Raw genomic sequence first — 112,531 nt, forward strand, 5'->3', positions numbered from 1 at the left:
CGATCTCGGCGTCATGGTGCCGGCCGACCGCATTCTGGATACCGCCATCAAGGAGGGCGTGGATGTGATCGGCCTGTCGGGGCTGATCACACCCAGCCTCGACGAGATGGTTTATGTGGCAAGCGAGATGCAGCGGCGCGGCATGACGCAGCCGCTGCTGATCGGCGGCGCGACGACCAGTCCGGCGCACACCGCTGTGAAGATAGACCCGGTCATCCGCACCGCGCCGGTCATCCATGTCGCGGATGCGAGCCGCGCGGTCGGGGTCGTTTCGACCCTGCTCAACGCCGGCGAAAAGCCGGCGCTCGTGACCCAGACCAAAGCCCGTTACGAACGGATGCGCGAAGCGCGCAAGGATGGTCCGCCCAAGCCGCGTCTCTCGTTGGCGGAGGCTCGCAAGGCCGCGTTCAGGCCGGACTGGGCGAGCTATGCGACGCCCAGGCCATCCTTCACCGGCACGCGGGCATTCACCGGCATCGATCTGGCGACGCTGGCACGTTACATCGACTGGACGCCGTATTTCTCCGCCTGGGACCTTGCAGGGAAATATCCGCAGATTCTCGAAGACGCGGTTGTTGGCGAAGCGGCGCGCGGCCTGTGGCGCGATACCGAAGCGATGATGCAGCAGCTGGTGGGTGAAGCCTGGTTCAACCCGAAGGCCGTGATCGGCTTCTGGGGCGCGCGCGCCGCCGGCGACGACATCCGGCTCGAGACGGGCGACACCTTCTTCACGCTGCGCCAGCAGATGGTGAAGGACAATGGCCGCGCCAACTATGCCCTGTCAGACTTCGTCTCGCCTGAAGGCGATGACTGGATTGGCGGCTTCTGCGTCACCGCAGGTCCGGAGGCAGATGCGGTCGCTGAGCGGTTCCGCGCGGCGGGCGACGATTATTCCTCGATCATGGTCAAGGCGCTCGCAGATCGTTTTGCGGAAGCGATGGCGGAATACATGCACGAGCGCGTCCGGAAGGAGTTGTGGGGTTATACTCCCGGCGAGGCGTTGACGATCGACGAGTTGATCAGCGAATCGTATCGCGGCATTCGGCCTGCGCCGGGCTATCCCTCGCAGCCGGAGCATACGGAGAAGGAGACGCTGTTCCGGCTGCTCGACGCTGAACGCCTGATTGGCGTTTCCTTGACGTCCAGTTTCGCCATGACGCCGGCAGCCTCCGTGTCCGGACTATACCTTGCTCATCCCGACGCGATCTATTTCGCGTTGGGCCGGATCGAACGCGACCAGGTCGAGGACTACGCACGGCGCAAGGGGTGGGACATCAAGACGGCGGAGCGCTGGCTGGCGCCGGTGCTCAACTATGACCCGTTCGTGCTGGCTGACGCCTGATGCAGCGGCTTGGTCTCGTGACCTTCGTGGTGCCGGACTATCAGGCGGGTATTGATTTCTTCGTGAAGACGCTCGGCTTTCGCCTCGTCGAAGACACCCCGCTCGGCGGGGGCAAGCGTTGGGTGGTCGTGGAGCCGGCAGGCGGGGGCGCACGTCTCCTGCTGGCGCGCGCGGTTGGTCCGGACCAGATGGCGGTGATCGGGAACCAGGCTGGCGGGCGGGTCGCCTTTTTTCTCGAGACGGATGATTTTGACCGTGACCACGCCGCGTTCAGCGCGGCAGGAGTTGTTTTCACGCAGCCCCCGCGGAGCGAGCCATACGGCAAGGTGGCGGTCTTCCGCGATGCTTTTGGAAACCTCTGGGACCTGCTGCAGCCAGCCTAGTCTGTGAGATAGGCTGCGGGCTCGACCAGCGTGAATCCTGGCGCGGTTTCGGCAAAGTGGCGCAGCCAATAGGCGTGCCCCGAGCCGAACAGGATGATCACCCGGTCGCCGGGTTTGGAGACGGCGGCGATCTTGTTGAAGGTTACGGCATTACGCGCATACCAGCCATAATTGAGCTGGGCGCCCGGCTGGGATGCAGCGTCGCCGAGCGCGAACAGGCCATAATAGAAGTCAGCATGCTCGCGCGCGAGTTTCGCTGGATCATTTTCGAGAGCGTATAGTTCGGAGATCGTATGGGTCGCCTGCGACGCATTGAATTCGGCGACAGACGCCTGCACCTGCGCGATCATCGGTCCTGTAATATCGAGGCCGTTCGCGGCCTCGAATTCCTGCACCTTGTCGAACGGAAAGAAATCGATCTCGCCGCTGCGCGTGTCCACGCCATAGACACGCGTCAGGCCGAGTTCGCCGGCCAGCCTGTAAGCGACCTGCACAGTCTCGTCGCGCACCTCGGACAACGTCGCGGGCGAATAATCCAGATAGCCGGTGTCCAGCAGGTCGGCGCGCGGACTCTCGGTTTCGACCATGATCGCAGTCGGCTGGAACGCTGCGAGGCGTGCGCTCAGCTCGGCGAGTTCCGCTTGCCGCGCCGGTGCAAGCACATCATCCGACCGGATGTTCACGATGTCCGCGCCGGGATTGCCCATGTGCCAGGTGCCCAGAACCATGACCTCGACGGTGTCACCCCGTTCAGGCGCGACCGGAACCGCGGCGCAGCCGGACAAGAGCAAGAGGGCAAAGGCGGCTAGATGGTGATTCATGCTGGAAGCTCCCTGTTCAAACGCAAGATGCACCGGGCGAGGCGTGTGGATGCGGCTGGCAGGAAAAAAACCACCTCTAGCGAGCGGGTGGCGAGTCGCTATAAGCCCGCGATGACAGCCTTGTCATGACGGAGTCATCCATGCCGACACCCCGCCTGCGCGGCGAAAACGCAAAGATCGTGGCGACCCTCGGCCCACGCAGCCGCTCGCTCAAGGAAATCCGCGCGCTCGCCGAAGCAGGCGCCGATGTCTTCCGGCTGAATTTCTCGCACGGCAGCCACGAAGACCACCGCGCCACGCTGGACACGGTACGCAAGGTGGAAGCGCTCGTAGGCCGGCCGCTCGCGGCATTGGCAGACCTGCAGGGACCCAAGGTGCGCGTCGGCAAGTTTCCGGGCGGGGAAATGAAAGTCGCGTGGAACACCGAATACGCTCTGGTAGCGGCGGACGAGACTGCGGACACTGGAACCATTCCTGTGCCGCATGCGGCAATTCTAGGCCAGCTGGAGGCGGGTGACACGATCCTCGTCGATGATGGCAAGCTGATCTTCACGGTCACGAAGGCTGGCAAGAACGCGAAGGTGCGCGCCGACGTGCCCGGCAAGATTTCGGACAAGAAGGGGTTCACGGTGCGCGGCAAGGCGCTTCCGGTGAAGGCGCTGACCGACAAGGACAAGGCCGACCTGGAGTTTGCCCTCTCGATCGGTGTCGACCTCGTGGCCCTGTCCTTCGTCCAGTCGGTGTCGGACATCGCGATGACCAAGGCGATCATCAACGGTCGCGCACCGCTGATCGCGAAACTGGAAAAGCCTGCGGCGCTGGGCGAGCTTCGCGAGATCATCCACGCGTCTGACGGGGTCATGGTGGCGCGCGGCGATCTCGGGGTCGAATATCCGCCCGAAGAGGTGCCGGTGATCCAGCGCCGCATCATCCGCGCAGCACGCGCGGCCGGCCGGCCGGTGATCGTGGCGACACAGATGCTCGAATCGATGATCGAGAATTCGGCGCCGACGAGGGCGGAAGCTTCAGACGTCGCCACCGCCATCTACCAGGGCGCCGATGCAGTCATGCTGTCGGCGGAGACGGCGGTCGGGCGCCACCCCGCGACTGCGGTGGCGATCATGTCGCGCATCATCCGGGCCACGGAGAACGCCGAAGACTATCGCCGGTCCATGATGCAGTTCGACGGGGACGAAACCGCTCAGACCGCCATTGATGTCGTTGCGCAAACCTCGCTCGGCATGGCCGAAGCCGAAGGTGCGACTGCGCTGGCCTTGCGGACCGGGGCATTCGAGCGGCTGGCACGATTTTCCCGGGTGCGCGGCGCCACGCCGATCCTCTACGGTTCAATCGAGGAGGCGCGCGTTCGCCAGGCCTGCCTCCTGTGGGGTGTGCATCCACACCTTCTGGATGCCGGTGTGGAGAACTGGTACCGCGCGCTAATGAAGGCGTCCGGTCTTGAAGGCCGGGTCGCCTACGCGCGATGGGCTGGCGACGACATGCGTTTCGCGTGGGAAATCGGGGTCGGCAAGGGCCTCGATGGCAAGCCGATCACTGGCGTATGATCATCTGCCCCTGGCGGACCTCGTAGGAATTGAGTTCGCCGAGGAAGGTCATGCCGAGCAGAGATTGCTCGAGTTCGGTGCGAAGGATCACCGCGTCGACATTCTCCACCTTGACCCGCCCGATGCGGATGCTGGCGAGGGTGACCGGTGCACCATAGGTGACGCCGCCTGCCGTCCGGATCTCCGAGTCGAAGTCGAGCTCCTCCGGCTTCAGGCCGAGGCGCTGGGCGTCGAAATAAGTCAGCGCCACGATGCTGGCGCCGGTATCGACCATGAACTTGACCTGCGTGCCGCTGACATCTGCGCGCGTCCAGAAATGGCCATCCGCCTCGCGGTCGATGAAGGCGGCGCTGGCGCCAGGAAGGGCTGACGGTTGCGGCGTGGCGACGGCAACCGTCGCCGGCGCAGGATCCGTTGCCGCAGCCTGCTCCTTGAATTTGGGCGCAATATAAAAGGCGATGCCCATCGCAATGGCGACGGCGGCTATCATGACGAAGAACAGGTTGCGCAAGGCCATCGCTCAGCGTTTCCCCAGCGTTTCCAGCTGGCTGATGCGCGCGGGCAGGCGGGCGATGACATCGTCACGGCCTTCAGCGCTCATCTGGCTCCACCGGCCGATCTCCGGCAGGGTCCGTCCACAGCCGAGGCAGAAGCCCGTCTGGCCGTCTACGGCGCAAACCTTGATGCAAGGGGTCTTTATCGGCGCAATGGGCATGTCTATAGCAAATACCGGATAGGGGATTCCGGCAAGTATTGCATACACGGCGTAACAAATCCTTGCCGGACAGACCCCGGATTGTTTGATACCTTAACGTCTGCGCACGGCATTTGCGCAGGGAGAATCCAGCCTTGAGTGATCCTGCTACCCAGAAATCGCCGCTGGCCGATGTGCGCGAACTGATTCTGAAGCCGATCGAGCCGGACGTCGCGTCCGGCGACAAGGTCCGGGCGGCCCTGCTCGGCATGGGCCGGGAAGGGGATTTCGGAAAGCTGGGCGAGGCGGCCGAATGGCTGGCGCGCTGGCAGCGTCGTTTCCCGCCGCGGATCGAAAAGCCGACGCTTGCCATATTCGCGGGGTCTCACGGGATCGTCGATGCCGGCGTCTCTTTGTCGAGCAATTCCGACACGCGCGCCCACATCGATGCGCTGACCCAAGGCCGCGCTCCGCTCTCGGCAATCGCGACCCAGGCAGGTGCCAACGTGCGTGTGTTCGAGCTGGCGCTCGACCGGCCGACGCCGAGCATCGCCAAGGAAGCGGCGATGACCGAGCGCGAGTGCGCGGCAACGATCGCCTACGGATTCGAAGCCGTCGAGGACAAACCTGACCTTCTGGCGATCGCCGTTTCGGGCGCCGGCGTCGGCACGGCGGCCGCTGCGGTGGCGTGTGCACTGTATGGCGGCTCGCCGGACTACTGGGTCCGGCCAAGTGCGCAGACGGAGGCCTCCCTGTCGGGCAAGCGCAGCTCGCTGGTCAGCGACGCGCTCCGCCTGCACAGAGGCCATCTGTCTGACCCTCTGGAAGCACTTCGCTGCCTCGGCGGCCGCGAACTCGCCGCGTGTGTGGGCGCCATCATCGCGGCCCGTCACCAGAGCATCCCTGTCGTGCTGGACGGCTTTGCTACGACCATCGCGGCGGGCGTTGTGCATGCGGTGATGCCGTCTGCGGTGAGCCATTGCCTCGCCTCCCACATCACCCAGCGCCCCGCCCATGAAGCGTCGCTCGAGCGGATAGGTCTGTCGCCACTGCTGCAACTGCAATTCCAGACTGGCGGCGGGCTGGGATCGGCAACCGCAATCGGGCTGCTCAAGACCGCCTGCGCGCCCTTCATTGCCAAGCCGGCTTCCGCATGACGCAGGGGCAGTGCGGCATTCTTTACGTTTACGTGCACGTCACCTTGCCAGCGCGCACTTTTGACTGACATAGAGGGGCCAAGAGGCCCACAGAGACTCCGGAGGAATATCGGCCATGAATCTAGACTTTACGCCTGAAGAGACTGCCTTCCGCGACGAAGTGCGCGCCTTCATCCGCGACAACTATCCGCGTGAACTGGCCGGCACCGGAACCCGCGAAGACCTGACGCGCGAACAATTCCTCGCCTGGCACAAGATCCTCGGCAAGAAGGGTTGGTCAGCGCCCGCCTGGCCGAAAAAATACGGCGGCACCGGCTGGACCTCCACGCAGCGTTACATCTGGTCCGAAGAAAACGCGCGCATGGACACGATCATGCCGCTGCCGTTCTCGGTCTCGATGGTCGGACCGGTCATCTACACGTTCGGCAACGAGGAGCAGAAGGCGAAACACCTTCCGGGCATCCTGTCGGGCGACGTCTGGTGGTGCCAGGGTTATTCCGAGCCGGGCGCAGGGTCTGACCTCGCCAGCGTCAAGACGACGGCCGTGCGCGACGGCGACCATTATGTGATCAACGGCCAGAAGACCTGGACCACGCTGGCGCAACACGCCGACTGGGGCTTCTTCCTCTGCCGCACCGATCCGACCGCGAAATCGCAGGAGGGCATCAGCTTCATCCTCGTAGACATGAAGACGCCCGGTATCGAAGTGCGCCCGATCAAGCTGATCGACGGCACGCATGAAGTGAACGAGACCTGGCTGACCGACGTGCGCGTTCCGGTCACCAACCTGATCGGCAAGGAAAACGAAGGCTGGACCTACGCGAAATTCCTGCTGGCGCACGAACGGTCCGGCATCGCCGGCGTGGCGCGTTCCAAGCGGGGCATCGAACGGTTGCGCGACATCGCGTCAAGCGAAGTCATCGACGGCGAACCGCTGATCACCAACGGCGACTTCGCCCGCAAGATCAGCCAGCTCGAGATCGACCTGACGGCGCTTGAGTTCACCGAACTGCGCACGCTGGCATCGGAAGCAGCCGGCAAGGGCCCCGGCCCCGAAAGCTCGATCCTGAAAGTGAAGGGCACCGAGATCCAGCAACGCCTGACAGAGTTGACCCTGGAAGCCGTCGGCAACTACGGCGCACCCTATGCCCGCGGCATGGATGGCCACGGCATCAACGATTTCAACGTCGGACCAGAGTATGCGAACTTTGCCGCCGACACCTACTTCAACATGCGCAAGACTTCGATCTATGGCGGATCGAACGAAATTCAGCGCAACATCATTACAAAGATGATCCTCGGCCTCTAAGGCGCGCGGACTGGGAGGACTCACATGGATTTCAATTTCACTGAAGAACAGACGATGATCCGCGACAGCCTCGCACGGCTGATCAAGGACCAGTATGACTTTGACACCCACCGCAAGGTGGTCGCCTCGAAAGAAGGCTGGCGTCCGAAGATGTGGGCGCAGTTCGCCGAACTGGGCCTGCTTGCTGCCCCGTTCAGCGAAGCCGATGGCGGCCTCGGCGGCGGTCCGATCGACGCGATGGTCGTGATGGAGGAGTTCGGCAAGGGACTCGTGGTCGAGCCCTTCGTGCAGACGGTCGTTTGCGCCGGCGGCTTCCTGAAGCGCGGCACCGACGCTCAGAAGTCTGAGCACCTGGCCCCGCTGATTGCCGGCGAGCGCGTATTCGCATTCGCTTACGCCGAGCCGAAAGGCCGCTACAATCTCGCCGATCTCGAGACGACCGCCAAGAAAGACGGCGCCGGCTACAAGATCTCCGGCCACAAGGCGGTGGTCGTGGGCGCCCCCTGGGCGAGCCACCTGATCGTCACGGCACGGACGGCCGGCGGTCGCCGCGATACCAAGGGCATCGGCGTGTTCATCGTGCCGAAGGATGCCAAGGGCGTCACCACGCGCGACTATCCGACGGTCGATGGCCGCCGCGCTTCCGAAGTGCATTTCGACAACGTCTCGGTCGGTGCCGACGCCGTGATCGGCGATGCGGGCAACGGCCTGCCGCTGATCGAGCGCGTGACCGATGAAGCAATCGCAGCCCTCTGCGCCGAAGCTTGCGGTGCCATGAAAGTGGCGCAGGCCATGACGGTCGAATATTCGCGGACGCGCAAACAGTTCGGCACTGCCATCGGCAAGTTCCAGGTCCTGCAGCACAAGATGGTCGACATGTTCATGGAGGCCGAACAGTCGGTTTCGATGACCTACATGGCCACGCTGAAACTGGACGAAGACGACGTGACGCGGAAGAAGGCGGCATCGGCTGCCAAGGTCCGGATCGGGCAGGCCGGCCGTTTCGTCGGCCAGAACGCCATCCAGATCCACGGCGGCATGGGCATGACGGACGAGCTCGCCATCGGCCACTATTTCAAACGCCTGACGATCATCGACTCCGAATTCGGTAACGTCGACCACCACCTCAAGCGGTACACGGATCTTTCTGCTGCTGAAGTGGCCGTCGCGGCCGAATAAGGCTTAGCCGGCAATCTGTTTAGGGCGGGGCTGGAGCGATCCGGCCCCGCTTTTATTTTGCGCCGTCTGCGAGCGCGCTCTGGATCAGAGCAATGGCTGTGTCGTGTGAGAGTCGGCTGCGTGCGCGGGCACGGGCATTGCGGGAAAGCTCTACGCGGCGCGCCGCATTGTTTACAAGGTCAAGTATCTCGGCTTCCAGCGCGGCCGGGCCATTTGCGACAATGACCAAGTCGTCCAGCACGTCACCGAACCCTTCAAGCGCAAGAGGGTAGGCAATCGTCGGCATTCCGAGGAGCAGGTATTCCGCGACCTTGATGCTGACCCCCGTGGCAAAGCGTGTCGGGGCGATCCCGATGGCGTTGGCGCCGCCGAGGCTCTCGAGCGACTCCACCCGGCCGAGCACCTTGACGTTCGGGAGCGCGGCGCGCGCAGGCGTCAGCGTGCGGCCGATCGAGCCCGCGATCTGGAGTTCAAGGTCCGGCGCCTTGGCAGTCAGGACCGGCCAGATATCGTCGAGGAAATGATTGATCGCTTCCGTGTTGCCGCCATGCACGGTGCCAATGAAGACGAGCCGAGGCTTTCCCGTGTCCTCCGTCGGCTGATAGTCCGGCGCATCCGGCGGCACCCAGGCCATTTGCACCGATGGCAGGTGCAGCTTCACTTTCGCAAGTTCGTTGGCCGAAGCGTAGAAGATCAGGTCGCAGCTCGATAGCCAGTCGATTTCGGTCTCGAGGCTGGTCTCGTCGAAGTCGATCACCTGGCCGCCTTCGCGGAAGCGCTCGGCGCGGTCGGACAGGAGGTCATGCATCAGGCAGGCGTGCAGCGTCCTAGATTTCAACCGCTTCAGGGCGGGCCCCATCGAGCTGTATTCCGCTAGCGTGATGGCCGCTGGTTGCGCATCGCAGGTCCGAGCCACGATCTCGGCTTCGTCCCGACTGATCTCCTTTCCGAGGTAGCTTGGAATGACGATGTTTGCACCCAGGCGGCGCGCCGCCTCCTTGACCAGTCGCACGGCAAATCGCGCGTAGATCCGGGGCGAGAGCGACCAATATCGGTTGCCGATCTTCAGAGCGCGTGGCCAGACGATCTCCCTGGCGAGCGAGGACAAGCGCGGATGCACGCTCGCCCAAGGACGGTTTCCGAACGACTGGTAGGGGGCGAATACGATCCGGATATCCATGCCGGCCCGCTTCACCATGCGCATGAACGTCTCGAGATACGCGCCATTGCCGGTCGACATATTGTCGAGTTGGCGCTGCACCAGCAGGTCCATCACGGGGCGCGTTGAGGCGGCAGAAGAGGGGGAATCGGACATGAACCAGCGCGGCAGTTGGAGGACGCGTCCGGCAATGCAAGTCCGTGGCCAGCAGGACAAGCCCTGAAAGCGAATTGGCGTCCGTATATTCGCGTCAGGGGCGAAGTTCAGGCTGCGCGTGCGCGCAATTCGGCGATCGACTCTCTCGCCTCTTCGCAGGCTTCACGCAGTTCGGGGGCCGCATCGCCTTCGCTGCTGGCCACATGCGCAGCGATGAGTTTCAGCGCTTCATCGATCACGGCGAGATGAAAAGCTGCCGACACGTCGCGGTTATCCAGCCGCGTGCGTTCACCTGTTATGTCGAAAATGCAATTCATAATAGAAAACTACACAAATTCCCCTTTAAGTAAATGGCATTTGAGTGCCATATCCCGAAAGGTTGTGAAATCGTGGGGCGTTCAGCCCTTTGCCCAGAGCGTTTCGAGGTCGCGGGCCATTGCCTCGGACTTCCGGGCAATCGCATCCGGCACCCGGAAGCCGACGATGGCTGTGCCTTCCAGCGAGCTCGTTTCGGCGGGCGCCACGGGCCAACGCGCGCCGGTAATCAGGTTGGCGCCGAGATCCGCCAGATGGTCGCCGAACTCCGCCTCGCGGCCGTCCCGGAACAAGGGCAGCCACAGGAGGATCATTCCGGTTGGCCAGCGCTTCAGCGCCTTCGGTGTCCACAATGCGAGCGCTTCGATGTCGCGGCGCGTTTCATAGCTCGGGTCGGAGAAAACGATGATCTGTTCATGCCCGCGCGGCGCCAGCTTCAGCGCGCCGGCATACCCATCCGCCTCCCGGATCATCACGCGCGGGTCCGCGCCGACATTTTCGGTCAGTGCCTTGAACTCGGCAGGGTGGCGTTCGAACAGGACCAGGCGCGCCGAGGCGGGAAGACGCGCGAGCGCGACAGCAGGCGAACCCGGATAGTCCTTTTCCGTCCGTGAGCGGACGAGATCGAGCCAGTCACCGAATCCGTCCGGCGCCTTGCCCTTCAACAGGGCACGGATGCCGGCATCGGCCTCCCCCCCCTTGGTGGCCTGGGCGCCGGTCAGGTCGTACCGTCCGCGCCCGGAGTGCGTCTCCACGTAGAGCAGCGGACGCGGCCTCTTGGCCGCGTCGCGCAGGACAAGGTCCAGTACGGCGTGCTTCAGCACGTCCGCGCGGTTGCCCGCATGAAAGCCGTGCTGGTAGGACAGCATTGCCGGACCGGACTCCTGGTGCCTATTGCTGGCCGAGGCTTTCCTTGCGGGTCGCTTCGAATTCGTTACCGGCATACCATGTCGGCCAGTCAGCCGACTTGGCGATGTCGCGCCCGAGTTCGAACAACACCTTCACGTTTTCTTCGGTGCCGGAGAGGTCCCAGCTGTCCGAATACTCGTCCATCGGCTTGTGGTAGCGCTCGGCTGTGTAGGCCGCCGCCGCAGCTTTGCCGGCCGCGATGCCACCCTCCAGCTTGTCGTCGCCGCCATCAGCATACAGCATCGGCACGCCTTTCTTGGCGAACGAGATATGGTCCGAACGGTAGAACGATCCGGCTTCGGGGCGCGGGTCGGGCTTGATCTCGCGGCCGGTTGCGGCGAGCAGCGCCTTGAGGCGATCCTCGAGTTCAGACGCACCATAACCCACGACCACCATGTCCTTGGTCCGGCCGATCGGCAACGCGCCATCGATGTTTATGCCGGCCACGATCTTGTTCAGCGGCACGGTCGGTTGCTCGGCGTAGAAAGCAGAGCCAAGCAGGCCGGACTCTTCCAGCGTCACAGAGACGAACAGGGCCGACCGGTCGAGCGTTTCAGCTTTCATCGCCTCGGCAATCTCCAGCAGGGCCGCCACGCCGGTGGCGTTGTCGACGGCGCCGTTGAAGATGTCGTCCTCATAGAAATCCTGGCCTTCCTTGCCGGCCTTCTCACCGGTCTTCTTGCCGAGGTGATCCCAGTGGGCCGTGTACAGAACATATTCGTCCGGCTTGGTCGTGCCGGGGATGACGCCGACCACATTCCGGCTCGAGCCGGGCTCGATGGTCTGGTGAATGCTGGCACGCAATTTCAGGCCATCAAGCGCGACCGGCTTGAAGCCCGGCGTCTTGGCCGCCGTCTTCATGGCTTCGAAGTCGAGGCCGGCCTTCTGGAACATTTGCGCGGCCATATCGCGCGTGATCCAGCCTTCGAGCTGCGCGCGGCTGTCGCCGCCGTCGGGACGCACGAGGTCGGATTGCGCGCCTGTCCACGAGCCGCTCACGACTTCCCAGCCATAGGCCGCCGGTTCGGTCTCGTGGATGACGAGCGCCGCGGTGGCGCCCTGGCGTGCGGCTTCCTCGAACTTGTAAGTCCACCGGCCATAGTAGGTCATCGCGCGGCCATTGAAGAGCGCCGGATCACCGGTGGCATATCCGGGATCGTTGACAAGGATCAGGACGGTCTTGCCCTTGTAGTCTTGGCCTGCGTAGTCGTTCCAGTTGTACTCGGGTGCCACGGCGCCGTAGCCGACGAACACGACATCGGTTGGGTCGAAGGAAACCGTGTCGGTATTCTGGTGCTTGGTCCAGTAGACGGCCTGGTCCTTCATCGCGAGCGACAGCTCGTCGCCGTCCGGCCAGGTGACCACCAGCTCCGAAGTGGCGGGGTCGACCGTCTGGTTCACCATCTTCACTTCCTGGAAGAAGGTGCCGTTGTCGCCGCCGGGCTCAAGCCCGATACGCGCCATTTCGGCGGCAATCCAGGCGGCCGAAGCTTCACCGGCCGGCGTCGACGGGCCGCGCCCTTCGAACGCGTCATCAGCGACCGTCTTGATGCGCACTGCCAGGTCGGCAGCGGTGATTTCCGGCGTTGTGGCTTCCGGAAGCGGCAGCAGCAGCTCTTCAGCCTGCACTTCCGGTTCGGCGGCCGGCACGGCGGCATCCGGCGCACAGGCCGTCAGCGTCAGTGCGGCTGCGGCGGACAGTAGGGCAAAACGTAGGATCATGTCGGGTTCCCCGCGAGTCATGTGGGCCGGTTGACCGGCCTGATTTTCAGATGCGCAGGGTCTGGCACGTCGCGCCGGGAGCATCAAGCAGCGCCGGTCGATTTGGTCGCCGCCCTGCGATTGAGGCCTTGTCACTGTGCGTTCAGCTGCAAACTCTATAGAGGTCAAACACCGGGCGCCTGCGCCCCATAGAGGTGAGTCGGATGTTCAGAACCGCTGCAGACAGCATCAGCCAGCGCGCGCGCATCGCACTGGGGGCCTTTGCTGCCCTGTTCGGCGCGATGTGCCTGCCGGCCTGCGCCCACCCCGTCACCATCGGCGCCCTCAAACCGGCCGTACCGGTCGAGGCCGCGTTCCTGCCGGACCAGAACCTCTTCATTGCGGCAGACGGCGCGAAGCTGGGGCTCACCGTCTGGCCAGCCGAGGGCACGGACGATCCCGAATATGTCGTCGTCGGTGTCCACGGCATGAGCGATTATGCCAACGCGTTCCACATGGCGGCGCCTTACTGGGCGGCAAGGGGCGTGACCACCTACGCCTACGACCAGCGCGGCTTCGGCCGCTCCCCCAACAAGGGCTTCTGGCCGGATGAAGAGCTGATGCGCCAGGACCTGCGCACGGCTGTCGATGTCGCCCGCAAGCGTCACCCGAATGCGATTATCACGGTTGTTGGCATCTCCATGGGCGGGTCGGTCGCGATGACCGCTTTTGGTTCCGATGATCCGCCGAAGGCCGACCGCCTTATCCTCTCTGGCCCCGGCCTGCGGGGCTGGGGCGCGATCAACCCGCTCTACCGGGTCAGCCTCTACGCATCGGCCCACATGAACCCCGGCTGGATCGTCGTGCCGCCGGCCGGTTTGATCAAGATCGAGCCCTCGGACAACATCGCCATGCTGCGCCGGACCTGGTCGGACCCCAACATGACCTATGAGAACCGGATCGACGCGGTCTACGGCCTCGTCACGCTCATGGAACACGCCAATGATGCAGCCGCGCGGCTGCCTCGGACTCTGCCCGTGCTGGTGTCCTACGGTGCGAAGGACATCGTGGTGCCGGAAAATGGCGTGCGTCGTGTCGCGAAGCTGCTGCAGCCCAACGTGCGCACGGTCTACTATCCCAACGGCTACCACATGTTGCTGCGTGACCTGCAGGCTGAGCGCGTGCACGCCGACTACCTCGCCTTCATGAAGGATCCCGCCGCGCCTATGCCGAGCGGCGAGACCGAGTGGCCTTTCCGCCACCCGTGCCTGCAGATGGCCGAAATCAAGACGAGCCCGACGGGTTGTTGAGGCAAGGCATTCACCTGCCGGCCGGTGGATGAACAGCCGCCGCCGATGCAGTAAGCCTTTCCACAGCTGTAGGCCCCTTGTGGCGCCGGTCGCGTGGACAAATATACAGGCATCTGCCAATCCTGTTGGCAACCGATTCAGCCCGTCATTTCAAAGGCTCCCTTGATGTCCAATATCCATGAGACCGCCCTCAACCTTGTGCCGATGGTTGTCGAGCAGACCAGCCGGGGCGAGCGGGCCTTCGACATCTTCTCGCGCCTGCTGAAAGAGCGGATCATCTTCGTGACCGGCGGCATCGACGATGGCGTGGCGGCTCTGACCACGTCGCAGCTGCTGTTCCTCGAATCCGAGAACCCGAAGCGCGAAATTGCCATGTATATCAACAGCCCGGGCGGTTACGTTTCGTCCGGCCTGGCGATCTACGACACCATGCAATACGTCCGCTGCCCGATTTCCACGGTCTGCATCGGCCAGGCCGCCTCAATGGGCTCGCTCCTGCTTGCCGCCGGGGAAAAGGGGATGCGCATCGCGCTGCCTAACGCGCGTGTGATGCTTCACCAGCCGTCGGGCGGCTATTCGGGCGTCGCAACCGACATCGAGCGCCATGCCGAAGAGATTATCGAATTGAAGCGTCGTCTTAACAATATTTATGTCCGCCACACGGGCCAGCCCTACGAAACCATCGAGCGGACTTTGGACCGGGACACCTTCCTGACGGCCGAACAGGCCATGGAATACGGCATTGTAGACAAGGTTTACGAGCGCCGGACCGCGGAAGACGAGAAATAATCGGCATTTTGCCACGTGCGGCCCGCCCCTTGCAGGCTTGGCGAACAACTATAGACTTAAACCATCGGATCGCGTCACGGCGGGCTTTAAAGCCTGCGTTAAGCGTTTCGAGGCATTGAGGAAGTTATGACGAAGCAAACCGGCTCCGGCGACTCCAAGAATACGCTCTACTGCTCTTTCTGCGGAAAGAGCCAGCATGAGGTGAAAAAGCTCATTGCTGGGCCGACCGTGTTCATTTGTGACGAGTGCGTCGAACTCTGCATGGACATCATTCGCGAGGAGAACAAGACCTCCGCGATCAAGTCCCGTGAAGGTGTCCCGACGCCGCAGGAGATCTGCGATGTGCTGGATGACTATGTCATCGGCCAGCGCCACGCCAAACGCATCCTCTCTGTCGCCGTCCACAACCACTACAAGCGCCTTTCCCACGCCGGCAAGGCGGACGGGGTGGAGCTCTCGAAATCCAACATCCTGCTCGTGGGCCCGACCGGGTGCGGCAAGACGCTACTCGCCCAGACGCTGGCGCGCATCCTGGATGTGCCGTTCACGATGGCGGATGCCACGACGCTCACGGAAGCCGGCTATGTCGGCGAGGATGTCGAGAACATCGTCCTCAAGCTCCTCCAGGCGGCTGACTACAATGTCGAGCGCGCCCAGCGCGGCATCGTCTATATCGACGAGATCGACAAGATTTCCCGCAAGTCTGACAACCCCTCGATCACGCGCGACGTGTCGGGCGAGGGGGTGCAGCAAGCGCTCTTGAAAATCATGGAAGGCACTGTTGCGGCGGTCCCGCCTCAGGGTGGCCGGAAACATCCGCAGCAGGAATTCCTGCAGGTCGACACGACGAACATCCTGTTCATCTGCGGCGGCGCCTTCGCGGGTCTCGAGAAGATCATCAATGCGCGCGGCGAAAGCGCCTCGATCGGTTTCGGCGCGGCCATCAAGGACGCGAATGAAAAAGGCGTTGGCGAAACCCTGCGCGGCACCGAGCCGGAAGACCTGCAGAAGTTCGGTCTGATCCCTGAATTCATCGGCCGTCTGCCGGTCATCGCAACGCTGGAAGACCTCGACGAGAAAGCCCTCATCCAGATCCTGACCCAGCCGAAGAACGCGCTCCTCAAGCAGTACCAGAAGCTGTTCGACATGGAGAGCGTTGCACTGACCTTCACGCCGGAAGCGCTTGTGGCGGTGGCCCGCAAGGCCATAGGTCGCAAGACCGGCGCGCGCGGTCTGCGTTCGATCATGGAAGGCATCCTGCTCGACACGATGTTCGAACTGCCGAACCTGCGCGGTGTCGAGGAAGTCGTGATCAATGCCGAAGTGGTGGAAGGCAACGCCGAGCCGCTCTACGTGCACGCCAACAAGACCCAGACCGAAGCCGGCTGAGATCGCCTGGCATCAACGATCAAGAAGCCCCGGTTCGCGCCGGGGCTTTTTCATTCGGGCAAGTGCAGCGTCAGGATGTCGATGCGCGGCGGCATGTTGAACCGCAAAGGCAGGTTGCTCATGCCGGTGCCCGTGGTGATGTAGACGAGCCGGTCACCGCCGTCTGAGGGATACACCTGCAGCTCCCTGTCGAAGTCCCAGATGGTCGGGATCACGCGCTTGAAGAAGAACGGAACGCGCAGCTGGCCGCCATGTGTATGCCCGGCGAGCATGAGGTCGTAGGCAAAGTTGTCGGGCACATAGAGCGCAGTATCGGGGTTGTGGGTCAGCAGAAGGACCGGAACGCCTTCCGGCAGGCTCGCGGAGAACCCGAAATCCTGACGCCGCTGCCAGAGGTCGGATGCGCCGGCTACGATCACGCGGTGGCCGCCCAGCTCCGTGTCGAAGGCGCGGTTCTGCGGAATCAGCGCGCCGGCGTCCTGCAAGGCCGCCATCAGCGCATCCGTCAGGTCATTGCCCGGATAGCCGACATCATGATTGCCGAGCACCGCGTACAGCGGCGCGTCGAGATCGCCGAGCGGCGCAAACAGTTCGGGCACATCCTCCGTCCTCGGCCAATAGCTGAGGTCTCCGGCCAGGAACACGCCGTCTACATGTTCGGCATTGATCCGCCGGACGATCCGGGTCAGCGGCATGGCGCTCGGAAAGATGCCAAGATGCGTGTCGGAAAACAGTGCAATGCGGATGCTGGGTGACGTTTCGGTGGCGCCCGGCAGCGCGATCGTCGCCCGGTGGACAACCAGCAGGTGCGGCTCGACGAACCGGGCCCAGGCGAGCGGCAGCGAGACGACCAGCAGGCCGGCGACCGCGAGGCGCGCGCGCCCTTTCAGGCGGAGCATCAGCCCAAGGCAAACGAGGGCAAAAGGAAACCACGCGAAGCTTCCCCAGAAGATCAGCAACTTGAGCATGCGGTCTCTTGGTCTGCCTTGATGGCAAAGAAATGGCCAGCATCCGGAGATGCTGGCCACATTGGTCTGGCGTTAAGCCGTTCCAATTACATCTTGTAGTACATGTCGAACTCGACCGGGTGGGGATGGAGTTCGAAGCGCATGTTCTCTTCCATCTTGAGGTCGATGTAGCTGTCGATCTGGTCGTCGTCGAACACGCCGCCTTTCTTGAGGAAGGCGCGGTCTGCATCGAGGGCGCTGAGCGCTTCACGCAGCGAGCCGCAGACCTGCGGGATCGCCTTGGCTTCGGCCGGCGGCAGGTCGTACAGGTCCTTGTCCATTGCATCGCCCGGATGGATCTTGTTCTCGATCCCGTCGAGACCAGCCATCAGCAGGGCGGCGAAGGCGAGGTAGGGGTTCGCCATCGGGTCCGGGAAGCGGGCTTCGATGCGCTTCGCTTTCGGGTTTGAGCCGAACGGAATGCGGATCGAGGCCGAGCGGTTGCGCGACGAATAGGCGAGCATGACCGGCGCTTCGTAGCCCGGCACGAGACGCTTGTAGCTGTTCGTCGACGGGTTGGTGATCGCGTTCAGCGCTTTCGCGTGCTTGATGATGCCGCCGATATAATAGAGGCACATGTCGCTCAGGTCGGCATACTTGTTGCCGGCGAAGAGCGGCTTGCCGTTGCCCCAGATCGACTGGTGGACGTGCATGCCCGAGCCGTTGTCCTTGTACATCGGCTTCGGCATGAAGGTCGCCGTCTTGCCATACGACGCGGCCACATTGTGGATCACGTATTTGTAGAGCTGCATGCGGTCGGCCATCACGGTCAGCGTCGAGAACTTGAGGCCAAGCTCGTGCTGGGCGGGCGCCACTTCGTGGTGATGTTTCTCGGGGTCGAGGCCGATTTCACCCATGATCGTCAGCATTTCGCCGCGCATGTCCTGCTCGGAGTCGATCGGCGGAACGGGGAAGTAACCGCCCTTCGGGCCCGGACGGTGGCCGAGGTTGCCCATCGGATACTGCTTGCCGGTGTTCACAGGCAGTTCGGTCGAGTCGAAGCTGTAGCCGGTATTGTGCGGATCGAGCGACCAGCGCACGTCGTCGAACACGAAGAACTCGGCCTCGGGACCGAAGAACACGGTGTCGCCGATGCCCGACGCCTTCACATAGGCTTCGGCTTTCTTCGCTGTGGTGCGCGGATCGCGGTTATAGGCCTGGCCGGTGATCGGATCGAGCACGTCGCACATGACGGCGAGCGTCGTCTGCTGGAAGAACGGATCGATGATCGCGGTCGACTGGTCCGGCATCAGCAGCATGTCGGATTCGTTGATGGCCTTCCAGCCGGCGACGGACGAGCCGTCAAACATCTGGCCTTCGGAGAAGAAGTCTTCACCGACCATGCCCTTGTGGAACGTCACGTGCTGCATCTTGCCGCGCGGATCGGTGAAGCGAAGATCGACGTACTGGACGTCCTGTTCCTTCATCTTCTTGTAGAGTTCATCAGCCATTGATTTTGCCTTCTGGTGAGCTGTTTGTGCTGTCTGATAGGAGGGCGCACGAAAGCGCCGTCGGCATGTCTAGAGCGCGGCGTCGCCGGTTTCACCGGTACGAATGCGCACAGCGTCGATAACATCCGAAACGAAGATCTTTCCATCCCCGATCTTGTCCGTGTGGGCCGCTTTCTTGATCGCCTCAACCGCGCCTTCCACGGCGCTGTCGGCGAGCACGACCTCGATCTTCAGCTTCGGGAGGAAGTCGACGACATATTCCGCGCCGCGATAGAGTTCGGTATGGCCACGCTGACGACCGAAGCCCTTGGCTTCGATTACGGTCATGCCCTGGAGGCCGATTTCCTGAAGGGCTTCCTTCACGTCGTCGAGCTTGAACGGTTTGATGATAGCTTCGATCTTCTTCATGCGTGGTTCTCCCCAGCCGCCGGGTTAAGATTTCAATCGTGCGTATGAGGTGTTGCCGGGCTAGGCGAGGGCCAGACGCGGGAGTCGGGCTGGCTGCGCGGCTCATGGTAAATTATTGAGCGCCCCTGCCTAACGATTAGGCAGCCATTCTCGCCCCCAAAATGGAGAAAATGACGCCTGCGTCACTTTTCACTGTTGGGCCTGCATGCTACACGGGCGGCAGTATCCGGAGACCGCCAATGACCGTTCAGCCCTTCGTCCATCCCGATCGCCGCGCTGCAAAATTCCGCCCCCTTAAGGCTTGGAACCACATGCAGAAGCTGATCGCTGACAAGGAAGACACCGAGCAGGTCTTCCACATCATCGAAGCGCTGAACGGCAAATCCTTCGAACAGAATTTCTGGGCTTTCGCTGCGACCGAAGCCGGCCAGAAGCTGCTCGCCGAAAAGCCGTACCTGCCGCCGCTGCTGGACGACCACACCTGGATCCGTGCCATGCCCGAAGGCACGGTCGGGCGCGCGTATGTGGAGTTCATGGAGCGCGAGGGGCTCAGCGCACAGGGGCTCGTCGATGAGAGCATGAAGTTCCGCAACAAGGTGCAGGAACACGACGACGACATGCTCTGGTATGGCAACCGCCTGCGCGATACGCACGATCTCTTCCACGTGCTCTCCGGCTACAACCGCGACGCGCTGGGCGAAGCCTCGCTGCTTGCGTTCACCTACAGCCAGCAGCCGGGGCTCGGCGTGATCTTCATCTCCTTCATGGGTTGCCGCACCATCGCCAGGCACGCCCCGAAAGGTGCGCGCATCATGGATTGCTTCTGGGAAGGCAAGCGCAACGGCGCGGCCGCCCAGCGCATCATCCAGCAGGATATTGTCGCGCTGATGCACGAGCCGCTCGAAGCCGCCCGTGCACGTCTCGGAATCGCGCCGCCAGTCATCTACAAGGAAACTCTCGCGCTCCTGACGCAGCACGGCTACACGCCCACGCTGCAGCCGCAGGTGATGTCGACCGACGCGGTCGCGGCGTGATCTATCTCGTCCGGCACGGGGAAGCGGCGGCCGGGTGGGGCGACCATCCGGATCCGGGTCTCAGCGATCTTGGCAAGGCGCAGGCCGAAGCGGTGGCGCAGATCCTCGAATCGCTCGGCGCCTCTTCCGCAATCTGCAGTCCGATGCAGCGTTGCCGCGAAACCTCCATGCCGTTCGCCCGCGCCCGCAGCCTGACGCCGCGCATCGTGCCCGAGGTCTCGGAAATCGTTGCGCCCGCCGGCACGCCGGACCGGCGTGAGTGGTTGAGCGGCCTGATGACGGGCACGTGGACGGCTGCAGGCCCGACCTATTTGGACTGGCGCACTGCGCTCGGCGCGTGCGTGTCAGCATTGCCAGATGAAACCGTGGTGTTCAGTCACTTCGTGGCCATCAACGCCCTTTGCGGCCTGCTCGAAGGCGATGACCGTGTCACCGTGTTCCGCCCGGGGCACTGCTCGGTCACCCGGCTCGAGCGCCGTGATGGCCAGTTGCGCGTGGCAGAATACGGAAGCGAATCCGCAACCCGCGTGCTATGAGCTGCCCGCATGGGCAGACCTATCCTTACACCGCAGGAAATGCGCCGCGCTGAGCAGGCGATTTTCGATGCGGGCACCGACAGCTTTTCCGTCATGCAGCGCGCCGGCGAGGCGGTTGCCGAATTCGTGCACGCGCACTGGCCGGAAGGCGACATCCAGGTCCTGTGCGGCCCGGGCGGGAATGGCGGCGATGGGTTCGTAGCCGCCGCCGCGCTGGCGAAACTCTGGCGCAAGGTGCAGGTGTATTGCGTTGTTCCAGTGGCCGAGCTGAAAGGCGACGCCGCCAGGGCCGCCGCGCTCTGGGAAGGCCCGGTCGGCACCCTTGAGGAGGCGCTGACGGCGCCCCACGAACTGGTGCTCGACGCGCTTTACGGCGGCGGTCTGTCGCGCCCGCTGGAGGGCGCTGCGGCGGCACTGGCTGAACGCCCGGCGCGGGTGGTTTCCGTTGACGTGCCATCGGGTATCGATGGCGCGGCGGCGCGCCCGCTTGGCCCGTGTTTCCGCGCCGAGGGCACGATCACCTTCGCCGCGCTGCGGCCGGCGCACGTGCTGCTGCCCGCTGCCGCCTATTGCGGCGGCGTGATGGTCGCCGATATCGGTATTCCCGTTCAGTCAACGGTAGTCGAAAACAGTCCGGCGTTGTGGGCGCCCGCGCTGCCACAGCCAGGGCAGGGCGACTACAAGCACCGGCGCGGACATCTGAAGGTGGTCAGCGGCGGGCCCTCATCGACCGGCGCAGCGCGCCTCGCGGCCAAGGCCGGCCTGCGCGCGGGCGCGGGCCTCGTCACGCTCCTTTCGCCCCCATCGGCGCTGATGGTCAATGCCACCCACCTGACCGCCGTCATGCTGTCATCCGTGGACGGAGCAGAGAGCCTCGCCGAGGCAGCCACCAGCGCAAGCGTCGTTGTCATCGGCCCGGCCGCCGGCGTGACGCCGCAGACGCGCGGCTATGTCGCGACGCTGCTGAAGTCTCCGGCGCGCTGCGTGCTGGACGCGGACGCGCTGACGGTGTTCGCGGAGGATGCGTCGGCCCTGTTCGCACAGCTTCGGCCCGGCGACGTGCTGACGCCGCACACCGGCGAATTCCAGCGACTGTTCGGCGACCTGCTCGAAACCGCGCCCAACAAGATCGAAGCGGCCCGAGCAGCGTCGGCCAAGGCCGGCTGCGTCGTCGTCGTGAAAGGCGCCGACACCGTCATCGCAGCGCCAACCGGCCACGCCATCGTCAACACCCACGCCACCCGCTGGCTCGCGACGGCCGGCTCGGGGGACGTTCTGGCCGGCATCCTCGCCGGATTCATGGCGCAAGGTGTCGACACTTTCATCGCCGCGGCGATGGCCACATGGATCCACGGAGAGGCCGGCCGCCGCATCGGGGCGGGACTGATCGCCGAAGACCTGCAAATGCAACTGCCGGACATTCTCAGTGCGCTGCACGGCGAACTGGCCGGCTAGCCGCCGTCAGTGACCCATGAGCCGCCCGAGGGGTCGTCCGTCGACGATCTGGTCGAGGTATTCGCTCATGCCATAGCCAACTTTCCCGTCGCACCGGTACTCGGTCATCGCTTCGGTGATACGGGTGGTCAGCTCCTGACCATCAGGCGCAACCCGCCGGTTGCGTAGCGGGATCAGCGACAGCACCCGTCCGCTCACGGAGTAGCTCTTCCCGCCCTTCGTCCTGATCTTCGCCGACAGGTCGGTCTGGTACTCGTTCTCGTCCCAATTGCTGCTCAGCTCGCATTCGATGATGTCGTCATAGATTCCGTCCCGGTAGACCATGCCGCTGGGCCGTGCGCCGCCCTTGCCGTCGCTCATCACGTTGAACATCATGCCGAAGTCCGGGCCGAAATTCATCGGGCACCAGCGATACCATTCGATGGCCTGCCAGTGCCGCGGACCCCATGACTTGTCGCGCAGCCCATGTCCGTCAAGGTCAAGACGAACGCCGTCGCACTCGATGTAGCCTTTCGCGGCGCAGTGCTGCTCGTAGTGGGCCTTCGCGAATGACTTCTCGGGATCGACCTCGATTGCCGATCCGTCGGCCTTCAACACTTCGCCGCCATACATCGGCGACAAGCCCGTGTAGGTGATGTCCATGCGGCAGGGCAGGCGCGGATTGCTCCGGAAGGCCGCTTTCGGATCCGCCATCTGCAACGGCTCCTTCATCACCAGAAGCTCACCGGTATAAGTCACACGCAGCGTCTTGAACGGCTCGACCACTTCGATCTTCAGGCCGCCGGCATTCATTTCCTCGTTGCCGCTGATGGCCGGCCGCGCGAACATGAATCCGACCCGGCCGTCCGGAAAATACACACACATCGACATCTCGGCATACTTCTGGTTCGGGCGGTTGCCGATCCGGAACCAGGCGCCGGCCCGTTTGCCCGCGTCGAACACGTTGAAATACATGCTCTCGTTGTAGTTCTCGGCGGTGCCCGGATCGTGCGGGTACTCGTCCTCGGGCAGGAGGCGGACCTGAAAACCTTCTGCTGCAGCGGCCATGATGCGTCTCCCGGTCTCGTTTCAGGCGAGAGCATGCCACGCGCGGGCAGGGGTGCAAGGCTGACGTGGAGGCATCAGTATTCGCCGCAATCGGCTGATTTGACTGGTGCGGATGAGAGGACTCGAACCTCCACACCTTACGGCGCTGGAACCTAAATCCAGTGCGTCTACCAATTCCGCCACATCCGCACGTCCCGCGCCTCTTACGCGAGGCATCCGCCCGGGGCAATCGCCTGCCGCGACAGGGGGTCTGCGGCCAGCTGCACTCGCCCGCCACGCGGCGTGGACAGGGCCTGTCCTGTATGACATAAGCCGCCGCTTCAGGCAGGATTCAGCGTATCCGGGGCCCCAGGCGGCACCCCCGGCGATGCTTCATTGACGAAAGACGTGGACATGGAAGTCACTCAGACCAAGGCAGAAGGTCTCAGCCGCACTTTTGCGGTGAAGGTTACCGCCAGCGAACTGCAGGCAAAACTGGACCAGCGGATCGAGGAGATCCGCCCGACGATGCGCCTCAAGGGCTTCCGTCCGGGCAAGGTGCCGGCGGCGCATGTGCGCAAGATGTACGGCCGCGACCTGATGGGCGAGATGATCGACAAGCTGGTCAACGAGACCAACCAGAAAGCCCTGGAAGACAATTCGCTGCGCCCCGCCGGCCAGCCGAACGTCCACATGGAAGGCGACATCGAGAAAGTCGTGAAGGGTGAGGCTGACCTTTCCTATCACATGCACGTCGACGTGATGCCGGAGTTCACCCCGGTCGAGGCCGCCAGCCTGACGATTTCGCGGCCGGTCGCCGAAGTGACCGACGAGCAGATCGACGAGTCGCTCGGCCGGATCGCCAGCCAGAACACGAAATACGAGCCGCGCGAAGAAGGCGCCGAAGCGGTCGATGGCGACGCGGTCGTGATCGATTTCGTCGGCAAGATCGACGGCGAGGCCTTCGAAGGCGGCGCGGCCGAACAGCAATCGGTCGTCCTCGGTGCAAACCGCTTCATCCCCGGCTTCGAAGAGCAGCTGCTGGGCGTCAAGGCAGGCGACACGAAAGACCTGAACGTCACCTTCCCGGAAGACTACCAGGCCGCCAATCTCGCCGGCAAAGCCGCGGTGTTCGAGACGAAAGTCCACGAAGTGCGCGCACCGAAGACGCCGGAAGTCGATGAAGAGTTCGCCAAGGGCCTCGGCCTCGAAAGCCTCGAGCAGCTGCGCGGCCTCGTGCGCGACCAGCTCGCCGCCGAGCACAACAACGCGTCGCGCGCCAAGGCCAAGCGCGACTTGCTCGACAAGCTCGATGCCGCTCACAGCTTCGACCTGCCGCAAGGCATGGTGGAGCAGGAGTTCAACCAGATCTGGCAACAGCTGCAGGCTGAAATGGATGCCGGCCGCGTCACCGCCGAAGACAAGTCGAAGCCGGAAGACGATCTGAAAGCCGAGTACCGCAAGATCGCCGAACGCCGCGTGCGTCTCGGCCTTGTGCTGGCCGAAATGGGCCGCATCTCGGACGTCCGCATCACCGAGCAGGAAGTGAACCAGGCCCTCATCCGTGAAGCCCGCCAGTATCCGGGGCAGGAGCGTGAAGTCGTCCAGTTCTTCCAGAAGAACCCGGGCGCCATGGCCCAGCTGCGCGCGCCGATCTACGAAGACAAGGTCGTCGACCACATCCTGTCGGTCGCCACGGTCGAGGAAACCACGGTTTCGCGCGACGACCTGTTCAAGGAAGATGACGCTTAAGCGCTGACTTCATTCGAAAAACCAGAAGCCGGCCCGGTCCTACCGGGCCGGCTTTTTCATGGCCGCAGATGCAGGCAGGGCCGTCTTGGTAAACCGGTATTAACCAGATCACCGGCAAGTTCGGAGCGATACCCGAATCTGAGGATTACGCCGCCCATGACGGTCCAGAGCATACGCCCCCAGCTGACCGAGGAAGACATCCTCCGCCTGATGCGCGGCGAAACGCCCGAGCAGCGCGCCTCTGTGGCGCACCGGCTGTGCCGCCGCATTGCGCTCGACGTGCTCACCGACAAGGAAAAGGCGTTTGCCGAGGAAATCATCGGCATCCTCGCCGAAGACGCCGCCGATCTCGTCCGGCGCACGCTGGCCGTCACGCTGCGCTCATCCCCCATCCTGCCGCGCGAAATCGCGCTGAAGCTGGCAGCCGACATCGAGGCGGTCGCCATCCCCATCCTGCAGGATTCGCCGGTACTCACCGACGAAGACCTGGTCGAGCTGGTGCTCGCCGTCTCGGCCGCCAAGCAGGCCGCGATCGCCAACCGCGACGCGCTGTCGATTACCGTCACCGAAGTCATCTCCGAGAGCGGCGCCGTCGAAGCCGTGCGGGCGCTCGCCGCGAACCGCGGCGCCGAGTGGACCGACAAGGCCTTCGACGACACCCTCCGCCGTTTCGGCAAGGACGAGATCGTCCAGTCCGGCCTGATCCGGCGCGACTTCATCCCAACCCATATCGCCGAGAAGATGGTGTCGCTGGTTTCGGGGCAGTTGTTCGACATCCTGGTGAACCGTCACGAGCTGCCGGCCCAGCTCGCAATCGACCTCGCAGCCAGCGCGCGGGAGCGCGCAACGGTCGATCTCGTCGAACAGGCTGGCCGCAGCAACGACCTGCCGCGATTTGTCACCCAGCTGAACCTCAACGGCCGCCTGTCGAACTCGCTGATCATGCGCGCGCTGTGCTGCGGACAGATGCGCTTCGTCGAGCATGCGCTGGCCGAACTGTCAGGCGTTGCCCACCAGCGCGTCTGGCTGATGATCCACGATGCCGGCCCCCTCGGGCTCCAGGCGGTGTTCGACCGTGCCGGCCTGCCGCGCAAGATGCTGCCCGCGTTCAAGGCGGCGGTGAACGTCTTCCACGAGACCCAGCATGACGGCGGCCAGAATGATCGGGCAAGGTTCCGTGCACGGATGATCGAGCGCGTACTCACGCAGTTCCAGGCGATCCCCAAGGAAGACCTCGACTACCTGCTCGACAAGCTCGACTATTATTCGGAAATGGCAGCCCGCGAAGACGAAGGCACCGACGCAGCCTGAAGTCAGGCGTCAGCGGACGGCGCAATCGCGCCAGCAACACCTATCGCGTCGAGATAGTCGCCGTCGCGCCAGCTGGCATGATCGGCGACGACCAGAATGCCGGCTGCCTTGGCGAGTTGCGCCACGTCGCAGAGTTCGTTCGAAACCTCCAGGGCGTCTGCATCCACGCGGATCGTATCGATCAGGATACGGAAGCTTTCGGTCAGCGGTGTCTGCCACGAATGGCGCATGTCCACCCCGACGCGGAAACCGGCGCGGCGCAGGCGCGCAATCCGGGACGTGCTGTCTGCCGGATCGCCCGAGAAGGCGGAATCCGTGAACATCAGGCAGAATTCCTGCTGGCAGAGGATCGTCCGGCGCACGGCTGCATCGCACGCAACCGCCGTGTCGGGATCGGCGAGGCTTGCCATCGGCGCGGCGACGAGGATCGGCCGGTGCGGCATTTCCTGCGCGCAGGCTGCCGTGGCAACCCGCTCCAGCCGTCCGGCCATCCATTTTGCCGCGCTGGGCAGGTCCGTCGCCGAGGCAGGCCCGAACGAAACGCGCTCTTCGAACTCGATCGGCTCATCGGCGACCAGGCCAAGCGAATCGCCGCCCAGCAGGTGCACGACCTGCTTGAAGCGGACGGCCGGCGCCTGCGACGGGCGCACAAGGCTGGTATTCGGGCGAGGGAAGGGGCGCATCGGATATCCTCTTTGCGTCGCATGTCGGGCTCTTGCCTTCCCTAACGGTTGGAGTTGAACATGACGCGCAGAGGGCGGGTCAGTTTTCCCGGAAATTTTAAGGACTTTGGCCACCATGACTGAACGAGTTCCCGCTGAACCCCGGCTTTCCGCGACTATCCTGCTGCTGCGGGACGCCGCGCCGAAGCCCGAAGTGCTGATGGTGAAACGCCACTACGAAATCGATTTTGCTGCGGGCGCGCTGGTTTTTCCGGGCGGCAAGGCGAATGCCACGGATGCCAGCCCCGGCTGGGACGACTGGACCGACGGCGACTACGGCCCTGTGCAGCAGGACGCGCGCATTTCGGCAATCCGTGAGGCCTACGAAGAGTCCGGCCTCGTCATCGCCCGTCACCGGTCTGCCCGCGGGCCTGGCGCCGCACTGGTCGACGCCGAGATCGCCGACAAGCTCAGCCCGTTCCGCGCAGCGGTCGACCGGGGCGAGGAGTCATTCCTCGAGCTGATGCGGGCAAACGATCTCGTCCTCGCGCTCGACAGTCTCGTTCACTTCGGACACTGGATCACGCCGATCATGATGCCCAAGCGGTTCGACACGCACTTCTACCTGGCGCCCGCGCCGGCTCGGCAGATTGCCGCCCATGACGGGCGCGAGACGACCGACGCCGTCTGGCTCTCGGCCGACGACGCGCTCGCGCAGGAACGTGACGGCCGCGCGACAATCATTTTCCCGACACGGATGAACCTGGTGAAGCTCGCCAAGGCATCGTCTGTCGACATGGCGGTGAAGACGTTTGGCGCAGAACCCGTGGTCAGCGTCCTGCCGCGTCCCGGCAAGACGGACGACGGGCAGGCATGCCTCTACATTCCGGAAGAAGCCGGGTACGGACAGACCGTCGAACTGCTCTCGAACGTGAAAGTCTGATCAGCCCGCTGCGCGGTCTTCGCCGGCAATCCGCGCCGTCACGCGCCGCTCCAGCGCATCGCATACGGCGTCAGCCACCGAATGGCTCGCATCGCCTTCCGGACCGGCTGCGATGGCAGCCCGGCAAGCTTCCACATGCAGGTTGATCAGGGGCGCGTTTTCGCCCGGCCGGGTCTGCGACAGCAACAGGCACAGCGAACGGCTGAGGCGTGAAACGGCCGGATAGCCATACGACGGCGCCGCGCCTGTGATATTGTGCGCCGCTGTGTACAGGCGGCGATAGTCCTCGGCAGTGGCGTCAGGCGATTGGGCTTCGGCCCATCTGTCGCGCAGCGATTCGAGGTCGCGCCGCATCCAGGCTTCAAACTGTTCTGACAGGTTCTCGACGGCGCGCTCGGCATCGTCGGCGAGCACGTCGGCTTCCTCTTGCGTGAGCGGCGCCTGGTAAACCGGCGCGTGCGTCTTGATCACGCGCGAAATGTCTGGCGTTGGCAGTGGCTGGCTGGAGCGGCGATTGCTGGACGCCGACAAGTTGGCTTTCGCGAACAGTTTTCCGAGCATGAATCAGGCCTCGCATTTGACCCGTCGAGGTAAATGGAAAAGCCTTAATATTCGACTGACAGCCCCTCAGAGGCGCTAGTAGGCAAACTGCTCGGTCAGGATCCGCTCGTCCAGCGCATGGCCCGGATCGAACAACAGCGTCAGCCGGCGCGCATGGTCAGCATCGACTGAAACGCGAACGATGTCCCGCACTTCCTGGTTGTCCGCCGAGGCGGAAACCGGCCGCCGGTCAGGGGCGAGGATTTCGATGTCCACCCGCGCATCGTGGCGCAGCAGCGCGCCGCGCCAGCGCCTCGGCCGGAACGCGCTCACTGGCGTCAGCGCCAGCATGTTGGCGCCGATCGGCAGGATGGGCCCGTGGGCCGACAGGTTATACGCGGTCGAGCCCGCCGGGGTGGCGACCATGATCCCGTCGCACACCAGCTCGCCCATCCGTACACGTCCATCGACCGCGATGCGCAGGCGCGCAGACTGCGCCGTCTGCCGCAGAAGCGACACTTCGTTGATGGCCAGCGCCCGGTGCTCCGTGCCGTGCACATCGACCGCCAGCATCCGCAGCGGTGTCAGGCTGGCCCGCTCCGCCGCGTTGATGCGGTCCGGCAGGCCGTCGACATTGTACTCGTTCATCAGGAAGCCGATGGTGCCGAGGTTCATGCCATAGACCGGCTTGTTGTCGGCGAAACGCCGCCGCAGCGTGTCGAGCATGGCGCCGTCTCCGCCCAGCGCCACGACGACGTCGGCTTCATCTTCCGGCACGTTGCCATACCGCGCCACCAGCACCGGCATCGCCTGCTGGGCTTCGGGGCGTTTGGAGGCAAAGAAAGCAAGTTTCAGGTCGGCCATGGGCGGCATGTGCAAATGCTTTGTCCGCGGCGTCAAGGCGAGGCGCGCCAGCCGGGAATCACGAACCTGACACGCGCGTCACCTTCATCTGGCGCCCCCGCTCCAGATCGGTTAAAGTGGCGCTGACAAACAGGGAGAAACGCCAGATGGCCGACGGTAACGCCAATATCGACATGCGCAGCGCAGTCAGCGAAGCGGAATGGAAAGCGCGGGTCGATCTCGCGGCCCTTTACCGCCTGACGGCCATGTACGGCTGGGACGACATGATCTTCACCCATATCTCCCACCGGGTGCCCGGCCCCGAGCACCACTTCCTGATCAACCCCTACGGCTACTTCTTCGAGGAAATCACGGCCTCCTCGCTCGTGAAGGTCGATCTGGACGGCAATATCGTCCAGGAGACCGAGTCGATGATCAACCCGGCCGGTTTCACCATCCACTCGGCTATCCACGCTGCCCGTGAGGATGCGATGGTCGTCATGCACGTTCATACCGACCAGGGCGTCGCCGTGTCGGCCCAGAAGGAAGGCCTGCTGCCGATCAGCCAGACCGCCATGGCCGTGCGCGAAGATGTCGCCTACCACGACTATGAGGGCATTGCCCTCGACCTCGACGAGCGCGAGCGTCTTGTGGCCGATCTCGGGCCCAAGAAGCATTCGATGATTCTGCGCAACCACGGCACGCTCACCTGCGGGGCGACGGCCGCGCTGACCTTCACCCGCATGTTCTTCCTGGAACGCGCCTGCGCGATGCAGATCATGGCCCTTACGGCCGGCCGCAACGGCGTCCTGGAGTGCGACGAACCGTTGCAGATGAAGGTCGCCGGGCAGGGCGGAATGACCGAACACAGCACCGGAATGTCGGTCCTGACCGAGAAACTCGTCTGGCCGGCGCTGCTGCGCAAGCTCGACCGGCAACTGCCCGGTTATGCCGCATAGGTAATTTTACGGATAAGACTAAATATCCGCCGGACCTAAGAAGTCGTGGTCCGGCGGCGCCATGTCAGGCGGCCAAGAACTGAAAGTCAGCGTGCGGCAAATGAAGCATCTCAAATCTTTCGAAGACGCCCTCAACACCATCCGCGGCGAAGGCCGCTACCGGGTCTTCATTGACCTGCAGCGCCATCGCGGCCGGTTCCCCAAGGCCACCGCCCGCATGGACGATGGCGAGCGGGAAGTGACGATCTGGTGCTCCAACGACTATCTCGGCATGGGCCAGGACGATGACGTCATCACCTCGATGCACGAAGCGATCGACAGCTTCGGCGCCGGCTCCGGCGGCACCCGCAACATTTCCGGCACCACGCGCTACCACGTCGACCTTGAGCGCGAACTCGCGGACCTGCACGGCAAGGAAGCCGCGCTGCTCTTCACCTCCGGTTACGTGTCGAACGACGCCACCCTGTCGACCCTCGGCAAGATCCTGCCGGACCTCATCATCTATTCAGACGCCCTGAACCACGCCTCGATGATTGAGGGCATCCGCCGCTCCGGCGCCGACTACCGCGTGTTCCGTCACAACGATGTCGACCACCTGCGTGCCCTCATCGAGATCGACGACCCGGCCCGTCCGAAACTCATCGCCTTCGAGAGCGTCTACTCGATGGACGGCGATTTTGGCCGGATGCTTGAAATCTGCGACCTGGCGGAAGAATTCGACGCGCTGACCTATCTCGACGAAGTCCACGCCGTGGGCCTCTATGGCGACCAGGGCGCCGGCGTGGCCGAAATGCTGGGACTGGCCGACCGCATCGACATCATCGAAGGCACCCTCGCCAAGGGCTTCGGCGTCATGGGCGGCTACATCGCGAGCCATGCGAGTGTCATCGACGCCATCCGCTCGATGGCCTCCGGCTTCATCTTCAGCACGTCCACATGCCCCGTCATGGCGGCCGGCGCGCTCGCCAGCATCCGCAAGCTGCGCACCGACGAAGGCCGCCGCCTGCGCGCCGTGCACCAGCAGAAGGCAGCGCAGCTGAAACAGAAATTCCTCGATCACGGCCTGCCGGTCATGGAGTCGCCGTCGCATATCGTGCCGCTGCTCGTGGGCGACCCGGAACGCTGCAAGGCGCTGTCCGACACGCTGTTGTTCGATTTCGGAATCTATGTGCAGCCGATTAATTACCCCACCGTGCCACGCGGCACCGAGCGCCTCCGCTTCACGCCGAGCCCGGTGCATGACGAGATCATGATGGACGAGCTGGTCGCCGCTTTGCTCGCCGTCTGGAAGCAGCTGGGGCTGGACCGGGCCGCTTGAGGGGTTCCTCAGCGGCCGTTACCGCTTTTTTCCGAGGCCGATCTGCTTCGCATGTCGCGAACGCAGTTTGGCGTAATTGGGCGCTACCATCGGATAGTCCGCCGGCAGGCCCCATTTGGTGCGGTATTCCTCGGGCGTCATGTCATACCGTGTGCGAAGATAGCGCTTGAGCATCTTCAGCTTCCGCCCGTCTTCCAGGCAGACGATGTACTCCGGTGTGACCGATTTTGCGATCGAAACGGCCGGCTCAAGCTTCTCCCTCGGCGCTTCTTCATGATGCGCAAGGCCCATGATCGTGGCGTGCACGGTCTTGATCAGGTCGGGAAGGGCGCCCGCCTGCAACGCATTGTTCGCCACGTAAGATGACACGATTTCAACGGTCATCTCGAGAAGCTCGGATTCTTCCAGTTCTTTCATGTCCCACCCCACCTGACTCTGTATTCAGTGAACAAGACATCAGGCTAGACATAGCAATAATTGTAATCAGGGGTCAGCGTAAAGTATCTAAGCCGTAAGTCTGCGAATATATTTGGAAAACGCCAGTTATCGCGGCGAGCTGACCAGAGGTTCAGCAGCTGTTGCCCCGGGCGGCACACGCGCGTAAACAGCGCGCAACTCGCTTCCGGAGATTTTCATGGCAGATTCGGCGCACAGCCCGCAGGCGCTTTCGGGCGGATTTTTCACCCAGTCCCTCGCAGAGCGCGACCCGGAGCTCGCCGCTGCCATCGGCAAGGAAGCGAGCCGCCAGCAGCACCAGATCGAGCTGATCGCGTCGGAAAACATTGTCTCGCGGGCGGTCATGGAAGCGCAGGGAACGGTGCTGACCAACAAATACGCCGAGGGCTATCCCGGCAAGCGATACTACGGCGGCTGCGAGTTCGTTGATCTGGCTGAAGAACTCGCAATCGAACGCGCCAAGAAGCTGTTCAACTGCGGCTTTGCCAACGTCCAGCCCAACTCCGGCAGCCAGGCCAACCAGGGCGTCTTCCAGGCCGTCCTGAAGCCCGGCGACACCATCCTCGGCATGAGCCTTGCCGCGGGCGGCCACCTGACGCACGGCGCCAAGCCGAACCAGTCCGGCAAATGGTTCAACGCCGTCCAGTACGGCGTCCGGGCGGACGACCACCTGATCGACTTTGAAGAAGTCGCCCGCCTCGCACGCGCCCATCGTCCGCAGCTGATCATCGCCGGCGGCTCGGCCTATCCGCGCCAGATCGACTTCGCGAAGTTCCGCGAGATCGCCGATGACGTCGGCGCGCTGTTCATGGTCGACATGGCCCACTTCGCCGGCCTCGTGGCAGGCGGCGCGCACCCGAACCCGCTCGACCATTGCCACGTGGCCACCACGACCACGCACAAGACACTGCGCGGACCGCGCGGCGGCATGGTCCTCACCAATGACGAGGCGCTGGCCAAGAAGCTCAATTCCGCCATCTTCCCCGGCATCCAGGGCGGCCCGCTGATGCACGTGATCGCGGCCAAGGCCGTCGCCTTCGGCGAGGCACTGATGCCGGAATTCCGCGACTACGCTGCCCAGGTCGTCTCCAATGCGCGCGCCCTGTCCGCCGCCTGCCGCCAGGCCGGGCTCGATGTCGTCTCCGACGGCACCGATACGCACCTCGCGCTGATCGACCTGCGCCCGAAAGGCGTCACCGGCCGCGATGCCGAGTCCGCGCTCGAGCGCGCCTACATCACCTGCAACAAGAACGGCATCCCGTTCGACCCCGCGCCGCCGACCGTTACCAGCGGTATCCGCGTCGGCTCGCCGGCTGGCACCACGCGCGGCTTCCGCGAAGCCGAGTTCCTGCAGATCGGCGCGTGGATCGGCGAAATCGTAGACGCGCTCGCGACCGGCAACAGCGCCGCGACCGAAGACAAGGTCCGCGGCGAAGTGATGGCGCTCACGGCGCAGTTCCCGATCTATGACGGTCTGGGAGCCTGATCCGGTTTGCGGTGTCCATTCTGCGGCAGTGACAATACGGCAGTAAAGGACAGCCGCTCTGCGGAAGATGATACCGCCGTGCGCCGCCGCCGCGTCTGCGAGAGCTGCGGCGCCCGCTTCACGACGTTCGAACGCGTCCAGCTGCGCGAGATCACCGTCATCAAGCGCGACGGCAAGCGCTCGCTGTTCGACCGAGAAAAGCTGCAGCGTTCCATCCTGATCGCCCTACGCAAGCGCCCGGTCGACCGCGAACGCATGGACCAGATGGTCTCCGGCATCGTCCGCAAGCTCGAAAGCGGCGGCGAGACCGAAGTGCCGTCGTCGGAAGTCGGTGAACTCGTCATGGAAGCGCTGAAGCGCGTCGATCCGGTAGGCTATGTCCGCTATGCCAGCGTCTACCGGGACTTCAAGGACCCGAGCGATTTCGCCCAGTTCATCGAAAAGGCCGCGCTCGAAGAAGACGACGCCGACGAAGCATGACCGCCGTCCGCGTCACCCTGAAGCTGGCGACCTCGCTCGATGGCCGCATCGCGCTCGCCGATGGCACCAGCCAGTGGATCACGTCCAGCGCCTCGCGCGCCCGCGCCCACGAACTGCGCGCGGCCCATGACGCCGTCATGGTCGGCCTCGGCACGGTGCTCGCCGACGATCCGCTGCTGACTGCGCGTACCATTCCGCTGCCCTCGCGCCAGCCCATCCGCATCGTCGCGGACTCCCGCGCGCGCACGCCGCTCACGTCCAAGCTGATGACCTCGCTGAATGTCGGCGCCGTCGTCATCGCAACCGCCGGCGACGCCGCCCAGCCGCTCGCATCGGCCGGGGCAAGCATCTGGCGCTGCGGCAACGGCATCCGCGTCAATGTCGGCGAAGTCCTGCGCCGCGCAGAGGCGGAAGGGATCCGCACCCTGCTCGTGGAAGGCGGCGGCCAGCTCGCGGCCAGCTTCGTCCGGGAAGGCCTGGTGCACGAGATCGCGTGGTTCCGCGCGCCGCTGCTGATCGGCGGCGAAGGATTGTCGGCCATCGGCGAGCTGGGCCTCACGAGCCTCGCGGGTGCGACCCGGTGGCGTCCTGTCGCGACGGAACGGATTGGAGACGACGTCCTCGATACTTATGTTCGATCTGAGCAATAGGCCCCGGCAGGATTCTCCCATGTTTACAGGCCTCGTCACAGATGTCGGCACCGTCCGCCGCGCCGAGCATCGCAACGGTCTCACCCGTTTCGAGGTCGAGAGCGGCTATCCGCTGGCCGAAATCGCCATGGGCGCGTCGATCATGCACTCCGGTGTGTGCCTGACCGTGGTCGACATGGGGCAGGGCACGCGCGGCGCCTGGTTCGCCGTCGAAGCTGTGCCGGAGACGCTCGCGAAAACCGTCCTCGGCGGCTGGGCCGAAGGCACGCGCGTCAATCTCGAGAAGAGCCTGAAGCTCGGCGACGAGCTGGGCGGGCATTTCGTGTTCGGCCATGTCGATGGTGTCGGCGAAGTCGTCTCGGTCGAGCCTGAAGGCCAGAGCTTCCGCGTCACCATCCGTCCGCCCGCCGCCATCGCGCGCTACTTTGCCACCAAGGGCTCCGCCGCCATCGACGGCGTGTCGTTGACGGTTGCTGATGCGCTCCCGAATGGCGACTTCCAGGTCGCGATCATCCCGCATACCTGGGAAGTCACGAACCTCAGTGCACTGAAGGCCGGCGCGCGGGTCAACCTCGAAATCGACATGCTCGCGCGCTACGTGGCGCGCATGATCGGCGCCGATGCGCCGGAAGGAAAGTAGGCCGCCATGAGCAACGAATTCCACGCCGCCATCTCGTCGATCGAGGAGATCATCGAGGATGCCCGTAACGGCAGGATGTTCATCCTCGTCGATGCGGAAGACCGCGAAAACGAAGGCGACCTCGTGATCCCCGCGACCTTCGCGACGCCGGAAGCGGTGAACTTCATGGCCCGTTTCGGCCGCGGCCTCATCTGCCTGTCGATGACGCAGGAACGCGCCCACACGCTGCAGCTCGACATGATGACCCGCAACAACCGCGAAAGCATGGGCACCGCTTTCACCGTTTCGATCGAGGCCAAGGAGGGCGTCACCACCGGCATCTCCGCACATGACCGGGCACGGACGATTGCCGTCGCCATCGATCCCACCAAGGATCACGACGACATCGTCACCCCCGGCCACGTCTTCCCGCTGATCGCCAAGGAAGGCGGCACGCTGGTCCGCGCCGGCCACACCGAAGCCGCCGTCGACATTTCCCGCATGGCAGGTCTCTATCCGGCCGGCGTCATCTGCGAGATCATGAACGATGACGGCACGATGGCCCGCCTGCCGGAGCTCGTCGCCTTTGCCCAGCTGCACAATCTCAAGATCGGCACCATCGCCGACCTGATCCACTGGCGCCGCCAGAACGACCGTTTCCTCGAGCGCCGCGTCGAGGCGCCGCTGGACTCCGCCTTCGGCGAAGGCTTCCGCACCGTCTGCTTCCGCAACGCCCTCGACGGCACCGAGCACATCGCCATCGTCCACGGCAACATCAAGCCGGACTCGACCACCATCGTGCGTGTCCACCGCACCGACATTCTCTCCGACATCCTCGGCGAGAAGGGCCCCCGCGAAGGCCTCGTCGGCAAGGCCATGCGCATCATCGCTGAAGCGCCCGAGCCCGGTGTCGTGGTTTTCGTCGGCATGATGAGCCCGAACGCGATTGCCGAGCGCCTTGGCCTCAAATCCTCCGCCCCCCGCGATCCCAGCGCGCCCCTGCGCGAATACGGCATCGGTGCGCAAATCCTGCGTGAACTGGGCGTGCAGAAGATGATCTACCTGTCCGATACGCAGCCCACCCGCCTTGCGGGGCTTGACGGATACGGCCTGACGATAGAGGGCTGGCGCCGCCTGAACGAGGAGAACACCTGATGGCCGACCGCGTCCTGATCGCGATTTCGCGCTATTACAAGCATATCAGCGACGAGCTGGAAGCAGGCGCTATGGAAGCGCTTGACGCCGCTGGCGCGAAAGTCACCGTGATGGAAGTGCCCGGCGCGTTCGAAATCCCGGGCCTCATCGCCATGGCCGCCGATTCCGGCCGGTTTGACGGCGCCATCGCGCTCGGCTGCGTCATCCGGGGCGAAACCTCGCACTATGACTATGTCTGCGGCGAGAGCGCCCGCGGCCTGATGGACCTCATCGTCCAGCGCCGCCAGGCCATCGGCTACGGCATCCTGACCGTCGAGAACGAAGCCCAGGCACTCGCCCGCGCTGACCGCAAGCGCAAGAACAAGGGCGCAGAAGCCGCCAATGCCTGCCTCGCCATGATCAAGTTCCGCAAGGAACTGATCCGGTGAGCACCCAGAAGCTCCCCTTCGACGTCACGCGCGCCCGCCGCGCCGGCGCACGCCTTGCCGCCGTGCAGGCGCTCTACGAAATGGAGCAGACGGACAAATCCGCCCGCGCCACGATCCGCGAATTCATGGAAGACCGTCTCGGCCTCGGCCCGGACGGCGCGCCGATCGAGGACGCCGATCCGGACATCTTCAAGTCGATCGTCAACGCTGTCGTCGACAATCAGGCGCGCATCGACAATGCGATCCTCGCCCGCCTCGCCGAAGGCTGGAAGCTGACACGCCTCGACGCCACCATGCGCGCGCTGCTGCGCGCCGGCGGCGCCGAGTTCATCGCCCACCAGGAACTCGCGGACGCGGTCATCCTCGACGAGTACGTCTCGCTCGCGCACGACTTCTTCGACGATGCGGATGCAAAATTCGCCAACGCCCTGCTGCAGAACATCGGCCGCGACCTGCGCGCCTGACGCGCGCACTTACGCAACGGTTTTGCCCCCTTCGCCAAACAAAATAACAAGCCGCATCAAGCGCTTGTAAAATAATTGGCCAAAACTTACGCCACCCCTCCGCGCACGGAGTTATACTCCGTCCCATGTACTCCATCGCCCGCCTCCGCAGCCACCCGCACTTCGCGCCCTTCTTCGCGCATGTGCACCCGCTGTGCTGGCTGATCCTCTGGTGGGAACTGAACCGCCTGCTCCGCTGGTTCAAAGCACACGGCATCGGGAACGCGCTCTATTCAGTCAACGAATGGGGCTTCGTCTCCATCCACTACGCCGTGGCCCAGCCAGACCCGAACGCCTACAAGCCCCCACAGCGAACCTTCCGTCCCCTGACGGACCCCTCGTGGGAGTCTGCTGTTCCGACCTGCCTCGACACCGAGGCAACGCCCGAAGCCATCCTCCCGCGCTGGGTGGGCGACGTGTCACCGCGGGTGACGGAGGGGGCTGCAGCCCTCACCCTCCTCGACACCTCCTAGACGCCGCTCATCCCGGCGAAAGCCGGGACCCAGTGCATCAATCTGCACCCTCTCCGCAGATGCCTGCGAAGGCAGGCATCCAGCCTCCGCCCTCTACACCGAGAACTGGACTCCCGCCTGCGCAGGGGTCCGCGGAGAGCTCACATCAAGAACCAGAAACCGGCCGGCTCACCCCCGCGTCCGGCCCTCGGCGCTGCGATCTATGCCAACTCCCGCGCCCAGCGGCGCAGGTCTTCCACGAAAATCTCCGGCACTTCCATCGCCGCGAAATGCCCGCCCTTCGGCATCTCTGTCCACCGGACCACGTTATACGCCCGCTCTGCCCAGCTGCGCGGCGGCGCCACGATATACCGCTCGCCCGGATAGCTCGCGAACGCCATCGGCGTCTCGCAGCGTTGCCCGGCCTGCAGGCCGTTGCCGCCCTCCTGGAACAAGGCGTTGTAATACCAGACGCTGGTCGCGATGGCGTCATTGACGAGGTAGATCATCACATTGGTCAGCAGCTGGTCGCGCGTGTAGACGTCCAGCAGCCCGCGTTCGCTCAGGTCGCTCCAGCCATGGAATTTCTCGAGGATCCACGCCGCCGTGCCCATCGGCGAATCCATCAGGGCCATCGCCAGCGTCTGCGGCTTCGTCGCCTGCTCCATCAGGTAGGCGCCCTCGGCCTGCATCATCATCTGGGAGTGCGCCAGCCAGGCCTTTTCATCTGCCGTCTGAGGAACCGCGTCTGCCGGGCGCAGCGCCATCATGTTGAGATGGATGCCGCGGCAGCCGCCATTGCCGGCCCCGTGATTGACGCCCAGCCAGGAGGTCACCATCGACCCCCAGTCGCCGCCCTGCGCCAGGTAGGTCTGGTAGCCCAGCACATCGCGCATCAACTTGTCCCACAGCGCGGCCGTTGCCCGCTGCCCGATCGGGGAGGCGGGCTTCGCCGAAAACCCGTAGCCGGGCAGGGACGGGATCACGAGGTCGAAAGCGTCCTCCGCCTTTCCTCCGTGTTCGGACGGAAAGGCCAGCGGCCCGATGGCCTGCCAGAATTCAAAGAAGCTGCCCGGCCAGCCATGCGTGATCAGGAGCGGCCGCTTGCCGCCCGCCTCGCCAACCACGTGCACGAAATGGATCGCAAGGCCGTCCACCTCGGCCATGAAGTGTGGATACCGGTTGAGGTCGGCTTCGGCCTTCCGCCAGTCATACTGCTCCAGCCAGTATTTCTGGATGTCCTGCATCACCGGCGTCGACATGCCATAGGCGAAGCCCTGCTCATTGGCAGGCGCGGGAAACCATCGATACGCCTCGACCCGCGCGCGGAGGGCGGCGAGCTTGGCGTCGGGCACGTTGATCTTGAACGGTCTGGGCTGGGTCATGATGCGCGGGAGCCTACGCCGCCCGCCGGAATTCTCAATCGGAATCCGGGCGTCAGGCGAGGCGCCGTTTCAGCAGCTCGACCGCCGTCATGAAGAACGTGGTGCGCGAGGTATCCGGTAGCAGGTCGATGGCGGTGTGCTTCATGTCGGTCCGCGCAGCGTTGGCGAAGGCCCATTCGGTCAGCCCGGCCATGTCCGGAACCGGCCGGTCCTCACCCATGTGGGTCTTCTCCGACAGCAGGTAGCGGGGCGAGGTGCCGCCGACGAGCAGCGCATAGTGCGCCTCGACCGGGGCGGACGGCGTGATGAAATCGAGCAGCAGCGACGTCGTCTCGCCCGGCGTCCCCACCACCTGCGCGCTGACGATCGGCATCGGCTCGCCGGCGGTGCGCGCCACGATGCCGCCGATCTGTTTCATCGTCGCGGCCTGCCAGCCGTCCAGCTTGGTCGACAGCAGGGAGATCGCTTCTTCCGGCTTGGTCAGGAACCATTCCGGCAGGAAAGCATGCTGCAGGGCATAGAAGTCCGGCCGCGCCTTGGCGCGCACGGCCTGCGGGTTCGGCGGGCTCGCAGCGTCGGGCACGCTGATGGTGACGTCACAGGATTTCTTGCACCGGCTGCATTCCAGCCGCTGGCCGTACATCCACACCGCATCCGGCAACTGCGCCGCTTTCACCAGCGCCGCTGCGCTCGGCGCGGTCAGGGCGCCCGGCGTCAGCGCGGCGCCCGAGGGGCATTCCAGCGCCGCCACGGCAGTCCTGGCCTGCTCGGGGGTCGCGGCGTGCACGGGATCCTTGAACACCGGCGCTGCGTTGCATTTCTTCTTGCCGAACATGGCGAAGCCTCACTTACAATTTTGTGAGACTCTATCGCCGCATGTGCCCGCCGCAATGCCCGCGCTGCGCACGCCTAGACGGAAAAGCTGGTCCCGCAGCCGCAGCCGGATGTGGCGTTCGGGTTCTTGATCTTGAACGCCGCGCCGATCAGTTCATTGGCAAAGTCGATTTCGGAGCCCTTGAGGAATTCGAGGCTCATCTCGTCGATCAGCACCTTCGCGCCGTCGCGCTCGACCAGCAGGTCGTCGCTGTTCGCCTCGGAGGCGAAATCGAACTTGTAGGAGAAGCCCGAACACCCGCCGCCCTCAACAGACACACGCAGGTAAGCCGCGCCGTCCTGTTTGGCGAGAATCGCGTTAATCCGCTTCGCAGCCGAGGCTGTAAGGGTCACATCCGGTGTAGAAACGTCGGTCATGGGCAGAACATAAGGACGAATACGGCCATGGAAAAGAGAGCCCCGTTCGCAACCCGGCATGAAGACAGCCGCGGCCGATTCTTCGAGGAGGCGCCCTCGGCGACCCGCACGCCGTTCCAGCGCGACCGCGACCGGATCATCCATGCCACCGCCTTCCGCCGCCTGAAGCAGAAGACGCAGGTTTTCGTGGCCCACGAGGGCGACCATTTCCGCACGCGCCTGACCCATTCTCTGGAGGTCGCCCAGATCGCCCGCACCATCGCCCGCACGCTAGGGCTGGACGAGGATCTGGCCGAAACGCTGGCGCTCTGCCACGATCTTGGCCACCCGCCCTTCGGTCATGCCGGTGAGGACCAGCTGGACGAATGCATGCAGCCCTATGACGGGTTCGACCACAACGCCCAGTCGCTGCGCATCGTGACCCGGCTGGAGCGGCGGTATCCGCAGTTCGCAGGCCTCAACCTGACCTGGGAAACGCTCGAAGGCCTCGTCAAGCACAACGGCCCGCTGACCGGGCCCGACACGACCCTCAACGACTTGCCGGCCGCTTTCCGCGACTTTCCGCAGATCCTCGACCTCGAGATCGACCAGTTCGCTGGCCCCGAAGCGCAGGTCGCCGCCCTGTCCGACGACATCGCCTACAACAACCACGACATCGACGACGGCATGGCCGCCGGCCTCTTCACGGTCGAGGACCTGATGGACCTGCCCGTGGTTGGCGACGTGTTCCGGGGCGTGCGGATCGAGTTTTCGGACCTCGACGACCGGATGGTGACCTACGAGGCCGTCCGCCGCCTGATCGGGCTGTGGATCAATGACCTGCTGGGTGAAACCCGGGCACGGGTGAAGCGCTACAAGCCGAAATCCGCCGCCGATGTGCGGGCGATGGATGCCCCGCTGATCGCCTTCTCGGAAGGGCTGGAGGCGCCGCAGCGGGCGCTCCGGGCGTTCCTGCATGCGCGCATGTACAAGCATTACCGGGTCAACCGGATGCGCTCGAAGGCCAAACGGGTGCTGGCCGACCTGTTCGACGTTTTCCTGCGCGAGCCGCAGACCTTGCCGCCGCCCTGGAACGGCATGGCCGATCCGGGGAATGATGCCCAGCGGGCCCGGGTGGTCTGCGACTACATCGCCGGCATGACCGACACTTTCGCCCTCGAAGAGCACCGACGCCTGTTCGATTCGCGCAGCCTCGCCTGAGCCCGGAAAGGCCGCAACGACGGGCGAAATCGCCTATCTTCAAGGCTCGTTAAGGAAACGCGCCTAGTTGTTAACTCCAAATTCTCTGCAGGGAGCGACCCATGGGCCGAGCGAGCTCACACGGCGAAGACTACGCCCCGTTTGACGATGACTATCGCGGCTTCGACGTGCGCGACGAGGAAACCGCGCGCGGTCCGCTGATCCTCACCCTCGCGATCGGCGTGCTGCTGATTTTCGGTGCGGTTGTGTGGAACACCTACCGTCAGGGCGTGCGCCCGGAGGGCGAAGGCCTGCCCAGCGTGCTGGCCGAAGAAACGCCGTTCAAGCAGTCACCGGAGGAGGCCGGCGGCGTGGCCGTGCCCAACACCGACATCCGCTTCTTCGACGAGATGGACGCTTCCAAACGCGAAGTCGCAGCAGATCCAGCGCCGAAGCCTGTGGAACTGGCAGGTGCCGGGCCGGTCAGCGACGGCGAACCGGCGCAGCTTCGCCGCGGGCCGGTCGAGCCGGTGACGGAACTTGGCGAGACACCGGCCCTGCCGGTGATCGAGGAAACCGCACCTGTGGAAAAATCCGTTGCCGTTGCCGCCGAGCCGGTCCCGGCCGGGCCTCGCGTGCGCTTCGCCTTCGCCGACAATGGCGGCTACCTGGTGCAGATCGCGGCCTTGCGCTCCGAAGACGCGGCCGAGACGGCCTGGAAGCGGGTGACCGCTTCGGCGCCGGAACTCTACCACGGTGCCACGAAAGTCATCCAGCGCGCCGATCTCGGCTCGGAGGGTGTGTTTTACCGGTTGCGCGTCGGCGCCTTTGCCGACAGATCGGAGGCCTCGGCCTTCTGTGAAGCGGTCAAGGAAGCCGGTGCCAACTGCATCGTGGTGAACGGATAGTGGTCAAAGCCTGCATTCTCAGTGTGTCCGGGCCGGAGCTCACCCCGGCCGAGGCGGCCCTGTTCCGGGCCGAAAATCCGTGGGGCGTGATCCTCATGGGCCGCTCCTGCGTGAACCGCATGCAGGTGCGCCGGCTGGTCGCCGATATCTGGGATGCCACGGGCCGCGAGACGCTTATCTTCATCGACCAGGAAGGCGGCCGCGTCGCCCGCCTGAAGGCGCCGGAATGGCCGCTGTTCCCGCGCGGCGCTGACTATGCGGCGCTGTATGCCGCCGATCCGGAGCAGGGGCGGGAAGCCACCTGGCTCGGTCACCGGCTGATTGCGGCCGAGCTCGCCAGCCTGTCGATCCACGCCGACTGTGCCCCGGTGGTCGACCTGCCGGTTCCGGGCGCCCACGACATCATCGGCGACCGCGCCTTCGGCGCCGACCCGGCCAGCATCGCCGATCTCGCTGCGGCCGCACTCCGGGGCCTTGCCGCCGGCGGTGTGGCAGGCGTGATCAAGCACATTCCCGGCCATGGCCGCGCCTTTGCCGACAGCCACCTCGAACTGCCGCGCGTGACCGCCGGTCAGAATGAACTCGCCAGCGACTTCGACGCCTTTGCCCGGGTGGCAGACGCGCCGATGGCGATGACTGCGCACATTGCCTACGACGCCTATGATCCCGGCAAGGCGGCCACCGTTTCGAAGATCATGATTCAGGACGTCATCCGCGGCCGAATCGGGTTTGATGGCCTCCTGATGACCGACGATCTGGGGATGAAGGCCTTGGGGGGCACCCTCACTGAACGCGCCAACGCCTCGATTGCGGCGGGCTGCGACGTGCTGCTGCATTGTTCCGGTTTCCTCAAGGATGCCGGCGAGATCCTTGCCGAGATGACCGAAGTGGCGAAAGCCGCGCCCGTGTTGAAGGGCAAGGCGGAAGACCGCGCCGACGCGGCCGATGCCATCGCGCGCCGGACCGAGGCGTTCGAGCCCGCGAAGGGCTGGCGCCGGTTCCACGAACTCTTCCCGCAAGCGGGAGCCATGGCATGAGCGGCGACGCCATCTCCATCGATGCCCTGTCGGCCGACGTGGCCGATGCCGATGGCGTCAACGCCTTTTCGGTGGACCTGCCGGGCTATGAGGGCCCGCTCCACTTGCTGCTGGAACTCGCCCGCCGCCAGAAGGTGAACCTGCTGCAGATTTCGATGCTTCAGCTCGCCGAACAATACATGGCCTTCATCGAGGACGCGCGCGCCAAGCGGATCGACCTCGCCGCAGACTACCTGCTGATGGCGTCCTGGCTTGCCTTCATGAAGTCGCGCCTGCTGCTGCCGAAGCCCGAGGCGCTGGACGAGGATGAACCGACAGGCGAGGAGATGGCGGCGCGCCTCTCATTCCGCCTCAAGCGGCTCGACGCGATGCGCCAGGCCGTGCGCGAACTGGAAGCGGGTCCGGTGCTGAACAATGTCGTATTCCTGCGCGGCGCGCCGGTGCAGCCGAAAGTCGTCAAGCTCACCGAGTTCACGGCGACCCTGTACGACCTGACCTCCGCCTTCGGAACCATCCGTGACCGGAAGGAAAAGGAGAAGCCTCACCGGATCGAGCAGCAGCCCGTTCTGGCGCTCGAACAGGCGCGCAACACGCTGCGCGGCCTGCGCAAGCAGCTCGAGAACTGGTCAAGCCTTGACGATATCCGCACGGCCCTGTCCGAGAACACGCCGGAAGTGCCCGGCCGGTCGGTGACTGCGAGCGTGTTTTCCGCTGCCCTCGAACTGACCCGCGACGGCGAGGTCGACATGCGCCAGGATGCGCATTTCGCGCCGATCTACCTTCGCAACGCCGAACGCGCCGGGGAGGCCCTCGATGCAACCGCTTGAGAAATACCAGATGACCCACGACACACCGGACCCACGCCGGGATGCCCTCGGCCAGCTCTCGGATGCGCAGGCGCGGGCCGAAGCCGATCTGCTGGGTGGGCGCGATGCGCTGCTGGCCGAAGGCGTGCGCCGCGCGGAAGCGGTGCTGTTCGCTGCAGGCGAACCTCTGTCTGCGGAGCAAGTATCCGAGATCTTGCCGCAGGGCATCGAGGCCGGTGAGGTGCTGATGGCGCTGCGCGCGGTCTATGCCAAGCGCGGCGTGAACCTTGTGGAAGTGGCCGGCAAGTGGCGCTTCCAGACGGCGCAGGACTTGTCCTACCTGTTCGTGGAAGAGCGCCAGGTCCAGAAGAAGCTGGGGCAGGCGGCGCTGGAGACGATGGCGATCATCGCCTATGGCCAGCCCGTTACGCGCGCCGAAATCGAAGCGGTCCGCGGCGTGGCCGTCGCGAAGTCGGTGATCGACACGCTGCTGGAGTCCGGTTGGGTGCGCGTGCGCGGCCGCCGCAAGACACCGGGCCTGCCGATCACTTACGGTACGACCGAGAAATTCCTCGAACACTTCGGCCTCGAAAGCCTCGACACGCTGCCGGGCAAGGCCGACCTCGAAGCCGAAGGCCTGCTCACGGATGTTATCCCGTCCGGCTTCCAGATGCCGGACGAGGAAGCGCTCTCCGAAGACGACACCCTGATCAACGATCTCGCCAGCCTTGAAGACGTCGAGTCGTTCGTGACCGATTTCATGGACGATGACAGCATCGCTCCGCCGGCGGACGATGTCGCCGAAGCCGCGCCGGAACAGGCCGGGGCAGACAGCGGCGAAGACGAAGATGAAGGCGGCGTAAGCGTCTTTGCCTATACGCGCGCACCGAAATCATCGGAAGACCCGGAAGCCTTCGACCGAGACACGGTCAAGGCCGCTGTGCTGAAACTGCGCAACGAAACCCGGATGCCCCAGCAGCCGATGCACACCTGGCGGGATGACGAATAGGGCGCGCGCCTCACCGTGCAGCGCACCCCTCTCCCTCGGGAGAGGGGCAGGGGTGAGGGGGCGCTGCGCCGGGGAGCGTGCGCAATTTTTCGGGCGAGGAACCCCCTCGTCCCCTCGAGTGGTCGAGAAATCGTATACGATTTCCCGCGCGAGCCTTCTCCCAAGGGAGAAGGGGCTAAAGGTCAGACGTCCGGCGGAGGAAACCTGAAACGCCTCGGCGACGAGTAGTCCGCATACAGGTCATCCTCGCGGGTGCCGCCGCCTATGTTGTGGATGAACAGCGAAGTGCCGAGGATCGGGTCCTTGCCGGAATAGATCGCGATGTGGGGCAGGCGCCCGCCGAGGCGCATCGTCAGCAGGTCGCCGGCTTGCCAGTCGGACGAAACGCCCGGCGCTTCACGCTCGTATCCCATTCGCGCAAAATACTTTTCGAGGTTCGGCACGCGCCGGTGGTCGATGTTCTTGTCGGCGCGGCTGAGGCCCCAGGTTGTCGGATAGGCGGCGAAATTTGCCTTCATGTCGTCGTGCACGAGGACCTGCAGGTCGATATCGAATGCATCGCGGTAGGCGCGGATCACGACGTCGGTGCACACGCCGGCCTCGCGGGGCACATCGCCGCCGGGATAGGCGAGGGTGACGTAGGAAGGGTCGTAGCTCAGCGTCACGCCGATCTGCTGGCGCGCCGCGCGGATGAGTTTCCGGCTCCATTGCTGCTCGGCTTCGACAAGCGGCAAGGTGGGCAGCAGGGGCAGCCCCAGCGCAGACAGGAAGAAAGATCGCCGCGTCCACATGGCGCCATAGAGCCGTGCGCTTGCGGCAGGATTTTGTCCGAATTCAGAAGCCTTTGAACTCGGCGACTTCTTCCAGCGGCGCGCGCTCCGCATAAAGACGGTTCGCTTTCTCGTTCGGGTCAGGCTTGCCGACGGCGATGCCGCACCAGATCATCTCGGTCGGGCCGAGGCCGAAATGCTCTTTCAGAGTGGGGCGCAGGATGCCCCAGCATTCCTGCATGCAGGTGCCCCAGCCGCGCTCTTCGGCGAGCAGGCAGAGCGTCTGCAGGTACATGCCGGCATGGCCCCACTGGCCGTGGCCCATGCGCTCGTCGATGACGACGAACACCGCCATCGGCGCGCCGAAGAAGCGGAAATTGTTCGAGAACCAGCGCAGGCGGCCGGCGCGGTCTTCGCGCGGAATTTCGAGCGCTTCATACAGCATCTCGCCGACGCGGCGGCGGCGCGCTTCGTGCGGCTCCCAGAGATTCGGCGGATAGATCGGGCGATCCGTGGCCTCGCCGCGCGGGTCTTCCGCCAGCTTGCTCTGGGCGAGGTGGATCACTTCGTCCTTGGCATCGCCGGTCACGACGATCACGCGCCAGGGCTGTGTGTTGCCGCCGGAGGGGGCGCGCTGCGCAGCCGTCAGCCAGGCCTTGACCTCGTCGAGCGGAAGGGCGTCGGGCAGGAAGCCCCGCGTCGAAATGCGTTTCGCAACGGCCTTGGATACGTCCATGAAAAAACCTCCCGACATCTCTGACGGGAGGTCTAATCAGGTTACCGCAGGGCGGCCAGTCCTTACTTCGGGTGAAGCACGACCGGCATCCAGGTGTAGCCGCGCACGAAGGCGCCGGACGTGTAGGACGGCTCGGCCAGCACTTCGATATGGTCGTAGCGGGCCATCAGTTCTTCCCAGAGGATCTTCAGCTGCAGCTCGGCGAGGCGGTTGCCGACGCAGCGGTGGATGCCGAAGCCGAATGACAGGTGCTGGCGGGCATTCTTCCGCTCGATGTCGAACAGTTCGGGATCTTCCTTCCAGAAGTTGGTGTCACGGTTGCCCGAGACGTACCACATGGCGACCTGCTCGCCTTTCTTGATCGTCTTGCCGCGGATTTCGACATCCTCCAGCGCCGTGCGGCGCATGAAGGACAGCGGCGTCTGCCAGCGGATGGTTTCCGAAACCATGTTCGGGATCAGCGTCGGGTCAGCCTTCAGCTTGGCGTACTGTTCCGGATACTTGTTCAGCGCGTAGACCGAAGCCGACATCGTGTTGCGGCTGGTGTCGTTGCCGCCGACGATCAGCAGGATGACGTTGCCGAGCAGTTCCATCGGCGACATGTTCTTGGTCTTCTCGCCGTGTGCGAGCAGGCTGATCAGGTCGCCTGTGTCTTCGCCCTGGCCGCGTTCCTGGAACATGCCCATGAACGCCATCAGGCACGACATCATCTCTTCTTTCCACTGCACTTCACCGCCCGGGCAGATGTCCGGGTTGTGCATGTTGGTGGCGATGTCGGACCAGCGGGTCAGCTCGCGGCGGCGCTCCTGCGGATAGCCGAACAGGGTGGCCAGCATCATGCCGGTCAGTTCGATGGACACGCGGTCGACCCAGTCAAACGGCTCGCCGACCGGCAGGCCGTCGAGCACGGCCTGGGTGCGCGAACGGATCAGCGGCTCGTATTCCTTCAGCATGTTCGGCGCGACGGCCGGCTGGACGGTCTTGCGCTGCTCGGAATGGCGCGGCTCGTCCATCGCGATGAACATCGGCATCTCGAAGTCCTCGAGCGGCGGCCCGAGGGTGATGCCGCCGTATTCCCACGAGGAGGAGAAGCGCTTGTGGTCGGTGTCGACCGCCATGATGTCTTCGTAGAGCGTGACGGACCAGTAGGGGCCGACGAAGCTGTCCGGCGTGTAGTGGACCGGGTCTTCCTTGCGCAGGCGCTCGAGGCGGTCCCAGAACTTGGCCTGGCGCCACATTTCCGGGTCGACGACGTCGAGCGTGGCGAGGTCCAGTTCAGAGGCCGGCTTCACCTCGCCGAAGGTTTCCGTGTAACCGGGGTGCATGGGCTCGCGCGGGGTGATTTTCGGGCGCTCAAGGGCAGGATGGTTCTCGAAGGAGAAAGTGTCGGCAGCCATGTATGATCCTCCGGCGTCGGGCCCATCTTCGGGGGCGATTGAACGTTCCGGGAATTATTTAGCACAGCTGTTTTGAAAAAACCATGACGCATGCGTCATTTTTGTGTGAAAGGCCCGATCAGGCCGGCAGGCGCTCGGATCTTGCGGCTCTCACAGCTTCCCTGAGCCTGTCCGCAAACGCCTTGCGCTCGTCCGGTGTCAGGAACCGGCCGATCACCCAGGCCGAGCGTCCATGCTCGATTCGCAGCCAGCTGTCCGGCAAGACGGGCTCGTCCAGTTCCACCCGGGCGAAGGCGGTCGGCACTTCGGCCTCGCGGACCCGTCCGCGGGGGTCCCGGTGGCGCATCCGGATGGCGCGGGCGGTGACGGTCACCCGCGTTTCCTGTTCCAACTTGCGGAAGGACAGCCGAAACGCCAGCCACACCGCCACCATGTCCAGCCCGAAGAAGCCGAGGATGGGCACGGCGCCCATCGAGTAAAACATCAGCCCGGTCAGGAAGAACACCACCGCGACGATGGCCATGCCGATGGCAAACCCGCGCTCGCTGAGGGAGCGGTTGGGGGTGAGCGTGGCGTCGAGATAGATGATTTCATCGGGCGGGGTCATTCAATTCCACCTAGCACGCCCTTGCGCCGGAAAAAGGGCGCTCTATGCCTCACTTGATGGCCAAGGCACCGAAATCGAAGTTCACCCGTGCCAAGGCGGCGGTGCTGTTTGCCGCGCTCGCGGCCGACCGGCCGGACCCGCGCACCGAGCTCGACTTCGTCAATCCGTTCACGCTGGTCGTCGCCGTCGCGCTATCGGCGCAGGCGACCGACGTGGGGGTCAACAAGGCGACGAAGAAACTGTTCGCGGTCGCCGACACGCCGGAGAAAATGCTGGCGCTCGGGGAGGAGGGGGTCGCCGCTCATATCAAGACGATCGGCCTCTGGCGCAACAAGGCGAAGAACGTCATCGCCCTCAGCCAGAAGATCATCGATGATTTCGGCGGCGAAGTCCCGCGTACGCGCGACGAGCTCACCACACTGCCCGGTGTCGGCCGGAAGACGGCGAACGTGGTGATGAACGAAGCCTTCGGCGAGCCCACCATTGCGGTCGACACCCACATCTTCCGCGTCTCGAACCGAACCGGTCTCGCCCCCGGCAAGACGCCGGACCAGGTGGAGGCGATCCTCGAGCGCATCACGCCGCCGGAGTTCAAGAAGGGCGCGCACCACTGGCTGATCCTGCACGGGCGCTATGTCTGCAAGGCGCGCACGCCGGAATGCTGGCAATGCGCCATCAGCCATCTGTGTGCGTACAAACCAAAGACGCCGGACCCGTCTAAGGTGGCGGCGTTGGGGCCGAGAGGGCCTCGAAAAGCGACCTGAGAACCCCTCTCCCTTGGGAGAGGGGCAGGGGTGAGGGGGTGCTTCGCCGGCGGCGTTGCAATCCGCTTCGGGCGTGGCGCCCCCCTCACCCCCAACCCCCTCTCCCAAGGGAGAGGGGGCTTCAGAGCGCCAACCGCCGCACAACACCCGCCGCCAGCCGCTCACCCAGTTCCGGCCCCTCGACCGGATAGAGATATGGCTCGATCACTTCCAGTTCCATCAGCAACAGGCCGCCATCGGCGCCGCGCAGCATGTCGACGCGGCCGTAGAGCGGGGGCGCGCCCAGCGCGCCGATGATTGCCCGCGCAGCGGCAAGGTCGTCCGCAGACGGAGCGATCTTCTCTTCCCGCCCGCCATAGGTCGACTGGATGCGGTAGTCACCCGGCTGGGCCCGCTTGATCAGCGCATGACAAAATTCGCCGTCGATGAAGATGAACGAGAGTTCGCCCTCCTGCTGGATCATCGGCAGGAAAGGTTGCACCATCATCGGGTGCGGCATCTCCGGGACAGGCTCGCCGCGCTTCAGCCGGTGCTGGCCTTTTGCGCCGGCGCCGACCTGCCGCTTGAACACGAGATCGTCTGAGCCGAGCGTATCGAACGCCGCCCGCGCACCCGCCTCGTCCGCCACATCCAGCCACACGGTTGGGATGAGCTTCGCGCCGCGCGCTTCCAGGTCGCGCAGGTAGGTCTTGCGGATATTCCACTTCACCAGCGCGGCAGGATTGAACAGCTGCGTCTGTCCTTCGATCCGGGCGAGCGTGGCGAGGAACTCGTCCAGCCGGTCCCAATAATCCCAGGTCGTGCCGATCAGCACGGCGGCATAGTCCGACCAGTCCACGTTCGGATCGTCCCAGGACAGGTCGTCGACGCGCATGCCCCGAGCCTCGAAGGGGTCCCGCAAGGCATCCATCATGAAGTCATGCTCGAAGGCGTCGGTCCGGCGGATCAAGGAGCCCGGCAGGGTGACCCGGCTGGCGAGATAGGCGATCTTTTTCATGGCCCGGGGCTGTAATGAGGTCCGGGCCTTGTGTCCACGGCCCCTGTCTGGCAAGGCGCGGAACTTCAGCAGCGGCAAGGGAAGCGGCGCGATGAGCAATGCCAAATACGATGTGGTCGGCCTCGGCAACGCGATCGTCGACGTGCTGGCGATTGCCGACGACGCCTTCCTGGCGAACCTCGGCATCGAGAAGGACGCGATGCAGCTGATCGAGGAGCCGCGCGCCCAGCAGCTCACCGAGCTTGCCCGCAACCCGGTGATCACGTCCGGCGGCTCGGGCGCCAACACGATTGCGGGCCTCGCCAGCTTCGGCGGCGCGGCGGGCTATATCGGCAAGATTGCCGATGATGAACTCGGCCACCAGTTCATGCGCGAAATGATGGCGACCGGCGTGCCGTTCCACACCCGCCCGCTGACCGACGGCCCGGCGACGGCCCGCTCGATCATCTTCGTCACCGATGACGGCCACCGCAGCATGAACACTTTCCTCGGCGCCTCGGTGCTGTTTTCGAAGGATGATGTCGACGCCGACATGGTGCGCGCCGGCCAGATCCTCTATCTGGAAGGCTATCTCTTCGACAAGGAAGAGGCCAAGGCCGCCTTCGTCCACGCCGCCGAGATTGCCAAGGCTGCCGGCCGCAAGGTCGCCGTCACGATGTCGGACAGTTTCTGCGTCGACCGTCACCGCGCGAGTTTCCGCCAGCTCGTCAAAGGCTTTGCAGACATCGTGTTCGCCAATGAAGCCGAGCTGAAATCGCTTTACGAAACGCAGGACTTCGACGCCGCTCTCAGCGCCCTGCATGCGGATTGCGCCGTTGCGGCCGTGACGCGCAGCGCCAAGGGTTCGGTGGTCATCGGCGACGGCGCGCCGATTGCCGTGCCGGCCGAGCCGGTTGCAAGGGTCGTCGACACGACCGGCGCCGGCGACCAGTATGCGGCGGGATTCCTCTACGGCGTTGCACGCGGCCTGCCGCTCGCGACCTGCGCCCGGCTCGGCCACATCGCCGCCGCTGAAGTGATCTCGCATTTCGGTCCGCGCCCGGAGCAATCCTACAAGGCGCTGGCGGAAAAAGCCGGGATTTTCGTTTAGTTGGCGCCCTGAGCGTCCGTCACAATGCAATCCACCCCTCTCCCTTGGGAGAGGGGCAGGGGTGAGGGAGGGCTACGCCTGAAGCGTTTTGATTGGGTTTGAGCGAGGTGCCCCCCCCCTCACCCCCAACCCCCTCTCCCGAGGGGAGAGGGGGCTAGAAGTCAGGCCAGCGCCCGCTCCACATAATCCAGACGGTCGTGACCGAAGAACAGGTCGCCGTCGACGAAAAAGCTCGGTGCGCCGAAGACGCCGCGTTCGACGGCTTCGTCGGTATTGGACTTCAGCTTTTCCTTGTTGGCCGGGTCGGTCGCCATCGCGGCAACGCGCGCCGTATCGAAGCCGTGCTTTTCGCACAGCTGCGCCAGGTGGGCCGGGTCGCCCAGGTTCAGCGGCTGCGGCACGCTCCAGCTCTCGTTGAAGCAGGCCGCCGCGAACCGGCGCTGCTCCGCCTTGTCCTCGAAGCCGACGGTCGCCCGCAAGGCGGCCAGCGTGTTCACCGGGAAGGCGGGGTTCATGTAGAACGGGATGCCGACATGCGCCGCGCAGCGCTGGATATCGCGCGCCATGTACTTGCCCTTGGCTGGCACCGTGCCCGGCGGCTTGTTGCCGGTCGCCTGCATCACGCCGCCGAGGAACATCGGCCGGAAGATCGCCTCGGCGCCGGTGCGCTGCTCGATCTGGGCGATCAGGGGCATCGCCAGCGGCGCGGTGGCGCTGGCATAATCGAAGAAGAATTCGAAACTCTTGGCCATGTCAGTCTCCCATTAAGTTTTGTTTTGGAACCTATGGCAAAGTGCGTTACAGGTGTCATCCATGAAATGGTCAGAGCTTTCCGATAACTGGTGCCCGGTCGCGCGCACGCTCTCCGTCGTGGGCGACCGCTGGACCCTGCTGATCCTGCGCGACTGTTTCCTGGGCAAGTCCAAGTTCGAGGAATTTGCCGAGTCGAGCGGCATGACGCGGCATATCCTGGCCGACCGCCTGAAGCGCCTCGTCGAGGAAGGCGTGCTCGAACGCCGGCTCTATTCCTCCGCGCCCAAGCGCTACGATTATGTGCTGACCGAGAAGGGCGAAGAACTTCGCCCGGCGCTGCGCATCATGAAGGACTGGGGCAGGAAACACATGCCCGTCCGTCGCGAGGCGAAGGCCTAGGCGCCAAGCGCGATCTGGACAGTCTCCGGATTCCGGCGCTCAATACCTGAAAAATCAGGAGGAGCGCCGCGCCATGAACATGTCCGAGTTTTCAAACTTCGATGGCCTCGGTCTTGCCGGGCTGGTTCGCACCGGCGACGTCACGCCGCTTGAATTGCTCGATGCCGCGATCGAGCGGATCGAACGCCACAATCCGGCGCTGAACGCCGTCGTTCACACGGCGTTCGACGAAGCGCGCGCAGCGGCGAAAGGGCCGCTGCCGGACGGACCCTTCAAGGGCGTTCCCTTCCTGATCAAGGATCTCGGCCAGCGCGTCAAAGGCTGGCCGCGCACCTCGGCGAGTTTCTATGCCGAAGTCGCTTCCGATGCGGACGACAGCGAACTGGTGCGCCGATACCGCGCCGCCGGGCTTGTGCTCGCCGGCAAGACCAACACACCGGAATTCGGCATTCCGGGCGTCACCCAGTCCGCCCGGCTCGGCGCCTGCCGCAACCCCTGGAACCCGGATCATGTCTCGGGCGGCTCCTCCGGCGGCGCGGCGGCAGCGGTAGCCTCCGGCATGGTGCCGATTGCCCATGCCAGCGACGGGCTCGGCTCGATCCGTATCCCGGCGGCGTGCTGCGGTCTCGTCGGCATGAAACCCACCCGCGACCGTAATCCGAATGGCGGCGAAGATTCCGACCGCGCCATCGGCCTGTCGGTCGATCATGTCGTCTCGCGAACGGTGCGCGACAGCGCGGCGATGCTGGATGCCACAGGGTATCCCGAGCCCGCCAGCCCCTATGCCTATCCGTACAAGGAGCGTCCCTACCTGGAAGAGGTGAGCCGTTCACCGGGCAAGCTGAAGATCTTCTGGTCCGGCGAAACGCCCAGCGGCCGCCCGGTCGAACCGGAAATCCAGGCTGCTTTGGAGCGCACGGCAACCTTGCTCTCCCAGCTCGGCCATGATGTGCGCGAGCAGGCCATCAAGATCGATTGGCGCCAATTCTACCGGGCACAGGCCATCGTTTCGGGATCAAATTTCGCCGCCGGCATGGCCCGCATGGTCGAAGCGATCGGCCGCGAACCCGGCGACGATATCGGCCCGCTCGCCCGGCGCGGCTATGACCGCGGCCGCGAGATCACCGGCCAGCAGGCGATGTGGGCCTGGCAACAGCTGCGCCTGATGAGCCGGCAGGTGATGGCGACCTTCGAAGACTGCGACGTTCACCTGTCGCCCGTCCTCGGCACGGCGGTGCCAAGGGTTGACTGGCTTGATCCGCTGGGCGTCGAGATCAAGGACTATGACAAGCGTTCGGCGAAGACATTCCCGTTCACGCCGCCGTACAACATCACCGGTCAGCCATCGCTGTCCCTGCCGCTCTGGCAGACCTCGGACGGCCTGCCGCTCGCCATGATGTACTCCGGCCGGTACGGCGACGAAGCGACGCTCTTCCGTCTCGCCGGACAGCTGGAGAAAGAATGTCCGTGGAAGGACAGAAGGCCGACGGTTTGGAATTGAGGGGGGTCAACTAATATTCCGCTCATCCCCGCGAAGGCGGGGATCGGGTCAGGCTCGAACCTCGCGAGACCCCCGCCTTCGCGGGGGTGAGCGGTGTACGGATGGTCAAAGAATAAACTTCGACAGGTCCGCATTGCCTGCGAGCGTGCCGACCTTTTCGTTGACGTAGTCGGCGGTGATCGTGAACGTTTCGCCGGATTTGTCCGGCGCGTCGAAGCTGATCTCGTCGAGCAGGCGCTCGAGCACCGTCTGCAGTCTCCGGGCACCGATATTCTCGACAGACTTGTTCACCGCTTCGGCGAGATCCGCGAGGCGGTCAATCGCCGCGTCCTCGAACACCAGCGTCACGTTCTCGGCGGCCATCAGTGCTTCATACTGACGGATCAGGCTCGCTTCGGGCTCCACCATGATGCGGCGCAGGTCGTCGCGGGTCAGCGGTTCCAGCTCGACGCGGATCGGCAGGCGCCCTTGCAACTCGGGCAGGAGGTCTGATGGTTTCGACACATGGAAAGCGCCCGAGGCGATGAAGAGGATGTGATCGGTCTTGATCGCGCCGCGCTTGGTCGACACCGTCGTGCCCTCGATGAGGGGCAGCAGGTCGCGCTGCACGCCTTCGCGGCTCACATCGGCGCCGCCGCGATCCTTGCGGGCGGCGATCTTGTCGATCTCGTCGAGGAAGACGATGCCGTCTTCTTCGACCGCGACGATGGCCTCGCGCACGACTTGCTCCTCGTCGACCAGCTTGTCGGCCTCTTCGGTGAGGAGGGGCTTGTACGCGTCCTTCACGGTTGTCCGTACACGTTTCGTCCGGCCCGACATCGCCTTGCCGAGCATTTCCGACAGGTTGATCATGCTCATCGAGCCTTGCTGGCCCGGCAGGTCGAACATCTGCATCGGGTTGCCGGCTGTTTCGGCGAAATCGATGTCGACTTCCTTGTCGTCGAGCTCGCCGGCGCGAAGCTTGCGGCGGAATACTTCGCGCGTCGAGCTCTGCGCCTCGGCGCCGACGAGCGCATCGAGCAGGCGCTCCTCCGCCTTGTCCTGTGCGGCTTTCGTCACGGCGCCGCGTTTCTGCTCGCGGATCATGCCGACGGCGGCTTCGACAAGGTCGCGCACGATCTGTTCGACGTCGCGGCCGACATAGCCGACCTCGGTGAACTTCGTCGCCTCGACCTTCAGGAAGGGCGCGTTGGCAAGCCGGGCCAGCCGGCGGGAAACTTCCGTCTTGCCGACGCCGGTCGGCCCGATCATCAGGATGTTCTTGGGCGTGATCTCGCCGCGCAGGTTTTCCGGCGCCTGCTTGCGGCGCCACCGGTTGCGCAGGGCGATGGCGACGGCGCGCTTGGCGGCGTTCTGACCGACGATGTGGCGGTCGAGTTCGGCGACGATTTCGCGGGGTGTCAGCTGGGTCATTCGGTCCGTCTGGATAGGTCTCGGTCTGATATGGGAGTCTCCACAAGAAGGGCCAGTCTACAGGCTGTTTTATGGAGAAGTTGTGGAGTGTTTTTTCAGGCCGGTTCGGGCGGGAAAATGCGGCCCGCTAGACCCGTCTTCGGCATGAAGCCGAGGACCCATCGGCGGGCCGAGTGCCAGCCGCCGCCCAGTAGGATGATGCCGGTGCCGAGCAGCAGCGTGGTGGCGATGAAGCTCGTCGACCCGCCGCCGCCGACCGCGTCGACGACCTGGCCCAGCGCCAGCCAGAAGCTGAGCAGGCTGGAGACGACCAGCGCCCGCCGGTTGAGCGCCAGAGAAAGGATGCCGAGTGCGCCGAGGGAGGCGAGCAGGATGATGGCTTCCGGCGTGCTGGGGGTCGCGTTCGGCGCGCCCATCACCATGCCCCGGAGGCCGAGAATGATCTGCGGCGCGGCGGCGACGTGCAGCCAGAACGCATTGTCCGACAGGCGCGTGATCCGGCCGGGGTCTTTCTGGTCGAACCATATTGCCGTTGCCAGCGTGGCAAGGCCGATCAGGATCGACATGAAGCCGCCGAACACGAGGCCCGCATCGCCGAAGAAGCCGGCAAAGGTGTAAGCCGCGCCTGCGGCGGACACGGCGATCAGGAACATGCAGAAGGGCAGGCGGAAGCGCAGCCAGGCGATGGCCGCTGCTGCGCCGCAGCCAAAGAAGGTGCCCATGCCCGTGTTTCCAAGCGTGTCCCAGGCCTGGGTGAAGCTGGTGACGGTTTCGGCGTTCGCCCCCGTGATGCCGCTGGCGATCATGCCGAAGGACAGGCCAGAATACAGGGTGAAGATCGTGATCGACGCCATCGTCGGCAACAGCATCCGCCGGCGCCGGCCGAAATACTCGGCCAGTAGCCACATGACGCCGGCGACCGGCATCAGGATCAGCGCGCCGAAACTGCCGACGCTGCCGCCTGTGACCATCGACATGAACCGGGGTCCGAAGAAGAGGCCGGTGATGGCCGTGAGGCCCATCGCGAGGATGACGATGCCAATGGTGATGAAGATGTCGTTGAAGTTGTTCAGGAAGCGAAGGTTCTCGTCGGTCGCGGCGGCGGACTTGACGACGGGGTCGGCCCGGCTGGCGAGAAAGGCTTCCAGCCGGCTCGCCTGGTCGCGGGTGAGGATGCCGGCCTCGACTGCGGCGCGGATTTCGGACCGGTCAAACATCGAGGGTTTCCAGCGTGAAGTGCGAATTCGTGTAAACGCAGATGTCGGCGGCGATCTGCATGGCCTTGCGACCGATCAGTTCGGCGTCGTCTTCGTATTCATAGAGGCCGCGCGCAGCGGCGAGCGCGAAATTGCCGCCCGAACCGATGGCGACGACCGGGTGTTCCGGCTCCAGCACGTCGCCTGAGCCGGTGATCACCAGCGTGCTCGACTTGTCGGCGACGATCAGCAGGGCTTCCAGCTTTTGCAGGTAGCGCTCGGTGCGCCAGTCCTTGGCCAGTTCCACGGCGGCGCGCTGGAGCTGGCCGGGGAACCGCTCCAGCTTCTGTTCCAGCCGCTCGAACAGCGTGAACGCATCGGCGGTTGCCCCTGCGAACCCGGCCAGGATTTCGCCGTTCGCGATTCGGCGCACCTTTCGAGCATTACCCTTCATGATGGTCGGCCCCATCGAGACCTGGCCGTCAGACATCATGATCAGCTTGCGGCCCTTGCGGACGGCGATGACGGTTGTGCCGTGCCAGGGCAGGCCGGAATTTTCTTGCGTTGTCATGCGGTTGAAAGTGGCGGCTTTGCCGCGCCCGCGCAAGGGATTGCAGCCTGATGTGGAATTGTGACGGTTCTGTCACAGAACTGTCGCACACGGCTCCTAAGGGAAGGCTGAGGTGGCCACAGGGTTCGACATGCTTCAACAGCTCGGCCAACTGCCCATGGGCTGGCTGCTGATCGCACTGATCGCGGTCTTTGGCTCGGCGGCGTTCTTTCTCGGCCGGGTCCGCGCCGAACGTCTGTTGCTGGCGTCGCCTGTACGCATGCATTCGCGTCCCAACTACCACGGCTACTACGTGGCGATGTGCAGCGTCGTGCCGGTTTTCCTGATCGCCGTCGTCTACGCCGTGTTCGCCGAAGACCTGACGCGCGGCCTGCTGTCGCGCGAGCTGCCGTCGTCGTTCGCGCGGCTGTCCTCGGCGCAGCTGCAAAGCTATCTCGACTCGGTGAGCCTCGCGGCGGGCAATGCCGCCAGTGCGGGGACGGACCGCGTCTTCCAGGCGATCACCAACCGGTATCTTGAGCTGCGCGGCATGATGAATGCCGGCGCGCTGGTGCTGCTCGGTGTGCTGGCTGCGGCCGGAATGTTCTGGGCACAGGCCCGCCTGAAACCGGCATTCCGGGCCCGGGCGCTGGTTGAGAACGGCATGGAACTCGTGTTGTTCCTGTGCGCCGGCGTTGCCATCGCGACGACCGCCGGCATCGTGCTGTCGCTTCTCTATGAAAGCCTGCAGTTCTTCCAGAAGGTTTCGGCCTGGGACTTCCTGACGGGTACGCGCTGGAATGCCCAGACCGAGGCAGAATTCGGCGCGCTGCCGCTGTTCTTCGGCACGTTCATGATCGCGCTGATCGCCATGCTGGTTGCGGCGCCGATCGGGCTGTTCTCGGCAATCTTCCTCTCCGAATACGCCTCGCCCCGCATGCGCGCCTGGATCAAGCCGATCCTTGAAATCCTCGCCGGCATCCCGACCGTCGTCTACGGCTTCTTCGCCTTGCTCGTGGTCGCCCCTGGCATCCGGGCGCTGGCCATCCTGATCAACGAAGCCGCGATCCGCTACGGCCTTGCCAGCGAGCCGATCCTTGCCGCGCAGCCGACGAGCGCGCTCGCCGCCGGCCTTGTCATGGGCATCATGGTGATCCCATTCGTGTCGTCGCTGTCTGACGACGTAATCAACGCCGTGCCGCAGACCCTGCGCGACGCGGCTTATGCGCTCGGCGCGACGAAATCTGAAACGGTGAAGCAGGTCGTGGTGCCCGCAGCCTTGCCGGGTATCATTGCCGCGCTGTTGCTCGCGGTGTCGCGCGCCATCGGTGAGACGATGATCGTCGTGATGGCGGCCGGCAAGAGTGCGCGGATCTCAATGGACCCGACCTCCGACCTGACAACGATCACGGTGCAGATCGTATCGCTGATGACCGGCGAGACGGGCTTTGACGATCCCAAGACCCTGTCGGCCTTTGCGCTCGGCCTCGTGCTGTTCATCGTCACGCTGATCTTCAACGTGATCGCCCTGCGCGTGGTGAAGAAATACCGGGAAAAGTATGACTGATACCGTCCGCACCCCGAACAAGTCTGCCGCGGCAGCCAAGCACCTGAAACGCCGCCGCGCAGCCGACGGCCGGTTCCGCTATTACGGGCTCAGCGCGATCCTCGTGGCGCTCGGCGCGCTTGCGGTTCTGGTGGTGACCATCGGCACGCAGGCGGTGTCGGCAGCGACCTATAACGTCGTCCGCTACGACATCACGCTGGATCCGGCGGTGATTGCGCCCGAGGGCGCCAACAGCGCGGCCGACATCGCGCGCAACGTCGATGGTTTCTACGGCCTCGTGCGAGACAACCTGATGGCGACCTTCCCGGAAGCTGAAGCCGATCGGAACGCGCGCCGCGAATTGTCTGACTTCGTCACGCGGCTAGCGGTTCTGCCGACCGCCCGGATGGTGGCGAAGAACCCGGAACTTGTCGGCAGCGAGATCACCTTGCGTGCGCCGCTGAACGACGACCTCGACCTGTACCTCAAGGGGCAGGGCGTGCAGGAGCGCAAGGTGAAGGCCGGCGCCATCGCCAGCGTCGCGGGCGCGGGCGAAGGCGCCTATCAGCTGTCAGGTCCGGGCGCGTTCTCATCGATCAACGCGGCGCGCGCCGTTGTTCGCGCGGGCCTGCTCGACGGGGCGGCTGACCCGGCAGTCCTGCTGACGGCAGGCGCCTCGACCGGGCGCCTCACGGCGATGACGGCGGACAGCGCGACGCTGGAGCTGCTGACCGGCCGCGCGTCGGATTTTGCAAACGTGCGCCCGGATGCCCGCATTATCGCGGCGCCGGAATCCGAGCGCACCATCACCGACCGTCAGATCGCCTGGACGCTCGCGCTGAAGGACATGGGCCGCATCAGCCGCGTGCCGCGCTTCTCGCTGCTGACGAATTCCGACAGCACCTATCCGGAGCTCGCCGGCGGCCTGTCTGCGATTGTCGGTTCGCTGCTGACAATGTTCGTGACCGCGCTGGTGGCGATGCCGATCGGCATTCTCGCGGCGGTTTACCTGGAAGAATTCGCGCCGCGTAACCGCGTGACCGAATTCATCGAGGTGAACATCAACAACCTCGCCGCGGTGCCTTCGATCGTGTTCGGCCTGCTGGGCGCGGCGCTGTACATAAATTTCCTGGGGATGCCCCGATCCGCGCCGCTCGTAGGCGGACTGGTGCTCGCGCTGATGACTTTCCCGGTCGTGATCATCGCCTCGCGCGCGGCGCTGAAGGCGGTGCCGCCTTCGGTGCGCTCCGGGGCGCTGGCGGTCGGCGCGTCTCAAATGCAGACGGTGTTCCACCATGTCGTGCCGCTCGCGGCGCCCGGCATCCTGACCGGCGCCATCCTCGGCATGGCCCGCGCGCTGGGCGAGACCGCGCCGCTGCTGCTTATCGGGATGGTGGCTTTCGTGGGCGATGTGCCGAAGAGCCCGATGGACGAGTCGACCGTGATGCCGGTGCTGATCTTCAGCTGGTCGAACAATGCTGAACGTGCCTGGGAGCCGCTGACGTCTGCAATGATCGTCGTGCTCCTGGCTTTCCTTTTGTTGATGAACGGCCTCGTGGTATTCCTGCGGCGCAAGTACGAACGGAGATGGTGATGGATACGGGCCAGGGTATGCCGGGTGTTCTCGAAGACAGCCTGACGCTTCCGATCACCGGCGAGGCGTCGGCGCCGCGGATGGATTGCCGGAACATCAAGGTGTTCTACGGCGAGGCGCAGGCGATCCACGATGTGTCGATGAGCTTCCCGGACCGGGCGGTCACGGCGCTGATCGGTCCGTCGGGTTGCGGAAAGTCGACCTTCCTGCGCTGCCTCAACCGGATGAACGACACGATCGAGAATTGCCGGGTCGAGGGCGAGATCCTGATGGACGGCGAGAACATCAACGACGCTGATGTCGACCCGGTGCTGCTGCGGTCACGCGTGGGCATGGTGTTCCAGAAGCCGAACCCGTTCCCGAAATCGATCTATGACAATATCGCCTACGGCCCGCGCATCCACGGGCTCGCAAATGGCCGCGAAGACCTCGACGCGATTGTCGAGAAGAGCCTTCGCCGGGCGGGTCTTTGGGAAGAGGTGAAGGACCGGTTGAATGCTCCGGGTACGGGGCTTTCGGGCGGCCAGCAGCAGCGCCTGTGCATTGCGCGCGCAATTGCGGTGCAGCCGGAAGTGATCCTGATGGACGAGCCGTGCTCGGCGCTTGACCCGATTGCGACGGCGCGCATCGAGGAACTGATCGACGAGTTGCGCAATCGTTACTGCATCGTGATCGTGACGCACTCCATGCAGCAGGCGGCGCGCGTGTCGCAGCGCACGGCGTTCTTCCATCTCGGAAACCTGGTGGAGCTGGGCGACACCAACCAGATCTTCACCAACCCGCGCGAGAAGCGCACAGAAGACTATATCACCGGCCGGTTCGGCTGAGCGAGGCACGCATGTCTGATCATATCGTTTCGGCCTATTCCGAAGAGCTTGAGCGCCTGTCGGGCGAGATCATGAAGATGGGCGGCATCGTCGAGACGATGATTGCCGATGCCAGCCGCGCCCTGGGGGCGAACGACCTGGAGCTCGCCAAGGAAGTGGTCGCGCGCGATCCGCTGGTGGATGCGATCGAAGCCGATGCGGAACGCCAGATCGTGTCGATCATCGCGCGGCGCCAGCCGATGGGCCACGATCTGCGCATGATCCTCTCGGCCCTGAAGATATCCAGCGAGCTGGAACGGATCGGCGACCTGTCTAAGAACATCGCCAAGCGTGCCCAGCGGCTTGACGAGAACGTCAACGTCGAGATGCGCAACGCCATCATGCGGATGGCGCAGCCGGTGTCACGCCAGTTGCGCGAAGTGCTGAACGCCTACGCCTCGGCGAGCGCGGACAAGGCGCTGGCCGTCTGGAGTTCGGACGACGACATCGACCATCACTACAATTCGGTTTTCCGCGAGATGCTGACTTACCTGATCGAGGATCCGCGCCGCATCAGCGCCGGGGCGCACATGCTCTTCATGGCGAAGAACCTCGAGCGGATCGGCGACCACTGCACCAACATCGCCGAGTTCGTCTATTACCAGGTCGTCGGGGACTACCTCTCCGAACTTCAGCGACCCAAACAAAACCAGGTCTAGGCCTTGAAGGGCCGCGCCGGAATATTGGAGCCGACCCCATGAAACCGTATGTGCTGATCGCAGAAGACGAGAAGGCCGTATCCGAGCTGTTGCTCTACAATCTCCGCAAGGAAGATTACGACGTCGGGATCGCCGGAGACGGCGAGGAAACGCTGATCATGATCGACGAGCGCACGCCGGACCTGCTGCTGCTGGACTGGATGTTGCCGAAGGTCAGCGGCATCGAGATCTGCCGGCGGGTTCGTACGGGCGGGGCGAACCCCAACCTGCCGATCATCATGCTGACGGCGCGCGGCGAGGAGAGTGACCGTATCCGCGGACTTGATACGGGGGCGGACGATTACGTCACCAAGCCGTTTTCCACGACCGAGCTGATGGCGCGCGTGCGCGCCGTGCTGCGCCGGATCAGGCCCGGCCTGAAGGAAGACCGCCTCGCGGTCGGCGATATCGAGATCGACCGTGTGGCGCACCGCGTGACGCGCAAAGGCGGCGACATCCACCTAGGCCCGACCGAGTTCCGGCTGCTGGATTATTTCATGCAGCACCCGGGGCGAGTGTTCTCGCGCGAACAGCTGCTCGACACGGTCTGGGGATCTGACGTGTATGTCGAGGCGCGCACCGTGGACGTGCATGTCGGCCGCCTGCGCAAGGCGCTGCGCCAGAATGGCGGGGATGATCCGATCCGCACGGTGCGGTCCGCGGGCTACGCGCTGCGGGAAGACTGACGGGAGCCGCGGACGGCTCCCGCCTCAAGGCTTCAGGCGAACACTTCCGCGAGGAAGGTTTTCAGGTAGGCAAAGCTGCGCCGATCCGTGTCCGCATGATATTGCGTGGCGTCGCCCGTGGCACCAACGGTCGTGAAGGCGTGCGTGGCGAGGCCGTGCGCATGCAGTTGCCAGTCAGACCCGGCGAATTCCTTCGTGATGGCGAGTACGTCTTCCGGCGTCGCCATGGGATCGTTCCAGCCGTGCTCAATCAGAACCTTCGTCTTGATCTTGGGCGCCGGGATATTCTCGGCCGGGCGAAACAGGCCGTGGAAGGACGCGACCCCGAGCACATCCATGCCCGCGCGCGCCATGTCGAGCACGCAAAGCCCGCCGAAGCAGAAGCCGATGGCAGCCGTCTTCGAGGCGCCGGAGTGGGCCTTGGCAGCCGCAATACCGCCGGCGAGGCGCTTCTGGAGCTCGGCGCGGTCGCCGACCAGCGGATACATCAGGCCTTCGCATTCGGCCTGTGTGTTGCCGCGTTTGCCCTTGCCGTAGACGTCGATCGCGAAGGCGTTGTAGCCGAATTCGCTGGCGATGATTTCAGCCTTCTGTTTCTCATTGGCGCCGCAGCCGGCCCAGTTGTGGCAGATGACCACGAGCGGTGCGTTTGGCTTGCCGGCCGGTTTCAGGAAGTAGCCTTCATAGGTCTGGCCATCGACGGTGTAGTCCACTGCGCTCATGGGAGGTTCCTCTCTCTGTGTGTCGCAGAGTGGATAGGGCGCATCTGCCTGCCATTTCAAGGCAAACCGCGATTAGTATGCGCTTTCTAGACTTTTTCCCTAAACGGGGCGGCATGAACTCATCCTCTCTCGCAAAGGAGCCCCTCATGGCGAAGAAAACCACGAAGTCCACCGCCTCCGCAGCCCGCGCCAAAGCCGCTGCCGTCGGCAAGCAAGTTGAAGCCCAGTCGACCGAAATGGCTTACAAGATCTGGCTCGCAGGCGTCGGCGCCTACGGCAAGGCCTATGACGGCGCGATTGCCAGCGCCAACGTGCTGAACAAGCAATCGGCTGACATGTTCGAAGACCTCGTGAAACGCGGTTCGGAAATCGAGCATGACGTCCGGGCGCGCCTGGCGGCTGATGAGCGCGTTGCAGGCGCGACGAAACAGGTCGCCAAGACGCTTGAATCGGTGCGCGACATGCAGGTCCAGGCCCGCGATCAGTTCGAAGCCCGCCTCGACCGCATGCGCGGCCTGCTCGGCGTCAGCGGTTTCAACACCGTGCGCGACACGATTGCCCGCAAAGTCGAGAAACTGGAAGACGACGTGGCGGCTGTCACATCGAAAGCCCGCGCCAAGGTTGGCGATGCGGACCTCAAGGCCCGTCTTGCCCGCCTGACCTCGGAAATCGAAGCGGTTGCCGGTGAGACCGGCGCCGAAGTCGCCAAGACTGCCCGCAAGGCGGCCAAGAAAACGACGAAAGCCGTGAAAGCCGCTTTCGCCGCGCCGGAAGGCGCAGACGACCTGACGCAAGCCAACGGCATCGGCCCTGCGCTGGCCAAGAAACTCAACGCAGAAGGCCTGACCCGGTTTGCCCAACTGGCAGCCCTCAAGAAGGCTGAACTCGAAGCGCTCGACACGAAAGTGGCCGGCCGTGGCCGCGTGGCGAAAGCCGAGTGGTCGAAACTGGCGAAAGCCACGGCGTAACTGAAACGGAAGGGGCGGGCCGGACCGGCTCGCCCTTATCCTTTCGTTTCGTCGAAATGCCGGATCATGCGGCCGAGCGCGGCAGGTCCTGTTTCGCCCATGTAGGGCACCATCAGGCACATTACCTGGAACACCGTCTTGTGGATGAGGGCAGGGCCGTCATGGACCTCTTTGGTCAGAGCATCGCCCGCGAGCCAGAAGGTCAGCGTCATGATGATCTGGTCGATCAGCGGTTCCTTGAGCCGTCCATCGATGGACAAGAGCTGAAGGCGCTCGAGGTCTGTCAGGATACGGTCGATCGTCTGGCGCTTGGCCGCGACAAGGCTGCGGAACCGAACTGCCAGGTCCGGGTAGCGGGCGAGCAGGCCGGCGAGGTCGCGGTAGAAGAAGCGGAAGTCGTAAATTTCCTCGAGCAGGATGTAGATATACACCCAATTGTCCTCGAGCGAGGCGAGCCCGCCCCTGGAGCCGCGCAGGATGACGCGCATTTCCTCTTCAAACCGGTCGAACAGGGCGCGGTTGATCGCGTCCTTGCCCTTGAAATGGTAGTAAAGGTTGCCCGGGCTGATCTCGAGCGCGTTGGCGACGTCTACAGACGACAGCCCGCTTTCTCCTTCCTCGTTGAAGAGAAGGAGGCTGACTTCAAGTATCCGGTCGCGCGTTTTCATGGCCAGACAGGCAGTTTGACACCAAAATCTGACTGTGGAACGAATTTTCGGAGTAATTTTACCACGATCTTTTTGCCGGATGGCAAGGGAACACGGCTAGACCGGCCACTGGCGGACCTCTGCCAGGAGAGACCGGCGGCACCTGGGAGGGACTGAGAATGACGACACCAAAAGACGAAATCGCCCAGAATGCGGCGCAAAGCACCACCGCACTGAACCCCCTTCTGGGCGGGATCAACCGGCAGGAATTGCTGGGCGCTGTCGCGATGATGCTGCGCTCGTCGGTAACCAACCCGGTGACCACGGCCAAGGCGGCGCGCAAGATCATGGCGGAGAACACGCAGATCCTGCTCGGCAAGTCGGAGCGCGCGGCCGACAAGAAGGACCGCCGGTTCAAGGATCCTGCCTGGGAGCACAACCCCTTCTACAAGCGGGGCATGCAGGCTTTTCTTGCCACGCAGGAACACCTGCACGAGTGGGTCAGCGACATCAAGATGAGCGAGCTGGAACATGCGCGCGCGAAGTTCGTGATGGGTATGATCACGGATGCGATGGCGCCGACGAACACGCTGCTCGGCAATCCGGCCGCGACCAAGCGCGTCGTTGATTCGGGCGGCCTCTCCCTGCTGAAGGGGATGAAGAACCTCTACGACGACCTCACCAAGAATGGCGGCCTGCCGGCGCAGGTCGACAAGCGTCCGTTCAAGGTCGGCGAGAACCTCGCCGTTTCCAAGGGCTCGGTTGTCTGGAAGAACGAGATGCTGGAGCTGATCCAGTATGCTCCGACCACGGAGAAGGTCTACAAAACGCCGATCCTGATCATTCCGCCGCAGATCAACAAGTTCTACGCGATGGACCTGACGCCGATGACGTCGATGGTCCAGTTCCTGCTGGCGATGGAACAGCAGACGTTCGTCATCTCTTGGCGCAATCCGCAAAAGGAGCATCGGGGCTGGGGCCTCTCGGATTACATCGACAGCCTGGTGCAGGCGAGCGAAGTGGTGCGCAAGATCACCAAGTCGCCGAAACTGAATGTGTCCGGCGCCTGTTCCGGCGGCATCACCACCGCGACATTTGCCAGCCTGCTGGCTGCCGCCGGTGACAAGCGGATCAACGCGGTCACCTTCATGGTGTGCGTGCTGAACCCGCAGAAAGAAGACAGCGATATCGGGCAGATCGTCTCGGACGGCAGCCTCGAGATCGCGCGGAAAATGTCCAAGGCACGGGGCATCCTGAAAGGCGACGACCTTGCCCGGATGTTTGCATGGATGCGCCCCAACGACCTGATCTGGAACTATGTAGTCAACAACTACCTGATGGGCGAAGACCCGCCGCCGTATGACGTGTTGTTCTGGAACAATGACACGACGAACCTGCCGGCGCAGCTGCATTCCGACTATCTCGACATTGCGCTGCACCAGCCGTTTGACCATCCGGGTACGGTGGAAGTGGCCGGCCATGTTGCGGATCTTCGCAAGGTCACCGCGGACGCGTTCGTCGTGGCCGGCCTGACCGATCACATCACGCCCTGGAAGGCCTGCTACCGGACACCGGCTCTGCTTGGCTCGAAGAATGTCGAGTTCGTGTTGTCGTCGAGCGGTCACCTGCAGTCCCTGATCAACCCCCCGGGCAATCCGAAGGCGAAGTACTTCCGCAGCACACAGATGAAGCCGACGCCGGATGAATGGGCGGCGAGCGCTGAGGAGCACAACGGCTCTTGGTGGCCGCGCTGGGGTGAATGGCTCAAGGAACGCGCCGGCACGCTCAAGACCGCGCCGGCGGAAGTTGGCAACGCAGCTTTCCCGCCGCAATACGCTGCGCCGGGCCGGTACGTTTTCAACGACTAGAATCAGATACAGGAACGTCATGGCCCGCATGATACGCAAGCCGGAAATCACCATGCAGGACGTCGATGGCGTCCAACTGCGGACGGCGTTCTGGCCGGCGCCGGAGGGGGGTGATGCAACGCCGCTGCTGTTCTTCAACGGTATCGGCGCCAATCTCGAACTGACCGGCGGTCTGGGCGACATGTTCCCCGACCGGGCGATCCTGACATTCGACGTGCCGGGAGTCGGCCTTAGCCCCGTTACCCAGTGGCCCTACCGGCACTGGATGGCGGCGCGCTGGGCCCGCAAGCTCGCTGATGGGTTCGGGCTCGATGTCGTTGACGTGATGGGTGTTTCCTGGGGCGGCGCGCTCGCCCAGCAGTATGCGTTCCAGTATCGCAACCGGGTCGGCAAGCTTGTCCTCTGCGCGACGTCATCCGGCATGACGATGGTGCCCGGGCGGCCGGCGTCGCTGTCAAAGATGGTCGATACGCGCCGGTATTCCGATCCGGAATTCATGCGCGAGAATTTTGCGAAACTGTACGGCGACATGGCCGATGAGTCTGCCGGAAGCCACATCAACAACCTGATGCCACCTGACCCGAAGGGCTACATCTACCAGCTGCTGGCCTTCGCTGGCTGGTCGAGCCTGCCGTTCATCCGCTTCCTGAAAATGCCGACGCTGGTGATGATGGGCGACAAGGACAGCATCGTGCCTCTGGTGAATGGCCAGATCCTGACCTGGGCTCTGCCGGATGCCCGCCTCTATGTGGTGGAAGATGCCGGCCACCTGTTCATCGTGACGCGCGCGCAGGAAACGGCCGACGAGATCAATCGCTTCCTTGAGGCGCCGGCGATGCAGGCAGGCCGGGCGGCCTAGTCGTTCATCAGGCGCTCGGCTTCGGTGCGCACGGCGCCGTAGTCGACCTTGCCGGTCCCCAGAACCGGAATCTGCGACACCTTGAATACGCGGCGGGGCACGGAGATTTCCGGCACGCCATGTGATTGCGCCCAGGTGAGGATCGGCGTGCGGGCAGCATCCGGCGCCTCGCTGAGCAGGACGACCTGCTCGCCCTTCTTGGGGTCGGGGAGGGTGACAGCTGCATGCAGGTGGTCGGGCCAGACCGCCGCGGCGCAGTTTTCGACCACCGCCAGCGACACCATCTCGCCGCCGATCTTGGCAAAGCGCTTTACGCGGCCAAGGATCTTGATGAAGCCCTCGGAGTCGATGTCGACAATGTCGCCGGTATCGTGCCAGCCGCCGGGCAGGCGCTCGATGGCGCCGGGGTTGGTGGCGCGCACATAGCCCAACATGATGTTCGGCCCGCGAATGTGCAGGCGGCCGCCCTCGGGCATGCCGGCAACCGGCACCAGCTTCGATTCCATCTCGGCCATCAGCTTGCCGACCGTGCCGGGTTTGTTGTGTTCCCACTGGTTCGCGGCAACAACCGGCGAAGCTTCGGTGGCGCCGTAGCCTTCCAGGATTTCGATGTTGAACTTGCGGCGCACGTAGTCGCGCGTTTCGTCCTTCACGCGCTCAGCGCCGCAAACGGCGAGGCGAATGGAATCCATGTCGCCGTCGCTGGCCGTTCGCGCATATTGCGAAATGAACGCGTCGGTGGCGAGCAGGATGGTTGCGCTGCCTTCGCGAATCCGCCGGACGATTTCCTTTGGCTGGAGCGGGGAAGGGTGGAACATCACCTTCACGCCCGCCATTGGTGGCAGGAGCGCGCCCACCGTGAGGCCGAAGCAGTGGAAGGTCGGCAGCGGGTTGAACACGACATCCGTATCCGGACTAAGGCCGATATGGGCGCGGACCTGTTCGATATTGGCCATGACGTTCTCATGGCTCAGCACGACGCCCTTCGGATCGCCTTCGGTGCCGGACGTGAACAGGATGACGCCAGGTTGCTTGTAGCTCAGGCCGGCGCCAATGAACGTCGGCAGGGAGGGCCCGGCGAGACCCGCGAGCTTGTCGACGATCGACAGCTTCTCGCGAACGTCCTCAAGGTAGACGATCTCGACCGACTTGCCGAGTTCCGCGACCAGGTTTTCGAGGCCGCCGAGTTCGACGAACTTGTGGGCGGTGACGAGGCGCTTCACCTTGGCGGCGCGCATGGCGGATTTCAGGTTCCGCGAGCCGGCGGTGAAATTCAGCATGGCGGGCACGCGGCCATAGGCGGTGAGGGCAAAGAAGGCGATCACCGAGCCGGCGCCCGTCGGCAGCATCACGCCAACCGATTCGCCGCGCTTGGTCCCCTTCTTCAGCGCCGATCCGAGCCCGAAGGACGCCCGGATGATCTCCTTGTAGGTGAGGATACGTTCGTCGCCGTCGACGACGATCGCCTTGTTCGGGCCGAACTCCCGCGCGGCGCGCAGGAGGCCGGAGAACAGGTTGGTTCGGGCGCGTTCGGGCTGGTACTTCAGCGGCGCCGGCACCAGCGGCTGGAGGGTTTGCTGCATCGGGTTGGCCCTGACTCGTTTCTTCCCGTAGTTTTGTGTAACATTCTGTCATCTAGCGACATGCAAGCAAGCGATATTGCAAGACTGCATATGCAGCCTGCGCAATGAGCGGCTTGCTGAATCGGGCTGTGGGCGCCATTTTGGCGCCAATGGCAAACCTCATCGACCTGAAAAACTCTGCGCCGCGGCCCCGTCACCCCGAGAAACAGGGGCGTCCGGATACACCCTTGATGCGAAAGCCGGACTGGATCCGCGTCAAGGCACCGACCTCCGAAGGCTATGCTGCAACGCGGCAGATCGTGAAGTCGAAAGGACTGGTGACGGTTTGCGAAGAGGCCGGCTGCCCCAACATCGGGGAGTGCTGGGACAAGAAGCACGCGACGATGATGATTCTCGGCGAGGTGTGCACCCGCGCCTGTTCCTTCTGCAACGTGGCGACCGGCAAGCCTAAACCGGGCGTTGACGCCGACGAGCCGCGCCGCGTGGGCGAGGCCGTGGCCGAGATGGGCCTCAGCCATGTCGTGATCACCTCCGTTGACCGCGATGACCTCGAAGATGGCGGCGCGATGCACTTCGTCCACACCATTGAATCGATCCGCCGGCAGGCGCCTGGCGCGACCATCGAAATCCTGACACCGGACTTCCTGCGCAAGGATGGCTGGGAGAACCGCGTCATCGATGCGAAGCCGGACGTGTTCAACCACAACCTCGAAACCGTGCCGCGCCTCTATCTCTCGATCCGCCCTGGCGCGCGGTATTTCCACTCGCTCCGCCTCCTCCAGAAGGTGAAAGACCGCGACCCGTCGCAGTTCACCAAGTCCGGCCTTATGGTCGGCCTCGGCGAGACCAAGGAAGAGGTGATGCAGGTGATGGACGACATGCGCTCGGCCGGTGTCGACTTCATCACCATTGGCCAATACCTGCAGCCGACCCGCAAACACGCCGCCATCGACCGGTTCGTCACGCCGGACGAGTTCAAGGCGTATGAAGAGATCGCGCGCGCCAAAGGCTTCCTGATGGTCTCGGCGAGCCCGCTGACGCGTTCCAGCCACCATGCCGGTGAAGACTTCGAGCGCCTGCGCGCCGCGCGCGCGGCTCAGCTGGCAGCCCGCGCCTGAGGCATGCCGCGCTTTTCGAAAACGCTCCGTGTTCCCTACGGACCCGCGGATTGCTTCGCGCTGGTTTCCGACATCGCGCGCTATCCGGATTTCATAAAATGGATCACGGCAATGCGCGTCACCGGCGCGCGGGAGATTGGCGCCGGGGTGCGCGAATGCCAGGGGGAAGCGGTCGTCGGCTTCAAGGGCTTCACCGAGCGCTTCACCACGCAGGTGGTCGCGGACGAGCCTGCAAGGCGCGTGACCGCGTCCTTGGTGCGCGGCCCGTTCCGAAAGCTCTTTGCCGAGTGGCGCATCTTCGAGACCGTCGGCGGCGCGACGGATATCTCGCTGGAAATCGATTATGAGTTCCGCAATCCGGTCATCGGCTTCCTGGCGGCGGCAAACCATGATCTGGCCACGGACCGAATCCTGAATGCGTTTCTGGTTGAAGCGCAGAAACGCTTCGGCAGGTCTAGCGCATCTGCGCCTGAATAAGGTTCATCGCTGTCTCCACCGCAGCCATGCGGATCGCGTCGCGGCTGATCTCGCCCAGCTGCAGATGCTCGTGGATGATCGCGCGGTTCTCGCGGGCGCAGGCGATATGCACCGTGCCGACCGGTTTCATTTTCGTGCCGCCGCCGGGGCCGGCGACGCCGGTGATGCCGACTGCGATGTTGGCGCGGCTGTTGCCGAGCGCGCCCTCGGCCATCATGCGCGCGACCGGTTCGGAAACTGCGCCATAGTCGGCCAGCGCGTCACCGGGCACGCCAAGCATCTCTTCCTTGGCGCGGTTCGAATAGGTCACAAAGCCGCGCTCAAACACGGATGATGAGCCAGGGATTTCGGTGAACAGCGCCGCCAGCAGCCCGCCTGTGCAGCTTTCAGCGGTGGCGATCTTCAGGCGCGCCTGCTCGGCGTCGTCGAGCAGCAGCATGGCGAAATTGCGCAGGCGTTCTGGAAACATGCTCATTGCTTACAGGCCCGCTAGCGGCCCGTGAAGACCGGATCGCGCTTCTCGATGAAGGCGGCGGCGCTTTCCTTGGCGTCTTCGGTCTGCATCAGCTTGCGGATTTCGGTGATCGCCCATTTGCCAGTGTCGCGCCAGTCGGGGTCCAGCGTGCGGCGCAGGCCGGCTTTCAGCGCGCGCACTGCCTGCGGCGGATTGGCGGCGATCTTCTCGGCGATGCCAAGCGCAGTCGGCAGCAAGTCTTCCTGCGGCACAACCCGGCCAACGAGGCCGATCTCTTTCGCTTCCTGCGCGGTGATGATGTCGCCGGTGAACAGCAGCTCGCTCGCCTTCTCGCGCCCGACGATCTGGGCGAGACGGCCAAGGCCCGGCGCATCGCAGCAAAGGCCGCGCTTGACGAAGATCTCGCCCCACTTGGCCGTGTCTGCCATGACGCGGATGTCGGCCATGATCGACAGTTCCGCGCCCCAGCCGAGCGCGAATCCGTTGATCGCGGCAATTACAGGAATGTCCGTGTGCAGAAGGGCGTCGGCGGCCGGTGTGAGCCCGCCGGTGTCTTTCGCCTTTGCCGCCCGCTCCGGCGTGACCGGCGCGCCCTTGGAGAGGATTTTCTTTACGTCATCACCCGAGCAGAAGGCGCGGGTGCCGGAGCCAGTGATGATGATGGCGCGCGCATCAGACGTGCGCACGGCATCTTCCAGGGCATCATAGAGCTCATAGTCGAGCGAGTTCATCGCCTCGGGCCGGTTCAACGTGAGCACGGTGACGTGACCGTGTTGCTGCTTCAGCAGGATGTCGGACATGGCGCTTCTCCCGTTATCTTTTGCCGGAGAGTGTCACGAAGCGGGAAGGGTGAAAATCCTGCCGCCGGGTCAGCGTGCCGGGGCGAGCACCGCGATGGCCTCTGCGGCGATGCCTTCGCGGCGGCCCGTGAAGCCCAACCCCTCGGTGGTCGTCGCCTTCACGCTTACGGCATCGAGCGGCAAGCCCAGGAGGTCGGCGGTTCGCACCCTCATGGCCTCGCGGTGCGGCTTCACTTTCGGCGCCTCGCAGATCACGGTGATGTCGCAGCTGTCGATCCGGTATCCTTTGGCAGCGGCGAGTTCCTGCGCGTGCTTCAGGAAGATGCCGCTGTCGGCATTTTTCCACCGGTCATCGGACGGCGGGAAGTGGTCGCCGATGTCGCCGAGAGCGACGGCGCCGAGGATCGCGTCTGTGAGAGCGTGCCAACCGGCGTCGGCGTCCGAATGGCCCTTCAGCTTGGCAACGTGGGGGATGGCGACGCCGCACAGCGTGACTTGGCTGCCGGGTTCGAATTCATGGACATCGAAACCCTTGCCGACGCGCGGCGTGCCGGTCGGGGCGAGAAGGCGGGTCATCAGGTCAAAGTCCTCGGCATAGGTAATTTTCGAAAGATGCAGCGCGCCGGGGACGAGCGCGATCCGGGCGCCGCTGCCTTCCAGAGCTGCGAGGTCGTCCACCAGCGCGCCGGGTGATGCGGCGAGCGCCGTGCGGATCGCGCGAAGGCGGAACGCCTGAGGCGTCTGCACTCGTTGAAGGTTTGCCCGGTCGATTGTCTCGAGGCCGCCTTCGGCGAGCGGTCGCTTCAGGGCATCGGCAACCTGCAACGCCGGAGCCGCCGCGTCGTGATCGGCCAGCGCGGCGATGAGCGCCGATATTGTCTCAGCGTCGATACCCGGGCGGGCGGCGTCGTGGATCAGTACGATGGTGTCGTCGGGCGCTTCGATTGCGGCAAGACCGCTCAAGACGGAAAGGGTGCGTGTTTCGCCTGGCTCGGCGCGAAGGTAGCGCTGGCCGGGTTTTGGCTCGCCCAGTTCGGGCGCTGCCACGACCACGATGTCGGCAATCGCCGGATGGGCGCTGAACGTGTCGATCGACCAGTCGACGACGCGCCTGCCGAGCAGCGACTGCCATTGCTTCGGCATATCGCTCTTGGTCCGGCTGCCTTGGCCTCCGGCGACGATCAGGGCTGCAACGCGAGTCATCGGGGCGCTTCTAGAGGAGCATCCGTTCTGTGACTATATGGTCGCACAAACTCGCCTTCTGCTTGAAATTTGGGCTGCCCATGATTTGTGCGCTTGCCCGCGCGTCGAAAGTTGTGAAGATAGCGTAATGATCAATTTTCAGGCACCTCGCGTTTGGCTTGCGCCGATGTCCGGCGCCACCGATGCCCCGATGCGGCGGCAGGCGGTGCGCTTTGGGGCGCCGGCCGTGGTGTCGGAAATGGTCGCCGGCGAAACGCTGGCCAAGGCGCGACCTGATGTGGTCCGGCGCACCTGCCGCCATGAAGGAGCCGGGTTCTGGATCGTCCAGCTCGCGGCGCGCCGGCCTGACGACATGCTGCAAGGCGCGCGGCTGATGGCCGAAGCCGGTGTGGATGTCATCGATATCAACATGGGCTGCCCCTCCAAGGAAGTCACCGGCGGCCAGTCGGGATCGGCCCTGATGCGGGATTTGCCGTTGGCCGGCGAAATCATCGATGCCGCCATCGAAGGCGCCGGCGCCCGGCCAGTCACATTGAAGATGCGGCTCGGCTGGGACGATGCACACCTCAATGCGCCGGAGCTTGGGCAGATTGCGGAGCGCAAAGGCGTCCGGATGCTCACCGTTCATGGCCGTACGCGCTGCCAGTTCTACACTGGCGCTGCCGATTGGACGGCCGTTCGGGCGACCGTGGAAGCCGTTGCCCTGCCGGTGATAGTGAATGGCGATATCGACAGTCCTGCCTCGGCGCGCGAGGCGCTTGCGCAGTCCGGTGCCTGGGGCGTGATGGTAGGGCGCGCAGCGATGGGCCGGTCGTGGATCGCCGGCGAGATTGCCGCGGCGCTCGACGGGCAACGCTGGCGCCCACCGCCATTGGCCGAGCAGTTCGACAGTCTTGCCGAGCAGGTGTCGGATTCGATTGCGCTCTACGGCGCAGGCTTGGGGCTGAGGATGGTGCGCAAGCATGTGTCGGCGGCGATCGATCATCTTGAGCGCGACTTGCCGCCGGCCGAGCGCCGGGCGCTGCGCGGATCGCTCTGCCGCATCGAGACCGGCGACGAGCTGATACGCGCGCTGCGCGGCGTCTATCTGGAAAGAATTCCTCAGGAGCTGGTGTGAAATGCCGACCATGGACCAGACACGGCCTGCAAACCTGTCCGAACTCGCGCCCGTTGCGCTGGTGCATATCGATGCGCGGCGCCGCATCTGCAATGTGAATCCTGCCGCCGAGGCGCTGCTGCAGCTATCGCGGCGCGCGCTGGTCGACCGCCCGCTCAGCGAGGTGATCTATCACGACTCGCCGCTGTTCGAGCTGATCGACCGCGCGGCGCGTGAGCCTGCCGAAATCACGGCGCCGTCGACGCCGATCTCCGGCCCATCCGTGCCCGTGCGCACGATCTGTGACGTGCGCGTACGCAGTGTGGACGGCAATGAATTCATCCTGGTGCTCGGCGAAGCGCCGGCCCGCGATCCGTCCGAAGGTATCGCCGGCGCAGCCGGGTTTGGCCGGATACTCGGTCACGAAGTGAAGAACCCGCTTGCCGGGATCATTGGCGCCGCCCAGCTGCTGGAGCGTCAGGGGCTGACCGAGCAGGCGGAACTGCTGGATATCATCAAGGACGAGGCGCGGCGCATCGAGCGGCTGGTGAACCGGCTCTCGGCGTTCGAGCTGTTCTCGGCGCCGCGCATGCAGAACTGCAACGTGCACGCCTTGCTCGACAAGGTGATCGCCGCCGAGCGCGCGGCAATGGGACCGAAGATCGAGTTCCGGCGCGATTTTGATCCGTCGCTGCCGGACGTGCAGGCAGACCCCGATCATCTCCAGCAAGCCTTCCAGAACATCATCCGCAATGCAGCCGAGGCGGCGTCGGAAGCGGGACGGGGCGGAGAAGTGGTGGTGCGCACGGCCTATGCGGCGGGACTGGCCATGCGCCAGGCTCGGCTCGGGTCGGGACTGCGGCGAGCGATGCTGATTTCTTTCGAAGACAACGGGCAAGGAATCCCGCGTGAACGCCAAGCGACCATTTTTGATGTTTTCCAGAGCTCGAAGTCGGGTGGTCGTGGACTTGGGCTGTCGGTCGTGAGTGAAGTTGTGGCGGCTCATGGCGGACAGATCCGCGTCGACAGCCAGCCCGGGGCAACCCGGTTCACAGTTCTTTTGCCACTCGTGGAGGCCGGCTGACATGGCCGACAAGACCGTATTGCTCGCCGAAGATGACGCCAGCATTCGCCTGATCGTCAACCAGACCCTTGTGTCGGCCGGTTATGAAGTGCGCGCGACGAGTTCGCCGGATGCACTGCAACGCTGGGTGCGCAATGGCGAGGGGGATGTGGTCGTCACCGACGTCTATCTGGGCGACACGTCGATCTTCGACCTCTTGCCATCCATGAAGCTGGCGCGCCCCGACCTGCCGTTCATTGTGATGAGCGGCCAGAACACGATCCTGACGGCGGCGTCGGCGGCCGAGCATGGTGCATTTGACTACCTTCCGAAACCGTTCGACATCGACGTTCTGTCCAGCCTCGTGCGCCGTGCGCTCAAGTCTTCGCCCAACATCGAACGGCTGATTCACCCGGAGGCCCAGAAGGCCGTCCAGGACGCAGGCTTGCCGCTGATCGGGCGGTCGGATGCGATGCAGGAAGTCTACCGGTTGATCGCAAAAGTGATGAACACCGACCTGACGGTGCTGATCGAAGGCGAAAGCGGAACCGGCAAGGAACTCGCCGCCCGGGCGATCCACCAGCTCGGCCATTCAAAAAATGGCAAGTTCATTGCGCTGGATCTGGCGGCCATGCCGGCCGCCGAGATCAACAAGGAACTGTTCGGCGTCAACGGCACCGACGGCGCCGTTCACCTGAAGGGCGGCACGCTTTACCTGGACGAGATCGGCGACCTGCCGGCCGAGGCACAGGCGCAACTTGTGAAGCTGCTCCGGGAGCCCGGCGGCGCTCGACTGATCGCGTCAACGCGGCGCAATCTCGGCAAGCTGGTGGAGGAGGGGAAGTTCCGCGAGGACCTGTTCTACCGCCTCAACGTCATGCGCCTGTCGATCCCGCCTTTGCGTCACCGCAAGGAAGACATCCCCGAGCTCGCCCGCGCCTTCCTGATACGTGCCCAGCGCCAGGGGCTTGCCGCGCGCACGTTCGAGAAATCAGCGCTCGACCTGATGGCGGCCTATGACTGGCCGGGGAACGTGCGCGAACTTGAAAATCTCGTGATCCGCCTCGCGGTGCTCAGCTCGGATACGATCATCACCTTGCTCGACGTCGAACGCGAGATGCGGATGGGCGCGTCGGAGCAGGCGGGCGGGCATGCCGGGTTCGAAGCTGAGGTCGAGGCGCTGCTGCATCGCTATGTCATGGGCGACCTGGTATCGGGCGGCGAAAACGGCGACTCGATGGTCCACAGCTCGGTGATCGACCGGGTAGAGCGCCCCCTGATCCGCCTCGCCCTGTCGGTGACGTCCGGCAACAAGGTGAAGGCAGCCCAGTTGCTCGGGATGAACCGCAATACGCTGCGGGCAAAGATCAACGCCTTGGGAATTGCAGAAGACTGATTGACGAGCCGTAAATACGTGCCTTTAATGCATCAGTGTTGCATATAGGGCACGTTAACTGTGTCCGGATTGCAACGGGGCCGGGGCCCTAACTGAGCCGGATTGCGTGTCGACAGCTTCAAATAGCCAGGCCACCAAAGCGAGCTGGGCCCTGTTCGAGGGCCTTTTCATCATTGCGGCCCTGGTCGCAGTGTTTGCAACCTTCATCGCCATTTCAGGGGCCGCGCCGAACGATCCGACTGCCGGCGCCACGCCCTGGCTGCTTGGGCTGAACTTCGTCCTCCTGATCGTGCTGGCGATCATTGTCGTGCGCGAATACCTCGCGATCCGCGGCAGCGAGTCGGAAGGCGGCGGCAAGCTGGCGCGCCGCTTCGTGCTGCTTTTCGGCTTTTCTGCGCTGATCCCGGCGATGGTGGTCGCGGTGTTCATGGGCGCATTCATCACGCGCGGACTGGACCGCTGGATCGGCGAGCGCGTCGACGAACTCATGGCGCAGAATACGGAGATATTCCGCAGCTACGTGGACAATTTCCAGTCGACCTTCGAATCCGATCTGCGCCTCGCGGCGATGGATGTAGAAAACTTCGCCAAGCAGGTTGACCAGTCGCTCGCCGGCACGGGCACGCCCGACGCGGCCTCCTATGCGTCCACGGAGTTTTTTGAAGGCCTGAAATCGGAACTCGCCATCCGCGAGTTTCTGACCATCGCAATTCTCGGTCCGGACGGCGTGGACCTCGTTGCGGAAGCGAGCATCCAGGATGCGATCCTGCTGTCGCCGCCGAAGACTGCGTTCACCGAAGCTGACGGCGGCGCTGTCGCGACGACGCTTTATGAGGGGCGCGGCATAGCAACGGCCCTTATCCGCATTTCGGCGCCGGTCGACGGATACATCTATGCGGTGAAGGTGTTCGACCGGAACGCTGCGCGTTCGTTGCGCGAAGCCGAAACGGCGCTTGAGGAATACAACGCCGCGAAGCGCAACAGCGGACGGCTGCAGGCCATCTTCGTGATCGGCTATGCGCAGATCGTCGGGCTGGTATTGCTGCTCGCGGGCCGCCTCGGCCTCGAAGCGGCGGGCCGGGTGACCGGGCCGATCGGACGGCTTGCATCCGCTGCGCATGCGGTTCGGGACGGCGACCTTGGCGTGCGCGTGCCGGTAAGTGGCCCCGTCGATGAGATCCATGCGCTGAGCAGCTCGTTCAATGCGATGACGGAGCAACTGTCTGGCCAGCAGAACGCATTGATCCGGGCACGGAATGAAGAAGAAGATCGCCGCCGCTTCATCGAGACATTGCTGGGTGAAATCGGCGCCGGCGTGATCCGTGTGGACCGCGAGGAGCGCATCACGCTCGCCAACCGCTCGGCCTGCGACATTCTCGGGGTCGACGAAGTGACGGAAGGCGCCCTGCTGGGTGACGTCGCGCCCGCGTTTGAGCGGATCGTGCGCGACACGTTCGAGCGCAACACGGCTGTGGATGCCGGTCTTGAGCTGATCCGGAACGGTGAAGTGCGAAGCGTACGCCTGAAGTCTGCGCCCGAAGCGTCCGGCGGATGTGTGCTGACCTTTGACGATACGACGCGGCTTATTTCTGCACAGCGCCAGCTCGCGTGGCGCGATGTGGCGCGGCGGATCGCGCACGAAATCCGCAATCCCCTGACGCCAATCATGTTGTCGACCGAGCGGCTGCGCCGGCGATATGCGTCCAAGATTGACGATACCGACGGCGTGTTTGACCGGTGCATCGAAACGATCCTGCGCAAGGTCGAGGAGATCGCGCGCATGGTCGAGGAGTTCTCGAGCTTCGCGCGGATGCCGAAACCGAGCATTGCGCCGTTCGACATGCGCGCCGTGCTGCAAGGCGCCAGTTTCGCGCAAAGTGTCGTGTCGCCCGATATGGAAATCGACTTGGAGACTGAACTCGCCGAAGCGCCGTTCCTCGGTGACGAACGGCTGCTCGCCCAGGCCTTCGGCAACCTGCTCAAGAACGCGGCAGAAGCCATCGAAGGCCAACCCATAGAGAACGACGTATCCGGACATATCCGGATCCTGCTGGCGAAGGATGCCGGCGGACTCGAAATCGTGATCGAGGACAATGGCCCGGGCTTTCCGGCCGAAGTGCGCAACCGGCTGCTCGAGCCCTATGTGACGACGCGGGAGAAGGGCACTGGGCTCGGCCTTGCGATCGTCAACCGGATCATTGCCGATCATGGCGGCTCTATCTCGTTGCAGAACCGCCTCGATGGTTTGCGCGGCGCGCGCGTGCGCGTCCTCCTGCCCGAGAACGGGGCGCTTGCAATGCAATCTGTTGAAACTGCCGGCGGCGAATTGGCCGGAGCGGATGGGCATCCGCCCGGAACGTTGAGTTTGTAAAGGAACGAGTCAGATGGCTTTGGACATTTTGGTCGTAGACGACGAGCCCGATATCCGGGAACTGATGGCCGGCGTGCTCGGCGACGAAGGCTATTCCGTGCGCACCGCCGATACGGCCGAGCGCGCACTGGAAGAAGTCAGGTCGCGGACGCCGAGGCTCGTCATTCTCGACGTCTGGCTGCAGGGCAGCGGCATGGATGGTCTTTCGCTGCTCAAGTACCTGAAGTCGATTGACCCGATCCTGCCGGTCATCGTCATCAGCGGCCACGGCAATATCGAAACCGCCATCGCCGCTATCCGGCGCGGGGCATTCGATTTCATCGAGAAGCCGATCAAGGCAGACCGGCTGATGCTCGTGGTCGAGCGCGCCATCGAATCGGCGGCGCTGCGTTACGAGAATGCCGCGCTGCGCAACCGGACCGGCGACGAGGAGCGCTGGATCGGCAACAGCCAGGCCGCCGCCGCGCTGCGCGCCTCCATCGACAAGGTAGCGCCGACGAATTCACGCGTGCTGATCTCGGGGCCGGCCGGTGTCGGCAAGGAACTCGCGGCGCGTCTGATCCACAAGAACTCCGCGCGCGTGCAGGGCCCGTTCGTCGTCGTCAATGCTGCCACGATTGCGCCGGACCAGATGGAAATTGCGCTGTTCGGTGAAGAAGACGCGCAGGGGCGCACCATCCGGGTGGGCCTGTTCGAACGCGCCCATACCGGCACGCTGCTCCTCGACGAGGTCGCCGACATGCCGGTGGGCACCCAGAACAAGATCCTCCGGGTGCTGACGGAGCAGCGTTTCCAGCGCGTCGGCGGGCGTTCCGATGTCAGCGTGGATGTGCGGGTCATGGCGGCGACGACCAAGGACCTGCGAGCCGAGATCGAGAAAGGAAATTTCCGGGAAGACCTTTTCTACCGTCTCAGCGTCGTGCCGCTGCGGGTGCCATCACTCGCCGAGCGCCGGGACGATATCATGGAGCTTGCGACCTATTTCTGCGAGCGGATTGCCGAGACGTCCGGTTTGATCTGCCGCAATTTCACACCCGAGGCGCTGGCAGTGCTGCAATCGATGGAATGGCCCGGAAACATCCGCCAGCTGCGCAATTTGGTGGAGCGCATCCTGATCCTGTCGCCCTCCGATTCGACGCGCCCCATCAGTGTGGACGAATTGCCGCGCGACCCGGGCCGGTCGGCATCGCCTGCCGCGCAATCGGGCTCGGCTGACCTTGTGGGCCTCTCCCTGCGCGATGCCCGCGAGCAGTTCGAGCGGGAGTATCTGACCCTTCAGATCACCCGGTTTAACGGAAACATATCGCGGACAGCCGAATTCATCGGGATGGAACGTTCTGCCCTCCACCGAAAATTAAAGGCTTTGGGCATAACAACTGGCGTGCGACACGATAGCTGAGCCCCGGGCTGAAAGGCTTTAGAGATGCACGTTCTGATCTGCGGCGCCGGCCGGGTTGGCCAGGGCATTGCCCGCCGCCTGGCGCGCGAGAAGCATGAAATCACGATTATTGACGAGAACCCGGACCTCGTGGACCAGGTGTCGATCGATCTCGACGTGCGCGGCATCGTCGGTCACGCTGCGCATCCGGACGTGCTGAAGCGAGCGCGCGCGGCTGACTGCGAGATGATCATCGCGGTCACCCACTTCGACGAGATCAACATGGTGATCTGCCAGATCGCCCACACCATTTTCTCGGTGCCGTTCAAGATCGCCCGCGTTCGCGACCGCTCGTATCTTGATGGTGCGTGGAAGAACATCTTCTCGCGTGAAGGCCTGCCGATCGACATGGTCATTTCGCCAGAGGCAGAAGTGGGCGACGCCATCCTGCAGCGGTTCCGGACGCCGGGCACGATCATGAGCGCGAATTTCGCGGGCGGGCGCCTCAAGCTGCTTGGCTTCGAACTGGGTGCGGACAATCCGCTGATTGACCTTCCGGTTGACCAGATGCGCGGGGTGTTCCCGGACCTGTCGGCCCGCGTGATCGGCATCGGGCGCGGCACCGGCATCCGCGCGCCGCGCGGCCGGGATGTGTTGAAGCCGGGCGACCGCGCCTATGTGGCCGTGCTCGACGCGCACGCCGAGCGGCTGACGTCCATCTTCAACCGCGACCAGAGCCGTCTCGACCACGTCGTGATTGTCGGCGGCGGCAATGTTGGCCTGCATGTGGCAAAGGTGCTCGAAAAGGAAAGCCATATCCGTGTACGGCTGATCGAGCGCAGCGCAGAACGCGCCAACAAGGCGGTTGCGCAGGTTAAACGGTCGATCGTCATTCAGGGCGACGGCCTCAATCCGGAAATTCTAGCCGAAGGCGGCGTTGACCGCGCTGACTTCGTGATCGCCATCACAGACGACGACAAGACCAACCTGCTCATCAGCAACCTGGCCAAACGCGCCGGCGCCAAGCGCGCCCTTGCCTTGATCAACGCGCCGGAGCTGGCGAGCCTCGCCGCGGACATGCGCGTCGATACCGTGCTTGATCCCAGGGCATTGACCGTCTCGCAGGTCCTGCTGCGCATGCGCCGGGGCCGCATACTTGGCCTGCAATCGCTTGAAGACGGGATGGCGGAAGTCGCCGAGGGTGTTACGCTTGAATCCTCCTCCCTCATCGGCAAGACGCTCGGGTACGATGACCTGCCGGAAGGCGTGACCGCTGCTGCGGTGTTGCGCGGCAATGACATACTGATGGCAGAGTCCGACGTGGTGGTGCGTCCCGAGGACCATCTCGTCATCTTCTACGAGGCTGAAATGGTGCGCAGCGTCGAGAAGTTCTTCCGGGTCAATCCGGACTATTTCTGAGCCATGAACTACGCGTCGGTTGCCCGTATCCTCAGCCTGCTCATGTTGATCGTGGCGGGGGCGGCAGTCCTCGGTGTGGCAGTCGCTTTCCTTGCCGGCGAGCCTTCACAGCTGGTCGCGCTCGGGGTCACCGCCATGGGGATATCAGTCGCGGCGGCAAGCGTTCTTTTGCTGACGCCCCGGCCGAGACGCAAGGCGCGGCCTTCCGACGGTCTCGCGGTCGTCATCCTCTGGTGGCTTCTCACGCCGTTTGCGGCTGCGATTCCGTTTGTGTTCGGAGTGGCAAATGCTTCTGTGCTTACCGCGATCCACGAGACGACAGCCTGTCTGACCACCACCGGCCATTCGATCATCCAGGTTGCTGAAAGCGATTGGCCCGTCAGCCTGATCTACTGGCGCGGCGCCTTGCACCTGCTCGGAGCTTTTGCGGCGGTCGTGACCGCAGCCGGCGTCCTCGCGGCGGTGAACCTGGGCGGCCCCGGCGTGCACCGCACCGTGCTGTTCACCCTGCCGGAGTCGAGCTTCTTCGATGCAATGCCCCGTATTGTCTGGCCCGTGAGCCTGATGTTCGGCGTGGGTATACTGACGATCTTCGTGCTGCTGCTCACAGCAGGTATCGCGCCGGGCAGGGCAATGACCGACGCCGTCAGCGTCATCACGACGGGACTGGTCGACCCTGGCACGCTGGAGCGCGGGCCGCCGTCGGTCGCCGTGTCTCTGGTACTAGGCCTGGGGCTGTTCCTCGGTTCGCTCGGCCTCGTATTCTGGCTGCCATTCCGCAGCCGGGCCTGGGGGAGCATCGTCAAGGACCCTGAGGCCGTGCTGTTCGCCGCGCTGGCAGTTGTGTTTGCCGGTTGCGCCATCGTCGCCGGACTGTCGGCGGGTGACGCGCTCGCGTGGTCGATCTCGACGCTGTCGACTTCCGGCATTCCGCTGGCCGATCCGGATACGGTTCACCGAGTTCCGCTGACGGTCTTCGTCATGCCCTGCCTGATCGGCGGCTCAGCGCTGGCCGCGGCGGGCGGCATAAAGCTGGCCCGCGTCGTCGTGCTCGCGCGCCGGGCGGGGCAGGAGTTCCAGCAACTCGGTTACCGGCGCTCGCTCGTGACGTTCCGGTTCCGGGACCGGGAACTCGACGAACGAAGCGTCATCGGCGTCTGGGTTTACTTTATTGCCTATGTGCTGGCGGTTTTCGTCTTCCTCGTCGGATTCAGTTTCGCCGGGCTGGACTTCGACGATTCCATCCGGCTTTCGATCGGCGGACTGACTTCCTCAGGCGGTCTGATCGCCGGTGCTGACGCAAATCTGTCACCCGGAAGCGAGATTTTGCTTATCATTGCCATGCTTTTGGGCAGGCTTGAGATATTGACGCTGCTGCCTGCCCTTTCCCTGAGCTTTTGGCGGGGCTGACACTTGCGCACCTGCAGCAAAGGACTTAGCTCGGGGGGAATAACAAAAACATTAGCAGGAACATAAAAGCCGATGTCATCTGACAAAAAACAAAACCTGCAGGACACTTTCCTCAACGCTGTTCGCAAGTCTCGCACGCCGCTCACCGTTTTCCTTGTAAATGGTGTTAAGTTACAGGGTGTTGTCACCTGGTTCGACAATTTCTGTGTGCTGCTGCGCGGTGACGGCCGTCCGCCTCAACTGGTTTACAAGCACGCGATTTCGACGATTGCGCCGAGCGCACCTGTCCAGCTCTTCGACGAAGAGATGGAAGGGGACTGACCCCGATTGACTGACAAATTCATTGATCGCCTGCCTGCGCCGGAAATTGCCGGCGTGGTGATCCCGTGGTTCACGCCTGCGGATCGTCCGACACCGGACCGCTTGCAGGAAACGTCCGGCCTGGTCGAAGCGCTGGGATGCGAACTGGCATTTGTGCGTCCCGAACAGGTTCGCAAGGTGAACCCGTCCTACCTCCTGTCCGGCGGATTGCTCGACCGCATGGCGGAAGACCTTGAGGCGAACCGCTGCACCGTCGCGGTCATTGATGGCGCACTGACGCCCGTTCAGCAGCGGAACCTGGAAAAGCGGTTGAACCTGAAGGTGATCGACCGCACGGGCCTGATCCTTGAGATTTTCGGCCTCCGCGCACGGACGAAGGAAGGCCGGCTGCAAGTAGAGCTCGCACGGATCCTGTATGAGCGGTCGCGCCTCGTGAGAACGTGGACGCACCTTGAGCGCCAGCGTGGCGGATCCGGCTTTCTTTCCGGACCCGGCGAAAGCCAGCTCGAGGCGGACCGCCGGATGCTGGATGACAAGATCATCCGTCTGCGGCGCGATCTGGACGAAGTGAAACGCACGCGCGCGGTGCAGCGCGCCGGCCGTCGCCGCTCCGGAACGCCGGTGATTGCGCTCGTCGGTTACACCAACTCGGGCAAATCCACGCTGTTCAACCGGCTGACAGGCGCTGACGTACTGGCGAAGGACATGCCGTTCGCTACGCTCGATCCGACCATCCGGAAAATCGACCTGCCTTCGCTCGGCGAAGCGGCGCTGATCGACACCGTCGGTTTCATCTCGGACCTGCCGACGCACCTGATCGACAGTTTCCAGGCCACGCTCGAGGAATCTCTGCAAGCCGACCTGCTGATTCACGTGCGGGACCGGTCCAGCGCATCGGACCTTGAGCAAGCCCAGGACGTGATGACCGTGCTCACGCGCCTTGAGCAGGAGTCCGGTCTCCCATTGCCGCCGCTGATCGAGGCGTGGAACAAGATCGACGCCATGCCGGCCGCGCGTGCGGAGGCGATGAAGTCATTTGCTGCGTCAGAGAACGAAACCCCGGCAGTCGCCGTGTCGGCGCTGACGGGAGAAGGCGTAGCTGCGCTGATCGACACGGTCGAGAAAGCACTGCTGCACGGACAGATCGAGATTGAAGTCCTTGTTCCGCCTTCAGAAGGCCGGGCACGCGCCTGGCTGCACCAGAAGGGTGACGTCGCCGAGGAAGCCTTGCTCGATGATGGAACATCGCGTCTTGTTGTGCGCCTTTCCGCAGAGCGGCTCGGGCAGTTCAGGGCAAGCTTTCCCGGCCTGCTCAATCCGGCGGACTAGGCGCGCTCGGCGCGTTTGACGCGCTGCCAGTAGGCCTCCTGCTGATCGAGCGACAAGGCCGTGAAGTCTGTCTGGTCGGCTATGGCGGCTTGCTCCATGGCGCGGAAGCGGCGCTCGAACTTGGCATTCGCCTTGCGCAGCGCCTGCTCCGGATCGACTGACAACCGGCGCGCAAGGTTCGCCACCACGAACAGCAGGTCCCCGACTTCGTCCTCGATGGCCTCAGCCTCACCGCTGGCGATCGCTTCGCGGACTTCGCCAATTTCTTCTTCGAGCTTGTCGAAGATCGGCGGCGTCTCGGTCCAGTCAAACCCCGTCCGCGCGGCGCGCTTCTGGAGCTTCTCCGCCCGCAGCAGGGCCGGCAGGGCGCGGGCCACACCGTCAAGCGCGCTGGCTGCACCGGCGGATTTCGCCTTTCCCGCTCGCTCTGCAGCTTTTACGTCTTCCCAAGCTACGGTTTGTTCGTCTGCGGAGCGTCCGTCTGCGCCGTCCGCGAAGACATGCGGGTGTCGGCGGATCATCTTGTCATTGATCGCGGCCACGACGTCGGCCAATGCAAACGATCCCTGTTCCTCGGCCATCCGGCTATGGAACATCACCTGGAACAGCAGGTCGCCCAGCTCGTCCCGCAATTCTCCCATGTCTGCACGTTCGATCGCATCGGCCACCTCATAGGCTTCCTCGATCGTGTAGGGCGCAATCGTGCTGAAATCCTGTTCGAGGTCCCAGGGGCATCCTGAAACCGGATCGCGCAGGCGCGCCATGATGCGGGCGAGTTCTCCAAACGCTTCGGCCGCTTCCCGTGTCCGGTCCTTGCCATCCGCCATCGCAGACTCCCTTGCAGGGTTTCGTCTTGCCTTGAGCCCATCCGGGGCGCAAGGCGGTCAGGACGCATGATTGACAAGCTTGGCCAGCCGCGTGACGGGAGTACCCGGTCGCGTTCCGGATTGGCCGGGCAGGGTTCCGGCAAGGTGAGAGTATGACTGACAGGCTGGCACTGGTCGGATTCGAATGGGCGGGCGCCCAACTGAGGGCTTGGGCTTTCGATGACGACGGCGAAGTCCTGACATCGCTGCAGGTACGTGAGGAGGCGGTCGCCGGGCATGCAGACTGGCCGGCGAGGCTCCAGTTCCACCTGTCCGAATGGCTCGGGACGGCGCCGGAATGCCCGCTCATCGGCTGCGGCGACGTTTCGGCCGGGCTGGTGGTTCCGGCGAACCCCAGCCTGCAAACTCCGTTCCCGCTGGCGGCGTTGCCGGGCCACATTGCCCTGCAGGGCACCGCGCATCTTGTGCCATGGATCGGACAAGGCGTGCCACCGGATCTCACCTGCGGCGCCGAGACGGTGCTGATGGGCCTCGAGGAACCGCACGGTGCAATCTGTATCCTTGGCCGCTACAGCCAGCACTGCGTGCTGGAGCATGGCCGTTTGGTGGAATTTTCAACCGAGATCACCGCCGAAATGCGAGACCTGCTGTTGATGCACGGTACGCTGGCGCTGGGGGCGTCGGTCCAGCAGGCCTTTGACATGAAGGTCTTCCGCGACTGGATCGAACGGGCCCTCGACACCGACGACTCGCCGCCCGTGTTTTCAGTCGAAGCCGCGATCCGGCAGGGCGTGCTCGACCCCGCCAACAAGGCGGCAGCGCTGGCCGGCTTGATGATTGGCGCCGACGTCGCAGCGCACTATGATCCGGGCGATGACGTGCTACTTGTGGCCGACGGGCCTCTCCTTGAGGCCTATGGATTTGCGCTGGACGCGCTGGGAGCCGATGTTGAGGAAACTTCCGCCGTTGAGGCATTGCAGGATGGCTTGTTCGAACTCGCCGACCTTGCAGGCCTGCTCGGCGAGGCCTAAGGCCCGCCCGGATACCTGAGGAGCCAGGCCCGCCGATGATCATCACGCCGGAATGCGTAGCGCCAACAGGATGCCTGATCGGGCAGTCGCCCCTCTGGAGCCCCGGTGAGGGCTTTCTGTGGTGGGTCGACCAGAAGCGCGCGAAGTTGCACCGCTACAATCCGCGCACCGGCAACACCCGCCGCTACGAATTGCCGGTCCGGCCGAGCCGGATCGCCTTGTTCGACGGCATGCTGTTGATGGCCGCAGACCGCGAGATCGGGTTTTTCGATCCGGCGACCGAAGTCTACGAGCGCCTCGCCGAAGTGCCGGGCGAGCCTGCGACGAACCGCACCAGCGATGGCGGCGTGGCACCGGACGGATCGTTCTGGTTTGCAACCGAAGACGAGGCCGAACGAGAGCCGGTCGGCAACTACTATCGCTACGGCACGGATCGAACGATCACGCCGATCCGCCTGCCGTCCGTACTGACCTCCCGAACCTTCGAATTCTCGCCGGACGGTCGCACGTTCTACACCTGCGACGCTGCCGAGTGCGAAATCCTTGCGCACGATTTCGATCCGCAGTCCGGCACGGTGACGGCGCGGCGCACCTTTGCCTTCACGCACGAGCTCGGCGGCATGCCGTTCGGTTCGGCGATCGATGAGGAAGGCGGGCTCTGGACCTGCCTGCACGGCGCGTCCCGCGTCGTCCGCTTCACGCCTGACGGACAGGTGGATCAAGTGATCGTGCTCGCCGCGCCGCTGCCGACGGGATGTGCGCTCGGAGGGGAAGACATGCGCAAGCTGTTCATCACCACGTCGCGCGCCGGCCTCAGCTTCCCGCAGCTCGATTCGCGCCCGCTCTCGGGCAGCCTGTTTGCCATCAGCGTTGATGTCCCGGGCCTTCCGCCGCGCTCGTTTGGCGGAAAGCCCTGACCCTCAGGGCCGCGTGTCCATAAGGTTGCGCGCAATGACCATCCGGTGAACTTCGCTGGGGCCGTCATAGATCCGCATGTTGCGGATCCGGCCGGCAAGCAGGTGAAGCGGCATTTCCTTGGTCATGCCCATCGCGCCGAAGCATTGCATCGCGTGGTCCAGGATCTCGGTTGCCATTTCGGGCGCGAACACCTTGATCATCGAGATTTCGGTGCGGACGTCCTGCCCCTGATCAATCTTCCACGCGCAGTCATAAGCCATGAGACGAGCCGCATGGATCTTCATTGCGCCATCGGCGACCCACCACTGGACCGCCTGTCTCTCTGACAGCTTGTGCCCGAAGGTTTTCCGCTGAGGCGCATACTCGCGCATCATGTCGAGCGCGCGCTGGGCCGCGCCGATGCACCAGGCGGCCATCTCCATCCGGCGGGTGCCAAGGCGCACCTGCATCGGGGCGAAGCCATCGCCTTCCTTGCCCAGCAGTTTCCAGCCCGGAACCCGGCAATCCTCGAGCGCCACCTCGTAAGTGAATTCTCCGCCGAGCATGGGGATACGCCTGAGGACGTTGAACCCCGGCGTGCCCTTGTCGACAAGGAATGCAGACATGCCGCCGCGGGCACCCTTCGCCTTGTCGGTTATGGCCATCAGGATGGTGAAATCGGCCTCCGCCGCCCGGGTAATCCAGATTTTCCGGCCGTTGATCACCCAATCATCGCCGTCGCGTACCGCCCGGGTGAGCATGCCGGCCGGATCGGCGCCCGCGCCCGGTTCGGATATGCCGATCGCTGATACGGTCTCACCCCGGGCGTAGGGATCGAGATAAGCCTCCTTCTGACGCGCGTTCGCGGCTGTCATCAACATTCGAAGGTTCGGGGAGTCGGGGGGCAGGGTGTAGGTCGCCGCCGTCGATCCGAGGGCTTCATTAACGGCGACAAGCGCCACGTGCGGCAGGCCAAGTCCCCCGGCGTCTTCCGGGGCGTCGAGGCTCCAGAGCCCCATTTCCTTCGAGATCCGGTCTAGCCGGGTCCGCTCCTCCGCCGTCAGGTATGCCCCCTGGCCGGCCGCATCCCGGGCCAGCACGGCGCCCTCAAGCGGCATCAGCTCCTCGCGCACGAACCGTTGCACGAGATCGCGCAGCATCCGGTGATCTTCGTCCAGTTCGAAATGCATGCAAAGTGTCCCTCGGGGTGGCCAGCCAGGGCCGATACTCTTCACAGCCGGGGCGCCTGTGCAAGGCAGTCGCCGGGGCAGCAGTCACTTGCGGGGGCTCCTGCGGGCTACCAGATAGGCTTAACGGGGTGAATCCTGCACATTTATCGTGGACGCGGCCCGCCAAACGGGCTAATCGCCCGCCTTTGAAAAACGAGTGACGTCATGGCCGACAAGGACCAGAAACCGAAGAAGAAGCGGGTCGGACCGCTGACCTTCCTCGCGCAGGTGCGCGCAGAAGGGAACAAGGTGACCTGGACGACCCGTCAGGAAACGATCCAGGCGGCCATTTTCGTGGCCATCATGTCGGTCCTGATCGCTATCTTCCTTTTCGCGACCGATACACTCATAACATTGTTTGTGAACTTCGTTCGGGGCGTCTGAAGGTGCTCACCACGAATCCAGACCAACAGGAGCGCTCGCGGCCTATGCCTGATGCCAAGTGGTATATCGTCCACGCCTACTCGAACTTCGAAAAGAAGGTCGCAGGCTCGATTCGCGAACAGGCGGAGCGTAAGGGTCTCACGCACCTGATCGAAGAGATCGAAGTGCCGACCGAAGAAGTCGTCGAAGTCGCGCGCGGCAAGAAAAAGACCGTGGAACGGCGCTATTTCCCTGGCTACGTGCTGATGAAGGCGCAGCTGACCGACGACATCTACCACCTCGTTAAGGACACGCCGAAAGTTTCGGGCTTCCTCGGGGCGGAAGGCGGTAAAAAACCGCTGCCGGTGCGCCAGCGCGAGGTAGACCGGATCCTCGGCAAGTCGTCCGACGTGTCGGCCGAGCGCCCGCGGCCCCGCATCAGCTTCGAAATCGGCGAACAGGTCCAGGTCAACGACGGACCGTTCCAAGGCTTCGAAGGCGCGGTCGAGGAAATCGACGAAGCCAATGGCCGCCTGAAAGTCACCGTATCGATCTTCGGCCGGGGCACGCCCGTGGATCTGGAATTCGACCAGGTCGTGAAGGTCTAGAATCTGCGCGCGCAGGCGCGCGGGCAGCCTTGAAACGGCCCCGCCACGCCTGTATGCGGAAGAGCGATTGCCGCCTTAGCTCAGTTGGTTAGAGCGCTGGTTTGTGGAACCAGAGGTCCTCCGTTCAAGCCGGAGAGGCGGTACCATCGCCCCAAAATGTCCCGAAAATCTCAAAAAAAGCCGGGAACGGAAGGCGCCAAAGCGCGTTCGAGACGTGTTGCAATTGGGCAGCGGTGGGAAGAAAAATCCACGAAAAACGAGGGGTAATACCGCAAATGCTCTCGCGATTGGCGAGAAAAGCGGCTAACACCTGAGAAATGCAGCGCTGCTGCATGCGACTTTGAACCTGCGGCCGAAGGACAATCCCGTCTGACGGCACACAAAAGGGGATTGAGTATGAAGAAAACTCTGATGTGCGCGACAGCCGCGGCCGCATTTGCGTCTGCTGGCCTCACGGCACACGCGGAAGGCTGGTACTCCCGCGCGGACCTGCAATACACGTTCGACGGCCGCGTCGATCACGACGCCGTTGCGTCGGTGAACGGCAAGATGGCGGGTGATTCGGATGCGTCCGAGCTGCTCGGCGGCGACCTTGGCCTCGGCTACAGCTACGACAACGGCCTGCGCCTCGAAGGCGTGCTGGGCTACCGTGGCGGTGACCTCGATGTTTCGACGGCGATCTCGGGCACGTCCCCGGGCACGACCACCAATCCGTCGGGCACGGCCAGCGTCTATGACCTGATGATCAACGGCATCTACGACTTCAACAAAGATGGCACGATCAAGCCGTACATCGGCGTTGGTATCGGCGGCACGCGCATCCGCGCAAAAGCCACCAACCGCGTCACCGGCACCGCTCCGAACCTGAACGCTGCGAACGGCTTCTCCGACACGGCAGCCGGCGTTGCCTGGCAGGGCCTGCTCGGCGTCGGCTTCAAGCTGTCCGACAAGCTCACCATGGACCTCGGCTACAAGTACTTCACGGCTGAAGAGCTTGAGTTCGATGGCAAGCACGGCGGCGTCGACTATGACGTCGACTACACGGATCACACGGCGACCATCGGTCTGCGCTACGCCTTCGGCGTGACGCCGCCGCCGCCGCCTCCGCCGCCACCCCCGCCGCCGCCTCCGCCGCCGCCCCCGCCTCCGCCGCCCCCGCCGCCTCCGCCGGTGGAAACGACTGAGACGGTTGCCCAGCAGTGTTCGGCTCTGAACCAGGAGTTCGTGGTTTACTTCGAGTGGGATCGCTCGGATCTGACCAGCCAGGCTGCTGCGGTTATCGACCAGGCTGTGGCGAACATCGCCGCCGGCGCTGGTTGCGCCCCGAGCTCCGTCTCGATCGTCGGCCACACCGACACGTCGGGCGCCTCGGCCTACAACGAAAAGCTGTCGGTCCGCCGCGCTGACGTTGTGGCTGCCGCTCTCTCCGAGCGTGGCATCGGTGCGTCGATCATCGACAAGTCGGGCAAGGGTGAAACCGCCCTCGCCAAGGCGACCAATGACGGCGTGCGCGAGCCGCTGAACCGTCGTTCGGAAGTCTCGATCATCGTCCAGTAACACCTGGAAGACTGAGAATTCAGGCGGCCCGGCTACATGCCGGGCCGCTTTTGTTTTTGGCGCGGGTGCCACGAGGCTTGCCGCCCCCTTTCACCTGTGAAACCAAGGGCCCATGACAGACCTTTCAAAGCTCAATGCCGACGACCAAGCCGCCCGCGAGCGCCTGTTCGCGGCCTCTGCCGACATGGTTGCCCGCACGAAGGGCTGGTCGGCGCACAATACCGGCAGCACCAACACGGCTGGGCTCCGGGCGTTCGCGCCAAAACTCGCCGACGCCTTTTCGGCGCTGGAGGCGGACATCGAATTGGTGGAAGGCCCCGCCTTCGAATCAGTCGGTGCGGACGGCAAGACGACCGAAACGCATACTGGCCCGATCGTCGAGATGATGGCGCGCCCGGGTGCACCCGTTCAGATCGTGATGTCCGGCCACTACGACACGGTATTCGCGCCGGGCGTATTCGAGACGGTGACTGACCTGGAAGATGGGCGGATCAACGGCCCCGGCATGGCTGACATGAAGGGCGGCATCTGCGTGATGCTTGAGGCGTTGAAAGCCTTTGAAGCCAGCCCGCTCAAGGACAAGCTTGGCTACCGCATCGTCCTGACCCCGGATGAAGAGATCGGAAATTTCGCCAGCAGCGAATCGCTCCGCCGGGCGGCCTCGTCCGGCGCCCTGATCGGCATGACCTACGAGCCCGCGATGGAAACCGGTGCGATGGCGGGCGGGCGAAAAGGGTCGGCCGTGTTCGACATCGTTCTTCATGGCCGCGCCGCGCATGCCGGCCGGGCCAAGGAGGAGGGGCGCAGCGCGATTGAAGCTGCGGCCGAACTCGTGGTCGGCCTCGAGCGCCTGAACAACCAGTTCGGCGGCGTCACCTTCAATGTCGGGTCCATCGATGGCGGCGCACCGGTGAACATCGTGCCCGACCTCGCGATCGTTCGGTTCGGCGCCCGCGCGCCAGATCATCAGGCTGCGGAATGGGCGACGCAGCAGGTCAAACAACTGTTCGACCGTGCGGTCGCGCGGGATGGCATACATGGACACCTGCACGGCGGATTTTACCGGCCTCCGAAGCCGCGCAACTCCGCCCAGCAAGCCTTGTTCGACGCAGTTCATGCCACCGGCCGCGCCATCGGGCTCGACCTTGAATTCGTTGATACCGGCGGCGTGTGTGAAGGTAACAACATCTTCGCGGCCGGCGTTCCGAACGTCGACACACTTGGCGTAAGGGGCGGGCGCATCCATTCGCCGGAGGAATTCGTCGTCACCGAAAGCTTTCCGGAACGCGCCCTTCTGTCGGCGTTGATCCTGAACCGGCTGGCCGACGGACGCCTTGATGGCCGGCGCATCAAAGACCTGATGGGGCGGCCCTGATGGCCACCGATTATGTCATGCGCCCGTCGAGGCTGGACGATCTCGACGCGCTGATGTCACTGGCGGAATTGTCCGGACCCGGATTTACCAGCCTGCCGGTTGATGAGCCCATCCTGCGCGAGCGGTTGGAGAAGTCCGACAGGGCTTTCCACGGCCGCCAGCGCAACCTGCAGTACGGCAAATACCTGATGATGATGGAGCACGTGCCGAGCGGGCAGGTCGTCGGATGCTCCGCCGTCAAGGCCGGTACCGGGATCGACCAGCCATTCTTCAACTATCGCATCATCACGCTCGCCCAGGCGAGCCATGCAGCGGGCAATCTCCGTTTCGACATGGATGCGCTTGTCCTCACGAATGAATATGTGGGGTACACGGAAGTCGGCACGCTGTTCCTGAAGCCCGACCACCGCGGCGGTGGGGCGGGCCGCCTTGCGGCTCAGGCGCGCTATCTTCTGATGGCGGCCGCACCTGAGCGTTTCAGCGACAAGGTGCTGGCGGAGCTGCGCGGGGTCGTTGACGACCAGGGCATGTCGCCATTCTGGGAATGTCTTGGCCGGCATTTCTTCCGCATGGACTTTGCCGACGCTGACCGTCTGTCGGCCACGACCGACAATCAGTTCATCGTCGATCTGATGCCGCGCTACCCGATCTATGTCGACCTGCTGCCGCCTGAAGCGCGCGAAGTGATCGGCCGCTGCCACTCGGACGGAGTCGGCGCCTACAAGTTGCTCCAGTGGGAAGGTTTCGATTTCGATCGCACCGTTGATATCTTCGATGGAGGCCCCTTGGTCGCTGCGCAGCGCCGGCACATTCGCACGATCCTCGAAAGCGAAGTTGTGACCGTGGAGGCCGCTGACACGGCCAGCGATGGTCACGCGCGGCAGGGTCTGTTGTCGAGCAATCGACTTCCTGACTTCCGGGTCACGCTCGGCAAGTTTGCGAGGCGCGGCGACGTTGCCCTTGCGCCGCCGGAAGTGCTCGACGCGTTGAAACTCAAGCCGGGTTCGCCGGCGCGTATCTGGATGCGGAGCAAGTAATGTCCGAGGACGTCTATATCGATGGTCGCTGGAGCGCTGGAAAAGGCGCGCGCTTCGCAAAGACATGCCCCGCGACCGGAGAGACCATCTGGAGCGGAGCGGCCGCCGACGACTCGCAAGTCGCCGCGGCCACCGCTTCGGCGCGCAAGGCGTTTTCGGGCTGGTCGCGCACCCCGCAACACGAACGGACCGCCGTACTTGAGCGGTATGCGGACGAAATCGGAAAGCGATCCGAGCAGATCGCCGAAATAATTAGCCGCGAGATGGGCAAGGCCCTTTGGGATTCGCGCGGCGAAGCGGCGACCATGAAGGCAAAGATCGCCGTATCGATCGCGGCGCAAAAGGAGCGCGCCGGCGAGAAGGACGAGGCCGCCGCGTTCGGAAGCGCGCATTTGACTCATCGCCCGCATGGGGTGATGGCCGTGTTCGGACCATTCAACTTTCCTGGTCACCTGCCGAACGGGCATATCGTGCCGGCGCTGCTTGCCGGAAATACATGCGTGTTCAAGCCCTCGGAGCTCGCGCCGGGCGTAGCCGCGATCATGGCGGCTTGTTTCGATGCGGCAGGCCTGCCGCCGGGTTGCCTCAACATAGTGCAGGGCGCGCGGGATACGGGCGCCGCCCTCCTCGAGCAGGACATCAACGGCCTGCTGTTCACCGGATCAGCCACAACGGGCGTCCACTTCCACAAGCACTTCGCAGGTCGGCCAGATGTAATTCTGGCGCTCGAGATGGGCGGCAACAATCCGCTGGTGATCTGGGACCCTGCGGACATCGAAGCCGCCGCGGACATCGCCGCGCAGTCGGCCTTCCTCACCACCGGACAGCGCTGCTCGTGTGCGCGCCGTATCATCGTGCCGACAGGCAAGTTCGGCGATGCCGTGATTGACGCCATCGTCTCGCGCGCACGGGGAATCCGGATCGGTGCGTGGAATGAGCCGGACATCTTCATGGGGCCGCTTGTATCGGAGCGCGCCCGCACGCAGGCGCTGGAGTTTCAGGCCATGCTGATGGCAAAGGGCGCGGCTGCGTTGCTGCCGCTTGAAGGCCTGAGCCGCGGCGGCGGGTTCGTTTCGCCGGGTATAGTCGACGTGACTGGCGCGTCCGAGGTGCCGGACGAGGAGCTGTTCGGTCCTTTGATGCAGGTCGTGCGCGCCGGAACACTTGATGAAGCGTTCTCGCGCGCCAACGCGACGCGTTATGGGCTCTCGGGCGGCCTCGTCTGCGACGATGACCGCACCTGGGACAGGGCCTATCTCGAAATGCGCGCCGGCATTCTCAATCGCAACCGGCCCACAGCCGGGGCGAGCGGCGCCATGCCGTTCGGCGGTCCCGGCTTCTCGGGAAATTTCCGTCCGGGTGCATACTATGCTGCGGATTATTGCGCATGGCCGCAGGCCAGCCAGCTTGCTGGCAAGGCCGTCCGAATGGCCGCGCCCGGCTTTCCGGCCTGAGAGGCAGACATGGATAACTCCGCGCAGATTGCCTACTGGAATGGATCAGCCGGCGCGAAATGGGTGCGCGATGCCGACAGGCTGGATGCCATGCTCCTGCCGTTCGCAGACCTTGTCCTGTCCGCCGCAAAGCCGCTTTCGGGCGAACGCGTGATCGATATCGGTTGTGGCGCCGGTGCACTTTCTTTCGCCGCCGCGAAGACCGGGGCTTCGGTAACCGGCGTCGATATCTCCGAACCGCTTGTGCGGATTGCGCGCGAACGGGCAGCATCGCGTTCGGCAAGCGCGCAATTTGAGGTCGCCGATGCGTCGGAATGGCGCCCCTCAACACAGGCCGATCTGGTGATCTCCCGCTTCGGCGTGATGTTCTTCGCCGAGCCCTCTGCTGCTTTTGCAAACATTCGGGCCGGTACGAAACCCGGCGGGCGCCTTGCATTTGCCTGCTGGCAGCCGCTGGCTGAAAACGACTGGGCGTCGGCGCCTGTGGCGGTGGCGCTGCCGTTTCTCGACACGCCGCCTGCGCCGCCGCCACCCGGCGCGCCAGGGCCGTTCGCTTTCGGCGACAGCAGCCGGATCGAAGCGATCCTGACAGAGGCCGGCTGGGCCGATATTGGCCTGACTCCCTGGCAGGGAAACATCGAACTTCCCGGCGCAGATGCCGAACAGACGGCAGATTTCATGCTTGAGCTCGGACCACTCGGCCGGGCAATTGCGGAACAGCAGGTCGATCCGCAGAAAATACGCGCTGCGCTTGCAGCGCATCTCAAAGGCCTTGCCGGGCCAGATGGCCGCACACGGATGAAGGCTGCCGTCTGGATCGTGGAGGCGCGCGCATGACCCTGGCGACCGAAGTCAACTTCGACGGCCTGATCGGGCCCAGCCACAACTATGGTGGCTTGTCAGACGGCAACCTGGCGAGCGCACGCAATGCCGGCGACGTGTCCAATCCGCGTGAGGCGGCGGTGCAGGGGCTCGAGAAGATGCGCACGCTGGTGCGAGCGGGCCTCGTGCAGGGCGTACTGCCGCCGCTTGCGCGCCCGAATTTCGACCTGCTCATTGCGGCGGGTTTTATCGGCACCGATGCGCAGATGATCGAAGCCGCTGCGAGGAGCGCCCCGCGCCTCCTGAAGGCGGCGTATTCGGCGAGCAGCATGTGGACGGCGAACGCGGCGACGGTCTCGCCGTCGGCTGACGCCGCGGATGGCCGCCTCCATTTCACACCGGCCAACCTGTCGACGATGCTCCACCGCAGCCTTGAGCATCCGGACACGACCGCCACGCTGATTTCAATCTTTGCCGACGAGGAGCGCTTTGCCGTTCATGGCGCCTTGCCCGCGCATCCGGATTTCGCAGATGAAGGCGCGGCCAACCACGTTCGGCTTTGCGCCGATCATGGTGCTGAAGGCGTGGAATTGTTCGTGTACGGCCGCGAGGTGGGGGAGGCCGCGAGGGGATTTCCCGCCCGCCAGACACTGCTCGCTTCGCAGTCCGTCGCCCGCGCGCACGAACTCGCCGCCAGCCGGGCTGTCTTCGCGCGTCAGGCTCGCGCCGCCATCGAGGCGGGCGCGTTCCACAATGATGTTGTCTGCGTGGGCGCGCTCGACACCTTGTTCTTCCACGAGTTCGCCTTTGAAGACACGGCCGCCGTGCTCGCCGACATCCGGCGCGCCGCGAAGGGCCTGTTCGAATTGAAGCCGGTGATGGTGCCAGAAGCGGAAGTGCCACTTGCCGACGCGATTTCTTCGTACTTGTTCAATTCGCAGCTCCTGCAGCTGCCCGGCGAAGACCGGCTTGTGCTTGTGGCGCCCAGCGAGACACAGGATACGCCGTCCACACGCGCCTATTGCGAACGCCTGGTTCGCAGCAACGGCCCAATCGGACGTGTGATGTATGTCGACGTGCGCCAGTCAATGCGCAATGGCGGCGGTCCGGCCTGTTTGCGGCTGCGCGTGGTCATGACCGAAGCCGAACTCGCCGCGTGCCATGCCGGCGTGCTGCTCGACGAGCCACTGATCGACGACCTGCAGGCCAGCGTGCGCGCAACTTACCGCGACCGGCTCTCGCCGTCTGACCTCGCCGATCCCGCATTCGCGGACGAGTGCCGTCTCGCTCGCGAAGCCTTGCTCGACATCCTCGATCTGGAGGCACTCGCTTGATCCGCCTTTACGATTATTGGCGCTCGTCTGCCGCTTACCGCGTTCGCATTGCGCTGAACCTGAAAGGCGCCGACTACGAAAGCGTGCCCGTGAACATCCTTCCGGGTGCGGATGAACAATTGGCTGACCGCTACCGCGTCGTGAACCCCCAGATGCGCGTACCCGCAATCGAAGTCGATGGCCGGGTGTCTGGCCAGTCCATGGCCATCATCGAATGGATCGACGAAGTCGTTCCGGGGCCGTCGCTGCTGCCGAAGGATGCCTGGAAGCGCCTTCAGGCCCGCGCTTTTGCCGACATCATCGCCTGCGACATTCACCCGCTGAACAACCTGAGCCCTCTCGCAGTGCTTCGGAAAGAATTCGGCGCCGATGAGGCTGCCATCAAGACATGGTACCAGGACTGGATCCTGCGGGGCTTTGCGGCGCTTGAGGAAATGGCGAGAGAGCTGGCACCGGCGCCTTTCCTGTTTGGTGATGCGCCGACGATCGCCGAAATCGCCTTGGTGCCGCAGGTCGCCAACGCGCACCGCTTCGAGACCGACCTTTCGGCCTTTCCTCGGCTGGTCGCTCTGGATGCTGCCTGTCGCGCGCTGGAAGGTTTCAGGAAAGCCGCGCCGGAGAACCAGGCAAAGCCCTAGTTTTCGGCTGCTTCGTCCGTCTCGCCCGGGCGGCGGATGTCGATGATCTCGATCTCTTCCAGTTCGCCTAGTGGTTCGGCCAGTTTGGAGGCGTGGTCGTTGAGCCAGGACACCAGTCCGTTGGTCAGCCGTTCGCCGCCGCTGCGTTCGTACCGTCGGCCGGCGCGCCGCAGCTCAACTGGCTCGACGCAGCTTTCGCCGGCCTTGAACCGCCGTGAACAGATGTCCGTTGGCGCAATCCCGGCGCCGTCATCCGCGTCGCCGTAGTACAGCACGCCGCCAAACCGGTCGCGCAGCAGTGGGTCCGACTGGAAAAGCGACAGGGCCGTGGCGGGCAGTGCCCCGTCGATCGCGACCACGAAAGCCCGCCCGCGATTGTCGTCCGCCACATAGCGCGAGAGCGCTGCCGTGATGTCTTCGTCAAGGCTCGCGGCGCGAATGTAAGGGGCGTAGACCGGACCGATGGATTCGAAGGCGGAGGCGACCTCTTCAAGGCGCTCTGCAGCTTCATCGCGTCGCTTCTCGAGGGTTAAATCGTCGCTCACTTCCAGCGCGGCGGCCGTTTCCAGCAGCAGGACGTCAATGTCCCATCCACTTTCCCACACAGCCGGCGGCGGCGAGTCGGGTCGCACCGCCCAGCTGTCCTCCGTCGCGTAGTCGAAGGTGGGCAAGGCCGGCCCGGTCACGATTTCCGGCGCGCGCGTCGACCATACGACCGCACCAACGGCGACCGCCAACAGGATGGCCACTACGGCAATCGCTATCTTTCGATTCATCACTAGACGTTCCCGGAATTTATCGGGTTGCGGTTTTGAGGCCCGAATAGCCCGGCTGGTCGACAGACAATTGGTCAATTGTGGTCGATTTGAGATGTGCCAACAGCCCGGCTGTGGAAAGGTTCATCTCTCCCGAGCGGATCTTCTCGCAAAGCTTGCCATTCAATTCGAGCGCCGTGTTGCCGGATGCGCCGAGCAGCGATTCCAGGCGGGCCTTTTCCGCCGCTTCTGCGGCCGGGCGGATCTCGAGTTCGCGCAGCACCGTCGCCAGCGCATTCGAGGCAACGCGCGCGTGGAAAGCTGCATGCCCGGTCAATTGCGGCGCAGCGGCCTTGTCGATGAAGGCCTTCACGGCTTCGATCAGTTCCTTGGCTGAAGGTCCGTCATGCATGGCGGCCAAGTCCCTCGAACAGGTTGATGAGATCGATCTCGTTTTCGGAAACCCGCCGCCCGATCGCTGCGCGTTCAACGCTCGGATCTGCACCGGTCTTGTAGGCGGCGTACATGGTCATGCACATCACGCCCCATTTCAGGCTGCCGAGGATTTCCCACCAGTCGATCTCGGCTGGCGTGAATCGCGCTCCGCCGGCGCTGGCGTAGGCGTCCAGCAATTCCGGCAAGTCGCCGAAGCCGCCGACGCGCTTTTCGCTATGGCCGAACCGCCATGAGTTCGCGCACAGCCAGGCAATGTCTTCGCGCGGATCGCCGACGTGCGCGAGTTCCCAGTCCAGCACGGCGCCGAGACCCTCCTCGTCGACAATCAGGTTGCCGAGCCGGAAATCCCCGTGCACCAGCACCGGGGCGGCGGGGGCAGGCGCGTTGGCCTTCAGCCAGGCAAAGGCCAGCTCCAGCACGGGCCGGGGCATCTCATAGCTGCGGTAGATCATTTCGTATTTGGCAATCTGGTCACCGCCCAGGCTGCGCGGCAATGCGGTCAGGCCCTCAAGGGGGACCGCGTGGATGCCGGCCAGCGCCGCGCCGCAATCCTTGGTCAGGCGCGTGCGGGCAAGCTTGTATTCGTCATCCCTCAGGATCTTCCGCCCCAGCGTTTCGCCTGCCACGCGCCGCATGACAAACGCTTCACCCAGCGCGCTGCCGGGCGGCGAAACATGCAGGACCGCCGGCACCCTGACGCCCGCCTTGGTCGTGGCGCCCAGCAGTTCGGCCTCGGTGGCGAGCGAGACAGCTTCCGAGCTGCGCGCGACGGCGACGCCGCCGGGCGCGCGCCGCAGTATCAACGGGTGCGTTACTGCGCCCGCCGAGACTTCGAAGGCCCACGTTTCCTGGCTGGCGCCGCCGGACAGGCGTTTCAATGCCTTCAGCTCGGCGCCTGCGCCAAAATGCGCCTCAGCCCACGCAGCGAGGGGCTTTTCTATATCGTTTCCGGTTCCCATCTCCGCCACAATTGCGCGGAAGAAGGGAGTCGCCAAGCGGTAACGCTGAGGAAGGCGGCTGTCCGGGGAGACTGACAGAATGAGCGACAACAACAAGCCGGACGATCCGCTCGGCGTGGTTGAGCCGCCTGCGCGCCAGAGCCTGTTTGACTGGCTGCGCGAACGATTCGTCGCCGGCATGCTGATCGCGCTGCCGATTGTCGCGACGTTCGTGATCCTCGAATTCCTTATCAATCTCATCGACAGCCGGGTCGTGCCGCTGTTGCCGCCGGCATTGCGGCCAGAGACATACCTCGATTACGCCGTGCCAGGCTTCGGCCTGATCATCCTGCTGCTGTTCCTCACACTGCTCGGCGCCGTCGCGACGAACTTTCTCGGTCACTACTTCGTCTCGCTGACCGACCGGGTTCTAACGCGCGTGCCCGTCGTGAGATCCGTGTATTCGGTGTTCAAGCAGATCCGTGATGTCTTCCAGAGCAATTCCGGCGGCCAATACAAGGAAGTGGTCATGGTCCAGTATCCGAAGGAGGGAACCTGGGCGATCGGCTTCGTGGCCGGGGCGGCGAAGGGCGAGATGAGCCACAAGCTGGGTGAAGGTTTCATCGGCGTGTTCGTGCCGACGACGCCGAACCCGACCTCGGGATTTCTGCTCTACGTGCGGGCGTCCGAGGTCGTGAAACTCGACATGACGGTCGAGGAAGGCGCCAAGGTGATTTTCTCGGGCGGCCTGGTGATCCCGGAATTTCCGCGGCCAGTGCCTGCGGCGACAAGCGGCAAGTAACCGATCAGGAACTGCTCTCGGCGTCTGCCGCGACACGTGGTGTCAGCAATTCGCGTGCAATCCGCAAGGCATTGGCACGCGGCCCGGCCAGTTTCGGGTCTGCGGCAATGACTGCTTCGGCATCCTTCGCTGCAATCTCTAGCAAGCCCGCATGCCGGCTGACTTCCAGCACCCGGTATTCGGTCGCCCCCGCCTGGCGAACCCCGAGCACGTCACCTGCGCCGCGCAGTCGGAAATCCGCTTCTGCGATGACAAATCCGTCCTCGGTGCGCCGAAGCGTATCGAGGCGCTCGCGCGCCGTCTCGCCGAGGGGCGGACGGTACAGCAGGATGCAGAAAGAGGGGCGATCACCGCGGCCGACGCGGCCCCTCAGCTGGTGCAACTGGGCAAGGCCGAAACCCTCCGCCCGCTCGATCACCATGATCGTGGCGTCCGGCACGTCGACGCCGACTTCGATCACCGTGGTGGCGACCAGAACCCTCGTCTTGCCGGTTCGGAAGTCTTCCAGTGCGGCATCCTTGTCGGCGGGGCGAAGCCGCCCGTGGACGAGACCGACCGGCACGCGCAGTTCATCCTGCAAGGCGGCATGCCGGGCGACCGCCGAGGAATCGTCCTCATCGACATCGACTCGCGGGCAGACCCAAAACGCGCGCTCGCCCCGCTTGAGGGCGCGGCCGACCGCTTCAATGATTTCCTCAATCCGTGTGTCCGGAATCGCCCGTGTTTCGACAGGTTTTCGGCCCGGTGGCTTCTCGTCGAGGATGGATACGTCGAGGTCGCCGTGAACCGCTTGCGCCAGCGTGCGCGGGATCGGCGTGGCGCTCATGACCAGCATGTGCGGACTGTCCGACTTGCTGACGAGGCGCATCCTGTCGGCCACGCCGAACCTGTGCTGTTCGTCGACGATGATCAGGCCGAGATTGCGGAAGGACACGTTCTCCTGGAACAGGGCATGTGTGCCCGCGACGATCTGGATGCTGCCATCCGAGAGCGCCATCAGGGTGCTCTCCCGGACGCTTCCGCGGTCGCGGCCGGAGAGTACACCGACCGAGTAGCCGAGCGGCGAGAGCGATGTATCGAGCGTGTCGAACTGCTGGCGCGCCAGCACTTCGGTCGGCGCCATGAAAGCCGACTGGAAGCCGGCCGCAGCCGCTTCCACGGCCGCCATAGCCGCAACGAGCGTCTTGCCGGCGCCGACATCGCCTTGCAGCAGGCGCCGCATCGGGGTGCCTGAGCCGAGGTCGGCGCTGATCTGCGCGGCGGCCCGCAACTGTGCGCCGGTTGGCCGGTAGGGCAGCACATCCGTCAGCCGGTTGATGGCGCTCGGCGGCGCCTTGATGACCGGCGCGTGACGGGCCCTGCGGGCCGCACGGGCCAGTGAGAAGGCCGACGCCCGGGCCAGCGCTTCGTCATAGGCGAGGCGCTCGCGGGCCCGCGCAAAAGCCTCCTCGTCGTATTGCGACGGTGCGTGCAACGTTGCGAGGGCCTCGGCAAATCCGGGCCAGTTCCGTTGCTGCACCAGGTGGGGATCGGACCATTCCGGCAGGTCTGCCGGTACGGCTTTGAGCGCCTGCAGGGCGAAGGTGTGGACCCGGCGGTTGGTGAGGCCGGCCGTGAGTGCGTAAATCGGCTCGACTTCCGGCGGGGCCTCGCCCTTTGCAGGATCGACGACGAAATCTGGGTGCGTGATCTGGCGCTCGCCCTTGTAGTCTTCGACGCGGCCGGAGACGATCCGCGTGGCTCCGACCGGGAACTGTGATTTCAGCCAGCGCGGATCGGCGCGGAAGTACGACAGGGTCAGGAAGCCCGACTCGTCGCCGAGCTGGACCCGGTAGGGCGACTTGTCGTTGTAGGGCGCGTGGTGGACGATGACTTCGCCGCGCACCGTTGCGATTTCACCGGGCTGGGTCTGATCGAAGGTTGCCCGCACGCGCCGGTCGAGCCAGCGGTCCGGCAGGTGGAGGAGCAGGTCCCAGACCGTGTTGCCGCCGCACAGCCGCTGCAGGACCGGCAGCAGTTTCGGCCCGACACCGGTGAGGGTGTCGAGGCTGGCAAACAGCGGGAAGAGTCGCTCGTCGCGCATGGCCGGGCCAAGCTAGGCGGAGCCGGGAAGGCGCACAATCTTCTGTGCCGCGGATGTGGCATAAGAGGTTGCACAAGGACGCGATTTTCGGTCCTTAAATCCTCCACAACCTGTCCATAAGTGCGTGTGGATAGTCCATAACATTGTGCAACCCCGGAAAGCCCGCAATGACCGACGAATCCCGCCGAAAAATGCTCTGCTTCCGCGCCTGGCGCCGGGGCTTTCGCGAGATGGACCTTTTGATGGGAAGTTTTGCCGACGCCCGCATCGCGACGTTCGACGCGGCCGGGCTCGACGAGTTCGAACGCCTGCTCGAAGTGCCCGACTGGGAAGTTTATGCCTGGCTCGTCGGCCAGGAACCGGTACCTGCGGAGCGGTCCGGTCCGGTGCTGGACCAGCTGATCGCATTCCGCTACGCCGCGCAATCCGGTTGAGGCCGGCAACAAGGTAGCCTGATGACACCCGCTGATTTGCTGAAATCCCTTAGCGGTCCTTCCGCTGTGGCTGGCGCGCCGTTTGGCGCCGACGTGATCACCTTCTGCGAGGCGCTGGCGAAGCGCGGCGGAATTGGCGTTTACGTGGCCCGCGATGACCGGATGGCGCAGGCCGCGCGCCGGATGGCGACGTTCGCTTCGCCGCGGCTGGAGCAGGTCGATCTTCCGGGTTGGGACGTGCTGCCCTACGACCGGATCAGCCCTACGCCGGCGGTCGCCGCGCGCCGGTGTGCGGGCCTCGCCCGCATTGCGCGCTACGAGGCTGCACAGGGGCCTTTGCTGGTTGTGACGACGGCGGGATCGCTGGTGCAGCGCGCGCCGCCGGTTGCCACGCTGCGCCGGTCCTCGTTCGCGATCCGCAAGGGTCAGGCGGTCAAGGCCGATGACCTGACAGAGTATCTTGCCTTCAACGGTTACATCCGTTCGAGCACGGTGCGTGAGCAGGGTGAGTATGCGATCCGGGGCGGGATCATCGATATCTTCCCGCCGACAGCGCTTGAGCCCTACAGGCTCGATTTCTTCGGAGACACGGTCGAGACCCTGCGCACCTTCGACACCGAGACGCAGCGCTCCACCGGCGCGGCCGAGGGCGTCACGTTCGCACCGGTCAGCGAGATATTGTTCGACGACCAAGTCTTGAGCGGATTCCGCGACCGGTTCCTCGAAACATTCGGGCCCCCTTCCGGAGACCAGATGTATGAGGCGGCCCGTGCGTCGATCCGGCGGCAGGGCGTGGAAGCCTGGCTGCCGCTGTTTCACAGCCATCTCGATACATTGTTCGATTATACAGGGCCGAGCGCCTTGTGGGGGCTCAGTCACCTGTCCAGCGAAGCGGCGCATGAGCGCCTGACGCAGGCGAGCGACTACTATGCGGCCCGCCTTGATGCAGGCGGCGGCGATGTCCGCACCGCGAAGGTTTTACCGCCGGAACGCCTGTACCTGACCCTGGACGAACTCGATGCGCGGCTCGCCGACCGCGCGGTCGTGCGTTTCAGCCCGAACGAGCCGATGGCGAACCAGTTCGACTTGGGCGGGCGGCGCGGACGCGATTTCGCGCCTGAACGTCTGCGTACGGACGAGAACATCTTCGAAACCGTGATCGCCCATGCCCGGGCGCTGTACGCGGGCGGCAAGCCGGTGGTGTTTGCCGCCTGGTCGACCGGCTCAGCCGACCGCCTCATCAACGTGCTCGGCGACCATGGCCTGACCGGGCTCGCGCAGGTGCACACGCTGGAGGCAGCGAAGAAGACAGACTTCACCGTCGCCGAGGTGCCGATCGAAGCCGGCTTCGCCTTGCCGGGCGTGGCGATGATTTCGGAAGCCGATGTGCTGGGCGACCGCCTCGCCGCGCCGCGCCGGAAGCGCAAGTCTGCCAGCTTCATCACCGACGCGACCGCGCTGACAGCGGGCGACCTGGTGGTGCACGTCGATCACGGTGTCGGGCGGTATGTCGGCCTGCGCACGCTTGAGCTGACCGGCGCGCCGCATGACTGCCTGCAGCTGGAATATGCAGGCGGCGACATGATCTTCCTGCCGGTCGAGAACATCGAGCTGATCAGCCGCTACGGGTCTGAAGAATCCGAGAGCCAGCTGGACCGGCTCGGCGGGGCAGGCTGGCAGACCCGCAAGGCGAAGGCCAAGAAGCGTATCCTCGAGATGGCCGCCGAACTCATGGCAATTGCGGCCGCGCGCGAACTGCGCCGGGCAGATGCGGTCTCTGCGGGGCAAGGATTCTATGAGGAATTCGCGGCGCGCTTCCCTTATGAAGAGACCGAGGACCAGCTCTCCGCCATCGAGGATGTTCTGGGCGATCTCGCAAGCGGCAAGCCGATGGACCGGCTGGTCTGCGGCGATGTGGGTTTCGGCAAGACCGAAGTGGCATTGCGCGCTGCGTTCGTGGCGGCGATGAGTGGCAAGCAGGTCGCGGTGGTTGCGCCGACGACACTGCTGGCGCGTCAACATTTCAAGACCTTCGAAGAACGTTTCGCAGGCTGGCCACTCAACGTGAAACCGCTATCGCGGTTCGTGAGCGCGCGCGAAGCGGCCGAGGCGCGCGACGGTCTGCGGGATGGCAGCATCGACGTTGTTGTGGGCACGCACGCGGTACTGACCAAGGAAATCGATTTCAAGCGGCTCGGTCTTGTGATCGTCGATGAAGAACAGCGCTTTGGCGTGAAGCACAAGGAGCGCCTGAAGGAACTGAAGGCCGACGTGCACGTGCTGACGCTCTCGGCAACGCCGATCCCGCGGACGCTGCAGATGGCGCTGACGGGTATCCGCGACTTGTCGATCATCGCGACGCCGCCGGTCGACCGTCTTTCGGTGCGCACCTATGTCACCGAGGAAGACACCGTCACGCTTCGCGAAGCCCTGCTGCGTGAGAAGTATCGCGGCGGGCAGGCGTTCTTTGTCGCGCCGCGCATCCAGGATCTCGACAAGATCGAGAGCTTCCTGCGGCTCAACGTTCCGGAAGTCTCCTTCATCGTGGCGCATGGCCAGATGGCGGCGGGCGAACTCGAAGACATCATGACCGCTTTCTATGAAGGCAAGTATGACGTGCTGCTGTCGACCACGATCGTTGAAAGCGGACTCGACATTCCGCGCGCCAATACGCTGATCATCCACCGGGCGGACATGTTCGGTCTGGCGCAGCTCTACCAGCTGCGCGGACGGGTCGGACGGTCGAAGCTGCGGGCCTATGCTTACTTCACGACGCCGCGCGACAAGGTCATCACCGAGACGGCAGAGAAACGGCTGAAAGTGCTGCAGTCGCTCGATTCGCTCGGCGCAGGTTTCCAGCTCGCGAGCCACGACCTCGACATGCGTGGCGCCGGCAACCTGCTGGGCGATGCGCAGTCCGGCCAGGTGAAGGAAGTCGGCGTCGAACTCTATCAGTCGATGCTGGAAGACGCCGTTAAGGCGCTGCGTGCTGGCGCGAAAGACGAGGAAGACGTGGTCGACGACTGGTCGCCGCTGATCAACCTCGGCGTCGCGGTCCTGATCCCAGAAAATTACGTCGAGGACCTGAATGTTCGCCTGTCGCTCTACCGGCGCCTGTCCGACATCACGACCGCGCAGGACCGCGAGAGCTTTGCGGCGGAGCTCATCGACCGGTTCGGGCCACTGCCGGCGGAGACGCGGCAATTGCTTGATGTCATGGCAATCAAGGTCCAGTGCCGCACGCTCGGCATCGCAAAGCTGGATGCCGGCGAGAAGGGGGCGGTGCTCGCCTTCCGGCCGGATACGATCATGGATCCGCAGCGCCTGATGGAGATCGTCCGTTCACGGCCGAACCAGTTGAAGCTGCGGCCCGATTCAAAGCTGGTGCATTCCGGCCTCGGCGGGGCGCCGGAGCGGCGCATACCGCTGGTGAAGGCCTTCCTCAAGGAACTGGAAGCGGCCTGCGGGCTCGCCTCCGCGGATGCGGCTGACGCTGTGGCGAAGATGGCCAGCCAGCGCGCTGCTCCGGTCGAGGACAAATGGGGCAAGAAGCTGACGACCGGTTTCCTCAGCGAGGAATAGCGTCAGGCGGCAAGGCGCGGGCGCAGCATCGGACCGGTGAATCCGAGCCCGAGCAAGGCGGCCGCCGAGTGGTAGGCCCGCTTTTCGATGACGCGCCAGCCGAAAGAGGTACCGGTAAGCGGCGCCTGCAGGAGGGCATTCTCGCTGATCCGTTCCGCAAGCCGTACGCCGCCGCGATAGGGTGTTGCCGGCAGCGAGATGGCGATGGAACCGGGCGCCATGAGCGCCGCGCAGTCAGAGTCGCGGATCTGCGAACGAAGGAAGGCTGCGAATTCCTGCTGGGCCGGTATCGAGATGGCGACGGCTGGGTCCATCTGGAAGGTCAGCACACAGAGTGGTTCGGCGCGCTGCGTGGCAACTTCCATCTGGCGACCGATATGGTTCTCAAGGAAGCGGCGGCTGAAGAGGCCGGTCGTGAAATCCGTCAGCACGGACGCGGTGGCCGGCTTGGGCATGATCGGCGCGAACGCCACAAGGCGCCGGCAGACGGTCTCGATCAGCGAGACAATGTGCGCCATGCGTCCAGCGGCGTCGACGACTTCGGTCGCGAGGGAAAGCACCGTGGTCTGACGATCATTGAGAGGCATGTCCGGATGTGTCAGCACGATGATCGGCAGGGCGCCGAGGCCGTTCTGTTCGGTGATCCAGCGCGTGGTGCCGGAGGCGTCACCGTGGAAGGAATCGAGATCGACCAGGGCCGCTGCGAACCGCCGCTCGGCCATGTATCGCCGCGCGGTGTCGCGGCTGATCGAGGCTGTCACCTCGATGCCGCGCTGCTTGAGCGGGCCCTGGAGTGACAGGAACAACGGCGAGCCCTCGCCGATATAGAGCAGTGACGGCACAGCATTCAGGTCAGCGGGCGGGATGCGGATGCCGAGCGCGCTGGCGGTCTCGCGGCGGATCTCCGCTTCGCGCAGGCGGCTCGACCGGCGAGCAAGCGCGAGCAGGCGGCTCTTCAGGGCGACGAGGTCTTCATCGCGCCGCAGGATGATTGTTTCGCCTGAGGCGGGCAGCTGTGAGTTCGACGTGTCCACCAGAACGATCTGGCGATGGACCTGCACCATGGCCGCGCGCGACAGGGCGTCCAATACCTCCCGTGTCGCCGTGGAAATGTCGATCAGCAGCGGATCGGGCGCGCTGAAGTCGATGGGGTGCGCGGCGGGGTAGGGGCGCATGCCGCTGGCCTTCAGGCGGGCGACGACCGGCTCCAGGCGCGGTGACTGCGCGCAGACCTCGATCGGCGGATCCAGGAAGGAGAGGTCGGACATGCAAGGCGCCACGGAACGGGGCCGCGAGCGGACGCGGCGGAACCCCTTCCTTTTGCCGGGCCGACACTTAAAGTTCGGCTAATACTATCGTGAACACCAGAACCTACGGGAGGCTGAAATGAGCCAGGGGCCGCTTTCAGGCGTCAAGATTGTTGAATTCGCCGGCATCGGACCGGGTCCGTTCTGCGGCATGCTTTTGTCGGACCTTGGGGCTGATGTGATTCGCATTGACCGGCCGGGCGACGGCAAGCCGGGGCGCGCGGCGGACGTGATGAGCCGGGGGCGCCGGTCGATCGGGCTGAACCTGAAAGACCCCAAGGACGTGGAAGTTGCGCTACAACTGCTGTCGAAGGCGGATGGTCTGATCGAGGGCTTCCGGCCGGGCGTGATGGAGCGCAACGGGTTGGGGCCGGACGTCGTGCTGAAGCGCAATCCGAACCTCGTCTACGGGCGCATGACCGGCTGGGGGCAGACCGGCGCGCTGTCGCAGGCCGCAGGGCATGACCTCAACTACATCGCCATCACGGGCGCCCTGCATGCGATGGGCGACGGTGATGGCCGCCCGCGCCCGCCGCTCAACCTGGTCGGCGACTATGGCGGCGGCGCGCTCTACCTGGCGATGGGCCTTCTGGCCGGAATCCTGAGCGTCAAGAATGGCGGCAAGGGGCAGGTGGTGGACGTCGCGATGTCGGACGGCGCGGCCAGCCTCGCCACCATGTTCTACGGCATGAAGGCGATGGGCGTCTGGACCGATGACCGCGAGGCCAACATGCTCGATGGCGGCGCGCACTTCTACGATACCTATGAGACCAAGGACGGCAAATGGGTGGCGATCGGCTCGATCGAGCCGCAATTCTACGCCATCCTGCGGGAGAAGGCGGGGCTGACCGGCGCCGAATGGGATGCCCAGATGGACCGCAAGCAGTGGCCGGCCCTGAAAGCCAAGCTGATGGACGTTTTCAAGACCAAGACCCGCGATGAATGGTGCGCGATCATGGAAGCGACGGACATCTGTTTTGCGCCGGTGCTGTCGATGACCGAGGCGCCGAAATACAAGCACAACACCGATCGCCAGACGTTCGTGGAAGTCGAAGGGGTCATCCAGCCCGCGCCGGCGCCGCGGTTTTCGGTCACGCCGGGCGCCATCCAGCGCCGTCCGGCGGGTCCGGGCGAGCACACCGCTGAAATCCTTGAAGATTGGGGCGTTCGCCGCTGAACCTGAACGGAAAACAACGGCGAGGATCGCCATCGTTCAGACTCAATCCGATATTAACCATAGCTGTCGGCGCAGAGCCAATCAGGCTTCTTGCCAGGGCAAAGCGCCGGCGTCCTTCTTGCATACCTTGGCCGGCCTTCGGGCCGGCCATTTTCGTTTGGGCGGGCAGCCCTCAGAATCCTGCCGTTTGGCGCTTGCCAGAGCTGCCAGCCTGCGTTAACAGGCGCCCTTTCCCGCGTACCATCAGGGTTCGCGGCCAAACCAGATTCCGGAATTGTGCCATGGCTGTCCCCAAGAGCAAGAAATCGAAGTCGCGCACCCGCATGCGCCGCGCGCACGACCGCCTCGACATGAACACCTACATCGAAGACGCCTCGTCGGGCGAGCTTCGCCGTCCGCACCACATCGACCTGAAAACGGGCGTGTACCGCGGCAAGCAGATCCTGGAGCCGCAGGAAGACTAAGCCTTCCGAACAGGCTCAACACAGGCCTCGCCTCGCGGCGGGGCCTTTTGTTTTGGGGATCGCTGCGGCGGCGAGAGGACTTGCGAAGGCGAGCGGCGCGCTCTAACGCCTGCGGCAACTCCCCCAGCCGCCCCGAAGGACCCGATCCATGAGCGAGATCATCGACATTCACGCCCGCGAAATTCTCGATAGCCGGGGCAACCCGACGGTTGAGGTTGATGTGACGCTTGAGGACGGCTCCACGGGTCGCGCGGCCGTTCCATCGGGCGCCTCAACAGGTGCCTATGAGGCGCACGAGCAGCGCGACGGCGACAAGTCCCGCTACGGCGGCAAGGGCGTGCTGAAGGCCGTCGATGCCGTCAACGGCGAAATCTGCAACGAACTGACCGGCCTCGATGCGACTGACCAGCGCATGATCGACATGTTGATGATTGATCTCGACGGGACTGAGAACAAGAACCGCCTCGGCGCCAACGCCATCCTCGGCGTGTCGCTGGCGGTTGCGAAGGCCGCCGCTGAAGCCTGCTCGATGCCGCTTTACCGCTATATCGGCGGCGCCAATGCCCGCGTCCTGCCGACGCCGATGATGAACATCATCAATGGCGGCGCCCACGCGGACAACCCGATCGACATCCAGGAATTCATGATCATGCCGGTCAGCGCCGAAAGCATGGCGGATGCCGTGCGCGTCGGGGCAGAGGTATTCCATTCGCTGAAGAAGACGTTGCACGACGCCGGCCACAACACAAACGTCGGCGACGAAGGCGGATTTGCCCCGAACATCGGCTCGACCGACGAGGCAATCGGCTTCATCCTGAAAGCCATCGAGAAAGCGGGTTACAAACCTGGCGAAGATGTTGCGCTGGCGCTCGATGCGGCCTCCACCGAGTTCTTCAAGAACGGCAAGTATGAACTGGCCGGGGAAGGCAAGTCGCTGTCATCCGAGCAGTTTGCAAAGTATCTCGCCGACCTGTGCGGCCGCTATCCGATCCTGTCGATCGAAGACGGCATGGCCGAGGACGATTGGGACGGCTGGATCGCGCTGACCGGCATGCTTGGCGACAAGGTGCAGCTGGTCGGCGATGACCTGTTCGTGACCAACCCGGACCGCCTCGCGATGGGCCTGTCGCGCGGCGCGGCGAACTCGATCCTGGTGAAGGTCAACCAGATTGGAACGCTCTCGGAAACGCTGGACGCGGTCGAACTGGCGCACCTGCACGGTTATACCGCTGTGATGAGCCACCGTTCGGGCGAGACCGAGGACTCGACGATCGCGGACCTCGCGGTGGCGACCAATTGCGGGCAGATCAAGACCGGCTCGCTCAGCCGTTCTGACCGGATCGCGAAATACAACCAGCTCATCCGGATTGAGGAAGAACTGGGCCCGATCGGCATTTATGCCGGTCTTTCGCGCATCAATGCCGGGTGAACACGGATTAATTTACCGAAAGGCGACCTGTCCGGAAGTTCGTGCTAGAGGCGAAAGCTCGGCTGAGCACGGGTCAGGGGCATGCGCCAGATTTACCTGCTGGCTTCCGAATCGGATGCGGAGGCGGCTGCGGAGGTGGAAGCACTGCTCCGGCAGCGCGGCTACATGGTGCGACGGGCTGAGGAGAAGTTTGCGTATCCGCCCGCCCGGCGGGAGGAAATCACGCTCGCGCTCTGGTCGCACGCCGTGCAGTTTTCGGCCAAGCAGATCCTGTTCACGAACCGCGCGATTGATGCGTGGACGGAAGGCAGGCTGATTTTTGCGCGGCTCGATCACACGCTGCAGCCACGCGGGCTGGGCGATGTTGCCGCGATCGATCTTTCCTTCGCGCCGGCGCGGATTGCGACCGTCTGGAAAATTGTCGAAGCCGCGCAGGAAATCGACCGGGCGATGGCGGATCGCCGGCGGGAAGCCGGGCCGGGCGGCACTGGGGGTTCGAGCGAAAGCGATGAGACCGACCGGTATGCTGATGAGGACCAGCCGGGCGAGCCGGAGACGCCCTCGTTTTCAGAAGGGCACGCGCTGATATTCGGTATCGTTGCGGCCGGGGCGCTGGCCTCGTTCGGGTTTGTCGCGATG

The 112,531-nt window shown here is 64.4% G+C and carries 111 protein-coding genes and 2 tRNA genes (2 of these 113 cut by a window edge); 72 read left to right on the forward strand and 41 right to left on the reverse strand.

All coding sequences use genetic code 11. The features are described 5' to 3' along the window. Both metH and IPK75_14040 read left to right on the forward strand, forming a co-directional pair. Positions 1-1,342 carry the 3' portion of a methionine synthase gene (metH, locus tag IPK75_14035; protein ID MBK8199469.1) on the forward strand. 1,298 nt of this gene lie to the left of the window's left edge, so 1,342 of the gene's 2,640 nt are visible here — the last part of the coding sequence; its start codon lies off the left edge, out of view; it ends in the stop codon at positions 1,340-1,342. Beyond that, a complete protein-coding gene (locus IPK75_14040; protein ID MBK8199470.1) occupies positions 1,342-1,725 on the forward strand; it encodes a VOC family protein in 384 nt (127 codons plus the stop codon). Before metH ends, IPK75_14040 begins: the two co-directional genes overlap by 1 nt. Here the strand turns inward: IPK75_14040 and IPK75_14045 are convergent. Continuing rightward, the gene (locus tag IPK75_14045) at positions 1,722-2,546 is read right to left on the reverse strand and encodes a hypothetical protein (protein ID MBK8199471.1); all 825 of its coding nucleotides are present in this window, start codon (positions 2,544-2,546) and stop codon (positions 1,722-1,724) included. The two genes, IPK75_14040 and IPK75_14045, sit on opposite strands and share 4 nt — an antisense overlap. Positions 2,547-2,671: 125 nt before the next feature. On the opposite strand from IPK75_14045, the gene pyk reads away from it, so the two are divergent. Then, positions 2,672-4,111, forward strand: coding sequence for a pyruvate kinase (gene pyk / locus IPK75_14050; GenBank protein MBK8199472.1), 1,440 nt, complete (start codon positions 2,672-2,674; stop codon positions 4,109-4,111). On the opposite strand, the gene IPK75_14055 is transcribed toward pyk, so the two are convergent. Together IPK75_14055 and IPK75_14060 are read right to left on the reverse strand one after the other, a co-directional pair. Next, complete coding sequence (locus IPK75_14055; protein MBK8199473.1) at positions 4,098-4,628, reverse strand: TIGR02281 family clan AA aspartic protease; 531 nt, start codon at positions 4,626-4,628, stop codon at positions 4,098-4,100. The two genes, pyk and IPK75_14055, sit on opposite strands and share 14 nt — an antisense overlap. Positions 4,629-4,631: 3 nt before the next feature. Continuing rightward, the gene (locus IPK75_14060) at positions 4,632-4,826 is read right to left on the reverse strand and encodes a DUF1289 domain-containing protein (protein ID MBK8199474.1); all 195 of its coding nucleotides are present in this window, start codon (positions 4,824-4,826) and stop codon (positions 4,632-4,634) included. A 134-nt stretch (positions 4,827-4,960) separates the two neighbouring features. On the opposite strand from IPK75_14060, the gene IPK75_14065 reads away from it, so the two are divergent. From IPK75_14065 to IPK75_14075, 3 genes are all read left to right on the forward strand, one after another. Continuing rightward, on the forward strand, positions 4,961-5,962 hold the full coding sequence (locus IPK75_14065; protein MBK8199475.1) for a nicotinate-nucleotide--dimethylbenzimidazole phosphoribosyltransferase: 1,002 nt from the start codon (positions 4,961-4,963) through the stop codon (positions 5,960-5,962). Positions 5,963-6,077: 115 nt separating this feature from the next. Next, positions 6,078-7,271 (forward strand): acyl-CoA dehydrogenase family protein, encoded by a 1,194-nt coding sequence (locus IPK75_14070; protein MBK8199476.1) that lies wholly within the window; start codon positions 6,078-6,080, stop codon positions 7,269-7,271. 24 nt (positions 7,272-7,295) lie between these two features. Next, entirely contained in the window at positions 7,296-8,450 is a 1,155-nt protein-coding gene (locus IPK75_14075) for an acyl-CoA dehydrogenase family protein (protein MBK8199477.1), read from the forward strand. 52 nt (positions 8,451-8,502) lie between these two features. Here IPK75_14075 and IPK75_14080 read toward each other — a convergent pair whose 3' ends face one another. The 4 genes from IPK75_14080 to IPK75_14095 all read right to left on the reverse strand — a co-directional run bounded on the left by IPK75_14080 (position 8,503) and on the right by IPK75_14095 (position 12,711). Beyond that, positions 8,503-9,765, reverse strand: a complete 1,263-nt coding sequence (locus IPK75_14080) for a glycosyltransferase (GenBank protein MBK8199478.1) — start codon at positions 9,763-9,765, stop codon at positions 8,503-8,505. A gap of 107 nt (positions 9,766-9,872) precedes the next feature. Continuing rightward, entirely contained in the window at positions 9,873-10,082 is a 210-nt protein-coding gene (locus tag IPK75_14085; GenBank protein MBK8199479.1) for a hypothetical protein, read from the reverse strand. Between the two features lie 81 nt (positions 10,083-10,163). Next, positions 10,164-10,949, reverse strand: coding sequence for a 23S rRNA (adenine(2030)-N(6))-methyltransferase RlmJ (gene rlmJ / locus IPK75_14090; protein MBK8199480.1), 786 nt, complete (start codon positions 10,947-10,949; stop codon positions 10,164-10,166). A gap of 22 nt (positions 10,950-10,971) precedes the next feature. After that, entirely contained in the window at positions 10,972-12,711 is a 1,740-nt protein-coding gene (locus IPK75_14095; protein MBK8199481.1) for a M28 family peptidase, read from the reverse strand. Positions 12,712-12,914: 203 nt separating this feature from the next. Between IPK75_14095 and IPK75_14100 the strand changes: the two genes are divergently transcribed. The 3 genes from IPK75_14100 (at position 12,915) to clpX (ending at position 16,178) form a co-directional block, all read left to right on the forward strand. Continuing rightward, entirely contained in the window at positions 12,915-14,000 is a 1,086-nt protein-coding gene (locus IPK75_14100; protein ID MBK8199482.1) for an alpha/beta hydrolase, read from the forward strand. A 165-nt stretch (positions 14,001-14,165) separates the two neighbouring features. Beyond that, positions 14,166-14,789, forward strand: a complete 624-nt coding sequence (locus IPK75_14105; protein ID MBK8199483.1) for an ATP-dependent Clp protease proteolytic subunit — start codon at positions 14,166-14,168, stop codon at positions 14,787-14,789. Positions 14,790-14,915: 126 nt separating this feature from the next. After that, on the forward strand, positions 14,916-16,178 hold the full coding sequence (gene clpX / locus IPK75_14110) for an ATP-dependent Clp protease ATP-binding subunit ClpX (protein ID MBK8199484.1): 1,263 nt from the start codon (positions 14,916-14,918) through the stop codon (positions 16,176-16,178). 50 nt (positions 16,179-16,228) lie between these two features. On the opposite strand, the gene IPK75_14115 is transcribed toward clpX, so the two are convergent. The 3 genes from IPK75_14115 to IPK75_14125 all read right to left on the reverse strand — a co-directional run bounded on the left by IPK75_14115 (position 16,229) and on the right by IPK75_14125 (position 19,044). Continuing rightward, positions 16,229-17,077 carry a metallophosphoesterase family protein gene (locus IPK75_14115; protein ID MBK8199485.1) on the reverse strand — a complete coding sequence of 283 codons (849 nt, stop codon included), beginning with the start codon at positions 17,075-17,077 and terminating at the stop codon, positions 16,229-16,231. Between the two features lie 155 nt (positions 17,078-17,232). Further along, positions 17,233-18,636 (reverse strand): type I glutamate--ammonia ligase, encoded by a 1,404-nt coding sequence (glnA, locus tag IPK75_14120; GenBank protein ID MBK8199486.1) that lies wholly within the window; start codon positions 18,634-18,636, stop codon positions 17,233-17,235. A 69-nt stretch (positions 18,637-18,705) separates the two neighbouring features. Beyond that, entirely contained in the window at positions 18,706-19,044 is a 339-nt protein-coding gene (locus IPK75_14125; GenBank protein ID MBK8199487.1) for a P-II family nitrogen regulator, read from the reverse strand. 239 nt (positions 19,045-19,283) lie between these two features. On the opposite strand from IPK75_14125, the gene IPK75_14130 reads away from it, so the two are divergent. From IPK75_14130 to IPK75_14140, 3 genes are read left to right on the forward strand one after another with little or no spacing between them, the layout of a single operon-like run. Continuing rightward, the gene (locus tag IPK75_14130) at positions 19,284-20,078 is read left to right on the forward strand and encodes a hypothetical protein (GenBank protein MBK8199488.1); all 795 of its coding nucleotides are present in this window, start codon (positions 19,284-19,286) and stop codon (positions 20,076-20,078) included. Beyond that, the gene (locus tag IPK75_14135) at positions 20,075-20,614 is read left to right on the forward strand and encodes a histidine phosphatase family protein (GenBank protein ID MBK8199489.1); all 540 of its coding nucleotides are present in this window, start codon (positions 20,075-20,077) and stop codon (positions 20,612-20,614) included. The genes IPK75_14130 and IPK75_14135 overlap by 4 nt, the downstream gene beginning before the upstream one ends. A gap of 9 nt (positions 20,615-20,623) precedes the next feature. Continuing rightward, on the forward strand, positions 20,624-22,069 hold the full coding sequence (locus IPK75_14140; protein ID MBK8199490.1) for an NAD(P)H-hydrate dehydratase: 1,446 nt from the start codon (positions 20,624-20,626) through the stop codon (positions 22,067-22,069). 6 nt (positions 22,070-22,075) lie between these two features. On the opposite strand, the gene IPK75_14145 is transcribed toward IPK75_14140, so the two are convergent. Continuing rightward, entirely contained in the window at positions 22,076-23,116 is a 1,041-nt protein-coding gene (locus IPK75_14145; GenBank protein ID MBK8199491.1) for a hypothetical protein, read from the reverse strand. A 104-nt stretch (positions 23,117-23,220) separates the two neighbouring features. Then, positions 23,221-23,305: transfer RNA gene (locus IPK75_14150), tRNA-Leu, on the reverse strand. A gap of 204 nt (positions 23,306-23,509) precedes the next feature. On the opposite strand from IPK75_14150, the gene IPK75_14155 reads away from it, so the two are divergent. Together IPK75_14155 and IPK75_14160 are read left to right on the forward strand one after the other, a co-directional pair. Continuing rightward, on the forward strand, positions 23,510-24,847 hold the full coding sequence (locus tag IPK75_14155; GenBank protein MBK8199492.1) for a trigger factor: 1,338 nt from the start codon (positions 23,510-23,512) through the stop codon (positions 24,845-24,847). A 156-nt stretch (positions 24,848-25,003) separates the two neighbouring features. Further along, positions 25,004-26,158 carry a DUF2336 domain-containing protein gene (locus IPK75_14160; GenBank protein ID MBK8199493.1) on the forward strand — a complete coding sequence of 385 codons (1,155 nt, stop codon included), beginning with the start codon at positions 25,004-25,006 and terminating at the stop codon, positions 26,156-26,158. A gap of 2 nt (positions 26,159-26,160) precedes the next feature. On the opposite strand, the gene IPK75_14165 is transcribed toward IPK75_14160, so the two are convergent. Then, positions 26,161-26,841, reverse strand: coding sequence for an EAL domain-containing protein (locus IPK75_14165; protein MBK8199494.1), 681 nt, complete (start codon positions 26,839-26,841; stop codon positions 26,161-26,163). 115 nt (positions 26,842-26,956) lie between these two features. Between IPK75_14165 and IPK75_14170 the strand changes: the two genes are divergently transcribed. Then, positions 26,957-27,763 carry an NUDIX hydrolase gene (locus IPK75_14170; GenBank protein MBK8199495.1) on the forward strand — a complete coding sequence of 269 codons (807 nt, stop codon included), beginning with the start codon at positions 26,957-26,959 and terminating at the stop codon, positions 27,761-27,763. Here the strand turns inward: IPK75_14170 and IPK75_14175 are convergent, their stop codons facing one another. Both IPK75_14175 and IPK75_14180 read right to left on the reverse strand, forming a co-directional pair. Beyond that, positions 27,764-28,324 carry an Hpt domain-containing protein gene (locus tag IPK75_14175; protein MBK8199496.1) on the reverse strand — a complete coding sequence of 187 codons (561 nt, stop codon included), beginning with the start codon at positions 28,322-28,324 and terminating at the stop codon, positions 27,764-27,766. A 75-nt stretch (positions 28,325-28,399) separates the two neighbouring features. Next, positions 28,400-29,167, reverse strand: a complete 768-nt coding sequence (locus IPK75_14180; GenBank protein MBK8199497.1) for an NAD kinase — start codon at positions 29,165-29,167, stop codon at positions 28,400-28,402. 146 nt (positions 29,168-29,313) lie between these two features. Here IPK75_14180 and IPK75_14185 point away from each other — a divergent pair, with 146 nt between their 5' ends. Together IPK75_14185 and hemA are read left to right on the forward strand one after the other, a co-directional pair. Then, positions 29,314-30,105 carry a class II aldolase/adducin family protein gene (locus IPK75_14185; protein MBK8199498.1) on the forward strand — a complete coding sequence of 264 codons (792 nt, stop codon included), beginning with the start codon at positions 29,314-29,316 and terminating at the stop codon, positions 30,103-30,105. Positions 30,106-30,205: 100 nt separating this feature from the next. Continuing rightward, entirely contained in the window at positions 30,206-31,423 is a 1,218-nt protein-coding gene (gene hemA, locus IPK75_14190; protein MBK8199499.1) for a 5-aminolevulinate synthase, read from the forward strand. Between the two features lie 18 nt (positions 31,424-31,441). On the opposite strand, the gene IPK75_14195 is transcribed toward hemA, so the two are convergent. Beyond that, on the reverse strand, positions 31,442-31,840 hold the full coding sequence (locus tag IPK75_14195; GenBank protein MBK8199500.1) for a MucR family transcriptional regulator: 399 nt from the start codon (positions 31,838-31,840) through the stop codon (positions 31,442-31,444). Positions 31,841-32,057: 217 nt separating this feature from the next. On the opposite strand from IPK75_14195, the gene IPK75_14200 reads away from it, so the two are divergent. The 8 genes from IPK75_14200 to IPK75_14235 all read left to right on the forward strand — a co-directional run bounded on the left by IPK75_14200 (position 32,058) and on the right by IPK75_14235 (position 37,673). Next, a complete protein-coding gene (locus IPK75_14200; GenBank protein MBK8199501.1) occupies positions 32,058-33,365 on the forward strand; it encodes a serine hydroxymethyltransferase in 1,308 nt (435 codons plus the stop codon). Between the two features lie 6 nt (positions 33,366-33,371). Beyond that, positions 33,372-33,845: a transcriptional repressor NrdR gene (gene nrdR / locus IPK75_14205; protein MBK8199502.1), complete on the forward strand. Its 474-nt coding sequence runs from the start codon at positions 33,372-33,374 to the stop codon at positions 33,843-33,845. Beyond that, a complete protein-coding gene (locus tag IPK75_14210; GenBank protein MBK8199503.1) occupies positions 33,842-34,495 on the forward strand; it encodes a RibD family protein in 654 nt (217 codons plus the stop codon). Before nrdR ends, IPK75_14210 begins: the two co-directional genes overlap by 4 nt. 19 nt (positions 34,496-34,514) lie before the next feature. Beyond that, positions 34,515-35,135, forward strand: a complete 621-nt coding sequence (locus IPK75_14215; GenBank protein MBK8199504.1) for a riboflavin synthase — start codon at positions 34,515-34,517, stop codon at positions 35,133-35,135. 6 nt (positions 35,136-35,141) lie between these two features. Continuing rightward, the gene (ribB, locus tag IPK75_14220; protein MBK8199505.1) at positions 35,142-36,269 is read left to right on the forward strand and encodes a 3,4-dihydroxy-2-butanone-4-phosphate synthase; all 1,128 of its coding nucleotides are present in this window, start codon (positions 35,142-35,144) and stop codon (positions 36,267-36,269) included. After that, positions 36,269-36,697 carry a 6,7-dimethyl-8-ribityllumazine synthase gene (gene ribH / locus IPK75_14225; GenBank protein ID MBK8199506.1) on the forward strand — a complete coding sequence of 143 codons (429 nt, stop codon included), beginning with the start codon at positions 36,269-36,271 and terminating at the stop codon, positions 36,695-36,697. The genes ribB and ribH overlap by 1 nt, the downstream gene beginning before the upstream one ends. Continuing rightward, a complete protein-coding gene (gene nusB / locus IPK75_14230) occupies positions 36,694-37,161 on the forward strand; it encodes a transcription antitermination factor NusB (GenBank protein ID MBK8199507.1) in 468 nt (155 codons plus the stop codon). The genes ribH and nusB overlap by 4 nt, the downstream gene beginning before the upstream one ends. Positions 37,162-37,286: 125 nt before the next feature. Beyond that, positions 37,287-37,673 (forward strand): hypothetical protein, encoded by a 387-nt coding sequence (locus tag IPK75_14235; GenBank protein MBK8199508.1) that lies wholly within the window; start codon positions 37,287-37,289, stop codon positions 37,671-37,673. 200 nt (positions 37,674-37,873) lie between these two features. Here IPK75_14235 and IPK75_14240 read toward each other — a convergent pair whose 3' ends face one another. The 3 genes from IPK75_14240 to erpA form a co-directional block, all read right to left on the reverse strand. Then, entirely contained in the window at positions 37,874-39,037 is a 1,164-nt protein-coding gene (locus IPK75_14240) for an epoxide hydrolase (GenBank protein MBK8199509.1), read from the reverse strand. Between the two features lie 52 nt (positions 39,038-39,089). Further along, a complete protein-coding gene (locus IPK75_14245) occupies positions 39,090-39,872 on the reverse strand; it encodes a hypothetical protein (GenBank protein ID MBK8199510.1) in 783 nt (260 codons plus the stop codon). Positions 39,873-39,946: 74 nt separating this feature from the next. Then, positions 39,947-40,288 carry an iron-sulfur cluster insertion protein ErpA gene (gene erpA / locus IPK75_14250; protein ID MBK8199511.1) on the reverse strand — a complete coding sequence of 114 codons (342 nt, stop codon included), beginning with the start codon at positions 40,286-40,288 and terminating at the stop codon, positions 39,947-39,949. A gap of 27 nt (positions 40,289-40,315) precedes the next feature. Between erpA and IPK75_14255 the strand changes: the two genes are divergently transcribed. The 5 genes from IPK75_14255 to scpB all read left to right on the forward strand — a co-directional run bounded on the left by IPK75_14255 (position 40,316) and on the right by scpB (position 45,227). Further along, positions 40,316-41,488 (forward strand): deoxyguanosinetriphosphate triphosphohydrolase, encoded by a 1,173-nt coding sequence (locus IPK75_14255; GenBank protein ID MBK8199512.1) that lies wholly within the window; start codon positions 40,316-40,318, stop codon positions 41,486-41,488. Positions 41,489-41,589: 101 nt separating this feature from the next. Continuing rightward, positions 41,590-42,375: an SPOR domain-containing protein gene (locus IPK75_14260; GenBank protein ID MBK8199513.1), complete on the forward strand. Its 786-nt coding sequence runs from the start codon at positions 41,590-41,592 to the stop codon at positions 42,373-42,375. Further along, positions 42,372-43,412 carry a beta-N-acetylhexosaminidase gene (gene nagZ, locus IPK75_14265; protein MBK8199514.1) on the forward strand — a complete coding sequence of 347 codons (1,041 nt, stop codon included), beginning with the start codon at positions 42,372-42,374 and terminating at the stop codon, positions 43,410-43,412. Before IPK75_14260 ends, nagZ begins: the two co-directional genes overlap by 4 nt. Beyond that, on the forward strand, positions 43,409-44,239 hold the full coding sequence (locus tag IPK75_14270; protein MBK8199515.1) for a segregation/condensation protein A: 831 nt from the start codon (positions 43,409-43,411) through the stop codon (positions 44,237-44,239). Before nagZ ends, IPK75_14270 begins: the two co-directional genes overlap by 4 nt. Further along, the gene (gene scpB / locus IPK75_14275) at positions 44,226-45,227 is read left to right on the forward strand and encodes an SMC-Scp complex subunit ScpB (protein MBK8199516.1); all 1,002 of its coding nucleotides are present in this window, start codon (positions 44,226-44,228) and stop codon (positions 45,225-45,227) included. The genes IPK75_14270 and scpB overlap by 14 nt, the downstream gene beginning before the upstream one ends. Before the next feature lie 182 nt (positions 45,228-45,409). On the opposite strand, the gene IPK75_14280 is transcribed toward scpB, so the two are convergent. From IPK75_14280 to IPK75_14295, 4 genes are all read right to left on the reverse strand, one after another. Next, the gene (locus IPK75_14280) at positions 45,410-46,018 is read right to left on the reverse strand and encodes a DUF1287 domain-containing protein (GenBank protein MBK8199517.1); all 609 of its coding nucleotides are present in this window, start codon (positions 46,016-46,018) and stop codon (positions 45,410-45,412) included. Positions 46,019-46,061: 43 nt separating this feature from the next. Beyond that, a complete protein-coding gene (locus IPK75_14285; protein ID MBK8199518.1) occupies positions 46,062-46,733 on the reverse strand; it encodes a nitroreductase in 672 nt (223 codons plus the stop codon). Positions 46,734-46,795: 62 nt separating this feature from the next. Further along, the gene (locus IPK75_14290) at positions 46,796-48,058 is read right to left on the reverse strand and encodes a cytochrome P450 (GenBank protein ID MBK8199519.1); all 1,263 of its coding nucleotides are present in this window, start codon (positions 48,056-48,058) and stop codon (positions 46,796-46,798) included. A 190-nt stretch (positions 48,059-48,248) separates the two neighbouring features. After that, on the reverse strand, positions 48,249-48,737 hold the full coding sequence (locus IPK75_14295; GenBank protein MBK8199520.1) for a DUF2244 domain-containing protein: 489 nt from the start codon (positions 48,735-48,737) through the stop codon (positions 48,249-48,251). A gap of 44 nt (positions 48,738-48,781) precedes the next feature. Here IPK75_14295 and nth point away from each other — a divergent pair, with 44 nt between their 5' ends. Then, positions 48,782-49,501: an endonuclease III gene (gene nth, locus IPK75_14300; GenBank protein ID MBK8199521.1), complete on the forward strand. Its 720-nt coding sequence runs from the start codon at positions 48,782-48,784 to the stop codon at positions 49,499-49,501. 121 nt (positions 49,502-49,622) lie between these two features. Here nth and IPK75_14305 read toward each other — a convergent pair whose 3' ends face one another. Beyond that, complete coding sequence (locus IPK75_14305; protein MBK8199522.1) at positions 49,623-50,498, reverse strand: hypothetical protein; 876 nt, start codon at positions 50,496-50,498, stop codon at positions 49,623-49,625. Positions 50,499-50,589: 91 nt separating this feature from the next. Here IPK75_14305 and IPK75_14310 point away from each other — a divergent pair, with 91 nt between their 5' ends. Then, the gene (locus IPK75_14310; protein ID MBK8199523.1) at positions 50,590-51,588 is read left to right on the forward strand and encodes an adenosine kinase; all 999 of its coding nucleotides are present in this window, start codon (positions 50,590-50,592) and stop codon (positions 51,586-51,588) included. 161 nt (positions 51,589-51,749) lie between these two features. Here the strand turns inward: IPK75_14310 and IPK75_14315 are convergent, their stop codons facing one another. After that, a complete protein-coding gene (locus IPK75_14315; GenBank protein MBK8199524.1) occupies positions 51,750-52,340 on the reverse strand; it encodes a 2-hydroxychromene-2-carboxylate isomerase in 591 nt (196 codons plus the stop codon). A gap of 61 nt (positions 52,341-52,401) precedes the next feature. Here IPK75_14315 and IPK75_14320 point away from each other — a divergent pair, with 61 nt between their 5' ends. Beyond that, positions 52,402-52,740, forward strand: a complete 339-nt coding sequence (locus IPK75_14320) for a helix-turn-helix transcriptional regulator (GenBank protein MBK8199525.1) — start codon at positions 52,402-52,404, stop codon at positions 52,738-52,740. A gap of 73 nt (positions 52,741-52,813) precedes the next feature. Beyond that, positions 52,814-54,241 carry an amidase gene (locus tag IPK75_14325; protein ID MBK8199526.1) on the forward strand — a complete coding sequence of 476 codons (1,428 nt, stop codon included), beginning with the start codon at positions 52,814-52,816 and terminating at the stop codon, positions 54,239-54,241. A gap of 105 nt (positions 54,242-54,346) precedes the next feature. Here IPK75_14325 and hslU read toward each other — a convergent pair whose 3' ends face one another. From hslU to hslV, 3 genes are all read right to left on the reverse strand, one after another. Then, on the reverse strand, positions 54,347-55,654 hold the full coding sequence (hslU, locus tag IPK75_14330; GenBank protein ID MBK8199527.1) for an ATP-dependent protease ATPase subunit HslU: 1,308 nt from the start codon (positions 55,652-55,654) through the stop codon (positions 54,347-54,349). Positions 55,655-55,749: 95 nt separating this feature from the next. Beyond that, on the reverse strand, positions 55,750-56,871 hold the full coding sequence (locus IPK75_14335) for a hypothetical protein (GenBank protein ID MBK8199528.1): 1,122 nt from the start codon (positions 56,869-56,871) through the stop codon (positions 55,750-55,752). Then, positions 56,864-57,421, reverse strand: coding sequence for an ATP-dependent protease subunit HslV (gene hslV / locus IPK75_14340; GenBank protein MBK8199529.1), 558 nt, complete (start codon positions 57,419-57,421; stop codon positions 56,864-56,866). The genes IPK75_14335 and hslV overlap by 8 nt, the downstream gene beginning before the upstream one ends. A 130-nt stretch (positions 57,422-57,551) precedes the next feature. Between hslV and pstC the strand changes: the two genes are divergently transcribed. Genes pstC through phoB form a run of 5 tightly spaced genes read left to right on the forward strand, consistent with a single transcriptional unit; the run spans position 57,552 to position 62,790 of the window. Then, entirely contained in the window at positions 57,552-58,967 is a 1,416-nt protein-coding gene (pstC, locus tag IPK75_14345) for a phosphate ABC transporter permease subunit PstC (protein MBK8199530.1), read from the forward strand. Continuing rightward, positions 58,960-60,540 (forward strand): phosphate ABC transporter permease PstA, encoded by a 1,581-nt coding sequence (pstA, locus tag IPK75_14350; GenBank protein ID MBK8199531.1) that lies wholly within the window; start codon positions 58,960-58,962, stop codon positions 60,538-60,540. The genes pstC and pstA overlap by 8 nt, the downstream gene beginning before the upstream one ends. Positions 60,541-60,557: 17 nt before the next feature. Continuing rightward, positions 60,558-61,367, forward strand: coding sequence for a phosphate ABC transporter ATP-binding protein (locus tag IPK75_14355; GenBank protein ID MBK8199532.1), 810 nt, complete (start codon positions 60,558-60,560; stop codon positions 61,365-61,367). An 11-nt stretch (positions 61,368-61,378) separates the two neighbouring features. Then, on the forward strand, positions 61,379-62,065 hold the full coding sequence (gene phoU / locus IPK75_14360) for a phosphate signaling complex protein PhoU (GenBank protein ID MBK8199533.1): 687 nt from the start codon (positions 61,379-61,381) through the stop codon (positions 62,063-62,065). A gap of 38 nt (positions 62,066-62,103) precedes the next feature. Next, positions 62,104-62,790 carry a phosphate regulon transcriptional regulator PhoB gene (gene phoB / locus IPK75_14365; GenBank protein ID MBK8199534.1) on the forward strand — a complete coding sequence of 229 codons (687 nt, stop codon included), beginning with the start codon at positions 62,104-62,106 and terminating at the stop codon, positions 62,788-62,790. 32 nt (positions 62,791-62,822) lie between these two features. Here phoB and IPK75_14370 read toward each other — a convergent pair whose 3' ends face one another. Further along, positions 62,823-63,512 (reverse strand): dienelactone hydrolase family protein, encoded by a 690-nt coding sequence (locus tag IPK75_14370; protein MBK8199535.1) that lies wholly within the window; start codon positions 63,510-63,512, stop codon positions 62,823-62,825. Between the two features lie 146 nt (positions 63,513-63,658). Here IPK75_14370 and IPK75_14375 point away from each other — a divergent pair, with 146 nt between their 5' ends. Then, a complete protein-coding gene (locus IPK75_14375; protein ID MBK8199536.1) occupies positions 63,659-64,480 on the forward strand; it encodes a phasin family protein in 822 nt (273 codons plus the stop codon). Positions 64,481-64,515: 35 nt separating this feature from the next. Here the strand turns inward: IPK75_14375 and IPK75_14380 are convergent, their stop codons facing one another. After that, positions 64,516-65,148: a TetR/AcrR family transcriptional regulator gene (locus IPK75_14380; GenBank protein ID MBK8199537.1), complete on the reverse strand. Its 633-nt coding sequence runs from the start codon at positions 65,146-65,148 to the stop codon at positions 64,516-64,518. Between the two features lie 158 nt (positions 65,149-65,306). On the opposite strand from IPK75_14380, the gene IPK75_14385 reads away from it, so the two are divergent. Together IPK75_14385 and IPK75_14390 are read left to right on the forward strand one after the other, a co-directional pair. Beyond that, positions 65,307-66,995, forward strand: coding sequence for an alpha/beta fold hydrolase (locus IPK75_14385; protein MBK8199538.1), 1,689 nt, complete (start codon positions 65,307-65,309; stop codon positions 66,993-66,995). Positions 66,996-67,047: 52 nt separating this feature from the next. Next, positions 67,048-67,854: an alpha/beta fold hydrolase gene (locus tag IPK75_14390; GenBank protein ID MBK8199539.1), complete on the forward strand. Its 807-nt coding sequence runs from the start codon at positions 67,048-67,050 to the stop codon at positions 67,852-67,854. Here the strand turns inward: IPK75_14390 and IPK75_14395 are convergent. Continuing rightward, entirely contained in the window at positions 67,851-69,437 is a 1,587-nt protein-coding gene (locus tag IPK75_14395; GenBank protein ID MBK8199540.1) for an AMP-binding protein, read from the reverse strand. The two genes, IPK75_14390 and IPK75_14395, sit on opposite strands and share 4 nt — an antisense overlap. Before the next feature lie 149 nt (positions 69,438-69,586). Between IPK75_14395 and lipA the strand changes: the two genes are divergently transcribed. Together lipA and IPK75_14405 are read left to right on the forward strand one after the other, a co-directional pair. Further along, a complete protein-coding gene (gene lipA, locus IPK75_14400) occupies positions 69,587-70,555 on the forward strand; it encodes a lipoyl synthase (protein MBK8199541.1) in 969 nt (322 codons plus the stop codon). Between the two features lie 3 nt (positions 70,556-70,558). Then, positions 70,559-71,032, forward strand: coding sequence for a type II toxin-antitoxin system RatA family toxin (locus IPK75_14405; protein MBK8199542.1), 474 nt, complete (start codon positions 70,559-70,561; stop codon positions 71,030-71,032). On the opposite strand, the gene IPK75_14410 is transcribed toward IPK75_14405, so the two are convergent. The 3 genes from IPK75_14410 to ispF form a co-directional block, all read right to left on the reverse strand. After that, entirely contained in the window at positions 71,010-71,501 is a 492-nt protein-coding gene (locus IPK75_14410) for a CinA family protein (protein MBK8199543.1), read from the reverse strand. The genes IPK75_14405 and IPK75_14410 overlap by 23 nt on opposite strands. Before the next feature lie 20 nt (positions 71,502-71,521). Next, on the reverse strand, positions 71,522-72,307 hold the full coding sequence (locus IPK75_14415; GenBank protein ID MBK8199544.1) for an enoyl-CoA hydratase/isomerase family protein: 786 nt from the start codon (positions 72,305-72,307) through the stop codon (positions 71,522-71,524). Positions 72,308-72,376: 69 nt separating this feature from the next. After that, entirely contained in the window at positions 72,377-73,510 is a 1,134-nt protein-coding gene (gene ispF, locus IPK75_14420) for a 2-C-methyl-D-erythritol 2,4-cyclodiphosphate synthase (protein ID MBK8199545.1), read from the reverse strand. 85 nt (positions 73,511-73,595) lie between these two features. Here ispF and IPK75_14425 point away from each other — a divergent pair, with 85 nt between their 5' ends. From IPK75_14425 to hflX, 9 genes are all read left to right on the forward strand, one after another. After that, positions 73,596-74,627, forward strand: coding sequence for a tRNA-dihydrouridine synthase (locus IPK75_14425; GenBank protein MBK8199546.1), 1,032 nt, complete (start codon positions 73,596-73,598; stop codon positions 74,625-74,627). Between the two features lies 1 nt (position 74,628). Beyond that, the gene (locus tag IPK75_14430) at positions 74,629-75,690 is read left to right on the forward strand and encodes a PAS domain-containing protein (GenBank protein MBK8199547.1); all 1,062 of its coding nucleotides are present in this window, start codon (positions 74,629-74,631) and stop codon (positions 75,688-75,690) included. 1 nt (position 75,691) lies between these two features. Continuing rightward, on the forward strand, positions 75,692-77,065 hold the full coding sequence (locus IPK75_14435; GenBank protein MBK8199548.1) for a sigma 54-interacting transcriptional regulator: 1,374 nt from the start codon (positions 75,692-75,694) through the stop codon (positions 77,063-77,065). A gap of 106 nt (positions 77,066-77,171) precedes the next feature. Further along, complete coding sequence (locus tag IPK75_14440; protein ID MBK8199549.1) at positions 77,172-79,436, forward strand: HAMP domain-containing protein; 2,265 nt, start codon at positions 77,172-77,174, stop codon at positions 79,434-79,436. A gap of 13 nt (positions 79,437-79,449) precedes the next feature. Further along, positions 79,450-80,835 carry a sigma-54-dependent Fis family transcriptional regulator gene (locus tag IPK75_14445; protein ID MBK8199550.1) on the forward strand — a complete coding sequence of 462 codons (1,386 nt, stop codon included), beginning with the start codon at positions 79,450-79,452 and terminating at the stop codon, positions 80,833-80,835. A gap of 24 nt (positions 80,836-80,859) precedes the next feature. Further along, a complete protein-coding gene (gene trkA, locus IPK75_14450; GenBank protein MBK8199551.1) occupies positions 80,860-82,233 on the forward strand; it encodes a Trk system potassium transporter TrkA in 1,374 nt (457 codons plus the stop codon). A 42-nt stretch (positions 82,234-82,275) separates the two neighbouring features. Continuing rightward, positions 82,276-83,643 carry a TrkH family potassium uptake protein gene (locus IPK75_14455; protein MBK8199552.1) on the forward strand — a complete coding sequence of 456 codons (1,368 nt, stop codon included), beginning with the start codon at positions 82,276-82,278 and terminating at the stop codon, positions 83,641-83,643. Between the two features lie 72 nt (positions 83,644-83,715). Next, a complete protein-coding gene (hfq, locus tag IPK75_14460; protein ID MBK8199553.1) occupies positions 83,716-83,964 on the forward strand; it encodes an RNA chaperone Hfq in 249 nt (82 codons plus the stop codon). A gap of 6 nt (positions 83,965-83,970) precedes the next feature. Beyond that, positions 83,971-85,293 (forward strand): GTPase HflX, encoded by a 1,323-nt coding sequence (gene hflX / locus IPK75_14465; protein ID MBK8199554.1) that lies wholly within the window; start codon positions 83,971-83,973, stop codon positions 85,291-85,293. On the opposite strand, the gene mazG is transcribed toward hflX, so the two are convergent. Beyond that, on the reverse strand, positions 85,290-86,120 hold the full coding sequence (gene mazG / locus IPK75_14470; protein MBK8199555.1) for a nucleoside triphosphate pyrophosphohydrolase: 831 nt from the start codon (positions 86,118-86,120) through the stop codon (positions 85,290-85,292). The two genes, hflX and mazG, sit on opposite strands and share 4 nt — an antisense overlap. A gap of 152 nt (positions 86,121-86,272) precedes the next feature. Between mazG and IPK75_14475 the strand changes: the two genes are divergently transcribed. Continuing rightward, a complete protein-coding gene (locus IPK75_14475; protein MBK8199556.1) occupies positions 86,273-87,151 on the forward strand; it encodes a 2-dehydro-3-deoxygalactonokinase in 879 nt (292 codons plus the stop codon). Between the two features lie 35 nt (positions 87,152-87,186). Next, complete coding sequence (locus IPK75_14480) at positions 87,187-88,068, forward strand: SMP-30/gluconolactonase/LRE family protein (protein ID MBK8199557.1); 882 nt, start codon at positions 87,187-87,189, stop codon at positions 88,066-88,068. Positions 88,069-88,071: 3 nt separating this feature from the next. Here IPK75_14480 and IPK75_14485 read toward each other — a convergent pair whose 3' ends face one another. Continuing rightward, positions 88,072-89,238, reverse strand: coding sequence for an acyl-CoA dehydrogenase family protein (locus tag IPK75_14485; GenBank protein MBK8199558.1), 1,167 nt, complete (start codon positions 89,236-89,238; stop codon positions 88,072-88,074). A gap of 204 nt (positions 89,239-89,442) precedes the next feature. On the opposite strand from IPK75_14485, the gene secE reads away from it, so the two are divergent. The 10 genes from secE (at position 89,443) to maiA (ending at position 98,465) form a co-directional block, all read left to right on the forward strand. Further along, a complete protein-coding gene (gene secE, locus IPK75_14490) occupies positions 89,443-89,661 on the forward strand; it encodes a preprotein translocase subunit SecE (protein ID MBK8199559.1) in 219 nt (72 codons plus the stop codon). 44 nt (positions 89,662-89,705) lie between these two features. Next, positions 89,706-90,248, forward strand: coding sequence for a transcription termination/antitermination protein NusG (nusG, locus tag IPK75_14495; protein ID MBK8199560.1), 543 nt, complete (start codon positions 89,706-89,708; stop codon positions 90,246-90,248). A 69-nt stretch (positions 90,249-90,317) separates the two neighbouring features. Beyond that, positions 90,318-90,394, forward strand: a tRNA-His gene (locus IPK75_14500). Positions 90,395-90,644: 250 nt separating this feature from the next. Then, entirely contained in the window at positions 90,645-91,805 is a 1,161-nt protein-coding gene (locus tag IPK75_14505; GenBank protein ID MBK8199561.1) for an OmpA family protein, read from the forward strand. Positions 91,806-91,917: 112 nt separating this feature from the next. After that, on the forward strand, positions 91,918-93,180 hold the full coding sequence (locus tag IPK75_14510; protein ID MBK8199562.1) for a hydrolase: 1,263 nt from the start codon (positions 91,918-91,920) through the stop codon (positions 93,178-93,180). Next, the gene (locus IPK75_14515) at positions 93,180-94,217 is read left to right on the forward strand and encodes an arginine N-succinyltransferase (protein ID MBK8199563.1); all 1,038 of its coding nucleotides are present in this window, start codon (positions 93,180-93,182) and stop codon (positions 94,215-94,217) included. The genes IPK75_14510 and IPK75_14515 overlap by 1 nt, the downstream gene beginning before the upstream one ends. After that, a complete protein-coding gene (gene astD, locus IPK75_14520) occupies positions 94,217-95,671 on the forward strand; it encodes a succinylglutamate-semialdehyde dehydrogenase (protein ID MBK8199564.1) in 1,455 nt (484 codons plus the stop codon). The genes IPK75_14515 and astD overlap by 1 nt, the downstream gene beginning before the upstream one ends. 9 nt (positions 95,672-95,680) lie before the next feature. Then, positions 95,681-96,508 carry a class I SAM-dependent methyltransferase gene (locus IPK75_14525; protein ID MBK8199565.1) on the forward strand — a complete coding sequence of 276 codons (828 nt, stop codon included), beginning with the start codon at positions 95,681-95,683 and terminating at the stop codon, positions 96,506-96,508. Further along, positions 96,505-97,827: an N-succinylarginine dihydrolase gene (gene astB / locus IPK75_14530; protein MBK8199566.1), complete on the forward strand. Its 1,323-nt coding sequence runs from the start codon at positions 96,505-96,507 to the stop codon at positions 97,825-97,827. The genes IPK75_14525 and astB overlap by 4 nt, the downstream gene beginning before the upstream one ends. Further along, the gene (gene maiA / locus IPK75_14535; protein ID MBK8199567.1) at positions 97,827-98,465 is read left to right on the forward strand and encodes a maleylacetoacetate isomerase; all 639 of its coding nucleotides are present in this window, start codon (positions 97,827-97,829) and stop codon (positions 98,463-98,465) included. The genes astB and maiA overlap by 1 nt, the downstream gene beginning before the upstream one ends. Here the strand turns inward: maiA and IPK75_14540 are convergent. From IPK75_14540 to IPK75_14550, 3 genes are read right to left on the reverse strand one after another with little or no spacing between them, the layout of a single operon-like run. Continuing rightward, positions 98,462-99,241, reverse strand: coding sequence for a hypothetical protein (locus IPK75_14540; protein MBK8199568.1), 780 nt, complete (start codon positions 99,239-99,241; stop codon positions 98,462-98,464). The two genes, maiA and IPK75_14540, sit on opposite strands and share 4 nt — an antisense overlap. Before the next feature lie 19 nt (positions 99,242-99,260). After that, positions 99,261-99,632 carry a hypothetical protein gene (locus tag IPK75_14545; protein MBK8199569.1) on the reverse strand — a complete coding sequence of 124 codons (372 nt, stop codon included), beginning with the start codon at positions 99,630-99,632 and terminating at the stop codon, positions 99,261-99,263. Continuing rightward, positions 99,625-100,635 (reverse strand): phosphotransferase family protein, encoded by a 1,011-nt coding sequence (locus tag IPK75_14550; protein MBK8199570.1) that lies wholly within the window; start codon positions 100,633-100,635, stop codon positions 99,625-99,627. The genes IPK75_14545 and IPK75_14550 overlap by 8 nt, the downstream gene beginning before the upstream one ends. Before the next feature lie 79 nt (positions 100,636-100,714). Between IPK75_14550 and IPK75_14555 the strand changes: the two genes are divergently transcribed. Beyond that, entirely contained in the window at positions 100,715-101,416 is a 702-nt protein-coding gene (locus IPK75_14555) for a DUF502 domain-containing protein (protein MBK8199571.1), read from the forward strand. 4 nt (positions 101,417-101,420) lie between these two features. On the opposite strand, the gene recG is transcribed toward IPK75_14555, so the two are convergent. Further along, positions 101,421-103,499 carry an ATP-dependent DNA helicase RecG gene (gene recG, locus IPK75_14560; protein MBK8199572.1) on the reverse strand — a complete coding sequence of 693 codons (2,079 nt, stop codon included), beginning with the start codon at positions 103,497-103,499 and terminating at the stop codon, positions 101,421-101,423. 167 nt (positions 103,500-103,666) lie between these two features. On the opposite strand from recG, the gene IPK75_14565 reads away from it, so the two are divergent. Beyond that, on the forward strand, positions 103,667-103,933 hold the full coding sequence (locus IPK75_14565; protein ID MBK8199573.1) for a succinate dehydrogenase assembly factor 2: 267 nt from the start codon (positions 103,667-103,669) through the stop codon (positions 103,931-103,933). A 21-nt stretch (positions 103,934-103,954) separates the two neighbouring features. Next, complete coding sequence (mfd, locus tag IPK75_14570) at positions 103,955-107,515, forward strand: transcription-repair coupling factor (GenBank protein ID MBK8199574.1); 3,561 nt, start codon at positions 103,955-103,957, stop codon at positions 107,513-107,515. Between the two features lie 2 nt (positions 107,516-107,517). Here the strand turns inward: mfd and IPK75_14575 are convergent, their stop codons facing one another. After that, positions 107,518-108,783, reverse strand: a complete 1,266-nt coding sequence (locus IPK75_14575; GenBank protein ID MBK8199575.1) for a hypothetical protein — start codon at positions 108,781-108,783, stop codon at positions 107,518-107,520. Positions 108,784-108,901: 118 nt separating this feature from the next. Between IPK75_14575 and IPK75_14580 the strand changes: the two genes are divergently transcribed. The 4 genes from IPK75_14580 to IPK75_14595 all read left to right on the forward strand — a co-directional run. Continuing rightward, the gene (locus IPK75_14580; protein MBK8199576.1) at positions 108,902-109,999 is read left to right on the forward strand and encodes a CoA transferase; all 1,098 of its coding nucleotides are present in this window, start codon (positions 108,902-108,904) and stop codon (positions 109,997-109,999) included. Between the two features lie 281 nt (positions 110,000-110,280). Then, positions 110,281-110,463 carry a 50S ribosomal protein L32 gene (locus IPK75_14585; GenBank protein ID MBK8199577.1) on the forward strand — a complete coding sequence of 61 codons (183 nt, stop codon included), beginning with the start codon at positions 110,281-110,283 and terminating at the stop codon, positions 110,461-110,463. A gap of 148 nt (positions 110,464-110,611) precedes the next feature. Beyond that, a complete protein-coding gene (gene eno, locus IPK75_14590; GenBank protein ID MBK8199578.1) occupies positions 110,612-111,892 on the forward strand; it encodes a phosphopyruvate hydratase in 1,281 nt (426 codons plus the stop codon). A gap of 81 nt (positions 111,893-111,973) precedes the next feature. Then, a protein-coding gene (locus IPK75_14595; protein ID MBK8199579.1) for a toll/interleukin-1 receptor domain-containing protein crosses the window boundary here: on the forward strand, positions 111,974-112,531 show its 5' portion. Its footprint extends 585 nt past the window's final position; 558 of the gene's 1,143 nt are visible here — the first part of the coding sequence; its start codon is at positions 111,974-111,976; the stop codon falls past the right edge of the window.

It is taken from the genome of Acidobacteriota bacterium, from assembly GCA_016712445.1.
Classification (GTDB): domain Bacteria; phylum Pseudomonadota; class Alphaproteobacteria; order Caulobacterales; family Hyphomonadaceae; genus Hyphomonas.

Bases quoted from the DNA above. Each gene is read 5' to 3' on its own strand.
- IPK75_14575 (MBK8199575.1), bottom strand. From the start codon at position 108,783: ATGTCCGACCTCTCCTTCCTGGATCCGCCGATCGAGGTCTGCGCGCAG.
- IPK75_14430 (MBK8199547.1), top strand. From the start codon at position 74,629: ATGCCGACCATGGACCAGACACGGCCTGCAAACCTGTCCGAACTCGCG.
- IPK75_14125 (MBK8199487.1), bottom strand. From the start codon at position 19,044: ATGAAGAAGATCGAAGCTATCATCAAACCGTTCAAGCTCGACGACGTG.
- IPK75_14040 (MBK8199470.1), top strand. From the start codon at position 1,342: ATGCAGCGGCTTGGTCTCGTGACCTTCGTGGTGCCGGACTATCAGGCG.
- IPK75_14245 (MBK8199510.1), bottom strand. From the start codon at position 39,872: ATGTTCGGCAAGAAGAAATGCAACGCAGCGCCGGTGTTCAAGGATCCC.
- IPK75_14550 (MBK8199570.1), bottom strand. From the start codon at position 100,635: ATGGGAACCGGAAACGATATAGAAAAGCCCCTCGCTGCGTGGGCTGAG.
- IPK75_14285 (MBK8199518.1), bottom strand. From the start codon at position 46,733: ATGGACGTATCCAAGGCCGTTGCGAAACGCATTTCGACGCGGGGCTTC.
- IPK75_14310 (MBK8199523.1), top strand. From the start codon at position 50,590: ATGAGCAATGCCAAATACGATGTGGTCGGCCTCGGCAACGCGATCGTC.
- IPK75_14395 (MBK8199540.1), bottom strand. From the start codon at position 69,437: ATGCAGCAAACCCTCCAGCCGCTGGTGCCGGCGCCGCTGAAGTACCAG.
- IPK75_14555 (MBK8199571.1), top strand. From the start codon at position 100,715: ATGAGCGACAACAACAAGCCGGACGATCCGCTCGGCGTGGTTGAGCCG.
- hfq (MBK8199553.1), top strand. From the start codon at position 83,716: ATGTCATCTGACAAAAAACAAAACCTGCAGGACACTTTCCTCAACGCT.
- IPK75_14155 (MBK8199492.1), top strand. From the start codon at position 23,510: ATGGAAGTCACTCAGACCAAGGCAGAAGGTCTCAGCCGCACTTTTGCG.
- IPK75_14070 (MBK8199476.1), top strand. From the start codon at position 6,078: ATGAATCTAGACTTTACGCCTGAAGAGACTGCCTTCCGCGACGAAGTG.
- hemA (MBK8199499.1), top strand. From the start codon at position 30,206: ATGAAGCATCTCAAATCTTTCGAAGACGCCCTCAACACCATCCGCGGC.
- lipA (MBK8199541.1), top strand. From the start codon at position 69,587: ATGGCAAACCTCATCGACCTGAAAAACTCTGCGCCGCGGCCCCGTCAC.
- ispF (MBK8199545.1), bottom strand. From the start codon at position 73,510: ATGACTCGCGTTGCAGCCCTGATCGTCGCCGGAGGCCAAGGCAGCCGG.
- IPK75_14580 (MBK8199576.1), top strand. From the start codon at position 108,902: ATGAGCCAGGGGCCGCTTTCAGGCGTCAAGATTGTTGAATTCGCCGGC.
- IPK75_14075 (MBK8199477.1), top strand. From the start codon at position 7,296: ATGGATTTCAATTTCACTGAAGAACAGACGATGATCCGCGACAGCCTC.
- IPK75_14210 (MBK8199503.1), top strand. From the start codon at position 33,842: ATGACCGCCGTCCGCGTCACCCTGAAGCTGGCGACCTCGCTCGATGGC.
- astD (MBK8199564.1), top strand. From the start codon at position 94,217: ATGTCCGAGGACGTCTATATCGATGGTCGCTGGAGCGCTGGAAAAGGC.
- IPK75_14235 (MBK8199508.1), top strand. From the start codon at position 37,287: ATGTACTCCATCGCCCGCCTCCGCAGCCACCCGCACTTCGCGCCCTTC.
- IPK75_14115 (MBK8199485.1), bottom strand. From the start codon at position 17,077: ATGCTCCGCCTGAAAGGGCGCGCGCGCCTCGCGGTCGCCGGCCTGCTG.
- IPK75_14435 (MBK8199548.1), top strand. From the start codon at position 75,692: ATGGCCGACAAGACCGTATTGCTCGCCGAAGATGACGCCAGCATTCGC.
- IPK75_14185 (MBK8199498.1), top strand. From the start codon at position 29,314: ATGGCCGACGGTAACGCCAATATCGACATGCGCAGCGCAGTCAGCGAA.
- glnA (MBK8199486.1), bottom strand. From the start codon at position 18,636: ATGGCTGATGAACTCTACAAGAAGATGAAGGAACAGGACGTCCAGTAC.
- IPK75_14270 (MBK8199515.1), top strand. From the start codon at position 43,409: ATGAGCGGCGACGCCATCTCCATCGATGCCCTGTCGGCCGACGTGGCC.
- rlmJ (MBK8199480.1), bottom strand. From the start codon at position 10,949: ATGCTGTCCTACCAGCACGGCTTTCATGCGGGCAACCGCGCGGACGTG.
- IPK75_14410 (MBK8199543.1), bottom strand. From the start codon at position 71,501: ATGTTTCCAGAACGCCTGCGCAATTTCGCCATGCTGCTGCTCGACGAC.
- hslV (MBK8199529.1), bottom strand. From the start codon at position 57,421: ATGACAACGCAAGAAAATTCCGGCCTGCCCTGGCACGGCACAACCGTC.
- IPK75_14455 (MBK8199552.1), top strand. From the start codon at position 82,276: ATGTTGATCGTGGCGGGGGCGGCAGTCCTCGGTGTGGCAGTCGCTTTC.
- IPK75_14320 (MBK8199525.1), top strand. From the start codon at position 52,402: ATGAAATGGTCAGAGCTTTCCGATAACTGGTGCCCGGTCGCGCGCACG.
- pstA (MBK8199531.1), top strand. From the start codon at position 58,960: ATGACTGATACCGTCCGCACCCCGAACAAGTCTGCCGCGGCAGCCAAG.
- secE (MBK8199559.1), top strand. From the start codon at position 89,443: ATGGCCGACAAGGACCAGAAACCGAAGAAGAAGCGGGTCGGACCGCTG.
- IPK75_14085 (MBK8199479.1), bottom strand. From the start codon at position 10,082: ATGAATTGCATTTTCGACATAACAGGTGAACGCACGCGGCTGGATAAC.
- IPK75_14130 (MBK8199488.1), top strand. From the start codon at position 19,284: ATGACCGTTCAGCCCTTCGTCCATCCCGATCGCCGCGCTGCAAAATTC.
- IPK75_14480 (MBK8199557.1), top strand. From the start codon at position 87,187: ATGATCATCACGCCGGAATGCGTAGCGCCAACAGGATGCCTGATCGGG.
- IPK75_14485 (MBK8199558.1), bottom strand. From the start codon at position 89,238: ATGCATTTCGAACTGGACGAAGATCACCGGATGCTGCGCGATCTCGTG.
- IPK75_14100 (MBK8199482.1), top strand. From the start codon at position 12,915: ATGTTCAGAACCGCTGCAGACAGCATCAGCCAGCGCGCGCGCATCGCA.
- IPK75_14260 (MBK8199513.1), top strand. From the start codon at position 41,590: ATGGGCCGAGCGAGCTCACACGGCGAAGACTACGCCCCGTTTGACGAT.
- IPK75_14545 (MBK8199569.1), bottom strand. From the start codon at position 99,632: ATGCATGACGGACCTTCAGCCAAGGAACTGATCGAAGCCGTGAAGGCC.
- IPK75_14095 (MBK8199481.1), bottom strand. From the start codon at position 12,711: ATGATCCTACGTTTTGCCCTACTGTCCGCCGCAGCCGCACTGACGCTG.
- IPK75_14060 (MBK8199474.1), bottom strand. From the start codon at position 4,826: ATGCCCATTGCGCCGATAAAGACCCCTTGCATCAAGGTTTGCGCCGTA.
- IPK75_14055 (MBK8199473.1), bottom strand. From the start codon at position 4,628: ATGGCCTTGCGCAACCTGTTCTTCGTCATGATAGCCGCCGTCGCCATT.
- phoU (MBK8199533.1), top strand. From the start codon at position 61,379: ATGTCTGATCATATCGTTTCGGCCTATTCCGAAGAGCTTGAGCGCCTG.
- IPK75_14200 (MBK8199501.1), top strand. From the start codon at position 32,058: ATGGCAGATTCGGCGCACAGCCCGCAGGCGCTTTCGGGCGGATTTTTC.
- IPK75_14475 (MBK8199556.1), top strand. From the start codon at position 86,273: ATGACTGACAGGCTGGCACTGGTCGGATTCGAATGGGCGGGCGCCCAA.
- IPK75_14525 (MBK8199565.1), top strand. From the start codon at position 95,681: ATGGATAACTCCGCGCAGATTGCCTACTGGAATGGATCAGCCGGCGCG.
- phoB (MBK8199534.1), top strand. From the start codon at position 62,104: ATGAAACCGTATGTGCTGATCGCAGAAGACGAGAAGGCCGTATCCGAG.
- astB (MBK8199566.1), top strand. From the start codon at position 96,505: ATGACCCTGGCGACCGAAGTCAACTTCGACGGCCTGATCGGGCCCAGC.
- pstC (MBK8199530.1), top strand. From the start codon at position 57,552: ATGCTTCAACAGCTCGGCCAACTGCCCATGGGCTGGCTGCTGATCGCA.
- IPK75_14565 (MBK8199573.1), top strand. From the start codon at position 103,667: ATGACCGACGAATCCCGCCGAAAAATGCTCTGCTTCCGCGCCTGGCGC.
- IPK75_14335 (MBK8199528.1), bottom strand. From the start codon at position 56,871: ATGTTTGACCGGTCCGAAATCCGCGCCGCAGTCGAGGCCGGCATCCTC.
- IPK75_14305 (MBK8199522.1), bottom strand. From the start codon at position 50,498: ATGAAAAAGATCGCCTATCTCGCCAGCCGGGTCACCCTGCCGGGCTCC.
- IPK75_14355 (MBK8199532.1), top strand. From the start codon at position 60,558: ATGCCGGGTGTTCTCGAAGACAGCCTGACGCTTCCGATCACCGGCGAG.
- IPK75_14240 (MBK8199509.1), bottom strand. From the start codon at position 39,037: ATGACCCAGCCCAGACCGTTCAAGATCAACGTGCCCGACGCCAAGCTC.
- IPK75_14375 (MBK8199536.1), top strand. From the start codon at position 63,659: ATGGCGAAGAAAACCACGAAGTCCACCGCCTCCGCAGCCCGCGCCAAA.
- IPK75_14045 (MBK8199471.1), bottom strand. From the start codon at position 2,546: ATGAATCACCATCTAGCCGCCTTTGCCCTCTTGCTCTTGTCCGGCTGC.
- IPK75_14325 (MBK8199526.1), top strand. From the start codon at position 52,814: ATGAACATGTCCGAGTTTTCAAACTTCGATGGCCTCGGTCTTGCCGGG.
- IPK75_14170 (MBK8199495.1), top strand. From the start codon at position 26,957: ATGACTGAACGAGTTCCCGCTGAACCCCGGCTTTCCGCGACTATCCTG.
- IPK75_14175 (MBK8199496.1), bottom strand. From the start codon at position 28,324: ATGCTCGGAAAACTGTTCGCGAAAGCCAACTTGTCGGCGTCCAGCAAT.
- IPK75_14415 (MBK8199544.1), bottom strand. From the start codon at position 72,307: ATGTCCGACATCCTGCTGAAGCAGCAACACGGTCACGTCACCGTGCTC.
- IPK75_14215 (MBK8199504.1), top strand. From the start codon at position 34,515: ATGTTTACAGGCCTCGTCACAGATGTCGGCACCGTCCGCCGCGCCGAG.
- IPK75_14380 (MBK8199537.1), bottom strand. From the start codon at position 65,148: ATGAAAACGCGCGACCGGATACTTGAAGTCAGCCTCCTTCTCTTCAAC.
- IPK75_14445 (MBK8199550.1), top strand. From the start codon at position 79,450: ATGGCTTTGGACATTTTGGTCGTAGACGACGAGCCCGATATCCGGGAA.
- mazG (MBK8199555.1), bottom strand. From the start codon at position 86,120: ATGGCGGATGGCAAGGACCGGACACGGGAAGCGGCCGAAGCGTTTGGA.
- IPK75_14080 (MBK8199478.1), bottom strand. From the start codon at position 9,765: ATGTCCGATTCCCCCTCTTCTGCCGCCTCAACGCGCCCCGTGATGGAC.
- IPK75_14290 (MBK8199519.1), bottom strand. From the start codon at position 48,058: ATGCACCCCGGTTACACGGAAACCTTCGGCGAGGTGAAGCCGGCCTCT.
- IPK75_14145 (MBK8199491.1), bottom strand. From the start codon at position 23,116: ATGGCCGCTGCAGCAGAAGGTTTTCAGGTCCGCCTCCTGCCCGAGGAC.
- IPK75_14315 (MBK8199524.1), bottom strand. From the start codon at position 52,340: ATGGCCAAGAGTTTCGAATTCTTCTTCGATTATGCCAGCGCCACCGCG.
- IPK75_14295 (MBK8199520.1), bottom strand. From the start codon at position 48,737: ATGACCCCGCCCGATGAAATCATCTATCTCGACGCCACGCTCACCCCC.
- erpA (MBK8199511.1), bottom strand. From the start codon at position 40,288: ATGACCGACGTTTCTACACCGGATGTGACCCTTACAGCCTCGGCTGCG.
- clpX (MBK8199484.1), top strand. From the start codon at position 14,916: ATGACGAAGCAAACCGGCTCCGGCGACTCCAAGAATACGCTCTACTGC.
- nusG (MBK8199560.1), top strand. From the start codon at position 89,706: ATGCCTGATGCCAAGTGGTATATCGTCCACGCCTACTCGAACTTCGAA.
- IPK75_14370 (MBK8199535.1), bottom strand. From the start codon at position 63,512: ATGAGCGCAGTGGACTACACCGTCGATGGCCAGACCTATGAAGGCTAC.
- pyk (MBK8199472.1), top strand. From the start codon at position 2,672: ATGACGGAGTCATCCATGCCGACACCCCGCCTGCGCGGCGAAAACGCA.
- IPK75_14165 (MBK8199494.1), bottom strand. From the start codon at position 26,841: ATGCGCCCCTTCCCTCGCCCGAATACCAGCCTTGTGCGCCCGTCGCAG.
- IPK75_14585 (MBK8199577.1), top strand. From the start codon at position 110,281: ATGGCTGTCCCCAAGAGCAAGAAATCGAAGTCGCGCACCCGCATGCGC.
- mfd (MBK8199574.1), top strand. From the start codon at position 103,955: ATGACACCCGCTGATTTGCTGAAATCCCTTAGCGGTCCTTCCGCTGTG.
- IPK75_14160 (MBK8199493.1), top strand. From the start codon at position 25,004: ATGACGGTCCAGAGCATACGCCCCCAGCTGACCGAGGAAGACATCCTC.
- ribB (MBK8199505.1), top strand. From the start codon at position 35,142: ATGAGCAACGAATTCCACGCCGCCATCTCGTCGATCGAGGAGATCATC.
- IPK75_14385 (MBK8199538.1), top strand. From the start codon at position 65,307: ATGACGACACCAAAAGACGAAATCGCCCAGAATGCGGCGCAAAGCACC.
- ribH (MBK8199506.1), top strand. From the start codon at position 36,269: ATGGCCGACCGCGTCCTGATCGCGATTTCGCGCTATTACAAGCATATC.
- IPK75_14180 (MBK8199497.1), bottom strand. From the start codon at position 29,167: ATGGCCGACCTGAAACTTGCTTTCTTTGCCTCCAAACGCCCCGAAGCC.
- IPK75_14540 (MBK8199568.1), bottom strand. From the start codon at position 99,241: ATGAATCGAAAGATAGCGATTGCCGTAGTGGCCATCCTGTTGGCGGTC.
- IPK75_14405 (MBK8199542.1), top strand. From the start codon at position 70,559: ATGCCGCGCTTTTCGAAAACGCTCCGTGTTCCCTACGGACCCGCGGAT.
- IPK75_14280 (MBK8199517.1), bottom strand. From the start codon at position 46,018: ATGTGGACGCGGCGATCTTTCTTCCTGTCTGCGCTGGGGCTGCCCCTG.
- IPK75_14510 (MBK8199562.1), top strand. From the start codon at position 91,918: ATGACAGACCTTTCAAAGCTCAATGCCGACGACCAAGCCGCCCGCGAG.
- IPK75_14255 (MBK8199512.1), top strand. From the start codon at position 40,316: ATGGAAAAGAGAGCCCCGTTCGCAACCCGGCATGAAGACAGCCGCGGC.
- IPK75_14505 (MBK8199561.1), top strand. From the start codon at position 90,645: ATGAAGAAAACTCTGATGTGCGCGACAGCCGCGGCCGCATTTGCGTCT.
- recG (MBK8199572.1), bottom strand. From the start codon at position 103,499: ATGCGCGACGAGCGACTCTTCCCGCTGTTTGCCAGCCTCGACACCCTC.
- eno (MBK8199578.1), top strand. From the start codon at position 110,612: ATGAGCGAGATCATCGACATTCACGCCCGCGAAATTCTCGATAGCCGG.
- IPK75_14390 (MBK8199539.1), top strand. From the start codon at position 67,048: ATGCAGGACGTCGATGGCGTCCAACTGCGGACGGCGTTCTGGCCGGCG.
- scpB (MBK8199516.1), top strand. From the start codon at position 44,226: ATGCAACCGCTTGAGAAATACCAGATGACCCACGACACACCGGACCCA.
- trkA (MBK8199551.1), top strand. From the start codon at position 80,860: ATGCACGTTCTGATCTGCGGCGCCGGCCGGGTTGGCCAGGGCATTGCC.
- IPK75_14140 (MBK8199490.1), top strand. From the start codon at position 20,624: ATGGGCAGACCTATCCTTACACCGCAGGAAATGCGCCGCGCTGAGCAG.
- nth (MBK8199521.1), top strand. From the start codon at position 48,782: ATGCCTCACTTGATGGCCAAGGCACCGAAATCGAAGTTCACCCGTGCC.
- IPK75_14515 (MBK8199563.1), top strand. From the start codon at position 93,180: ATGGCCACCGATTATGTCATGCGCCCGTCGAGGCTGGACGATCTCGAC.
- IPK75_14105 (MBK8199483.1), top strand. From the start codon at position 14,166: ATGTCCAATATCCATGAGACCGCCCTCAACCTTGTGCCGATGGTTGTC.
- hslU (MBK8199527.1), bottom strand. From the start codon at position 55,654: ATGACCCAGCTGACACCCCGCGAAATCGTCGCCGAACTCGACCGCCAC.
- IPK75_14195 (MBK8199500.1), bottom strand. From the start codon at position 31,840: ATGAAAGAACTGGAAGAATCCGAGCTTCTCGAGATGACCGTTGAAATC.